This is a genomic window from Dokdonella sp. (genome assembly GCF_044227025.1).
In the GTDB taxonomy this organism is placed as follows: Bacteria; Pseudomonadota; Gammaproteobacteria; order Xanthomonadales; family Rhodanobacteraceae; genus Dokdonella_A.
In genome coordinates this window covers 1-115,343 of the sequence record NZ_JBGAFX010000002.1, presented here as the reverse complement: position 1 = coordinate 115,343, position 115,343 = coordinate 1, and the positions used below count along the sequence as shown (strand labels likewise).

The 115,343-nt window shown below is 66.5% G+C and carries 93 protein-coding genes, 8 tRNA genes and 1 riboswitch (1 of these 102 running past the window's edge); of the genes, 36 read left to right on the top strand and 65 right to left on the bottom strand.

The annotated features are described in order from the left end of the window. Window positions 1–1,180 carry the 3' portion of a M4 family metallopeptidase gene (locus ACILRJ_RS04810; RefSeq protein ID WP_395680935.1) on the top strand. Its footprint begins 1,049 nt before the window's first position, so only the last 1,180 of its 2,229 coding nucleotides appear in the window; its start codon lies beyond the left edge, outside the window; the stop codon is at window positions 1,178–1,180. Between the two features lie 621 nt (window positions 1,181–1,801). On the opposite strand, the gene ACILRJ_RS04805 is transcribed toward ACILRJ_RS04810, so the two are convergent. Both ACILRJ_RS04805 and ACILRJ_RS04800 read right to left on the bottom strand, forming a co-directional pair. Further along, window positions 1,802–3,088 (bottom strand): amidohydrolase family protein, encoded by a 1,287-nt coding sequence (locus tag ACILRJ_RS04805; protein WP_395682032.1) that lies wholly within the window; start codon window positions 3,086–3,088, stop codon window positions 1,802–1,804. A 129-nt stretch (window positions 3,089–3,217) separates the two neighbouring features. Further along, window positions 3,218–4,096: a HEAT repeat domain-containing protein gene (locus ACILRJ_RS04800; RefSeq protein ID WP_395680933.1), complete on the bottom strand. Its 879-nt coding sequence runs from the start codon at window positions 4,094–4,096 to the stop codon at window positions 3,218–3,220. 196 nt (window positions 4,097–4,292) lie between these two features. Here ACILRJ_RS04800 and ACILRJ_RS04795 point away from each other — a divergent pair, with 196 nt between their 5' ends. From ACILRJ_RS04795 to ACILRJ_RS04775, 5 genes are all read left to right on the top strand, one after another. Next, a complete protein-coding gene (locus ACILRJ_RS04795) occupies window positions 4,293–5,120 on the top strand; it encodes a CHAD domain-containing protein (RefSeq protein WP_395680931.1) in 828 nt (275 codons plus the stop codon). A 40-nt stretch (window positions 5,121–5,160) separates the two neighbouring features. After that, entirely contained in the window at window positions 5,161–5,802 is a 642-nt protein-coding gene (gene lexA, locus ACILRJ_RS04790) for a transcriptional repressor LexA (RefSeq protein WP_395680929.1), read from the top strand. 6 nt (window positions 5,803–5,808) lie between these two features. Beyond that, window positions 5,809–6,543 (top strand): translesion DNA synthesis-associated protein ImuA, encoded by a 735-nt coding sequence (gene imuA / locus ACILRJ_RS04785; protein WP_395680927.1) that lies wholly within the window; start codon window positions 5,809–5,811, stop codon window positions 6,541–6,543. A 15-nt stretch (window positions 6,544–6,558) separates the two neighbouring features. Further along, window positions 6,559–7,998, top strand: coding sequence for a Y-family DNA polymerase (locus ACILRJ_RS04780; protein ID WP_395680925.1), 1,440 nt, complete (start codon window positions 6,559–6,561; stop codon window positions 7,996–7,998). Window positions 7,999–8,153: 155 nt separating this feature from the next. Beyond that, window positions 8,154–11,357: an error-prone DNA polymerase gene (locus ACILRJ_RS04775; protein ID WP_395680923.1), complete on the top strand. Its 3,204-nt coding sequence runs from the start codon at window positions 8,154–8,156 to the stop codon at window positions 11,355–11,357. 104 nt (window positions 11,358–11,461) lie between these two features. Here ACILRJ_RS04775 and orn read toward each other — a convergent pair whose 3' ends face one another. Next, window positions 11,462–12,031 (bottom strand): oligoribonuclease, encoded by a 570-nt coding sequence (gene orn, locus ACILRJ_RS04770; RefSeq protein ID WP_395680921.1) that lies wholly within the window; start codon window positions 12,029–12,031, stop codon window positions 11,462–11,464. Window positions 12,032–12,109: 78 nt separating this feature from the next. On the opposite strand from orn, the gene sbcB reads away from it, so the two are divergent. From sbcB to ACILRJ_RS04745, 5 genes are all read left to right on the top strand, one after another. After that, window positions 12,110–13,540 (top strand): exodeoxyribonuclease I, encoded by a 1,431-nt coding sequence (gene sbcB, locus ACILRJ_RS04765; RefSeq protein ID WP_395680919.1) that lies wholly within the window; start codon window positions 12,110–12,112, stop codon window positions 13,538–13,540. A 77-nt stretch (window positions 13,541–13,617) separates the two neighbouring features. After that, window positions 13,618–14,304 carry a DUF2461 domain-containing protein gene (locus ACILRJ_RS04760; protein ID WP_395680917.1) on the top strand — a complete coding sequence of 229 codons (687 nt, stop codon included), beginning with the start codon at window positions 13,618–13,620 and terminating at the stop codon, window positions 14,302–14,304. Window positions 14,305–14,347: 43 nt separating this feature from the next. Further along, the gene (locus ACILRJ_RS04755) at window positions 14,348–15,514 is read left to right on the top strand and encodes an MFS transporter (protein WP_395680915.1); all 1,167 of its coding nucleotides are present in this window, start codon (window positions 14,348–14,350) and stop codon (window positions 15,512–15,514) included. Between the two features lie 220 nt (window positions 15,515–15,734). Further along, window positions 15,735–16,595 carry a hypothetical protein gene (locus tag ACILRJ_RS04750; RefSeq protein WP_395680913.1) on the top strand — a complete coding sequence of 287 codons (861 nt, stop codon included), beginning with the start codon at window positions 15,735–15,737 and terminating at the stop codon, window positions 16,593–16,595. 11 nt (window positions 16,596–16,606) lie between these two features. Then, entirely contained in the window at window positions 16,607–17,851 is a 1,245-nt protein-coding gene (locus ACILRJ_RS04745) for a DUF4785 domain-containing protein (protein WP_395680911.1), read from the top strand. A 109-nt stretch (window positions 17,852–17,960) separates the two neighbouring features. Here ACILRJ_RS04745 and epmA read toward each other — a convergent pair whose 3' ends face one another. Next, window positions 17,961–18,920, bottom strand: a complete 960-nt coding sequence (epmA, locus tag ACILRJ_RS04740; RefSeq protein ID WP_395680909.1) for an EF-P lysine aminoacylase EpmA — start codon at window positions 18,918–18,920, stop codon at window positions 17,961–17,963. Beyond that, window positions 18,913–21,324, bottom strand: coding sequence for an NAD-dependent DNA ligase LigA (gene ligA / locus ACILRJ_RS04735; RefSeq protein ID WP_395680907.1), 2,412 nt, complete (start codon window positions 21,322–21,324; stop codon window positions 18,913–18,915). Before ligA ends, epmA begins: the two co-directional genes overlap by 8 nt. Window positions 21,325–21,416: 92 nt before the next feature. Between ligA and ACILRJ_RS04730 the strand changes: the two genes are divergently transcribed. Together ACILRJ_RS04730 and ACILRJ_RS04725 are read left to right on the top strand one after the other, a co-directional pair. Then, window positions 21,417–22,259 carry a hypothetical protein gene (locus tag ACILRJ_RS04730; protein ID WP_395680905.1) on the top strand — a complete coding sequence of 281 codons (843 nt, stop codon included), beginning with the start codon at window positions 21,417–21,419 and terminating at the stop codon, window positions 22,257–22,259. 86 nt (window positions 22,260–22,345) lie between these two features. Continuing rightward, a complete protein-coding gene (locus ACILRJ_RS04725; RefSeq protein ID WP_395680903.1) occupies window positions 22,346–24,595 on the top strand; it encodes a M14 family zinc carboxypeptidase in 2,250 nt (749 codons plus the stop codon). Window positions 24,596–24,652: 57 nt separating this feature from the next. On the opposite strand, the gene ACILRJ_RS04720 is transcribed toward ACILRJ_RS04725, so the two are convergent. The 21 genes from ACILRJ_RS04720 to ACILRJ_RS04620 all read right to left on the bottom strand — a co-directional run bounded on the left by ACILRJ_RS04720 (window position 24,653) and on the right by ACILRJ_RS04620 (window position 44,570). Next, window positions 24,653–26,569, bottom strand: a complete 1,917-nt coding sequence (locus tag ACILRJ_RS04720) for a SurA N-terminal domain-containing protein (RefSeq protein WP_395680901.1) — start codon at window positions 26,567–26,569, stop codon at window positions 24,653–24,655. 188 nt (window positions 26,570–26,757) lie between these two features. Further along, a tRNA-Val gene (locus ACILRJ_RS04715) sits at window positions 26,758–26,832 on the bottom strand. Between the two features lie 50 nt (window positions 26,833–26,882). After that, window positions 26,883–27,170, bottom strand: a complete 288-nt coding sequence (locus ACILRJ_RS04710) for an HU family DNA-binding protein (protein WP_395680899.1) — start codon at window positions 27,168–27,170, stop codon at window positions 26,883–26,885. Window positions 27,171–27,428: 258 nt separating this feature from the next. Beyond that, window positions 27,429–29,894, bottom strand: a complete 2,466-nt coding sequence (lon, locus tag ACILRJ_RS04705; RefSeq protein ID WP_395680897.1) for an endopeptidase La — start codon at window positions 29,892–29,894, stop codon at window positions 27,429–27,431. 178 nt (window positions 29,895–30,072) lie between these two features. After that, complete coding sequence (gene clpX / locus ACILRJ_RS04700) at window positions 30,073–31,350, bottom strand: ATP-dependent Clp protease ATP-binding subunit ClpX (RefSeq protein WP_395680895.1); 1,278 nt, start codon at window positions 31,348–31,350, stop codon at window positions 30,073–30,075. Window positions 31,351–31,465: 115 nt separating this feature from the next. Continuing rightward, window positions 31,466–32,101, bottom strand: coding sequence for an ATP-dependent Clp endopeptidase proteolytic subunit ClpP (gene clpP / locus ACILRJ_RS04695; RefSeq protein ID WP_395682030.1), 636 nt, complete (start codon window positions 32,099–32,101; stop codon window positions 31,466–31,468). A gap of 43 nt (window positions 32,102–32,144) precedes the next feature. Continuing rightward, window positions 32,145–33,422: a trigger factor gene (gene tig, locus ACILRJ_RS04690; protein WP_395680893.1), complete on the bottom strand. Its 1,278-nt coding sequence runs from the start codon at window positions 33,420–33,422 to the stop codon at window positions 32,145–32,147. A gap of 134 nt (window positions 33,423–33,556) precedes the next feature. After that, window positions 33,557–33,641, bottom strand: a tRNA-Leu gene (locus ACILRJ_RS04685). 66 nt (window positions 33,642–33,707) lie between these two features. Further along, a tRNA-Lys gene (locus ACILRJ_RS04680) sits at window positions 33,708–33,783 on the bottom strand. A gap of 28 nt (window positions 33,784–33,811) precedes the next feature. After that, window positions 33,812–33,888: transfer RNA gene (locus tag ACILRJ_RS04675), tRNA-His, on the bottom strand. A 167-nt stretch (window positions 33,889–34,055) separates the two neighbouring features. Then, window positions 34,056–34,132: transfer RNA gene (locus ACILRJ_RS04670), tRNA-Arg, on the bottom strand. Between the two features lie 68 nt (window positions 34,133–34,200). After that, window positions 34,201–34,277, bottom strand: a tRNA-Pro gene (locus ACILRJ_RS04665). 172 nt (window positions 34,278–34,449) lie between these two features. Beyond that, window positions 34,450–34,526: transfer RNA gene (locus ACILRJ_RS04660), tRNA-Arg, on the bottom strand. Window positions 34,527–35,580: 1,054 nt separating this feature from the next. Continuing rightward, window positions 35,581–35,673, bottom strand: a tRNA-Ser gene (locus ACILRJ_RS04655). 82 nt (window positions 35,674–35,755) lie between these two features. Next, on the bottom strand, window positions 35,756–35,959 hold the full coding sequence (gene csrA / locus ACILRJ_RS04650) for a carbon storage regulator CsrA (protein WP_395680891.1): 204 nt from the start codon (window positions 35,957–35,959) through the stop codon (window positions 35,756–35,758). Window positions 35,960–36,207: 248 nt separating this feature from the next. Then, window positions 36,208–38,835: an alanine--tRNA ligase gene (gene alaS, locus ACILRJ_RS04645; RefSeq protein WP_395680889.1), complete on the bottom strand. Its 2,628-nt coding sequence runs from the start codon at window positions 38,833–38,835 to the stop codon at window positions 36,208–36,210. 63 nt (window positions 38,836–38,898) lie between these two features. Next, complete coding sequence (locus ACILRJ_RS04640; RefSeq protein ID WP_395680887.1) at window positions 38,899–39,384, bottom strand: regulatory protein RecX; 486 nt, start codon at window positions 39,382–39,384, stop codon at window positions 38,899–38,901. Between the two features lies 1 nt (window position 39,385). Further along, a complete protein-coding gene (recA, locus tag ACILRJ_RS04635) occupies window positions 39,386–40,417 on the bottom strand; it encodes a recombinase RecA (RefSeq protein WP_395680885.1) in 1,032 nt (343 codons plus the stop codon). A gap of 136 nt (window positions 40,418–40,553) precedes the next feature. Next, on the bottom strand, window positions 40,554–41,063 hold the full coding sequence (locus ACILRJ_RS04630; protein ID WP_395680883.1) for a CinA family protein: 510 nt from the start codon (window positions 41,061–41,063) through the stop codon (window positions 40,554–40,556). 82 nt (window positions 41,064–41,145) lie between these two features. Continuing rightward, window positions 41,146–42,105: a ribonucleotide-diphosphate reductase subunit beta gene (locus ACILRJ_RS04625; protein WP_395682028.1), complete on the bottom strand. Its 960-nt coding sequence runs from the start codon at window positions 42,103–42,105 to the stop codon at window positions 41,146–41,148. Window positions 42,106–42,149: 44 nt separating this feature from the next. Beyond that, window positions 42,150–44,570, bottom strand: a complete 2,421-nt coding sequence (locus tag ACILRJ_RS04620; protein WP_395680881.1) for a ribonucleoside-diphosphate reductase subunit alpha — start codon at window positions 44,568–44,570, stop codon at window positions 42,150–42,152. A gap of 204 nt (window positions 44,571–44,774) precedes the next feature. Beyond that, a riboswitch (cobalamin riboswitch) is annotated at window positions 44,775–44,918 on the bottom strand. A 124-nt stretch (window positions 44,919–45,042) separates the two neighbouring features. On the opposite strand from ACILRJ_RS04620, the gene ACILRJ_RS04615 reads away from it, so the two are divergent. Then, entirely contained in the window at window positions 45,043–46,101 is a 1,059-nt protein-coding gene (locus ACILRJ_RS04615) for a hypothetical protein (RefSeq protein WP_395680879.1), read from the top strand. Window positions 46,102–46,248: 147 nt separating this feature from the next. Here ACILRJ_RS04615 and ygiD read toward each other — a convergent pair whose 3' ends face one another. Further along, window positions 46,249–47,058 (bottom strand): 4,5-DOPA dioxygenase extradiol, encoded by an 810-nt coding sequence (ygiD, locus tag ACILRJ_RS04610; RefSeq protein WP_395680877.1) that lies wholly within the window; start codon window positions 47,056–47,058, stop codon window positions 46,249–46,251. Window positions 47,059–47,341: 283 nt separating this feature from the next. On the opposite strand from ygiD, the gene mutS reads away from it, so the two are divergent. Next, a complete protein-coding gene (mutS, locus tag ACILRJ_RS04605) occupies window positions 47,342–49,918 on the top strand; it encodes a DNA mismatch repair protein MutS (protein WP_395680875.1) in 2,577 nt (858 codons plus the stop codon). Between the two features lie 231 nt (window positions 49,919–50,149). Here the strand turns inward: mutS and ACILRJ_RS04600 are convergent, their stop codons facing one another. Next, window positions 50,150–50,572 (bottom strand): RNA-binding S4 domain-containing protein, encoded by a 423-nt coding sequence (locus ACILRJ_RS04600; RefSeq protein WP_395680873.1) that lies wholly within the window; start codon window positions 50,570–50,572, stop codon window positions 50,150–50,152. Between the two features lie 44 nt (window positions 50,573–50,616). Further along, window positions 50,617–51,663 carry a hypothetical protein gene (locus ACILRJ_RS04595; protein WP_395680871.1) on the bottom strand — a complete coding sequence of 349 codons (1,047 nt, stop codon included), beginning with the start codon at window positions 51,661–51,663 and terminating at the stop codon, window positions 50,617–50,619. 475 nt (window positions 51,664–52,138) lie between these two features. Here ACILRJ_RS04595 and ACILRJ_RS04590 point away from each other — a divergent pair, with 475 nt between their 5' ends. Beyond that, complete coding sequence (locus ACILRJ_RS04590; protein ID WP_395680869.1) at window positions 52,139–53,464, top strand: DEAD/DEAH box helicase; 1,326 nt, start codon at window positions 52,139–52,141, stop codon at window positions 53,462–53,464. A gap of 469 nt (window positions 53,465–53,933) precedes the next feature. Beyond that, the gene (locus ACILRJ_RS04585) at window positions 53,934–54,413 is read left to right on the top strand and encodes a phasin family protein (protein ID WP_395680867.1); all 480 of its coding nucleotides are present in this window, start codon (window positions 53,934–53,936) and stop codon (window positions 54,411–54,413) included. 448 nt (window positions 54,414–54,861) lie between these two features. Here the strand turns inward: ACILRJ_RS04585 and ACILRJ_RS04580 are convergent, their stop codons facing one another. Then, on the bottom strand, window positions 54,862–56,847 hold the full coding sequence (locus ACILRJ_RS04580) for an SDR family oxidoreductase (RefSeq protein ID WP_395680865.1): 1,986 nt from the start codon (window positions 56,845–56,847) through the stop codon (window positions 54,862–54,864). Window positions 56,848–57,097: 250 nt separating this feature from the next. Between ACILRJ_RS04580 and ACILRJ_RS04575 the strand changes: the two genes are divergently transcribed. Both ACILRJ_RS04575 and ACILRJ_RS04570 read left to right on the top strand, forming a co-directional pair. Next, on the top strand, window positions 57,098–57,355 hold the full coding sequence (locus tag ACILRJ_RS04575; RefSeq protein WP_395680863.1) for an acyl-CoA-binding protein: 258 nt from the start codon (window positions 57,098–57,100) through the stop codon (window positions 57,353–57,355). A 119-nt stretch (window positions 57,356–57,474) separates the two neighbouring features. Continuing rightward, complete coding sequence (locus ACILRJ_RS04570; RefSeq protein ID WP_395680861.1) at window positions 57,475–58,107, top strand: TetR/AcrR family transcriptional regulator; 633 nt, start codon at window positions 57,475–57,477, stop codon at window positions 58,105–58,107. A gap of 46 nt (window positions 58,108–58,153) precedes the next feature. On the opposite strand, the gene ACILRJ_RS04565 is transcribed toward ACILRJ_RS04570, so the two are convergent. From ACILRJ_RS04565 to ACILRJ_RS04525, 9 genes are all read right to left on the bottom strand, one after another. Next, a complete protein-coding gene (locus ACILRJ_RS04565; protein ID WP_395680859.1) occupies window positions 58,154–59,389 on the bottom strand; it encodes a sensor histidine kinase in 1,236 nt (411 codons plus the stop codon). A 1-nt stretch (window position 59,390) separates the two neighbouring features. After that, window positions 59,391–60,080: a response regulator gene (locus ACILRJ_RS04560; protein WP_395680857.1), complete on the bottom strand. Its 690-nt coding sequence runs from the start codon at window positions 60,078–60,080 to the stop codon at window positions 59,391–59,393. Window positions 60,081–60,291: 211 nt separating this feature from the next. After that, on the bottom strand, window positions 60,292–60,807 hold the full coding sequence (locus ACILRJ_RS04555; RefSeq protein ID WP_395680855.1) for a Spy/CpxP family protein refolding chaperone: 516 nt from the start codon (window positions 60,805–60,807) through the stop codon (window positions 60,292–60,294). A 123-nt stretch (window positions 60,808–60,930) separates the two neighbouring features. Further along, on the bottom strand, window positions 60,931–61,326 hold the full coding sequence (locus ACILRJ_RS04550; protein ID WP_395680853.1) for a hypothetical protein: 396 nt from the start codon (window positions 61,324–61,326) through the stop codon (window positions 60,931–60,933). Window positions 61,327–61,415: 89 nt separating this feature from the next. Beyond that, entirely contained in the window at window positions 61,416–61,808 is a 393-nt protein-coding gene (locus ACILRJ_RS04545) for a hypothetical protein (protein WP_395680851.1), read from the bottom strand. Window positions 61,809–61,858: 50 nt separating this feature from the next. Further along, window positions 61,859–62,593, bottom strand: a complete 735-nt coding sequence (zipA, locus tag ACILRJ_RS04540; protein ID WP_395680849.1) for a cell division protein ZipA — start codon at window positions 62,591–62,593, stop codon at window positions 61,859–61,861. A gap of 34 nt (window positions 62,594–62,627) precedes the next feature. Next, window positions 62,628–66,125, bottom strand: a complete 3,498-nt coding sequence (gene smc / locus ACILRJ_RS04535; RefSeq protein WP_395680847.1) for a chromosome segregation protein SMC — start codon at window positions 66,123–66,125, stop codon at window positions 62,628–62,630. A gap of 52 nt (window positions 66,126–66,177) precedes the next feature. Continuing rightward, entirely contained in the window at window positions 66,178–66,444 is a 267-nt protein-coding gene (locus ACILRJ_RS04530) for a BolA family protein (protein WP_395682026.1), read from the bottom strand. Between the two features lie 2 nt (window positions 66,445–66,446). Beyond that, entirely contained in the window at window positions 66,447–66,746 is a 300-nt protein-coding gene (locus tag ACILRJ_RS04525; RefSeq protein ID WP_395680845.1) for a YciI family protein, read from the bottom strand. A 414-nt stretch (window positions 66,747–67,160) separates the two neighbouring features. Here ACILRJ_RS04525 and ACILRJ_RS04520 point away from each other — a divergent pair, with 414 nt between their 5' ends. The 3 genes from ACILRJ_RS04520 to ACILRJ_RS04510 all read left to right on the top strand — a co-directional run bounded on the left by ACILRJ_RS04520 (window position 67,161) and on the right by ACILRJ_RS04510 (window position 70,726). Further along, complete coding sequence (locus ACILRJ_RS04520) at window positions 67,161–68,081, top strand: segregation and condensation protein A (RefSeq protein WP_395680843.1); 921 nt, start codon at window positions 67,161–67,163, stop codon at window positions 68,079–68,081. Window positions 68,082–68,357: 276 nt separating this feature from the next. Next, window positions 68,358–69,089 (top strand): SMC-Scp complex subunit ScpB, encoded by a 732-nt coding sequence (scpB, locus tag ACILRJ_RS04515; RefSeq protein ID WP_395680841.1) that lies wholly within the window; start codon window positions 68,358–68,360, stop codon window positions 69,087–69,089. Further along, window positions 69,086–70,726 (top strand): pseudouridine synthase, encoded by a 1,641-nt coding sequence (locus tag ACILRJ_RS04510; protein WP_395680839.1) that lies wholly within the window; start codon window positions 69,086–69,088, stop codon window positions 70,724–70,726. The genes scpB and ACILRJ_RS04510 overlap by 4 nt, the downstream gene beginning before the upstream one ends. Window positions 70,727–70,908: 182 nt before the next feature. Here ACILRJ_RS04510 and ACILRJ_RS04505 read toward each other — a convergent pair whose 3' ends face one another. Beyond that, complete coding sequence (locus tag ACILRJ_RS04505) at window positions 70,909–71,622, bottom strand: CsgG/HfaB family protein (protein ID WP_395680837.1); 714 nt, start codon at window positions 71,620–71,622, stop codon at window positions 70,909–70,911. Between the two features lie 294 nt (window positions 71,623–71,916). Continuing rightward, window positions 71,917–73,332 carry a hypothetical protein gene (locus tag ACILRJ_RS04500; RefSeq protein WP_395680835.1) on the bottom strand — a complete coding sequence of 472 codons (1,416 nt, stop codon included), beginning with the start codon at window positions 73,330–73,332 and terminating at the stop codon, window positions 71,917–71,919. A 156-nt stretch (window positions 73,333–73,488) separates the two neighbouring features. Here ACILRJ_RS04500 and ACILRJ_RS04495 point away from each other — a divergent pair, with 156 nt between their 5' ends. Together ACILRJ_RS04495 and ACILRJ_RS04490 are read left to right on the top strand one after the other, a co-directional pair. Continuing rightward, window positions 73,489–74,076, top strand: a complete 588-nt coding sequence (locus tag ACILRJ_RS04495) for an ECF-type sigma factor (protein ID WP_395680833.1) — start codon at window positions 73,489–73,491, stop codon at window positions 74,074–74,076. Then, entirely contained in the window at window positions 74,073–76,856 is a 2,784-nt protein-coding gene (locus ACILRJ_RS04490) for a protein kinase domain-containing protein (RefSeq protein WP_395680831.1), read from the top strand. The genes ACILRJ_RS04495 and ACILRJ_RS04490 overlap by 4 nt, the downstream gene beginning before the upstream one ends. Window positions 76,857–76,950: 94 nt before the next feature. Here the strand turns inward: ACILRJ_RS04490 and ACILRJ_RS04485 are convergent, their stop codons facing one another. Beyond that, a complete protein-coding gene (locus tag ACILRJ_RS04485; RefSeq protein ID WP_395680829.1) occupies window positions 76,951–77,229 on the bottom strand; it encodes a GNAT family N-acetyltransferase in 279 nt (92 codons plus the stop codon). Window positions 77,230–77,287: 58 nt separating this feature from the next. Then, a complete protein-coding gene (locus ACILRJ_RS04480; protein ID WP_395680827.1) occupies window positions 77,288–78,556 on the bottom strand; it encodes an NAD(P)/FAD-dependent oxidoreductase in 1,269 nt (422 codons plus the stop codon). Window positions 78,557–78,697: 141 nt separating this feature from the next. On the opposite strand from ACILRJ_RS04480, the gene ACILRJ_RS04475 reads away from it, so the two are divergent. Continuing rightward, window positions 78,698–79,537, top strand: a complete 840-nt coding sequence (locus ACILRJ_RS04475) for a DUF72 domain-containing protein (protein ID WP_395682024.1) — start codon at window positions 78,698–78,700, stop codon at window positions 79,535–79,537. A gap of 41 nt (window positions 79,538–79,578) precedes the next feature. Here ACILRJ_RS04475 and ACILRJ_RS04470 read toward each other — a convergent pair whose 3' ends face one another. Further along, the gene (locus ACILRJ_RS04470) at window positions 79,579–80,379 is read right to left on the bottom strand and encodes an aminotransferase class IV family protein (protein WP_395680825.1); all 801 of its coding nucleotides are present in this window, start codon (window positions 80,377–80,379) and stop codon (window positions 79,579–79,581) included. Window positions 80,380–80,446: 67 nt separating this feature from the next. On the opposite strand from ACILRJ_RS04470, the gene ACILRJ_RS04465 reads away from it, so the two are divergent. Then, window positions 80,447–81,388 (top strand): DMT family transporter, encoded by a 942-nt coding sequence (locus ACILRJ_RS04465; protein WP_395682022.1) that lies wholly within the window; start codon window positions 80,447–80,449, stop codon window positions 81,386–81,388. A 198-nt stretch (window positions 81,389–81,586) separates the two neighbouring features. Here the strand turns inward: ACILRJ_RS04465 and ACILRJ_RS04460 are convergent, their stop codons facing one another. The 12 genes from ACILRJ_RS04460 to ACILRJ_RS04405 all read right to left on the bottom strand — a co-directional run bounded on the left by ACILRJ_RS04460 (window position 81,587) and on the right by ACILRJ_RS04405 (window position 92,401). Continuing rightward, window positions 81,587–81,976, bottom strand: coding sequence for an MAPEG family protein (locus tag ACILRJ_RS04460; RefSeq protein WP_395680823.1), 390 nt, complete (start codon window positions 81,974–81,976; stop codon window positions 81,587–81,589). Window positions 81,977–82,073: 97 nt separating this feature from the next. Next, on the bottom strand, window positions 82,074–82,487 hold the full coding sequence (locus tag ACILRJ_RS04455; RefSeq protein WP_395680821.1) for a helix-turn-helix domain-containing protein: 414 nt from the start codon (window positions 82,485–82,487) through the stop codon (window positions 82,074–82,076). Window positions 82,488–82,659: 172 nt separating this feature from the next. Then, window positions 82,660–84,927 (bottom strand): EAL domain-containing protein, encoded by a 2,268-nt coding sequence (locus ACILRJ_RS04450; RefSeq protein WP_395680819.1) that lies wholly within the window; start codon window positions 84,925–84,927, stop codon window positions 82,660–82,662. A 97-nt stretch (window positions 84,928–85,024) separates the two neighbouring features. After that, on the bottom strand, window positions 85,025–85,219 hold the full coding sequence (locus tag ACILRJ_RS04445) for a hypothetical protein (RefSeq protein ID WP_395680817.1): 195 nt from the start codon (window positions 85,217–85,219) through the stop codon (window positions 85,025–85,027). A 110-nt stretch (window positions 85,220–85,329) separates the two neighbouring features. Beyond that, window positions 85,330–86,622 carry an adenylosuccinate synthase gene (locus ACILRJ_RS04440; RefSeq protein ID WP_395680815.1) on the bottom strand — a complete coding sequence of 431 codons (1,293 nt, stop codon included), beginning with the start codon at window positions 86,620–86,622 and terminating at the stop codon, window positions 85,330–85,332. Between the two features lie 100 nt (window positions 86,623–86,722). Beyond that, a complete protein-coding gene (locus ACILRJ_RS04435) occupies window positions 86,723–86,908 on the bottom strand; it encodes a DUF2065 domain-containing protein (RefSeq protein WP_395680813.1) in 186 nt (61 codons plus the stop codon). Window positions 86,909–86,912: 4 nt separating this feature from the next. Beyond that, window positions 86,913–87,773, bottom strand: a complete 861-nt coding sequence (gene hflC / locus ACILRJ_RS04430) for a protease modulator HflC (RefSeq protein ID WP_395680811.1) — start codon at window positions 87,771–87,773, stop codon at window positions 86,913–86,915. Further along, complete coding sequence (hflK, locus tag ACILRJ_RS04425; RefSeq protein WP_395680809.1) at window positions 87,773–88,822, bottom strand: FtsH protease activity modulator HflK; 1,050 nt, start codon at window positions 88,820–88,822, stop codon at window positions 87,773–87,775. The genes hflC and hflK overlap by 1 nt, the downstream gene beginning before the upstream one ends. 113 nt (window positions 88,823–88,935) lie before the next feature. Further along, window positions 88,936–90,351, bottom strand: coding sequence for a ribosome rescue GTPase HflX (hflX, locus tag ACILRJ_RS04420; RefSeq protein ID WP_395682020.1), 1,416 nt, complete (start codon window positions 90,349–90,351; stop codon window positions 88,936–88,938). A gap of 72 nt (window positions 90,352–90,423) precedes the next feature. Beyond that, a complete protein-coding gene (hfq, locus tag ACILRJ_RS04415) occupies window positions 90,424–90,711 on the bottom strand; it encodes an RNA chaperone Hfq (RefSeq protein WP_395680807.1) in 288 nt (95 codons plus the stop codon). A 144-nt stretch (window positions 90,712–90,855) separates the two neighbouring features. Then, on the bottom strand, window positions 90,856–91,815 hold the full coding sequence (miaA, locus tag ACILRJ_RS04410; protein ID WP_395680805.1) for a tRNA (adenosine(37)-N6)-dimethylallyltransferase MiaA: 960 nt from the start codon (window positions 91,813–91,815) through the stop codon (window positions 90,856–90,858). 46 nt (window positions 91,816–91,861) lie between these two features. Further along, window positions 91,862–92,401, bottom strand: a complete 540-nt coding sequence (locus ACILRJ_RS04405; protein ID WP_395680803.1) for a PleD family two-component system response regulator — start codon at window positions 92,399–92,401, stop codon at window positions 91,862–91,864. A gap of 244 nt (window positions 92,402–92,645) precedes the next feature. Between ACILRJ_RS04405 and tdh the strand changes: the two genes are divergently transcribed. From tdh to ispA, 4 genes are all read left to right on the top strand, one after another. Then, the gene (gene tdh / locus ACILRJ_RS04400) at window positions 92,646–93,668 is read left to right on the top strand and encodes an L-threonine 3-dehydrogenase (protein ID WP_395682018.1); all 1,023 of its coding nucleotides are present in this window, start codon (window positions 92,646–92,648) and stop codon (window positions 93,666–93,668) included. A gap of 21 nt (window positions 93,669–93,689) precedes the next feature. Further along, window positions 93,690–95,066, top strand: a complete 1,377-nt coding sequence (gene tilS / locus ACILRJ_RS04395) for a tRNA lysidine(34) synthetase TilS (protein WP_395680801.1) — start codon at window positions 93,690–93,692, stop codon at window positions 95,064–95,066. A gap of 11 nt (window positions 95,067–95,077) precedes the next feature. Next, window positions 95,078–95,344, top strand: a complete 267-nt coding sequence (locus tag ACILRJ_RS04390) for an exodeoxyribonuclease VII small subunit (protein WP_395680799.1) — start codon at window positions 95,078–95,080, stop codon at window positions 95,342–95,344. A gap of 258 nt (window positions 95,345–95,602) precedes the next feature. Next, on the top strand, window positions 95,603–96,484 hold the full coding sequence (gene ispA, locus ACILRJ_RS04385; protein ID WP_395682016.1) for a (2E,6E)-farnesyl diphosphate synthase: 882 nt from the start codon (window positions 95,603–95,605) through the stop codon (window positions 96,482–96,484). A 56-nt stretch (window positions 96,485–96,540) separates the two neighbouring features. Here ispA and ACILRJ_RS04380 read toward each other — a convergent pair whose 3' ends face one another. The 3 genes from ACILRJ_RS04380 to pmbA form a co-directional block, all read right to left on the bottom strand. Continuing rightward, window positions 96,541–96,957 carry a DUF4870 domain-containing protein gene (locus ACILRJ_RS04380; protein WP_395680797.1) on the bottom strand — a complete coding sequence of 139 codons (417 nt, stop codon included), beginning with the start codon at window positions 96,955–96,957 and terminating at the stop codon, window positions 96,541–96,543. A gap of 67 nt (window positions 96,958–97,024) precedes the next feature. Then, entirely contained in the window at window positions 97,025–98,029 is a 1,005-nt protein-coding gene (locus ACILRJ_RS04375; protein WP_395680795.1) for a hypothetical protein, read from the bottom strand. A 101-nt stretch (window positions 98,030–98,130) separates the two neighbouring features. Continuing rightward, a complete protein-coding gene (gene pmbA / locus ACILRJ_RS04370; RefSeq protein ID WP_395680793.1) occupies window positions 98,131–99,486 on the bottom strand; it encodes a metalloprotease PmbA in 1,356 nt (451 codons plus the stop codon). 24 nt (window positions 99,487–99,510) lie between these two features. On the opposite strand from pmbA, the gene yjgA reads away from it, so the two are divergent. Next, window positions 99,511–100,038 carry a ribosome biogenesis factor YjgA gene (yjgA, locus tag ACILRJ_RS04365; RefSeq protein WP_395680791.1) on the top strand — a complete coding sequence of 176 codons (528 nt, stop codon included), beginning with the start codon at window positions 99,511–99,513 and terminating at the stop codon, window positions 100,036–100,038. A gap of 161 nt (window positions 100,039–100,199) precedes the next feature. On the opposite strand, the gene tldD is transcribed toward yjgA, so the two are convergent. The 3 genes from tldD to rng form a co-directional block, all read right to left on the bottom strand. Further along, a complete protein-coding gene (tldD, locus tag ACILRJ_RS04360; RefSeq protein ID WP_395680789.1) occupies window positions 100,200–101,642 on the bottom strand; it encodes a metalloprotease TldD in 1,443 nt (480 codons plus the stop codon). Window positions 101,643–101,756: 114 nt separating this feature from the next. Then, complete coding sequence (locus ACILRJ_RS04355; RefSeq protein ID WP_395680787.1) at window positions 101,757–105,677, bottom strand: YhdP family protein; 3,921 nt, start codon at window positions 105,675–105,677, stop codon at window positions 101,757–101,759. A gap of 15 nt (window positions 105,678–105,692) precedes the next feature. After that, window positions 105,693–107,213 (bottom strand): ribonuclease G, encoded by a 1,521-nt coding sequence (gene rng, locus ACILRJ_RS04350; protein ID WP_395680785.1) that lies wholly within the window; start codon window positions 107,211–107,213, stop codon window positions 105,693–105,695. Between the two features lie 178 nt (window positions 107,214–107,391). On the opposite strand from rng, the gene ACILRJ_RS04345 reads away from it, so the two are divergent. Both ACILRJ_RS04345 and ACILRJ_RS04340 read left to right on the top strand, forming a co-directional pair. Beyond that, window positions 107,392–109,701: a winged helix-turn-helix domain-containing protein gene (locus ACILRJ_RS04345; protein ID WP_395680783.1), complete on the top strand. Its 2,310-nt coding sequence runs from the start codon at window positions 107,392–107,394 to the stop codon at window positions 109,699–109,701. A 97-nt stretch (window positions 109,702–109,798) separates the two neighbouring features. Continuing rightward, window positions 109,799–110,275, top strand: coding sequence for a hypothetical protein (locus ACILRJ_RS04340; protein ID WP_395680781.1), 477 nt, complete (start codon window positions 109,799–109,801; stop codon window positions 110,273–110,275). Between the two features lie 34 nt (window positions 110,276–110,309). On the opposite strand, the gene ACILRJ_RS04335 is transcribed toward ACILRJ_RS04340, so the two are convergent. The 3 genes from ACILRJ_RS04335 to ACILRJ_RS04325 all read right to left on the bottom strand — a co-directional run bounded on the left by ACILRJ_RS04335 (window position 110,310) and on the right by ACILRJ_RS04325 (window position 111,424). After that, the gene (locus ACILRJ_RS04335) at window positions 110,310–110,879 is read right to left on the bottom strand and encodes a Maf family protein (RefSeq protein WP_395680779.1); all 570 of its coding nucleotides are present in this window, start codon (window positions 110,877–110,879) and stop codon (window positions 110,310–110,312) included. Between the two features lie 49 nt (window positions 110,880–110,928). Continuing rightward, window positions 110,929–111,090 carry a hypothetical protein gene (locus tag ACILRJ_RS04330; RefSeq protein ID WP_395680777.1) on the bottom strand — a complete coding sequence of 54 codons (162 nt, stop codon included), beginning with the start codon at window positions 111,088–111,090 and terminating at the stop codon, window positions 110,929–110,931. A 154-nt stretch (window positions 111,091–111,244) separates the two neighbouring features. Further along, window positions 111,245–111,424, bottom strand: a complete 180-nt coding sequence (locus ACILRJ_RS04325; RefSeq protein WP_395680775.1) for a hypothetical protein — start codon at window positions 111,422–111,424, stop codon at window positions 111,245–111,247. A gap of 135 nt (window positions 111,425–111,559) precedes the next feature. On the opposite strand from ACILRJ_RS04325, the gene ACILRJ_RS04320 reads away from it, so the two are divergent. From ACILRJ_RS04320 to ACILRJ_RS04310, 3 genes are read left to right on the top strand one after another with little or no spacing between them, the layout of a single operon-like run. Continuing rightward, window positions 111,560–112,420: an alpha/beta hydrolase gene (locus ACILRJ_RS04320; RefSeq protein WP_395680773.1), complete on the top strand. Its 861-nt coding sequence runs from the start codon at window positions 111,560–111,562 to the stop codon at window positions 112,418–112,420. Beyond that, window positions 112,420–113,553 carry a peptidogalycan biosysnthesis protein gene (locus tag ACILRJ_RS04315; protein WP_395680771.1) on the top strand — a complete coding sequence of 378 codons (1,134 nt, stop codon included), beginning with the start codon at window positions 112,420–112,422 and terminating at the stop codon, window positions 113,551–113,553. The genes ACILRJ_RS04320 and ACILRJ_RS04315 overlap by 1 nt, the downstream gene beginning before the upstream one ends. After that, window positions 113,528–114,403: an arginase family protein gene (locus tag ACILRJ_RS04310; protein WP_395680770.1), complete on the top strand. Its 876-nt coding sequence runs from the start codon at window positions 113,528–113,530 to the stop codon at window positions 114,401–114,403. The genes ACILRJ_RS04315 and ACILRJ_RS04310 overlap by 26 nt, the downstream gene beginning before the upstream one ends. Window positions 114,404–115,343: the final 940 nt, after the last annotated feature.

Sequence of the window (115,343 nt, the reverse complement as noted above, 5' to 3'; positions counted from 1 at the left end):
GCTGGTCAGCGTCGACGTGGCAGGCCACGAGGTCTCGCACGGCTTCACCGAGCAGCACTCCAACCTGACCTACTCCGGCCAGTCCGGCGGCATGAACGAGGCGTTCTCGGACATGGGCGGCGAAGCGACCGAGTACTACTGGAAGGGTACCAACGACTTCCTGGTCGGCCCGGAAGTGTTCAAGGCCTCGGGCGCGCTGCGCTACATGTGCAACCCGACCCAGGACGGCGGCTCGATCGACAACGCAGCGAACTACACCAGCTCGCTCGACGTGCACTACTCGTCCGGCGTCTACAACAAAGCGTTCTGCACGCTGGCGAAGACCGCCGGCTGGGACACGGTCAAGGCGTTCAAGTCGTTCGCGCGCGCGAACAGCCTGTACTGGACGCCGTCGAGCACGTTCAACAGCGGCGCCTGCGGCGTCGAGACGGCAGCGACCGATCTCGGGTTCGTCAAGGCCGACGTCACCGCGGCGTTCACCGCCGTCGGCGTCAGCTGCACCGGTGGTGGCGGTGGCGGCGGCGGTACGCCGACCGCGCTGACGAATGGCGTTGCGGTCACCGGCATCTCGGGCGCGAGCGGCAGCGACAAGCTCTACACGCTCGATGTGCCGGCTGGCGCGACCGGCCTCAAGTTCGTCACCTCCGGCGGTTCGGGTGATGCCGACCTGTACGTGAAGTTCGGCTCCGCACCGACGACGTCGACCTACGACTGTCGTTCGTGGGCGAGCGGCAATGGTGAAACGTGCAGCATCGCGACCGCGCAGGCCGGCAAGTACTACGTGCTCGTGCATGCCTACAGCACGTTCTCCGGCATGAGCCTGACCGGCAGCTACACGGCGGGCGGTGGCGGTGGCGGCGGCGGTACGGTCCTCACCAGCGGCGTGCCGGTCACGCTCCCCTCGCAGGCCTCGGGCACGACTTCGGCGAACTACACGCTGGTGGTTCCGGCCGGCAAGACCAGCGTGGTGTTCACGATCTCCGGCGGCACCGGTGATGCGGACATGTACGTGCGCCGCGGCAGTGCGCCGACGACGTCGACCTACGACTGCCGTCCGTACACCTCCGGCAACAGCGAAACATGCACCTTCAATGCACCGACCGCCGGCACGTACTACGTGAACGTGCGCGCCTACGCGGCGTATTCGGGTGTCAGCCTGAAGGGCACGATCTCGCCGTAATCCGATCGTTCCATGGCACTACGCGACCCCGGCCTCGCGCCGGGGTCTTTTTATGTCCATGGATGGACGGTATGCCGGGAATGCAGGAGCAATTCCCGGCATGTCCATGGATGGACGGTATGCCGGGAATGCAAGAGCAATTCCCGGCATGTCCATGGATGGACGGTATGCCGGGAATGCAGGAGCAATTCCCGCATGTGGATGGACGGTATGCCGGGAATGCAGGAGCAATTCCCGGCATGTCCATGGATGGACGGCATGCCGGGAATGCAGGAGCAATTCCCGGCATGTCCATGGATGGACGGCATGCCGGGAATGCAGGAGCAATTCCCGCATGTCCATGGATGGACGGTATGCCGGGAATGCAGGAGCAATTCCCGGCATGTCCATGGATGGCCTGAACACCGGCCCGCTGGCGCTCCCCGCCAGCGAACACTTCCCACATCCATGTGGGTCGAAAATGCAGGAGCAATTTCCGGTGTCCCCCACGCTGCCTCGCACGGCGGAATTGCAGGAGCAAATCCCGGCAGGCCAGGATGGCTTGAACACCGCGTCCGCTGGCGCTCTCGGTGCCGGTCACGCCCGCCCCGGCTGCGACTGAACTCGCACTTCGCCGTCGACCTACGGCGCCGGCTCGCGATACACGGCACCGTCCTTCATCACGAAAATGGGCTTGCCCAACGCATCGATCGACGTGCTCGGATCGCCTTCGAACGCGGCGAGATCCGCGCGCAGTCCGGGAACGATGCGCCCGAAGCGATCACCCTGCCGCAGGATCTTCGCCGCACCGTCGGTCGCAGCGTGCAGCGCCTGCGCCGGCGTCATGCCGTAGCGAACCATGAGTTCGGGCTCGCGCGCATTTTCACCATGGGCGAACACGCCGACGTCACTGCCGTTGCCGATGATGACGCCGACGCGCAATGCCGCACGGAACGCGCGTTCGGATTCGCGCATGCGCGGCGTCGGTTCGCCGCCGGGTACGTAGTGCTCGAAGTATTCGCCGATCGCCATGACCGCGGCCAGTGTCGGCTCAAACGCGACACCATGGCGTTTCATCAGCTGCAACGTTTCGTCGCTCGCCGCGTCGCCGTGTTCGATCGTATCGACGCCGGCCTCCACCGCCATGCGCACGCCGGCGTCGCTGCCGGCATGCGCCGCAACCGGACGACCGATGCGATGCGCGGCCTCGACGATCGCCTTCGTTTCCGCGAGGCTCAGCGTCGGCATCGTCTCGCCGTTCGGTCCGACGCGATAGTCGGCGTAGAGCTTGATCCAGTCCGCTCCGCGCGCGGCCTGCTCACGCACCGCGCGCGCGGCTTCGTCCACGCCACTGATCGCTTGCGCGCCTTGCGGCAGTTCGAGATCGGGGCGGAAGCCGCGCGGCCCCGGGCCATAGCTCGAACTCGCGACGATCGCACGTGTCGCGACGAACAGGCGCGGGCCGGGAACGAGGCCTTCATCGATCGCGCGCTTGATCGAAACGTCGGCGTAACCCGCGCCTTCGGTGCCGAGGTCGCGTAGTGCGGTGAAGCCTGCAAGCAGCGTCTGTCGCGCATGCACGGTCGCGAGCACGCTGCGGTAGTCCTGCGGTTCCTTGAGGACCTGGTCGTTCCATGGAGTCTCATTGTACGGATGCAGGAACAGGTGCGAATGCAGGTCGATCAAACCGGGCGTCAGCGTCGCCCCTTTCAGGACGATCCGGCGCGTACCGGATGGCACCGCCAGGCGCTCGACCGGACCGATCGCCACGATGGCGCCATCGTGCACATGGACGGCCAGGCCGTTCTCGCTGCGATCGGTGGTTCCGGTCCAGACACGATCGGGAATCAGCAGGACATCCGGCGCGCCGGCGGACGGCTGGGCAGCCACGAGGCAAGCGAGTCCGAACAGGACTTCCAGGTGAAGCATGCGCATCGGATTTCCCTCGGCATCGGTGAGAACCGGACGGACCGCCAATGATCCGGCGCCTTCGCCTATTCTCGGCGCAGCACGCGAGGGCCGGCAACCAAGCCCCTCGGTGCGAATCGCGCACTGCCGCTACAGCAAATTCGCCTCGCCCAGTCGGGCGTGCCACTGTACGGCGTCGTCCTGCAGATCGTGGATGCCGGTGATCTCGCGCAGGGCCTGATAGGCCCATGCGACGGACTGCCGGTCCGCATTCGCATCCGCGGCGATCGCGTAGAGGCCCGGAACCGCTTCGTAGCGTTCGGCGACATGGAACGTGCCGGACTGTGCAAGCGCGCAGAACGCGCGTTCGCGCACGATGGCCGACTTCTCGCGCCCGGCGACATCGAGCAAGGGAGCGATGCTCTCGACCCCGCCGAACTTCGCCAGCGCATCGACCGCCCAGCGGCGCAGCGATTCGTCACCGGTGTGCAACGCGGACAGCAGCTCGCGATGGATCCGTTCGCGATCAACGCCACGTGCCCCGATGATCGCGACGTTCCACAATGCCCACGCGCCCGAACCTTGCGGATCGTTCGCCATCTGCTGCAACAGTCGATCGACCTGCGCGACCGACTTCTCGAGGTCGTATTCGGCGAGGTACACCTCGAAGCTCGCCATGCGCACCTCGATCAATGGCGAATCGCCGGCGGTATTGATCAAGGTCTTGAGCCTGTCCGTCGGTTTGAATGTACCGCGCCAGGCCTGCGCGTTCTGCATCACGTACTCGGACGCGCCTTCCCGGCGATTGATCGCAAGTTCGAGCGCATGCTCGACTTTTTCCTGCGGTGGCAGCGATTCGACCATGCCGGCATAGAACGCGTCGAAGCGTGGTTCGGTCGACGCACCCTTCTCGAACAAGGGCTCGGCGATCGAGCGCAACTGCATGATCGCCGCACTGCGCAGAGCGGGGCTGGCCGCGAATGCGCCCACGGTGGCGAGGCCGAGCAGGAGCAGCAACCAGCGTTTCATCCGAATTCTCCCGAGCAGGTGGCGACAGTATGGCGGGAACATCATGACGGGAAGCGAGCGCCGCAGTGGCGATCTGGAGGCAAACGCGGATGTGCGACCTGCGGGGTTGGGTGCGCTCGCCGCGCGCGCCGGCAGGCGTGCGCATGCCCAGGCGACGACCCGCTATGCTGGCACGGTCGCTTCTGTCGGGGAATGGATGGACCGCAATGACATCGGCCTGCAGTTGCACGACTACGCGAGTGCCGAACTCGCCCGTGCGATCGCCTGCCTCGGCTGGCGTGGCTCGCGCTTGCATGCGGGCGTGCACCAGGCACGCAAGTCGCTGCGCCGCACGCGTGCCACGCTCGCACTCGGCGCAACGCTGCTCGGTCCAGGCGCGCGCCTGATCGATCGCGAACTGCGACAAGTCAATTGCGGGTTGTCGAAGCTGCGCGACGCCCATGCGCTCGCAGGCGTTCTCGATTACCTGCTCGGCAGGCACGCCGACGATGCGCAGGCGCTTCTCCTGCTGCATCGCGCACGCCGTGCCGCGATGCGCGATCGTGCTGCCCGCGCCCGCAAGGTCCTGGCTAAGGATCCGCAACTGCGCGCACGGCGTGCACTGCTGGCAACCCTGCTGGCTGCGCTGCACGGATTGCCCTGGCACCTGCTTGATGCCGATGCCGCGGATGCTGCATTGCTGCACAGTCGCGTGCGCGCAGATGCCGCCAGCGCGAGGGCGGCGGGCAGCGGCGATGCGGACGATTGGCACCGATGGCGCCGACGCGCACGACGCCTTTCGCAACAACAGCGCGCGCTCGACGATCGCGCGGCGAAAGCGGACAAGCACGACAAGCGCCTGGCGGTCCTGCTCGGCCACGCCCAGGACTACGCGCTGCTATGCGAGCATTGCGGCCGTGGCTCGCCCTTCACGCCTTCGGACCGCGCCTCGTTGCGTGCGCTGGCGGAACAGGACCTCGGACGACTGCGCACCCGCATCGCGCAATTCACGCGCACGCCGATCGCGCCTGCCAGCGAAGCCTGACGGGCTTGCGTTACCGTACGAATGTACGTACATTCGCGCCATGGACGATCTGCGCCTTACTGCCGCCCAACAACGCGTACTGGATTGCATCCGGTTCCATCTGGAGCATCATGGGCGCGCACCCACGCTGCGCGAAATCGCGGAGAATCTGGGGCTTGCAAGACATAGCTCAGCGCAGGATCATGTAGAGGCCCTGGTTCGCAAAGGCGCCCTGGAGCGCCTGCCCAACCATCGTGGCCTGCGTCTCCCGCATCGCTTGCGGGCGCCGGCGGCAACCCAGCTACCCCTCGTCGGCCGGGTTGCCGCCGGCAGCCCCATCCTCGCCACGGAAAACATCGAGGCGCAGCACGGCGTCGATCCCGCGCTGTTCCATCCGCGCGCGGATTACCTGCTGCGCGTCGTCGGCCTCAGCATGCGCGATGCCGGCATCCTCGATGGCGACCTGATCGCGGTGCATCGCACACCGAGCGCGGAACACGGCCGCATCGTCGTCGCGCGACTCGACGACGAAGTCACGGTCAAGCAGCTCGAACACCGCGGCGGACGCGTGCGCCTGCTGCCCGCGAATCCGGATTTCGCGCCGATCGAAGTCGATCCCCAGCGTCATGCCTTCGCGATCGAAGGCATCTACGTCGGCCTGATCCGTCCCGATTCCTCCCCCCGACTCCAGCGACAAGGATGAGCCGCGATGTTCACATCGACTCCTTTCGACATCCCTGCTTCGTCCGCGGCTGACAGCCCGGTTTTTTCTCCTGCGCCGATGCCGCTGGCGACGACACCTGCCGTTTCCACGCGACCGGTCCGCCGTAATGAAGCCGCGCTCGCCGATGTGTTGCGCCATCCGGCCGTCTGGCGACGCGGTGCGCTGCCTGCGCTTGGCGGCGATGCCCTGTCGACCGGCCTCGCTGCCCTCGATGCGCTGCTGCCCGGTGGCGGCTGGCCGCGGGGTGCGCTCAGCGAGATCCTGATCGGTCAGGACGGCCTCGGTGAATGCAGCCTCGTGCTGCCCGCCCTTGCGACGTTGACGCGCGCGCGTCGACGCGTCGCATTGATCGCACCTCCCTACATTCCGTACGCACCGGCGCTGGCTGCCGCCGGCGTCGATCTTTCGCAGATCGTGCACATCGACGCGGCCGCGATCGACACACACTGGACCGCCGAGCAATGTCTGCGTGCCGGTTGCTGTGGCGCCGTGTTGAACTGGCTGCCGCAGGCCGACTACCGACAATTGCGCCGGCTGCAGCTCGCCGCCGAAACCGGTGGCGCGATCGGCTTCGTGTTCCGGCCGCTCGCGGCCGCGCGCGAAACGAGCCCGGCTGCGCTGCGCCTCAAACTCGTCACGGGCGAACAGGGCCCGCGCATCGAGATCATCAAATGCCGCGGCCGCCTCGAATCCGCGCAGGCGATCCGGCTGTCCGCCTGAATCGTCGAGGCATGCGTGTCCTGGGCCTGCCTGCGATTCACGCAACTGGCGTCGGAGGCGATCCGCGCTGGCGCGGATGAAGCCGAAAGTCGCCGACCGTTCGCGGTCGTCGATGGCCCATCGCAGCGGCGACAGGTCGTGCTAGCGAACAAGGCCGCCAGCAAGGCGGGCGTGCATGCGGGACAGGTTCTTGCGAGCGCGCAACTGCTCTGCCCTCGCCTCGCCTTCGCCGCGCGCGACCAGGGCGCCGAGCGGCAGGCGCTCGAATCACTGGCCTCGTGGGCCTATCGCTACAGCGCCGAAGTCAGTCTCTTGGTGCCGGACACCTTGTTCGTCGAAGTCGGCGCCAGCCTGAGCCTGTTCGGCGGCTGGCCGGCACTGGAGCGACGAATGCGCACGGAACTCGACCGCCTCGGTTTCAGCTGGTCGCTCGCAACCGCCCCGACCGCCACCGCGGCACGCGTGTTCGCGACCTGCGCAACCGGCATCGCGATTCCGGCGCTCGCCCAGCTTCCACTCGCGCTCGCGGCGGCGCCGCTGGTCGCGAGCGGCCTCGCCGCGAAGACCATCGGCGCCCTGCATGGCATGGGCCTGCGCACGCTCGGCGACCTGTTCCGCCTGCCGCGCGCGGAGCTCGCGCGGCGCATCGGCCAGGATGCGCTCGACCATCTGGACCGCATGTGCGGACGGGCCGCGGAAACCCTGCCGCGCTGGCAACCGCCGCAACGCTACGAACGCCGGATCGAGTTCAACCACGGCATCGAATCGCATGTCGCGCTGGCGTTCCCGCTGCAGCGCCTGATCCGCGAGTTCTCGCTGTTCCTCGCCAGCCGCGACGGCGGCGTGCAATGTTTCGACCTGCGCCTCGGGCACGAGCGCGGCGCGAGCACGCGCGTCGGAATCGGCCTGCTGGCGCCACAGCGCGATGCGGCTTCGTTGTTCGAGCTCGCGCGCACGCGGCTCGAACGCATCGAACTCGTCGCACCGGTGCATGCACTCGACCTGATCGCCGACGACCTGCCGCCATTGTGCCCGCTGCATCGCGACCTGTTCGACAGCCATCGCCGCGAACAACTCGGCTGGCCGGCGCTGGTGGAGCGCCTGCATGCGCGACTCGGTGACAACGCCCTGCACGGACTCGCCAGCGTCGCCGACCATCGCCCCGGTCGGGCCTGGCGTTTCCTGCCGATCGCTGCGAATGCGCCGTCGACTGCGGGCGTTTCCGCCACGCGACCGTTCTGGTTGCTGCGACGCCCGCTGCCATTGCGCGACGGCCCGCGCCGCATCCTCGCCGGTCCCGAGCGCATCGAGAGCGGCTGGTGGGACGAGCGCGACCAGCGCCGCGACTACTACATCGTCGAGACCCGTTCCGGCCAGCGTGCCTGGGCGTTCGTCATCGCAGGAGGCGCCGCTCACGCGACGCACGGATGGACCCTGCACGGCTGGTTCGCATGAGCGAGCCATCACGCCGACCCAGGCGCCGCCGCCTACGCGCGCCGATCGAGCCGGGCTTGTCGACCCGCCCCGAGGACGATCCGCGCAGCAGTCCGCCACGGGCGCAGCATCGCGCCTCCCTCGTCGAAAACCCCGGAGGAGCGACGGCAGCCACAATGCGCTCCCTGGAAGGAACAATTCCCGCAAAGCCCACCGAGGCGCAGGCGCGCTATGCGGAACTGCACTGCCTGTCGAACTTCTCGTTCCAGCGCGGCGCTTCGAGTGCGCTCGAACTGTTCGAACGCGCGAAGAAGCTCGGCTACGACGCGCTGGCGATCACCGACGAATGCTCGCTCGCCGGCATCGTACGTGCACTCGAGGCAAGTGACGAAACGGGTTTGAAGCTGATCGTCGGCACCGAAGTGCAACTCGACGACGGCCCCAGGCTCGTCCTCCTCGCGGCAAACCATGCCGGCTACTCGGACATCTGTCGTCTGATCACCATCGGCCGCCGCCGCAGCGCCAAGGGCGAATACCGCCTCGCGCGCAGCGACGCCGAACGCATCGGTGACGGCGTGCTCGTGCTGTGGATTCCCTCGTCGCGCGACACCGCCACGCTCGACCAACAGGCCGAGTGGATCACGCGCAATTTCCGCGGCCGTGCCTGGCTCGCGCTGGAACTCCACCGCGGCGCCGACGATACATGCCGGCTCACGCAGCTGCACGCACTCGGCACGCGCCACGACCTGCCGCTGGTCGCCAGCGGCGACGTGCACATGCATGTGCGTCGGCGTCGCGCGCTGCAGGACCTGATGACCGCGATCCGCCTCGGCTGCCACGTCGCCGATGCCGGCCATGCCCTGTTCCCGAATGGCGAGCGCCACCTGCGTCGCATCGACGACCTGCTGGCACTGTATCCACGCGACGCGCTCGCGGAAACATTGCGCATCGCCATGCGCTGCGACTTCGACCTGCACGGACTCGACTATCGCTATCCGCGCGAACTCGTGCCGGACGGCCTCGATGCGATCGGTCATCTGCGCGACCTGACCTCGCGGGGCATGGCGCGACTCTGGCCGCGCGGAATCCCGGATGCCGTGCGCACCCAGGTCGAACGGGAACTCGTGCTGATTGCCGAGCTCGGCTACGAGCATTTCTTCCTCACCGTCGAGGAAATCGTCGGCTGGGCGCGCAGGCAGGAGCCGCCGATCCTGTGCCAGGGCCGCGGTTCCTCGGCCAATTCGGCCGTTTGCTACTGCCTTGGCATCACCGCGGTGAACCCCGAGAACGGCAACCTGCTGTTCGAGCGCTTCCTGTCGAAGGAACGCAAGGAGCCGCCCGACATCGACGTGGACTTCGAGCACGAACGACGCGAGGAGGTCATCCAGCACGTATTCGAGAAGTACGGCCGCGACCGCGCCGCGCTCGCCGCGACCGTGATCAGCTACCGCAGCAAGAGTGCGGTGCGCGACGTCGGCCGCGCACTCGGCGTGCCGGACGACCAGCTCGACAGCCTGAGCGGGATGTATTCGCGCATCCGCAGCGGGCAGCCCTTCGACACGGTGCTGCGCGAACGCGGTTTCGATCCATCCAGCCCGATCCTGAAAAAGCTCTTCGCGCTTGCCGGCGAACTGCGCGGCTTCCCGCGCCACCTGTCGCAGCATGTCGGCGGTTTCGTGATCTCCGAGCAGCCGCTGCACCACCTGGTTCCGGTCGAGAACGCGGCGATGCCGGGCCGCACCATCATCCAGTGGGACAAGGACGACCTCGAGACGATGAAGTTGCTGAAGGTCGACGTGCTCGCGCTCGGCATGCTGACCTGCATCCGCAAATGCCTCGATCTGCTGCACGAACATGGCCTCTGGCGACATCCGTACAACGGCGCGCGGCCACTGCTGCACGACATTCCGGCGCACGATGACGATCATGTCTACGCCATGATGCGCGCGTCCGACACGGTCGGCGTGTTCCAGATCGAATCGCGCGCACAGATGTCGATGCTGCCGCGTCTGCGGCCGCGCACGTTCTACGACCTCGTGGTCCAAGTCGCGATCGTGCGCCCCGGCCCGATCCAGGGCGACATGGTCCATCCCTACCTGCGCCGTCGCAAGGGACTGGAGCCGATCGACTATCCGCAATCGAAGTTCGAACGCGACAGCGGCACCGATGCCTCGCAGGTGCACGAAGCACTCGGCCGCACGCTCGGCGTGCCGATCTTCCAGGAACAGGTGATGAAGCTGATCCAGATCGTCGCCGGCTTCACGCCGGGCGAGGCGGACCAGTTGCGCCGCGCGATGGCTGCATGGAAACGCCGCGGCGGGCTCGGACAGTTCCGCGACCGCATCCGCGACGGCATGCTCGCGCGCGGCTATGAAGAGGCGTATTTCGAGCGCATCTTCCAGCAGATCCAGGGCTTCGGCGAGTACGGTTTCCCGGAATCGCATGCGGCAAGTTTTGCGCTGCTGGCGTATGCCTCGTCGTGGCTCAAGCACTACCATCCGGCCGCCTTCACCTGCGCCCTGTTGAATGCGCAGCCGATGGGGTTCTACCAGCCCTCGCAACTGGTCCAGGACGCACGCAAGCATCGCGTGCAAGTACTGCCCGCCGACGTGAGCGCGAGTGATCGGGATTGCACGCTGGAACCGGTGTCGTCAGCGCAGGGTGACGATCCGGTCGCGCTGCGTCTCGGCCTGCGCCAGATTCGCGGCATGTCGGAAGACCTCGCCGCCCGCCTCGTCGACGCGCGCCGCAACGCGCCATTCAGCGACGTCGCCGACCTCACCCGACGCGCGCGCGTCAATGCATCCGAACGCGCATGCCTCGCCGATGCGGGCGCGCTGCAGTCGCTCAGCGGAGACCGCTATCGTGCACGCTGGGACAGCGCCGGCGCGGAAATGCCGATGCCGGTGCTCGCCGCGGCGACGATCCGCGAGACAACGGTGGATTTGCGCAAACCCTCGTTGCGCGAGGACGTGATGGCCGACTACGCTACGCTCGGCCTGTCGCTGACCGCGCATCCGCTCGCGCTCGTGCGCAGGGAACTCGCGCGCCGGCGCGTGTCACCCGCGCACCTGACCACCGATGCGGCGAACCGTGGCAAGCCGATGCGCTGCGCCGGTCTCGTCACCGTGCGCCAGCATCCGGGCACCGCGAAAGGCGTCACCTTCGTCACGCTCGAAGACGAAACCGGCATCGTCAACGTCGTGGTCTGGCGCGCACTCGCCGAGAAGCAGCATCGCGTGCTGCTCGAATCGACCGTGATGGCCGTCGACGGCATGCTCGAGGCAAGCGAAGGCGTCCACCACCTGATCGCCAGGCGCCTGCACGACTACAGCGCGTTGCTGCCCGAATTCGCGTTCGCGTCGCGGGATTTCCATTGAAGCTGCCGGGGCCGAGGGCTGATGGCTTCACTTCTTGCGGGAGCGATGCAGGCGCGACCAACGCGCGCGGATGCCGGAACCGGCACCCCGCGCCACAAGGTCCGTCAGGGTGCCTCCAGGGTCCCCGCGATGCGTCCCAGGAAAGGCCGGTAGTAGCGCAGCTCGGCGATCGAATCGCGCACGTCGCTGAGCGCGGTGTGGGCGGAGTCCTTGTTGAAGCCCTTGCTGACTTCAGGCGCCCAGCGTCGCGCCAGTTCCTTGATCGTCGACACGTCGAGGTTGCGGTAGTGGAAGAACCGCTCCAGTCGCGGCATCAGCCGGTAAAGAAAGCGCCGGTCCTGGCAGATCGAATTGCCGCACATTGGAGACTTGCCCGCCGGCACCCATTGCACGAGGAATTCCATCGTCAGCGCCTCGGCAGTGGCGATGTCCACTTCGGACTCGATCACGCGCTGCCACAGGCCGGACTTTCTGTGCTGGTTGCGGTTCCAGTCGTCCATCGCCTCGAGCCGCTCCGGCGCATGCCGGATCGCGAACTCCGGTCCGTCGGCGAGCGGGTTGAGATCCTTGTCGGTGACGACCGTCGCGATCTCCAGGATCGAGTCGTTGTCCGGATCGAGTCCGGTCATCTCCAGATCGATCCAGATCAGGTTGTTCTCGTCCGGCGTTCGCATGCGTGCATCCCAGATCGTATGGCGTTGCAGTCTAGGCAAGCCGTGGCCAGTTGGAAACCCTGCGCTATGCTGCGGCCGATGACGCAGACCTTCCTCTGGCACGACTACGAAACCACCGGCGCCGACCCGCGCCGCGACCGCCCCGCCCAGTTCGCTGCGATCCGCACGACGCTGGATCTGCAAGCGGTCGGCGAACCGGTCTCGATCTTCTGCCAGCCGGCGCCCGATGTGCTGACCCATCCGGTCGCCTGCCTGATCACCGGAATCACGCCGCAACAGATGCAGCGCGACGGCGTGATCGAAGCAGAGTTCGCCGCGCGCGTGAACGAGCAAATGGCCGAGCCAGGCACCTGCAACGTCGGCTACAACTCGTTGCGTTTCGACGACGAGATCACACGCAACCTGCTCTACCGCAATTTCCATGACCCCTACGAGCGTGAATGGAAGGACGGCAACTCGCGTTGGGACCTGATCGACCTTGCACGCATGAGCTATGCGCTGCGACCGGACGGGATCGAATGGCCGCGTCGCGACGATGGCAGCCCGAGCTTCCGCCTCGAGCACCTGGCCGCCGCGAACCGCATCGCACAGGCGCGAGCGCACGACGCGGTCTCCGATGTGGAGGCCCTGATCGGCCTCGCGCGCCTGCTGCGCCTGCGACAGCCGAAGCTGTGGCAGTTCTACTTCGATCTGCGTCGCAAGCAGCGCGCGTTCGAACTGCTCGACGTTGCGCGCATGACGCCCCTGCTGCATGTCTCCTCGCGCTATCCGGCCATCCGCGGCTGCATTGCGATCGTCGCGCCGCTGGCGCAGCACCCGACCCAGCCGAACGCGGTGATCGCCTATGACCTTGGCGTCGACCCGGGCCCGCTGCTCGAACTCGATGCCGAACAGATCGCCGACCGCGTGTTCACGCCACGCGCCGACCTGCCCGAGGACGTCGAACGCATTCCGCTGAAAGCGATCCACGCGAACCGCTCGCCGGCGATCGCCCCCATGAGCGCATTGAAGGGCGCGGACCCGGCGCGCATCGCACTGGAACCGGAGCGTGCATTGGCCAACCTCGAACGCCTGCGGGGCATCGAAGGCCTCGGCGAAAAACTCCAGCGCGTGTTTGCGAGCGGTCAAACGCACACCGCCGCGCTCGATCCGGAGCTGGCGTTGTACGACGGCTTCCCGTCCGACGCGGACAAGCGCCTGTTCCGCACGGTGCGCGAAACGCCGCCGGAGCAGCTCGGCTCACGTGCATTTCCGTTTCGCGACGCACGCTACGTGGAGCTGCTGTTCCGCTACCGCGCGCGCAATTGGCCGGAAACGCTCGATCCAGCCGAACGCGAACGCTGGGACGAATTGCGCCGCCGCCGGCTCGATACCGCATCACCGCTGACGACCATCACGCGCGAGGAAAGTCTCGCGCTGATCGGACGCATGCGCGTGGATCCTGCGACGCTGCCGGCACAGGTTCCGCTGCTCGATGCGCTCGAAAGCTGGGCGCGCGGACTGCTGTAGTGTGTCGGCCCTCGGCCGTCAAGCCATCGCGGCTACCGCCGCTCCTACAATAGCCCCTCCCAGCCTGGACCTCCGCCTTGTCCACCACCTATTTCTCCCCGGCAACCTTCAAGTTCCTGCGCGATCTCGCCAGGAACAACAACCGCGCGTGGTTCGCCGCGAACAAGCCGCGTTACGAGGACGTGCTGCGCCAGCCATTCCTGCGCCTGATCGGCGATCTTGCGGCGCCGCTCGCGAAGATCAGCGCGCACTACGTCGCCGATCCGCGGCCGCAGGGCGGATCATTGTTCCGCATCCATCGCGACACGCGTTTCGCCAACGACAAGACGCCGTACAAGACCTGGGCGGGCGCGCGATTCGCGCACGCGCGCCGGCGCGAGATCGAGGCGCCATCGTTCTACCTGCACATCCAGCCCGGCGACTGCTTCGCGGGCGGTGGCATCTGGCATCCCGAACCGGCGACGCTGAAGAAGATTCGCGCATTCCTCGAGGAAAATCCGGCCGCGTGGAAGAAGGCAGTGCACACCAAGGCGTTTCGCGAACGGTTCGAGTTCTATGGCGAAAGCCTCACGCGTCCGCCCCGCGGCTTCGATCCCGCGCACGAACTGATCGAAGACCTCAAGCGCAAGAACTTCGCGACCGGCCAGTCGTTCACCGATGCGGTCGCCTGCTCGGACGAACTGCATCCACGCATCGTCGACACGTTCAAGCGCGTGGCGCCGATGGTCGACTACCTGTGCGCCGCGGTCGAGCTCGAATTCTGATGCATCGCCTGCGCGGGACCATGCACCGCACCGTCGCGCCTGAATGACCAGCGCGACGATACCCGCGCGCCGCCTCGCCGGGTTTTACCTCGCCTACTTCGCCGCGCTTGGCGCGTTCTCGCCGTACTGGAGCCTGTTCCTGAAGGCGCGCGGACAGGATGTCGCGGCGATCAGCGTGCTCATGAGCCTGTGGTACGGCACGCGCATCGTCGCTCCGAGTGCGTGGAGCTGGCTCGCCGGTCGGTCGAAGCGGCCGATCCACTGGCTGCGTGGCGGCTGCGTGCTCGTCCTCGGCAGCTTCCTGCTGTTCCTGCTGCCGCTCGGTTTCCATGGCCTGTTTGCCGCGATGTGCGTGTTCTGTTTCGCCTGGAACGCAGTGTTGCCACAATTCGAAGCGCTGACGCTGTCGCACCTCGGCGCGCGCAGCGAACGCTATGGCCGCATCCGCGTTTGGGGCTCGATCGGCTTCATCGCGATCGTCGCCGGTTTCGGCTTCGCCCTCGACCGCCTGTCGATCGACTGGCTGCCGTGGTTGATGCTGCCGCTGTACGTCGGCCTCGTCGCGAGCAGCTTCGCGAACGACTACGGCGCTTCGGCACGGACGCCGATCCACGGCGGCGGCGCGACGTTCCGCACGCAACTGCTGCAGCGCGAGGTCATCCTGTTCTTCGTCGTCACCCTGCTCGCGCAGGTTTCGTTCGGACCGTACTACACCTTCTTCTCCCTCTACCTTGAACACCACGGCTATCGACCATCCACGCTCGGCGCGTACTGGGCCATCGGTGTCGCCGCGGAAATCGCCTTGTTCTTCGCTGCGGCATGGATTTTTTCGCGACTGGACGCGCGCAAGGTGTTGTTGTTCGCGTTGGTGTCGGCCGCACTCCGCTGGTGGGTCACCGCCCTGCTGCCGGAAAACGTTCCGTTGATGGTGCTCGCCCAGACCACGCACGCACTCAACTTCGCCGCGTTCTTCGCCGCCTGCATGCAGTTGCTGGTGCGCTGGTTTCCCGGGCCCGCGAATGCGCATGCGCAAGGCATCTTCTACGGTTTCTCCTCGGGCCTCGGCGGCGTGCTCGGCGCCTGGCTGGCGGGCGCGTTGTGGCACGTCGATGAAGGGCGCGCCGCCTTCCTCGCTGCCGGCGCGGTCGCCGCGTTCGCGGCGGCGCTGTGCGCGCTTTCCCTGCGCGCGTCGATACGCGGCCCGGCCTGAATCCGGACATTGCTGCACCTGCAAGATTGACGCGGGGTTTCCACAACGATACCTTCGTCAATACGCATCCGTACGGAGCTGGGGAGAGCCCCGTCCGGCCAGCGTTTTTCTCCGTTAACGCTCCGGTTCGTCACTGACGACCGCAGGGACGCGTTGCGCCACGATGGTCCGCGGGCCCGATTCGACTGCACGCCCTGCCGTGCGGTCGTTGGGAGAGGACATGCTACGCATCGCCTTCGCGCTGTTGCTCGCAGCAGCCGCCAGCAACGCCTACGCGGCCACCGCCACCACCGGCGTCGCCTTCGTACATGGCACCGGCAGCCAGACCGACGCCTACAACGACTACTGGCAGCCGACGATGGTCAACAACGTCAGGAACGGCCTGGTCAACCGGAACAACTACGTCGTCATCAACTGCGATTTCAGCCAGTACATGTGGGACAGCCGCGCCGCCGGCTGCCTCGCCACGCAACTGACGAGTTTCCTCGCCACGCACAACGTCACCGACCTCGTCGTCATCACGCATTCGAACGGCGGCAACGTGATGCGCTGGATCCTGTCGAACCCGACCTACGACAGCCGCTATCCCGCGATCATCAGCAAGGTGCGCTGGGTCAATGCGCTGGCACCATCCAGCGCGGGCACGCCGCTCGCCGACGCCGTCATCGCGGGCAACGTGTTCGAGAACGCGCTCGGCTGGCTGCTCGGCTACCAGAGTGACGCCGTGCGCCAGCAGCAGCGCAGCTGGATGGCCTACTACAACCAGAACAATCTCTATGGCACAGCCGGTCGGCCGGCGCTGCCGAAGGGTTTCTGGGACGTGATCGGCAGCGATGTGGAGACCGCGGTATGGGACTCGGACAGCTATTGCGGCGGCTACTCGCTGAATGTCGGCCTCGAAGTCACCCAGGCATGGCTGTCGAGTTGTTCCGATGGATTCATCGAATGCACCAGCGCTGCCGCCGCGGGCCGGGTGTGGTTCTACGACACCGCACGCATGGCTGGCGGCGAACCGCTCAGCCACAACCAGAGCCGGCGCGCGTGCTTCGGCCTTGACACCATCCTGCGCAACGACCTGTGAGGAAAACGACCATGCACAGCCACAAGCAGCGTCCACTCTCCCGCGCGGTCGCAATCACCCTCCTCGGCAGCCTCGCGTTCGCAGGCAACGCATTCGGCGCGCAGGCATTGCGCCTACTCGCGCGTACGACGAATGATGAGGTTCCGGCAGCCCTGAGCACACCGGCATCCGGCAAGTTCGCCACCGCGCATCTCGATCGCGCGCCCGTCGCGGTTTCGTGGGCACTCGATGCAACCCAGGCGCTCGATGCGCGTCCGCAGGCATTCATCAGCGAGAGCCGTGAATACTGGATCGACGCGAGCGAATCCGAAATGCAGGCGGGCCTGCCGCTCGCGCTGAGCGCGCCGGGCGCGGTGATCCGCATCAGCCCGCACGGCGGCGCGACCCGCTCCGCAATCGCGATTTCCGATGTGCAGCTCAGCATCGCCGGGCGTCGCCTCGACAATGCGGACGCGCTGCGCGGCCTCGCCAGCGAAGACGAATTGCGCGCCGCCGGCATGGACGCGCCGCAAGGGAGTGTCGCGTTGCGCCTCTCCGATTCAGTCCCGACCGGCAATGTGCGACTCGCACTGCCGAGCGCTCAAGGCAGCTATCTCGTGCATGTGCACGAACCGGCGAGCACGCTCGTGCTCAAGCTCGGCGCGGAGCGTGACAGTGTCGTCGGTACCGAACCGCTGCGCATCCGCGCATCGCTCGCAGGCGCGACGTTGCAGCGCATCGGCGGCATGATCAGTGCGCCGGACGGCTGGAGCCAGGATGTCTCGTTCGCCCGCCAGGCCGATGGCAGCTACCTTGCCAGCGTCACACCGGACCTCGCCCACGCCGGCGGTCCCGGACTGTGGGAAGTGCACGCGTTCGCAGTCGCGGGTGGCAAGCTCGCGGTTCCGCGCGACGCGCGCACGGCGTTCGCGGTGAACGTGCCGGTCGCGCGTTTCGATGGCACCGTCACACGCAACGACAGCGCCGGCCAGCGCGAGCTCGCATTGCGCGTCGGCGTCGAGACCGCCATCGCGAGTCGTTACCAGGCGTCCGCGGTGCTGTACGGCACCGGTGCGGACGGCCAATTGCATCCGGCGGCGATCGCGCAATCGGCAGCCTGGCTCGAACGCGGCAAGGGTGGACTCGAGCTGCGCTACGATGCGGCCAGCCTCGCGACCGCACTCGGTTCGCCGTGGGAACTGCGCGACCTGCGCCTGACCAACCAGGCCGACATGGGCGTGATCGAACGGCGTGAGCGCGCGCTCGTGCTGCCCTGATCCTGCTCGAAGGCATGGACGCGTAGGGGGCGGTACGCGCGCAAGCGCGTGCCGCCGACAAATGCCTCGCGGAAGCATGGCGGGCCTCGCGCTTCGCGCTCGACCCGCCCTACGCGTCGGCAAATCCGAACGCGAGCACGTCGCCAATGTCGTCGGTACCCGCCAGGCACATCAGCAGGCGCTCGATGCCGAGCGCCACGCCGGCGCATGCGGGCATCGCTGGCAGTACCGCAAGCAGGCGCTGGTCGAGCGGAATCGTGCGTTGCCCGCGCTCGCGCCTGCGCGCATTGTCGTTCTCGAAGCGCGCGCGCTGTTCGACGGCGTCGGTCAGCTCGTGGTAACCGTTCGCGAGTTCATGCGGACCGAGATAGAGTTCGAAGCGTTCCGCGACCGGGAAATCGCCGGCTCGAATGCGCGCGAGGGCGGCCTGCGTCGATGGAAAGTCGCGCACGACGGTAATCCGATCGTGCGGAAAGGCCGGCTGCAGCCGGTGCGTGATCAGGAGGTCGAGCCAGTCGTCGCGACCGAGTCCATCGCCTTCGATCCGCACGTCCGCGAGGGGCGCGCGCAATGCATCGATCGGGGCCGTGAACGGATCGATGTCGAGCCCATCGACGAACAGCTCGCGATACGTGCAGTGCACGATCTCGGCTCGATGGCCGAACGCACCCAGCGCAGCGAGCACGAGGTCCACCGTCTCGTCGATCAGGCGCAGGTGATCCCAGCCCACGCGGTACCATTCGAGCATCGTGAACTCGGGATTGTGGCGCCGCCCCGCTTCGCCATCACGGAACACGCGCCCGAGTTCGTAGCAGTCGCCGATGCCTTCGGCGAGCAGGCGCTTGAGCGGAAATTCCGGCGACGTGCGCAGCCAGCGCTCGCGCGAGCCGCCGTCGACGCGCCCCGAAAAACTCGTGACGAAGCTTTCGATATTGGGCTCGGTGTTGCCCGCTTCGGAAAGGATCGGTGTCTCGACTTCGAGCACGCCGCGCTCGGCAAAGAATGCGCGGATCAACGCGTACGTCCTTGCGCGCAATTGGAACGCCGCACTTCGCGCCGACTCAGCCATCGTGCCTGCCGAGAAAATCGAGCAATGCCTGCTCATCCCAGATCTCGACGCCAAGCTCCTGCGCCTTGTCGAGTTTCGACCCCGCTTCCGTACCGGCGACGACGAAACTGGTCTTCTTCGAAACACTGCCGGCGACTTTCGCGCCGAGTCGTTCGAGTTTTTCCTTCGCCTCATCGCGGCTGAGCGCCGCCAGCGTCCCGGTCAGTACGACGGTGCGGCCGTCGAGCGGGCCGGCAGTCTGTTCCGACACGGCCGGCATCGACGAAAGCAGGCGCGCGCGCACATCGGCGCAACGCATGAGCAGCGCCCTGCCTTCGCTGCTTTCCAGCCAGTCGCGCACGGCGAGCGCCGATTCCTCGGGCAGGCCGGCAGCGGACAATGCTGCCACGTCGGCATCGAGCAGCGTATCGATCGTTTCGAATGCAACGGCTACCTGCTCGGCGCGCTTTGCCGTCAGCTTCGGTATCTCGGCCTGCGCCAACACCTCTGCAAGACCCAGCGACGTCGCGAGCTTCGACGACGGCTGATGTTCGTCCGAAATCTCGACGCCGCCTGCGAGCAGGTCGTCGATCACCCGCTGGTTGCCGGGTTGCTGGAAGAACGAGTCGACCGCGCGCGCGACTTCGCCGCCGATGTCGGGCACGAGCTTGAGGATCGGCCACGGCAGGTGGCGGATCGATTCGAGTTCGCCGAACCAGGTCGCGAGTGCCTTGGCCGTGCTCTCGCCGACATGCTCGATTCCGAGCGCGTACAGGAAGCGCGCGAGCGTCGCCTTGCGGCTGTGCGCGATCGCATCGAGCAGGTTCTCCGCCCACTTCGTGGCGACCTTGCCGGCCTTGGCCCCACCCTTGAGCGCATGTGCGGGCGTGGTGCCGTCGCGCTCGTCGGCGCGGCGTTTCATCTCGAGCAGGTCGTCGAGGGTGAGGCGATACAGGTCGGCCACCGATTTCACGTAACCGAGATCGCCGAGGTCCTCGATGTAGCGCTCGCCGAGGCCGTCGATGTCCATCGCCCGGCGCGAGGCGAAGTGGAAGAACGCCTGCGTGCGTTGCGCCGCGCAGGTCAGTTCGCCGGTGCAGCGCGCGACCGCTTCGCCCTCCTCGCGCACGATGTCCGATCCGCAGATCGGGCAGTGCGTCGGCATCCGCCAGGGCCGCGCGCCGGCGGGGCGATGCTCGAGCACGACGCGCGCGACTTCCGGGATGACATCGCCGGCGCGGCGCACGATCACGGTATCGCCGACGCGCACGTCGAGGCGCGCGACCTGGTCGGCGTTGTGCAGCGTCGCGTTGGTCACGGTCACTCCGCCGACGAACACTGGCGCGAGTCGCGCAGTCGGCGTCGCCGCGCCGGTGCGCCCGATCTGCACGTCGATTGCGGCGACGGTCGTCTGCTGCTCCTGCGCCGGGAACTTGTGCGCTATCGCCCAGCGCGGCGTGCGCCCGACGAAGCCGAGCTCGCGCTGCGCGGCGAGGTCGTCGAGTTTGTAGACGACGCCGTCGATGTCGAACGGCAGCGCATCACGTTGCGTACCGATGCGGCGGTAGTAGTCGAGGCAGCCCTGCGCGCCACGCGCCGTCGACGCGAGCTCGCTCACCGGGAAACCCCAGTCGCGCAGCGTGCGCAGCACCGCGGAATGCGAATTCGGCAGGTCGGCGCCTTCGACGACGCCGAGCGCATACGCGTAGAACGACAGCGGCCGTTGCGCGGTGATGCGCGGGTCAAGCTGGCGCAGGCTGCCAGCCGCGGCATTGCGCGGATTGACCAGCGCCTTGATAGCGCCGTCGGAAGCGCGCGCCCTCTCGTTCCAGGCCTCGAAGCCTGCACGCGGCATGTAGACCTCGCCGCGCACTTCGAGCACCGCAGGCCAGCCCTTGCCGCGCAAGCGCAGCGGCACGTCCTCGACCTTCCCGCTGCGCAAGCGCAGCGGGATTGCCTTGATCGTGCGCAGGTTGGAGCTGACGTCCTCGCCTTCTTCACCGTCGCCACGCGTGGCGCCCCGCACGAATACACCGTTTTCGTAGCGCAGGCTGATCGCGAGACCATCGAACTTCGGTTCGACCGAGAACAGGGCATCCGACACGCCCAGGCGCTGCTCGATCCTGCGCACGAAATCCTTCACCTCGTCGTCACTGAAGGCATTGCCGAGCGACAGCATCGGGATCTCGTGACGGACCTTGGCGAATGCGCCGGACGGTGCGGCGCCCACGCGCTGCGTCGGCGAATCCGGCGTGGCGAGCGCAGGATGTTCCGCCTCGATCGCCTCCAGCTCGCGCATCAAGCGGTCGTATTCGATGTCGGCGATATCCGGCTCGTCGAGCACGTGGTAACGGTAGTTCGCTTCATCGATGCGCGCGCGCAGCTCGGCGGCGCGGCGGGCGGGGTCGGCGTGGGTGGCGGTCATGCGGTCGATTTTAGCGGCTTGCCGCACGGCGGCGTGACGGTGGCGGCCCGGTCACGGCAAACTGCGCGACAAATCCGCGCGAGGACACCACGATGGCGAAGAAGGGCTGGGCCGCGTTTCCGCATCCGGACAAGGGCTTCGACTATGCCGGCGACAAGCTCGCCAAGGCGTGGAAGGACCTGCATGCCGGCGACCAGGAGCCGTTCCCGGACGAGAAGCACGTCGCCGCCCTGCTCAAGGCCAACCCCAAACTCGGCAAGGATGCAAAAGCGATCGCGGGCGAGCTGCAGGATGCGTGGCGTGCATTCCACCGCGGCGATTTCCAGCAGGCGTACGAGGCCGGCGTCGCGCTGAAGGCGCTCGGCGCTTCCGTCGCGGTGAAGGCGGGCGGCATCCACGCGACCTACCTGCTCGACGACGACAAGGCGAAGACGGCGCGCTACGAAGAACTGATCGGACTCGCCGAGGCAGCCGTCGCCGCACTGCCGTCCGAAGCGAACAGCCACTACCGCCGCGCGTTCGCGATCGGGCGGCTCAGCCAGACCATCTCGATCACCAAGGCGCTCGCGCAGGGGCTCGCCGGCAAGGTGCGCGAATCGCTCGATGCGACGCTGGAGCGCGCGCCGAAGCACGCCGAGGCGGAAACCGCACTGGGCCTCTACCACGCGGAGATCGTCGGCAAGGTCGGCGGCATGCTCGCCAAGCTCACCTACGGCGCGAGCGCCACCGAAGCCGAGAAGCATCTCAAGCAGGCGTTGAAACTGACCCCGGCCTCGCCGATCGCGTGGGTCGAATACGGCAACGGCCTGCTCCTGCTGCATGGCGACAAACGCGAGGACGAAGTCGCCGAAGCCTGGGACAAGGCGGCGAAACTGAAGCCGCGCGACGCGATGGAAGCGCTCGACGCTGGTTGGGCCCGCGAGCAGATCGAGTAGCGCATTCGCCCCCGTTTCGATGCAACGCCGCATGGCCGGCGTTGCCGATCCTGTTAGGATCATCGGTTTGCGGAGAGTCGAGTTCAATGCGCAAGACCTTGCTCGCGCTGGCGATCGCCGGCGGCTGTACGTCCGCAGTCCACGCCGACGAATGGTTCATCGAGGCACACTATCCGGACCATGCAGCACTGGTGCGCGGCGCGGCGCTGTTCCAGCACGTGATCGTCGATGCCGAGCGGCAGGTCCTGCGCGTGGACACGGACGACGAAGGCATTCGCCAGCTCGAGGACGCGGGGCTCTCGGTGTCCGTCGATGCCGCCGACACGGCACGCCTGCGCGCGTTCTACGCGCGCATGCAGGACGCGATCCAGTCGCGCCAGGTGCAGGAAACCGAGGGCGGTTACCCGGGCATTCCCGGCTATGCCTGCTACCGCACCGTGGAAGGCACCTACCAGACGATGGATGATCTCGCCGCGACGCAGCCGGGGCTGGCCGAAATCCACGCGATCGGCCCGAGCTGGCAGAAGACGCAGAATTCGGCCACCGGCTACGACATGCGCACGTTGCGGGTGACCAACCTCGCCACCGCCGCGGCAGATCCCGATCGCCCGAAGATGGTCGTGTTCGGATCGATCCACGCGCGCGAATACACGCCGGCCGAGTTGCTGACGCGCATGGCCGAATGGCTCGTCAGCGGGTACGGCACCGATCCCGAGGCGACCTGGCTGGTCGACCACGTCGATTTCCGCTTCGTGCTGCAAGCCAATCCGGACGGCCGCAAGAAGGCCGAAACCGGTATTTCGTGGCGCAAGAACACCGATACGACGAACGGATTCTGCAGCGGCACGCCAGGCGCGAGTTCGCAGCCCGGCATCGATCTCAACCGCAATTTCCCGTTCCACTGGAACACGACCGGAGGCCAGGGGTCGAGTGGCACCAAGTGCAACCTGACCTACCGCGGCCCGACCGCTGCGTCGGAACCGGAAACGCAGAATCTCGTCGGCTACGTCGCCGGCACGCCCGGCGGCAACGGCACCTACAGCGGCGGCGCATTGCCCGATCGCCGTCCCGACGACGTCAGCACTGCGTCACCGGACGACTACGCCGGCCTGTTCTTCGACATCCACAGTTATTCACAACTCGTGCTGTGGCCGTGGGGCGACACGCCGAGCGCGGCGCCGAACCGGACGCCATTGCAGACGTTCGGCCGGCGCCTGGCATGGTTCAACGACTACACGCCGGAACAATCCGATTCGCTGTATCCGACCGATGGCGCGACCGACGACAATTTCTACGGCACGCTCGGCGTGCCCGCGTACACGATCGAACTCGGCGTCCAATTCTTCGAGTCGTGCAGCACCTTCACGTCGACCACGTATCCGAAGAACTTCGCGGCCTTGCGATACGCCGCGCGTGCGGCCGCGGCACCGTATCGCCTGCCGACCGGTCCGGATGCATACGGCATCACGGCGACCACGCCGACGACCGGCGCCGGCGGGCTGTATACGACGGTGTCCGCAACCATCGACGACCTGCGCTACAACCAGACCAACGGAACCCAGACGACGTTCACGGTTCGCGCGGCGAACGCGTACGTCGACCGGTTGCCATGGCAAGCCGGTGCCGTCGCCATTTCCCTTTCGGCAAGCGATGGCGTGTTCAATGGCAAGACCGAAACGGTGGGCGGTGACGTCGCTCTCGCCGGTCTCGCGCCCGGTCGCCACATCATCTATGTGCAGGGCGTGAATACGGCGGGCGGTGGCAGCGGCACGCCCGGCACACCAAACGCGGTGTTCGTGGATGTACCGCAAGCACCCACCATGGTCATCGCGACACCGCAGATCGTCGGCAACGGCTCGATCGATCCATCGACGCCGCAATCGGTGACTTCGGGGTCGACGCTGGCGTTCACGCTGACGCCCGGGGTCGGCCAGCACACGGGCACCGTCGGCGGCTGCCCCGGCACGTTCGCGGCTCCGGTCTTCACGGCCGGCCCGCTGGTTTCGAACTGCACGCTGACCGCGACGTTCGAGCCGGACCAGTTCACGATCGGCGGCACCGTCAGCGGCCTCGCTGGCGCCGGCCTCACTCTTTCGCTCAACGGCAGCACATTGCTTCCGGTGCCGGCCAGCGCGACCGGCTTCGCATTCCCGGGCACGTTGCCGTATGGCTCACCCTACGACGTGACGATCGAAGCCGTGCCACCCAACCAGGCCTGCACGATCACCCGCGGCAGCGGCACGGTGGAAGCGCAGGTCAGCGACATCGCAGTGAGTTGCGGACCGGATGCGAACGACATCATCTTCCGCAACGGCTTCGATCCGTCAATGCCGTAAGCGAAAAAGGCCGCGCATGTGCGCGGCCTTTCCGTAGCGGCGTCACGCCGCGCCCGGTTACGGGTTCTGGTCCTGCAATCTGCTTTCGGAGATCGAGATCTTGGTCGACTTGCGCAGGGCCGCGACGAAATCATGCGTCGCCGCCGCGCCAATGCCCTGTTGCAGGGTGTTGCGTGCGGCTTCGCGCGTCTTCGCATCGAGTGCCGTCGTCGCGCCGTCGGTGACCGCATCGAGTTGCACCAGCGCGTAGGCATCGCCGCCAAGATCGACCAGGCGATAGCTCGGCTTGTCCGCTTGCGCGCGCGGCATCGCGAACACGGCAGTGACCAGCTTGCTGTCGAGGTTCGCTGCCTCGCGTCCGATGCCCTTCTGCTCCTCGACCTTCTGGCCGGCAGCCACCGTATCCAGTCCCTTGGCCGGGCCCAGTTGCGCGAACAGGGCCTCGGCACGTTCCTTCGCCTGCTTGCTGACGCGCTCGGCAACGATCCGTGCACGCACGGTCTCGCGCACTTCGTCGAGCGGCCTTGGCGTCGTCGGCTTGTGTTCGGCGATGCGGATCACCGCGACATGGTTGGCGCCGAGATCGATCGGCTCGGAATTGTTGTTCTGCACCAGCACGCTGTCACTGAAGGCGGCCGTCGCAATGGCCGGGTTCGCGGCAATCCCATCGCCACCGGTGCGGCCGAACAGCGCGGTCTTCTGCACGGTCAAGCCGAGATCCTTGGCGACCGGCTCCAGCGTCGACGGATTCTGGTAGGCCAGATCGGTCAGGCGCCCCGCCTTCTCCGAATACACGCGCTCGCGCTCACCGTCGGTGTATTCCTTCGCGAGCTCGGGCTTGACCTCCTCGAAGCTGCGCGTCTTGCCCGGGCGCACGTCACGCAACTCGATGATGTGGTAGCCCTCGCTGCCGAGCACCGGCGCGGACACTTCGCCTTTGCCGAGCGAAAACAGGGCCGTCTCGAACGCTTCCTCGGTCGTGCCCTTGTCGAGCCAACCGAGGTCACCGCCCTGGTTCTTCGAACCGAGGTCGGCCGAGTCCTGCTTGGCCAGCGTGGCGAAGTCCTTGCCGTCCTTGAGCTGCTTCTCGATCTCCTGCGCCTTCGCCAATGCCTGCTTCTGGTCTTCGGGCGAACCCTTGCCATCCACCTTCACGAGGATGTGGGAGGCGAGGCGTTGCTCCGCGTTGACGTATCGGGCCTTGTTCTTCTCGTAGCGATCCTTCAGCACGGCATCATCCGGCGCCTGGTCGATTTCGAGCTTGGATGCGTCGAGTTCGACGTATTCGAGCGCGACGCGCTCCGGAACCATGAACTCGGCCTGATGCTGCTTGTAATACGCGTCGATGTCCTCGGCCTTGACCTCGGAGGTGTCGGCCACCGGCTTGTCGAGCTTCACGTAACGAAAATCGCGGCGCTGGTCACGCAGGCGGATGTACGCATCGACTTCGGCGTCGGTGGCGCTGGAAGTCGCGGCGATCTGCGCCGGCAGCTCGCGGATGCCGAGGTCCTGGCGCACGCGCTCCTCGAACGCGAGCGGCGACATGCCGTTGGAAGCGAGCACCTGGCGATACTGCTCGGCATCGAACTTGCCCTCGTTCTGGAACGCGGGGATCTTCAGGATCTCGTCCTGCACGCGGCGGGCCGGGATGTCGATGCCGAGCTTGTCGTTCGCTTCGAGCAGCACCTGCTCATCGACCATCTGGTCGAGCAGACGGTGCTTGACCTCGGGTCCCTGGAACATCGAGACGTTCGCTGCCGGCCCCATCGCCTGGACCATGCGCTGCACGTACTGGTTGAAGCGTTCGGTGAACTGCTGCTGGCTGATCTCGGCCCGGCCGACCTTCGCCACGCTCGTGTTCGTGTTCGAGATGAAATACGACTCGATGCCGAAGAACGAAAAGCCGATGACGATCACGCCAAGGACGATCTTCACCAGCAGACTGGATTTCTTTCCGCGAAGGAGCTGCAGCATGGATTCGGAACCTGTCCTGTTTGGACCGGCCGTTCACGGGCCGGTCGGAATCGGCGATTTTACCGCGTTAAGCAACCGTGCGTCCCGCCTTGGCGCAAACGACAAGGGCGCCCCATGGACGCCCTTGCCGGATCAAGGATGGACTCGGGTGTGGAGGTTGCCGACATGCGCCAACCCGCCCTCGATGATGGTGGGTGCTGAGGGTTTCGAACCCCCGACCCTCGCCTTGTAAGGGCGACGCTCTACCGCTGAGCTAAGCACCCGTTTTCGTGCCGGACCCGCCTGCAAGCAGGCAGGGCCGCGAATCTGTGTATCAGTTCAGTGCGTCCTTCAATGCCTTGCCGGCCTTGAATGCGGGAACCTTGGACGCCTTGATCTTGATTTCCTCGTTGGTGCGCGGGTTGCGCCCGGTACGCGCGGCGCGCTTGCGCACGACGAACGTGCCGAAGCCAACCAGGGAAATGGAATCGCCTGCCTTCAGGGTCTTCTTCACCACATTGAACATCGCCTCGATGGCGCGCTCGGCGTCGGCCTTGGTGAGTTCGGACGCGTCCGCGACCGCGGCGGTAAATTCGGCTTTATTCATGTAGGACTCCTGCACGGGGCGCCGCCCCGCAGAATTTGGTTGAGTTCGAAACGCGCATGCGCGGAGCTCGATGCTCCTCGAGTCGGCGCGTCTCGCTACCCCGCAGTCGCCCGGACGTAGACGTCACCTGGACCGCGGCGCGCCCTTTATACCAGCGCCCCAGAGGCCACGCAACGCGCCCACGGCATATTTTTGGGCATTTCAAGAGGATTCGCGGGGATCGCAACGCGCTGAGCCGCGCACTCCGGCGCGCGGCCCGCAGATCATCCACGATCAGTGCGGACGCACGCCACTTTCGGGTGCAATCTCCTCGCGCGCCCGTGGCGCATCGCCTTCGACCTTGGTCGTCGGCGCGAGCGGCCGCTCGAGGGCGATGTCGAGGACCTCGTCGATCCAGCGCACCGGATGGATGTCCAGCGAGGACGTCACGTTCTTCGGAATGTCGACGAGATCCTTGCGGTTCTCCTCCGGGATGATCACTGTCGTGATGCCGCCTCGGTGCGCCGCAAGCAGCTTCTCCTTCAGGCCGCCGATCGGCAACACGCGACCACGCAAGGTGATCTCGCCGGTCATCGCGACTTCCGATCGCACCGGCACGCGGGTCAGCACAGAAACCAGCGCCGTGCACATGGCGATGCCCGCGCTCGGACCGTCCTTCGGCGTGGCGCCTTCCGGCACATGCACGTGCACGTCGAGCTTCTGGTGGAAGTCCGGATCGATGCCGAAGCGATCGGCGCGCGCGCGCACGACGCTCAGCGCCGCCTGGATCGACTCCTGCATGACGTCGCCGAGCTGGCCGGTGTGGATCAACTTGCCCTTGCCGGGCACGGTCGTCGCCTCGATGCTGAGCAGGTCGCCGCCGACCTCGGTCCAGGCGAGGCCGGTGACGAGGCCGACTTCGTTCTGCTGTTCGGCACGGCCATAGGTGAACTTGCGCACGCCGAGATAGTCGTCGAGGTTCTTCGCCGAGACGTTGACCTTGCGCTTGCGATCCTCGGCGCCCTTGCCCTTCTTCGCCGCCTTCGCCGCGGCGAGGCTGAGTTCCTTGACCACCTTGCGGCAGATCTTCGAGATCTCGCGATCGAGGCTGCGCACGCCGGATTCTCGCGTGTAGTAGCGCACGATGTCGCGCAGCGCGTCTTCGGAGACAGACAGCTCGGCCGCCTTAAGGCCGTTCGCCTTGAGCTGCTTCGGCACGAGGTAGCGCTGGCCGATGTTGAGCTTCTCATCCTCGGTGTAGCCGGGGATGCGAATGACTTCCATGCGATCGGCGAGGGCCGGCGGAATGTTCAGCGAATTCGCGGTCGCGATCCACATGACTTCGGACAGGTCGACGTCGACTTCGAGGTAGTGGTCGTTGAACGTGTGGTTCTGCTCGGGATCGAGAACTTCCAGCAGCGCCGCCGAGGGATCGCCGCGGAAATCCATCGACATCTTGTCGATCTCGTCGAGCACGAACAGCGGATTCTTTGTTCCCGCCTTGGCGAGGTTCTGGATGATCCGCCCGGGCATCGATCCGATGTAGGTACGACGATGCCCACGGATCTCCGCCTCGTCGCGCACCCCGCCGAGCGACATGCGGATGAACTTGCGGTTGGTCGCTTTCGCGATCGACTGGCCGAGCGAGGTCTTGCCCACGCCCGGCGGGCCGACCAGGCACAGGATCGGTCCCTTCATCTTGTTGACGCGCTGCTGCACCGCGAGGTATTCGAGGATGCGTTCCTTGACCTTCTCGAGGCCGAAATGATCGGCATCGAGAACGTCCTCGGCGCGCTTGAGGTCACGCCGCACCTTGGTCTTCTTCTTCCATGGCACGCCGAGCAGGCAGTCGATGTAATTGCGCACGACCGTCGCCTCGGCCGACATCGGCGACATCTGCTTGAGCTTGTTGAGTTCGGTGCGCGCCTTGGCCTCGACCGCCTTCGGCATGCCGGCGGCAGCGATCTTGCGACCCAGCTCCTCCAGTTCGTTCGGCGCGTCCTCGGTGTCGCCGAGCTCCTTCTGGATCGCCTTCATCTGCTCGTTGAGGTAATACTCGCGCTGGCTCTTTTCCATCTGCGACTTGACCCGGCCGCGGATGCGCTTCTCGATCTGCTGCACGTCGATCTCGCCGTCGACGAGGCCGACCAGAACTTCCTGGCGGTCGGCCACGTCGACCGTTTCGAGCACGCGCTGCTTCTCCGCCACGCGCACCCCGATATGTGCGGCGATCGTGTCGGCGAGGCGCGACGGGTCCTCGATGCCGGCCAGCGTCGCCATCAATTCGGGCGGAATCTTGCGCGACAGCTTTACCAGTTGCTCGAACAGGCTGACGAGCTGGCGCCCGATCACCTCAACTTCGCGTTCACTGCGCGTATAGGCCGCATCAAGCACGCGCGCGTGCGCAACCATCAGGCCATCGCGCTCGCCGAACGCGGCGATCTCGGCGCGATCGGTGCCTTCGACCAGCACCTTGATCGTGCCATCCGGGAGCTTGAGCAGCTGCAGCACGCTGGCGATCGTGCCGATCGTGTAGAGGTCGCCGACCGCCGGCTCATCCACGTCTGGGCTGCGCTGCGCGACCAGCAGGATCTTCTTGCTGTCCGCCATCGCGCTTTCCAGCGCTCGCACGGACTTCTCGCGCCCGACGAACAGCGGGATCACCATGTGCGGGAACACCACCACATCGCGAAGCGGCAGCACCGGCAACTCGACCGGGTCGGTGTTCGTCTTCTGGAGCTTGATCGGCTTGTCGGTCATCGGCTTTGATGGGACTGGAATTTTCTGGAAACGGACACGCGGGAAACACCGCGCCACGCGAACACGAACGCAGCGTGGACCCACGCCACTGTATCGTCAAGTGAGGATTCGTCGCGGCTTTTGCAAGCGCCGGCGGAGGGACGACCTGCGTGCGCGGCGCAGCAGCGCCGCGCCGGCTTCATTCGGACGCGGCGCGGTTCTGCATGTTGCCGCGATAGATCAGGTACGGTTCGGCCTGCCCGCCGATCACCGCCTCGTCGACAACGACCTTGCTGACGTGCTCAAGCGACGGCAGGTTGAACATCGTGTCGAGCAATACCTGTTCCAGGATCGTGCGCAGGCCGCGCGCGCCGGTCTTGCGCTTGATCGCCTTGCGCGCGATCGCAGTCAGCGCGTCGGGGCGGAACTCCAGTTCCACACCTTCCATTTCGAACAGCTTCTTGAACTGCTTGGTGATCGCGTTCTTCGGTTCGGTGAGGATGCGCACCAGCGCCGCCTCGTCGAGTTCCTCCAGCGTCGCCACGACCGGCAGGCGGCCGACGAACTCGGGAATCAAGCCGAACTTGATCAGGTCTTCCGGCTGCACGTCGGCGAGCAGCTTGCCGGTGTCCGACTGGCGATCCTTGCTGCGCACTTCGGCGTTGAAGCCGATGCCGGTCGCTTCGGACCGTTGCAGGATGATCTTTTCGAGGCCGGAGAACGCGCCGCCGACGATGAACAGGATGTTCTTGGTGTCCACCTGCAGGAATTCCTGCTGCGGATGCTTGCGCCCGCCCTGCGGCGGCACCGAGGCGACGGTTCCCTCGATCAGCTTGAGCAGCGCCTGCTGCACGCCTTCGCCGGACACATCTCGGGTGATCGAAGGGTTCTCGCTCTTGCGCGAGATCTTGTCGATCTCGTCGATGTAGACGATTCCGCTCTGCGCCTTCTCGACGTCGTAGTCGCACTTCTGCAGCAGCTTCTGGATGATGTTCTCGACGTCCTCGCCGACATAGCCGGCTTCGGTCAGCGTCGTCGCGTCGGCAATCGTGAACGGCACGTTCAGCAGGCGCGCGAGCGTATCGGCCAGCAGGGTCTTGCCCGAGCCGGTCGGACCGACCAGCAGGATGTTCGACTTGGCCAGTTCGACGTCGTCGTTGCGGCTGCGCGTCTCGAGTCGCTTGTAATGGTTGTACACGGCCACCGCGAGCACCTTCTTGGCGCGCGCCTGTCCGATCACGTACTGGTCGAGCACGTCGAGGATCTCGGCGGGCTTGGGCAGGTCGCTGCGCGCACTGGCCGCCTTCTCCTCGAGTTCCTCGCGGATGATGTCGTTGCAAAGCTCGACGCATTCATCGCAGATGAACACGGAGGGGCCCGCGATGAGCTTGCGGACCTCATGCTGGCTCTTGCCGCAGAACGAGCAGTAGAGAATCTTGCCGTTGTCGCCCGATCGGCCCTGCCGGTCGTCAGTCATGCCCCGCCTCGGAGTTTCGCCGCAATTGCGGGCGCAGGATAGCACAGCGCGACCGGACGCTTCGTCCGGTCGCAAGGGATGTCAAAAAGCGTGAAATGGCGCCGATCTTGCGCTATCAGGCCGCAACCGGCGCTTCGCCAGGACGACGTTCGAGCACGGCGTCGATCAGACCATAGGCCTTGGCATCGTCGCCGCTCATGAAGCGGTCGCGCTCCATGTCGCGCTCGACCTGCTCGAGCGGCTGGCCGGTGTGCTTGACATAGATGCCATTCAGGCGCCCGCGAAGGTAGAGGATCTCGCGCGCCTGGATCTCGATGTCGGTTGCCTGCCCCTGTGCGCCGCCAGACGGCTGGTGGATCATCACGCGCGAATTTGGCAGCGCGTAGCGCTTGCCCTTCGCACCCGCCATCAGCAAAAGCGATGCCGCGCTGCACGCCTGCCCGATGCACATCGTGCTGACGTCGCAGCGGATGTACTGCATCGTGTCGTAGATCGCGAGGCCGGCTGTCACCACGCCGCCGGGACTGTTGATGTACAGGTTGATGTCCTTGTCCGGGTTCTCCGACTCCAGGAACAGCAGCTGCGCGACGATGACGTTCGCCATGTAGTCGTCGATGGGACCGACGACAAACACTACGCGCTCCTTCAGCAGGCGCGAGTAGATGTCATAGGCGCGCTCGCCACGCGAGGTCTGCTCGACCACCATCGGAACGAGGTTGAGGCCGGTGGTGGGTCCGCTCGTCGGCGGCATGATCAGGCTGGACATGGCATTTTTCTCCGAGGCGCCGGTGCGCTCAGGCGCCCGGCCGCATGACTTCGTTGAAGCTCAACGACTGCTCGCTGCACTTGGCGTGGTCGGCCATCCACTCGACGACCTGATCCTCGATCACGCGATTCTGCAGCGCGCTCATCAACTGGGGGTCGCGCGTGTAGAGTTCAACGACCTGCTCCGGCTCCTCGTAGGTCGAGGCGATCGTGGCCAGCGTTTCCTTGACGCGACTCGTGTCGAGACGGATGTTGTTCTGGCGCGCAAGCTCGGCGATCAGCAGGCCGGCACTGACGCGTCGACGTGCAGTCGGCAGGAACTGTGCGACCGCATCCTGCGTTTGAGCGCCCGCCTGGCGCGCGAGCATGCGTGCCTCGTTCTCTATCATGCCTTGCGGCACTTCGAGCTCGGGGTGCGAATCGACGAGCTTTTCGAGCGCAGCCGCCTTGAGGCGCCCCATGAGCACACCCTTGAGTTCGCGCTCGAGGTTGGCACGCACGTCCTCGCGGAACCGCTCCAGTCCACCTTCCTTGACCCCGAAGCTGGCCGCGAACGCGCCGTCGACGGCCGGAAGCTGGGCTTCCTGAACGCGCACGATCTTCACGTTGACGTCGGCGGACTTGCCGGACAACGCAGGCGTCCGCACCGCGGCCGGGAAATCGATGTGAGCACTGAATTCCTCACCCGCCTTGTGGCCGGCGAGCTTGTCCTCGAGTTCCTTCGAATAGGCGCCCGAACCGAGGATCGCGCCGACGCGGTCGGTGCCGCTTTCCGGATGGCGGAAGCCCTCGCCTTGCGCCGAATACTCGAACAGGACCATGTCGCCGTCCTGTGCCGCGCGCTCGACCTGGTTCCAGCTGCGGCGCTGCAGGCGCAGCGTCTCGATCATCTGGTCGATATCGGCGTCGGTGACGCTGGCCACCGGCTTGACGATCTCGAGGGCACCGATGTCGAGCTTGCCGATCTCCGGCAACACTTCGAACGTCGCGGTGTATTCGATCTCGCCGTTCTCCGGACGGCCGGTCGTCGCGATCGACGGCTGCACCGCCGGACGCAGCTTTTCCTGCGTGACCGCTTCCTGGAAGCTCGAGCCGATCATCTCCGACAGCGCTTCGTTGCGGATCTGGCTGCCATAGCGCTGCTCGATCACCTTGGTTGGCACCTTGCCGGGACGGAAACCCTTCAGGCGCGCGCTGCGACCCATTTCCAGGATGCGCGTGCGGATGGTGTCCTCGAGACGCTGTGCCGGCAGGCGGATGGTGAGCTTGCGGCCGAGCGAGCCGACATTTTCGATCGAGACTTGCATGGTGTTCCTCGGGATCATTGTGCTGATGGCAAGACCGGGTATCGTGCCATGATTCGCGGAAAAACGGTCACGGCGAAGCGCCGCGGACTGGGTCGCCCCAGGCGGTCGCTGCGACAGGCTCGTTGCGGAGGGAGTGGTGCGAAAGGAGAGACTCGAACTCTCACGGGTTACCCCGCCAGAACCTAAATCTGGTGCGTCTACCAGTTTCGCCACTTTCGCCCGGATCGGCCCGTCGCTCGCGCGAAGGCTCTTCCGGGAGCCGGCGCGCATGCGCCAGGGAAATATTGGTGGGCCGTCTAGGATTCGAACCTAGGACCAAGAGATTAAGAGTCTCCTGCTCTACCAACTGAGCTAACGGCCCACATTGAAACGCTGGATTGTAACGAAATTGGGGTGGACGAGGGGACTCGAACCCCCGACAACCGGAATCACAATCCGGTACTCTAACCAACTGAGCTACGCCCACCATTGAAGCTGACTACGCTTCGGTTCCATCCGTGGAGCGCGCCCGCTCGGCTTCCTGCCTCGCCCTCACGCGGTCCGGTGACCGCGCTCGACCAACTGAGCTACGCCCACCATTGAAGCTGAAAACGCTTGAGCTGGTTCGTCTCACCTTGCAATGACGCCGGCAACTGGCGCGCCCGACAGGACTCGAACCTGCAACCGTCGGCTTAGAAGGCCGATGCTCTATCCGATTGAGCTACGGGCGCATCGTCAGCCGCATTGTCGCAGGCATCACGGCGTACCGCGCGCATCCTGCCCTGTCCTGCGAGTCGAATGGTCGGGGTAGAGGGATTCGAACCCCCGACATCCTGCTCCCAAAGCAGGCGCGCTACCAGACTGCGCTATACCCCGTCGCTATCACTGATTTCCGCAGACACGAAGTCGTCGAAAAGGGTCAGCGATGGTACGAAGCTCGGTCCTTGGCGTCAATCCGGCGGTGTCGCAGCAGGGTTTGCATTCCGCTTGCGCCAACACCGTATCAACTGAAACAAAAAGGGTGCCGAAGCACCCTTCGTGTACAAAATGGCGCGCCCGGAGAGATTCGAACTCCCGACCACCAAGTTCGTAGCCTGGTACTCTATCCAACTGAGCTACGGGCGCGCGCTGAAACCTGTGTCCACCGCCGTTGCCTGGACGGCCGCCGAGTATAGCACCCCGCGATTCGCCCGGACCAGCGCCGGAAAGCGCGCGATTATTCTGATCACGATCGCGCGCGTCAACCTTTTTCTGCAACATCCGTCGTTGCCGGCGCGAAGCCGTTCAGAGACTGCCCAATTTTACGCGAACCCTGGCCACGCGGTGTGCGAGCGAAACGCCTGCCAGTTCGCGTTGAGCGCAGCGAGCGAAGTCGAAACGCCGACGCCGTCTTCGCGACGTGACGGAGGGATTGCTCGGCTCATCCTGCGCCTCGCCCCTGCGCGCTGCGCGCTGCGGGGCCAGCCTTCGGCTGTCCGAATTCGTTCCCGACGAATTCGTCGAACCAGTCGCTTCTGCGAAGCAACCGGTTCTTCCACCCTCTCTCTCCGCCATATACGCAAAACGCCCTTCGGCTTCGACGCCGCCTTCGCGCCGTGACGGAGGGATTGCTCGGCACATCTTGAGCCTCGCCCCTGCGCGCTGCGCGCTGCGGGGCCAGCCTTCGGCTGTCCGAATTCGTTCCCGACGAATTCGTCGAACCAGTCGCTTCTGCGAAGCGACCGGTTCTTCCACCCTCTCTCTCCGCCATATACGCAAAACGCCCTTCGGCTTCGACGCCGCCTTCGCGCCGTGACGGAGAGATTGCTCGGCTCATCCTGAGCCTAGCCCCTGCGCGCTGAGCGCTCCGGGGCCAGCCTTCGGCTGTCCGAATTCGTTCCCGACGAATTCGTCGAACCGGTCGCTTCTGCGAAGCGACCGGTTCTTCCACCCTCTCTCTCCGCCATATACGCAAAACGCCCTTCGGCTTCGACGCCGTCTTCGCGCCGTGACGGAGGGATTGCTCGGCTCATCCTGAGCCTCGCCCCTGCGCGCTGCGCGCTCCGGGGCCAGCCTTCGGCTGTCCGAATTCGTTCTCGACGAATTCGTCGAACCGGTCGCTTCTGCGAAGCGACCGGTTCTTCCACCCTCTCTCTCCGCCATATACGCAAAACGCCCCACTAGGGGGCGTTTGCGAATATGGCGGAGAGAGAGGGATTCGAACCCTCGATAGAGCTTTTGACCCTATACTCCCTTAGCAGGGGAGCCCCTTCGGCCTCTCGGGCATCTCTCCGGGTTTCAATGATCGCGGCGTCCGATCGAACCGGGCGCGGGCGAGCCGCGGAGAATAGCGGTTGCGATCGCGCGGGTAAAGCTCAACCGCCCGAGCCGTCCGGGGATTCCTCGCCCGGCGCGAGTTCGCGCTTGATCCGCTGATAGATTTCCTCGCGATGCACTGCGACGTCTTTCGGTGCATTGATGCCGATACGAACCTGATTGCCTTTGACGCCAAGCACGGTGACGGTCACCTCGTCTCCGATCATCAGCGTCTCGCCGACGCGGCGAGTCAAAATGAGCATGTGGCTCTCCTTAGTACGTGTGCCGGTCCGATGGCTCTCCATGCGCCTTGCCATCACCCCGCGCATGAAAACCCCGGGGACCAAGTGGCAGCCTCCCTCGCTGCCCTTCCCCTTGTTTGCCCAACTCGACGCTCTTTTCGCGACTCGCGAGCCGCCATGGCGCCAATACCAGGTCGCCCGATACTAACCAAGCCCTCCCGTACGCGCAATGAACCCAAGTCATGGGCGAGCGGACATTTTCTTCACGTTTACATGTGCGCCGCGAGCCACTCCGGCAACGCGGCAAGCGCTGCGTCCAGCGCGGGAGAATCGACGCCACCGCCCTGCGCCATGTCGGGTCGGCCACCACCCTTGCCGCCAATCTGCGCGGCGACATGTGCAACGACATCGCCCGCCTTGACCTTGCCAAGCGCGGCGCCATGCACGCCGCCGACGAGCGCGATCTTGCCGTCGGCGGCGGCGGCGAGCAGCACGACGCAATCGACGAGCTTCTGCTTGAGCGTGTCGACACCGTCGCGCAGCGCCTTTGCGTCGAGGCCATCGACGCGCGCCGCGACAAGGTCGATGCCGTTGACGCGCCGTGCGGTCGAAGCGAGATCCTGGGTCGCCGAGCTGGCCGCCTTCGCCTTGAACGACTCGAGCTCGCGTTCGAGCTTCTTCTGGCGCTCGAACAACTGGCGCAGCTTGTCGACGATCTCCGGGCCGTTCGCCGACAGCAGCGCGCCTATCTGACCGAGGCGCGCCTCCTCTTCGGCGACGTGCGCGATCGCGGCGGCACCGGTCACTGCCTCGATACGGCGCACGCCGGCCGCGACACCGCCTTCGCTGACGATCTTGAACAGGCCGATGTCGCCGGTGCGTCCGACATGGGTGCCTCCGCAGAGTTCGGTCGAGAAGTCACCCATCTTCAGCACGCGAACTTCGTCGCCATACTTCTCGCCGAACAACGCCATCGCACCGTAGTCGAGCGCGGCCCGGTAGGCCATCTCGCGGACCTCGGCCACCTCGTTGCGGCGGATCTCCGCATTGACCATGTCTTCAATGCGGCGCAGTTCGTCGGCGGCGATCGGCTGGAAATGCGCGAAGTCGAAGCGCAGGCGGTCGGGCGCTACCAGCGAGCCCTTCTGCTGCACATGCGTCCCGAGTTCCGTGCGCAGCGCCGCGTGCAGAAGGTGCGTCGCGGAATGGTTCAGCACGATCGACTGGCGACGCGCGGCATCGACCTGCGCCGCCACCACGGCGCCGTTGCGCAGGCTGTTGCCGCCCCAGCGACCGAGATGCGCATGGAACACCCCGCCGAGCTTGATCGTATCGGCAACTTCGAAGCGGCCTTCGGCATTCGACAACGTACCGGTATCACCGACCTGGCCACCGGACTCGGCGTAGAACGGCGTGCGCTCGAGCAGCACGACGGCCTCCTCGCCATTGGCCAGCGCGTCGACGGCCTTGCCATCACGCACGATCGCGACGACCTTCGCGTCGCCCGTGGCCAGCGTGTCGTAGCCCAGGAACTTCGTCGGCGCGAGTGCGCTCGCGACCTCGGCCGGCAACGTTGCCTTGCTGTCGAATTGGCTGGCCGAGCGCGCGCGTTCGCGCTGCCGCTCCATCGCCACCTCGAAGCCCGCCATGTCGACGATGAGACCGCGCTCGCGCGCGATGTCCGCGGTCAGGTCGACCGGAAAACCATAGGTGTCGTAGAGGCGGAATGCCGCTTCGCCCGGAATTGTCTTGCCGGATTTCCTCGCGACGTCCTCAAAAACCTTCATGCCCTGCTCCAGGGTCTCGCCGAAGCGTTCCTCTTCCGCTTTCAGCGCGCGCTCGACCAGCTCGCGCTTCGCCACGAGCTCGGGATAGGCGTCGCCCATCACCTCGACGAGGGTGCCGACCAGCGCATGGAAGAACGGTTGCTTCTGGCCCAGCATGTAGCCATGGCGCAGCGCGCGCCGGATGATCCGGCGCAGCACGTAGCCGCGTCCTTCATTCGACGGCAGCACGCCATCGACGATCAGGAACGAGCAGGCGCGGATGTGGTCCGCGATCACGCGCAGGGACTTGTTTTCGACATCGATCGTGTTGGTCAGCTTCGCTGCGACCTGGATGAGGCGCTGGAACAGGTCGATCTCGTAGTTCGAATGCACGTGCTGCAGCACCGCCGCGAGCCGTTCGAGGCCCATGCCGGTGTCGACGCACGGCGCCGGAAGTTTTGCCAGCGTGCCGTCGGCAGCGCGGTCGAACTGCATGAAGACGAGGTTCCAGATTTCGATGTAGCGGTCGCCGTCCTCGTCCGGCGACCCTGGCGGGCCGCCGGCGATGTCGGCACCGTGGTCGTAGAAGATTTCGGTGCACGGTCCGCACGGACCGGTGTCGGCCATCTGCCAGAAGTTGTCCGACGCGTACGGCGCGCCCTTGTTGTCGCCGATGCGCACGATGCGTGCGGCGGGCACGCCGATGTCCTTGTTCCAGATGTCGAATGCTTCGTCATCGGTGTGGTAGACGGTGACCCAAAGCCGCTCCTTCTCCAGCTTCAATACGCCGGTCAGGAATTCCCATGCCCAGGCGATCGCCTCGCGCTTGAAGTAGTCGCCGAACGACCAGTTGCCGAGCATCTCGAAAAACGTGTGGTGGCGCGCCGTGTAGCCGACCGAGTCGAGGTCGTTGTGCTTGCCACCCGCGCGCAGGCAGCGCTGCACGTCGGCCGCTCGGACGAAGCCGAGCTTCTCGCTGCCGAGGAACACGTTCTTGAACTGGACCATCCCGGAGTTCGTGAACAGCAGGGTCGGGTCGTTCGCCGGGACCAGCGAACTCGACGGCACGATCGTATGGTTCTTGGAGCGGAAGAACTCCAGGAATGCGGAGCGGATTTCGGAGGTTTTCATGGGCGGGATCGGGACGGAGGCGAAAGGCGGACACGCCGAAGATGCGGTCCGGAATTCGAGTCATCAATCCAACTCTTCGCCCGGATCGTCCACTTCAGCGCGCGTGACGGCGCGTACTGTCGCCGGATCGAAGCCGCGGCGCAAGAGAAACCCGGCGCGGGCCGCGCGTTCTTCGTGATCTGCAGCGGCGACCGAACCGTGGCGCCGGCGCAACTGGGCCGACGCAATGGCGGCCCAGTCGACGTCAACGCCCGCGACGGCTTCGCGGACCGTCGCATCGGTCATGCCATGCGACTTCAGCTCCGCCTGGATGCGTCGCGGGCCATATCCTTGCGCCGCGCGCCGGCGCGCGAGGCTCATGGCGAAGCGATCGTCACTCTGGTACTGGCGTTGCTTCAGCTGCTCGATCACCGGAGCGGCTTCATCCGCCTGGTGTCCGCGCAAGGCCAGCTTGGTCTTCAGCTCCCGTGCCGAATGCTCGCGCCGCGCGAGCAGGCCGAGCGCCTTGTCGTAGACGCTGCGCGCATCGGCCTTCGGCTTGCGCGGCAACTCAGGCCTCTTCGACCTCGACCGCCGGCAACGGCGAGGTTCCGCCCTTGGCCAGCAGCTTCGCGCGCAGTTGCACGTCGATCGCGTCGGCGATTTCCGGATGCTCCTTGAGGTAAAGGCGTGTGTTGTCCTTACCCTGGCCGATGCGGTCGCCGTTGTAGCTGTACCAGGCACCGGACTTGTCGACCAGGTTGTGGGCAACGCCAAGTTCGATCAGCTCACCTTCACGCGAGGAGCCTTCGCCATACAGGATCTCGAATTCGGCCTGACGGAACGGTGGCGCCACCTTGTTCTTGACGACCTTGACGCGCGTCTCCGATCCGATCACTTCCTCGCCGCGCTTGATCGCGCCGATGCGGCGGATGTCGAGGCGCACCGAGGCATAGAACTTCAGCGCGTTGCCGCCGGTGGTCGTCTCCGGGCTGCCGAACATCACGCCGATCTTCATGCGGATCTGGTTGATGAAAATGACCAAGGTGCCTGACTTCTTGATGTTTGCGGTCAGCTTGCGCAGCGCCTGGCTCATCAGGCGTGCCTGCAGGCCGACGTGCGAGTCGCCCATCTCGCCTTCGATCTCCGCCTTCGGCGTGAGCGCCGCGACCGAGTCGATAACGACGACGTCGACCGCATTCGAGCGAACGAGCATGTCGGCGATCTCGAGCGCCTGTTCTCCGGTATCGGGCTGCGAAACCAGCAGGTCGTCGACGTTGACGCCGAGTTTCTCGGCATAGCTCGGATCGAGCGCGTGTTCGGCGTCCACGAACGCGGCGGTACCGCCGTTGCGCTGGCAGCTTGCGATCACCTGCAGGGTCAGGGTGGTCTTGCCGGACGACTCCGGGCCGTAGATCTCGACCACGCGCCCGCGCGGCAGGCCGCCGATGCCGAGCGCAATGTCCAGACCGAGCGAACCGGTCGAGACGACTTCGATCGCCTCATCGACCTTGTCGCCCATGCGCATGACGGCGCCCTTGCCGAACTGCTTCTCGATCTGGCTGAGTGCGGAGGCAAGTGCCTTGCGCTTGTTGTCGTCCATCGTGTGAATCCTCTGTCGTTGATGGCGGCGAGCGTGCCGCTGCTACGTCTCAGTCGCTAAGACGCAAACGCAAGCATGCGCCGATTGAGCGCGATTATCCCACAGCAAGGCGCGGCCGCTATCCGCAGTTTGCGCATCAGCTCGTAAGAATCCGCCGCACGCCATCGAGCGCGGCACCGACGGTCTGCCGCCGCACCGCTTCGCGATCGCCATCGAAATGGAACAGCTCCGCGCGCGCATAGCCGCCGCGCCGCTTCCAGCCGATCCAGACCGTGCCGACCGGCTTGTCCGACGTGCCGCCACCGGGTCCGGCAACGCCCGTCACCGCGACCGCCACGCCCGCGCCGTAGCGCGCGAGCGCGCCCGACACCATCTCGACGACCGTGTCATGGCTGACCGCACCGGTCCTTTCGAGCGTCTGCGGCTGCACGCCGAGCAACGCCTCCTTCGCCTCGTAGCTGTAGGCGACCACCCCGCATTCGAACCAGGTCGAGCTGCCCGGGACGTCGGTCAGCACCTTGGCGATCCAGCCACCCGTGCACGATTCCGCTGCAACGAGTGTCTGACCGCGTGCGATCAGACATTCGGCGACCGCTTGCGCGAGTGCGTACAGGCCATCGTCGCTGGTCAACCGGGGTGCCGGCATGGAGCGCTCCATCGTGGAGCGGCGATGATGCCATATCGACCGGAGCGACAGGCGCGGGCGTCATCACGAGACCGGGAAACCTTCAGAACGCATGATCGAAACCCACCTCGCCCTGCACCGCGACCTGGTAGGCCGACACGCGCCGCTCGAAGAAGTTGGTCAGCTCCTGCACGTCCTGCAGCTCCATGAACGGGAACGGGTTCCGCGCGCCGTAGCGCGACGGCAGCTGCAGCGTCGCGAGGCGCTGGTCGGCGATGTATTCGAGGTACTGGCGCATTTCCTTCAGGGTCATGCCGACCACGCCGCCGCCGAGCACGTCTTCGGCAAACGCGCATTCGCACTCGACAGCGTCGGCGATCATGGCGCCGACCTGCGCCGCCCATTCCGCATCGAACAGGTACGGCTCTTCTTCGCGCACCGTGCGCAGCACCTCCAGCGCAAACCCCATGTGCGCGGACTCGTCGCGGAATACCCATGCGGTGCCGGCGGCGAGACCCGGCAGGAGGCCGCGTGAACGCAGGAAATACACGTAGGCGAACGCACCAAAGAAGAACAGGCCTTCGATGCAGGTCGCGAAGCAGGTCAGGTTCAACAGGAAGCTGCGCTTGTCCGCATCGGAAGCCACGCGATCCAGAGCATGGACCGAATCGATCCAGCGCTGGCAGAACGCTGCCTTGCGCCGGATCGACGGGATGTTCTCGACTGCGGCGAACGCCTGCGCGCGCCGCGCCGGCTCCGGGATGTAGTTGTCGAGCAGGGTCAGGTAGAACTGCACGTGCAGCGCTTCCTCGTACAACTGGCGCGACAGGTACATGCGCGCCTCGGGCGCATTGATGTGCCTGTACAGGTTGAGCACGAGATTGTTCGCGACGATCGAATCGCCGGTCGCGAAGAACGCGACCAGGCGTTCAATCAGGTGGCGATCCGCTGGCGTCATGCGCTGCGCAAGGTGACCGAGGTCGATCTGGAAATCGATCTCCTCGACCGACCAGGTGTTCTTGATCGCGGCGCGATACATCTCGTAGAACTGCGGATAGCGCATCGGACGCAGGGTGAGGTCGAAACCGGGGTCGAGCAAATGACCGCTCACTGGCAGGCCTCGCACGTCTCGGGATTTTCGAGCGAGCACACCATCGCTTGCGCATCCGTATACGCTTTCGCGGGCGCGGCCCCGACGGTCGCTTTCGCAATCCGCGTCGCCGGTCTCGAGCGCAGGTAGTAGGTCGTCTTCAGGCCCTTCTTCCACGCGTACATGTACATGCTCGAAAGCTGGCCGATGTTCGGATTCTCGATGAACAGGTTGAGCGACTGGCTCTGGTCGATGAATGCGCCACGATCCGCGGCCATGTCGATCAGGGCGCGCATCGGCGTTTCCCACACCGTGCGATAGATCGCGCGCAACGCCTCCGGCAGTTGCACCAGCGCCTGCACCGATCCTTCGGCGAGCTTGATCGCATCGCGGACTTCGGTCGTCCAGAGACCAAGACGCTTCAGTTCGCCGACGAGATAGCGGTTCACCTGCAGGAAGTCGCCGGACAGCGTCTCGCGCTTGAACAGGTTTGATACCTGCGGCTCGATGCACTCGTAGCAACCGGCGATCGAGGCGATCGTTGCGGTCGGCGCTATCGCGATCAGCAGCGAGTTGCGCAGGCCGTATGCCTTGATCTCCGCGCGCAAGGCATCCCAGCGCACGACGTCGCGCGGCACGACGCTCCACGAATCGAACTGCAACTCGCCATGCGCGGCGCGCGTCTCCGCAAACGCAGGGTGCGCGCCCTTCTCGCGTGCGAGTTCGAGCGAGGTGCGCAGCGCCCAGTAATAGATTTCCTCGGATATGCGCGCCGACAGGGCGCGCGCCTCGGCGCCGTCGAATGGCAGGCGCAGCGCGAACAGCACATCCTGCAGGCCCATCAAACCGAGGCCGACCGGACGCCAACGCAGGTTCGACGCACGCGCGCTGTCGATCGGGTAGAAGTTGAGGTCGATCACGCGATCGAGCTGGCGCACCGCAACCTGCACCGTGACGCTCAGCTTGTCGAAGTCGAACTCGACGCCGTCGTGGTGCTGCGCGAGATTGATCGAACCGAGGTTGCACACGGCGGTCTCGCCATCGCTGGTGACCTCGATGATCTCGGTACACAGATTGGACAGGTGCACCGTATTGCCGGCTTTCGCGGTCTGGTTGCTGGCGCGGTTGCAGGCATCCTTGAACGTCATCCAGCCATTGCCGGTCTGCGCAAGCGTGCGCATCATGCGCGCGTACAGGTCGCGTGCCTGCACCGTGCGGCGCGCGAGACCACGCGCTTCCGCCTGCGCGTAGGCCTGGTCGAACGCCTCGCCCCACAGGTCCGGCAGTTCCGGCACATCCTTCGGATCGAACAGCGACCAGCGACCGTCGTCGTCGACGCGGCGCATGAACAGGTCGGGGATCCAGTTCGCAAGGTTCAGGTGATGCGCGCGACGCGCGTCGTCTCCGGTGTTGTCGCGCAATTCGAGGAAAGCCTCGATGTCCGCATGCCACGGTTCGAGGTACACGCAGGCGGCACCCTTGCGCTTGCCGCCCTGGTTGACCGCCGCGACCGAGGAGTCGAGCGTCTTCAGCCACGGCACGATGCCGTTGCTGAGCCCATTGGTCGAACGGATCAACGATCCTTCCGAGCGCACGCGGTGCCAGGCGAGGCCGATGCCACCGGAGAACTTCGACAGCAGCGCGACGTCGCGGTACTTGGCGTAGATCGCCTCGAGCGAATCCTCCGGCGAGTCGAGCAGGAAGCAGCTCGACAACTGCTCGTGGCGCGTGCCGGAATTGAACAGCGTTGGTGAACTCGGCACGTAGTCGAGCCGCGCGAACAGGCCGTACAGCTCGATCGCATCCGCTGCGCTTTCGCTCAGCGCGCAGGCAACGCGCAGCCAGAAGTGCTGCGGCGTCTCGATCACCTGACGCTGGGTCGGATGCTTGAGCAGGTAACGGTCGTAGAGCGTGCGCAGGCCGAAATACTCGAAGCGCTGCGTGTGCTGCGCATCGACGGCATCGTTGAGCTTGCGCGCATTCGCTTCGACGAACGCGAGCACGCGCTCGTTGATCAGGCCGGCGTCGTAGCCGAGGCGGATCGATTGCGAGAACGAATGCACCCCCTGCCCCTGCACTTCCTTGTCGATGTAGCCGGCGAGCAGACGCGCGGCGACCTTCGAGTATTCCGGTTCCTCGGCGATGAACGACGCCGCGGTGCGGATCGACAGCTCGTCGAGCTCGCGCGTGGTCGCGCCGTCGTAGAGGCCGGCGATCGTCTTCAGCGCGACACGCATGGGATCGACGTCGGCGAGGCCCTCGCAGCAGCGCGTGACCGCACGCACGATCTTGTTGAGGTCGACCGGCTCTTGCGCGCCCGAGCGCTTGGTGACCAGCATCGACACCGGCCCGGCGTGCGGCGCGGTCAGCTGGAATCCGGACTGGTCGGGTTCGGCAACCGCGGACGCGACGGCTTCGACGACTTCTGGGCGGGACATGGCAACTCTCCTTCGCGAGCGGTGACGCGCAGGAGAACCGCACGACGGCGCACGGCATGAGACGCGCGGCCGCCGGCGTCGCTCCCGCGAGCGAAAGAAGGACCTTGCGGAAATGCCAGACGAAAGCGACGCGGACACTCCGATCGGAGGCGCGACGACTTTCGGCGTGCCCCTCCCACGAGGGCCTTCGAGCCTGCATCGCGCCTTGCGGCGCAACGGTCGAGGCGGTATTCGGACTGGCGGGTCGAGGGCATGCCCTCGTGACTCCCGTTCACCGTTGCGGGGCAGTTCCGGATTCGCACCGGATTCCCTCGTCGGCCTTTCGGCCTTCGACCCAGATGTTGTGCTGGGCGCCGTCGACCAACCCAAGATATTCGATCCCGGTCGAATGATCAAATGCGCGATCGAGGGTTCCGTATTAAGGCTTTCGCCCTGCTTCGGCGTAACAGGAGGTATCCCACGGAGAATCGACATGGCCCGCCACACACTTCTTGCCACCCTGCTGCTGACGACACTCGCGGCTACCGCCCGTGCCGACATCCTGATCGGCAGCTACGGCAGCGGTATCAGCAACGAGTCCCTGCGCGCATTCGCCGACAATGCGAATGGCGACGTGGCGCCGATCCGCGTCCTCGGGGGGCCGAACTCGACCCTGATGGCGCCTGCGGGTGGAGCGTTCGATGCTCGCGAGGGTTCTGTCTTCGTCGCCGACTTCTGGGCGCAGGCGATCCGCGTGTTCCCGGCGTATGCGGACGGCGACGTCGCACCGCTACGCGTGCTCGACGCGCCGATCCTCGGCCAGGTACGCACGCTTGCACTCGATCCCGTGCACGGCGAGATCATCACGACGACGAGCGGCTGTTGCGTCGCCGGCTTCGCGCTCGACGCCAGCGGCAGCAGTGCACCGCGGCTGCACTCGCTGAACTGGGGTGGCGGCGCGGGCAGCGTCACGCAATTGAACTATCCACCCTCTCTGGCCTACCTCGCATCCAGCGATGAAGTCGCGGTGGCGGACAGCGACTTCGGTCCTTCCTACGCGCCGAAGGTACTCGTCTTCAATCGCGCCGATGACGGCAACACCGCACCGAAGCGCGTCCTCAAGGGCAGCCAGACCGGTTTCGGCAACTGGGTCGCAGGCGTCGCCTGGGATGCCGGTGCCCACGTACTTTACGTTGCGGCGAGCACCAACAATCCCGACTCGACGACCTCGGCTCGCATCCTCGCGTTCGACGACCAGGCGGACGGCGATGTCGCCCCCCTGCGCACGATCGGGGGCGCCGCGACGCAACTCAACCTGGGTGTCGGCGCGCACGTGCAAGGCCTCGCGATCGATCCGATCGGCCGCCGCGTGATCGCCAGCATCAGCGCCGACACCGACGCACTCGCCAACAAACTGCTGGTATTCAGCCTCGACGACGACGGCGATGTCGCACCGATGCAGGTGATCGCCGGCGCCCAGACCGGCATGCTAGCCATCGGTGCGCCGATCTGGGTGCCGACCGACGCGATCATGCACGACGGATTCGATTGACCTGTCGACCCGGCGACGAGCCGGCCGCTGCCGGGACGAACGACGGACCGCTCGGCGCATTCGTGCGCCGGCGAAGTCCTCGATCGGCGGCTGCGCCGCGGCGATGTCGTGATCCCTGACGATCGCGCCGAGACAACGCCTGCACCCTCAGCCGAACTGCACGGACAGCATCGAGACGGACCCGCCATCCATGCCCTCGACAGGAAACGTCACCGGGTCGCTTTCTTCGCTGGCACCGAGTACGTACAGCAGCGGCAGATAATGCTCGGGAGTCGGTACCGAAAGTTCCGCGTCCCGGCCCAGCGACTCGTAGGCCACCAGCGGCTGATGGTCACCCTGCAACACCAGTTCGCGTACTTTCCCTTCAAAGCGCAACCCCCAGTCGAACGGCGCGGCCGGACGGCTGCCCCAGGCATAGGTGTGCAGGTTGTGCACGATGTCGCCGCTGCCCGCCAGCAGGATCCCTTCGTCGCGCAGCGGGCGCAGCATCCGGCCCAGGCCGTAGTGGAAAGATGGTGGTTGCGATTCGTCGATGCTCAGTTGCACCACCGGCACGTCGGCGGCAGGAAACACGTGCCGCAACACCGACCAGGTCCCGTGGTCCAGTCCCCACGGGATGTCCGTGCGCACGGCCAGCGGATGCAGCAGTTCACATACGCGATGCACCAGGTCCAGATCGCCGGGCGCGGGGTACTGCACCTCGAACAACTCGCGCGGGAAGCCGCCGAAGTCGTGGATCGTACGCGGGGATTCCGTCGCGGTCAGCGCGGTAGCCGGGAGGTACCAATGCGCCGAGATGGACAGTACTGCGCGCGGCCGCGGCAGATTCCGCCCGAGCGCCGCCCAGCCGCGGGTCCATTCGTTGTCCTGCAGCGCATTCATCGGATTGCCGTGACCGAGGAAGATCACCGGGAAGCGGGAACTCATGGCATGGCCTCTGGCGGAGAGTGCGGCCATGCTATCGCTCCACGGGGCCGCCGGCTCCGAACTGCTGCGCGCGCAAGCCCTCCGGCGTGATCGGCACTCCGCCGGGGGCAATCGGCACCGCAGTCGCCCAGCAGCAGCTGCACGGCGCCCCGTGCTTCTGGAACTCGCCGCCGATGAACACCGGCACCGGGCGAACGCGCTCCGATGATCGGCAGGCGGAGCCGATCGTTCGCGCCGACGAACTCGACCGGAGGTCGTCGCCCGGCAGTACGGCCACGCTAGACTACGCGGCCAGCCAGCGAGGCCGGAACGGATGTCTGTCGTCGACAGCTCGCAACACACCCCACTCATGCGTCAATACTTCGCCGCCAAGGCGGAGTTTCCGGACACGCTCGTGCTGTTCCGCATGGGCGACTTCTACGAATTGTTCTACGACGACGCACGCAAGGCGGCGCGTCTGCTCGACATCACGCTGACCCAGCGCGGCGCATCGGCGGGCGCGCCGATCCCCATGGCCGGCGTGCCGTACCATTCGGTCGAAGGCTATCTCGCGAAGCTCGTGAAGCTCGGCGAGTCGGTCGCGATCTGCGAACAGATCGGCGATCCAGCGCTGGCGAAGGGGCTGGTCGAACGCAAGGTCGTGCGCGTGGTCACGCCCGGCACGGTCACCGATGCCGCGCTGCTGGAGGAGCGCCGCGACAACCTTCTGCTGGCGATTGCTGCCGGGCGTTCGAACTACGGCCTCGCCTGGATCGATCTTTCGACCGGGCGCTTCCTGCTCAGCGAAGTCGCCGACGCCGAAGCGCTCGCGGCCGAACTCGCGCGGCTGACGCCGGCCGAAACCCTGGTCGGCGAGGATGTCGCGTGGCCGAACTTCGTCATCGCCCTGCCCGGCTTGCGCAAGCGTGCGCCGTGGCACTTCGACATGATCACGGCACAACGTGAACTCGCGCGCTTCTTCGGTACGCGTGACCTGTCCGGCTACGGCGTGGATGGACTGCCGCTCGCGGTCTCTGCGGCTGGTGCACTGTTGGGTTACGTCGAGGAGACGCAGAAATCCGCGCTGCCGCATCTCGCCGGACTCGCAGTCGAGAGCGCCGACGAGACCGTGGCGATGGACGCGGCGACGCGGCGCAACCTCGAACTCGACACGCATGCAAGCGGCAATCGCGACGTCACCCTGCTCGGCGTGCTCGACCGCTCGATCACGCCAATGGGCGCGCGCCTGCTGCGCCGCTGGCTGCACCGCCCGTTGCGACGGCGCGAGGTCCTGCAACGCCGTCAACACGCCATCGAAAGCCTGCTCGACCAGCGTGGATTCGAGCCGTTGCGCGAGATCCTGCGCGGCGTCGGCGATCTCGAACGCATCCTCGCGCGCGTGGCGCTGCGGTCGGCGCGGCCACGGGATCTTTCGACGCTGCGCGATGGACTGGTACTGGCGCCTCGATTGAAGCAGATGCTCGCTGCCTGCGACAGTCCGCTCCTGCACGACCTCGTCGACCGCCTCGGCGAACATGCCGGCACCGCGGCGCATCTTGCCGACGCCGTGGTCGAGTCGCCGCCGGCGATCGCGCGCGACGGCGGCGTGATCCGCGCCGGTTTCGACGCCGAACTCGACGAACTGCGCCTGCTGTCGACGAATGCCGACCAGTTCCTGGTCGATCTGGAGGAACGCGAGAAAGCCGCCACCGGCATCCCGACGTTGAAGGTCGGCTACAACAGCGTGCACGGCTACTACATCGAGATCAGCAAGGCGCAATCGGACAGGGCACCGACCCACTACACGCGGCGGCAGACGCTGAAAGGCGCCGAGCGCTACATCACCGAGGAGCTCAAGGCGTTCGAGGACAAGGTGCTCAGCGCGCGCGAGCGTTCGCTGATGCGCGAGCGTGCGCTGTATGACGCGTTGCTGGACTTGCTGCTCGCGCGCCTCGCACCGTTGCAGGCAGCCGCTGCCGCCATCGCCGAACTCGATGTGCTCGCAAATCTCGCCGAACGCGCCGATGCACTGCGCTGGAACCGTCCCGCGCTCGTCGACGAGGACGGCATCCGCATCGTGCGAGGTCGCCACCCCGTGGTCGAGCAGGTGCGCAGCGAGCCGTTCGAGCCGAACGACCTCGCGCTAGGCGAGGGTCGCCGCATGCTCGTCATCACCGGACCGAACATGGGCGGCAAGTCGACCTACATGCGCCAGGCCGCGCTGATCGTGCTGCTCGCGCATATCGGCAGCTTCGTGCCGGCGGACGCGGCGACAATCGGTCCTGTCGACCGCATATTCACCCGCATCGGCGCCGGTGACGACCTCGCGCGCGGCCAGTCGACGTTCATGGTCGAGATGAGCGAGACCGCCAACATCCTCCACAATGCCAGTGCGTCGAGCCTCGTGCTGATGGACGAAATCGGTCGCGGCACCTCCACCTACGACGGACTCGCGCTCGCGCGTGCATGCGCGGTGCACCTCGCGACGACGAATCGTGCCTACGCATTGTTCGCGACCCACTACTTCGAGCTGACCGCACTCGCCGGCGATTTCGACGACATCGCCAACGTGCATCTCGACGCGGTCGAGTACGGTGACCAGCTCGTCTTCATGCACGCGGTCAAGGAAGGCCCGGCCAACCGCAGCTTCGGCCTGCAGGTCGCCGCACTCGCCGGATTGCCCAAGGCGGTGATCGGTGATGCGCGGCGCACGCTGGCAGAACTTGAACGCGGCTCGCACGCCAGCGCGCCCGCAACCGCGCGGAGCCGCGAAGCATCGCCGCAACTCGGCCTGTTCGCACCATCCGTTCCATCCCAGGCCGAGCAGGCGCTGCGCGACCTCGATCCGGATGCGCTGTCGCCGCGCGAAGCACTCGATATGCTCTACCGACTCAAGCGACTGGCGGAGTGAAGCCGCATGCACGCCCTTCCGCGCAACTTCCGCGCGGACGGCCCTTGCCTTCACCGTTCGCGCTGAATGCAGGCCGACCGCCGTAGTCGAAGCGCTCTGGACAATGCCGGCATGCGCGTTCGACTCGCACCCCTGGCCTGCGCCCAGGGTGAGCGGGGACTGTCGACGCAGCGCACACGCTGATCGCGACGCCGCTTCACTCGGGCGCGCCGTCCCCCGCGGCAGGACGCACTACATCGCGTCGATGTCACCGAGCGCGCGGATCAGGCGGCGTGCGCGCTTGTCCGGCTTGGTCGGCGGCTTGGCGTAGCCTGCGCCGGTGAGTCGGCGTTGTTCGGCAGCGGCGTCGCGCGCGGCACGGCCGGCCTCGGTTTCGCGGTACAGCTTTTGCGCGATGCTCGCCGGTCCGCGCGCCTCGCTGAGCGCGAGCACGTCGATCTCCCAGCGTTCCTCGCCGCGTACGATCCGCAGGCGATCGCCGACCTGTACGCCACGCGCGGGTCGGGCAGCGCCGGTCTCCAGTTCGATCTTGCCGCCTTCGATCGCCTGCTTGGCGAGCGAACGGGTCTTGAAGAAGCGCGCGGCCCACAGCCAGATGTCGAGGCGGACCGCGGCCGGATCCGGCCCAGGCGCTGGTCGATGTTCGTGTTTCATGCGCGCATGATCGCGCAAGCGCATGCGAACCGGTAGCGCGTCGATCAGGGTTTCGCGAGCGGTTCAATGCCGCGTTCCCGCAAGCGGCTCGCGAGTTCGGCGCTCGCGGGCAATGCGAGCCCGCCGTAGTGCGCATCAAGTTCGGCCAGCCTGCGCGCGGCTTCCTTGAGGTCACCCGCGTCGAACGCCGAACGCGCGTCGGCATTTGCCCGCGCAATCTCGACGCTGCGCTGGGCACGGCAGCCTTCGGCATCGCGCGTCTCGATGCGCGGTGCATCGAGTGCCTGCAACGCGTGCTCGAACGTGCGCGCATCCGCCGGCTGGTGGCCGCCGTCGCGAATCGGCAGGTCGACGAGGTTGGAAACGCAAAGCGAGTGCGCGGACGCATGACTGCGCCGGTCCGTACTGGCCGCGGCTTCGTCGCGCGTTCCAGTGACATAGACGAGGCGCGTGCCGCGCTCGAACTGTCCAAACAAGCCCGCGTCGGGCAGCGGCACCTCAGGCGACCCGAACGGATCGCTGCCTGCATTCAGCAACGCGCCGCGGAACACGTCCGGAAACGCAAGCGCGACGCGCATCGCAACGCGCGCTCCACCGGAGAATCCGCCGATGTACACCCGCTGTGGATCGAGCGGATAGCGCTGGCGCACATTCTCGTAGCCCGACAGTGCCAACGGAACGCGGCGGCCGAGCACGTTCTGTTCGTTGCCGGAACGTTCGGCGGTGACCGCGATAAGCTGTTGACGACGGAGCACCGCCAGCCATTCACGCGGCAGTCCCTGCGCATCCCACGGCGGCACGAACACCAGCAGGCCGTAGCCAGCCGCGGGCGCCGCGCCGTCAGGCACGTACAGCTCGAACCGCTCCTGCGCGAGATCGATCGCCAGGGTGTCGGTCGAACCGCGCGCCTTGGCGAGTTGCTCACGCAGCGCCTGCGCGAGCAGAGGGCTGAACATGCGTTCGAGCAAGGCCTCGTTGCGCGCGAACGGCGCAGGCTGGTCGAACACCAGGTCGTGCTGGACCGCCGCGGAACATGGTACGGCGGCCGCAGCGCAAAGGACGGCGAGACGGCGAGCGAAATGTAGGGGCATCCACACCTCCAACGGTGTTCCAGTAGACACCGGCGCCACCGCGGGCGCGCGACGCGCGCAACGCCCCGACGCGCGCCGAAGGCATTCTGGCGGATCGTGCCGGAATCACGTTCCCTGAACGCCAACCGCTTGTCCGATAATTCAGTCGCTTGTTGCGCACCATTCGTGTATGGTGCGCGGTGTTTGTTGCGCCGCCACGCGGTTTTCCCTCTGGAACGTGATCCTGATCGCTGCCTCTTCGGCTTAGATCCACGCTCCGCGCCGATCGGCTTTCGTCGCAACCAATCCGGAATCGCCGGCCACCACGGCCCGTCGATCCGCCATCTTCGACCCTGCAGCGCGGTTCTATGGGAACGCTCCGGGTTCGCGCCGATCCTCACCGATCGGTGACCTGCGTCCGAGCGACCGGGCTCCCGCCAGCATTGGCCGGAGCACCTGCCTGCGCGTGACGCTCCCAACACTGGAGTTGTCCAAAATGTCTTTTGAATCCTTGGGCCTTGCGCCCGCGCTGCTGCGCGCGCTGACCGAGCAGGGCTACACCAATCCGACCCCGATCCAGACCGCGGCGATTCCGCCGGCGCTGGAAGGCAAGGACCTGCTCGCCGGCGCACAGACCGGCACCGGCAAGACCGCCGCGTTCGCGCTGCCCCTGCTCGACCGCATCTACGTCAGCGACCGCAAACCCGCGCAGCCGAAGACGCCGCGCGCGCTGGTGCTGACGCCGACGCGCGAGCTCGCTGCACAGGTGCACGAAAGCGTGCGCGGTTACGGCAAGCACCTCGGCGTGCGCGCGACCACCATCTTCGGCGGCGTCGGCATGCAGCCGCAGGTCGAAGCGCTTCGTCGCGGCGTCGAGATCCTCGTCGCCACGCCGGGCCGCCTGATCGACCACATCCAGCAGCGCAGCGTGAACCTGTCGCACATCGAGGTGCTGATCCTCGACGAGGCGGACCGCATGCTCGACATGGGCTTCCTGCCCTCGATCAGGCGCATCCTCGGCCATCTGCCGAAGCAGAACCGCGTGACGTGGCTGTTCTCGGCCACGTTTGCGCCGGAGATCAAGGCGCTCGCGAATGAATTCATGCGCTCGCCGGTCGAGATCCAGGTCGCCAAGCCGAACAGCGTGGCGACCACCGTCACGCATCGCGTGCATCCGGTGGATGCGACGCGCAAGCGCGACCTGCTGCTGCACCTGCTGCAGAACGACGCGCGCCAGACGCTCGTGTTCGGGCGCACCAAGCACGGCGCGGACAAGCTCGCGCAGATGCTCGACAAGGCTGGCCTGCGCGCCGCCGCCATCCATGGCAACAAGAGCCAGGCGCAGCGCACGCGCGCATTGAAGGACTTCAAGAGCGGCAAGGTCGCCGTGCTCGTCGCAACCGATATCGCCGCGCGCGGCCTCGACATCGACCAGCTGCCGATGGTCATCAACTACGACCTGCCAATGGTCGCCGAGGATTACGTGCACCGCATCGGCCGTACCGGCCGCGCCGGTGCGGAAGGTCTGGCGATCTCGCTCGTCTCGCACGAGGAAGACGGCCTGCTGCGCGACATCCGGCGCCTGCTCAAGCAGGACATCGCGGTCGAGGCGATTGCCGGCTTCGAGCCGTCGCGCCCGCTGCGGGTGGACGATTCCGCGCGCTCGCGACCGGTGCAGAACCAGCGTCCGCCGCAGCGCCATGCGCGCCGCCCGCACGCCGGCAGCAGCAACGGAAACGGCACCGCTGCCCATCCGGGTGCGCGCAACCGCAAGCCGCAGCGCGGCGGTGGCAGCCAGCGCAACTCCTCGCGCCCGGCCTGATACACCCGTTCACGCTCGACGAAAGGCCCGCCTCGGCGGGCCTTTTTTATGTCCATGGATGGACGGTATGACGGGAATGCAGGAGCAATTCCCGGCATGTCCATGGATGGACGGTATGACGGGAATGCAGGAGCAATTCCCGGCATGTCCATGGATGGACGGTATGATGGGTCCGCGGATGCTCCCGGCATCCGCGAACACTCCCCACATCCCTGTGGGTCGGAATGCAGGAGCAATTCCAGGCATGCCATGGATGGACGGTATGCCGGATCCGCGGATGCTCCCGGCATCCGCGAACACTTCCCACATCCCTGTGGGTCGGAATGCAGGAGCCAATCCCGATATGTCCAAGACTGATCGCAAGCGCGCATTGGCGGAACGATGTGCCCGCTAGTGTGTCTGCTCTAGGCGAAGCCGAAATGATCGCGGTCACTCGCGGCGAATGCCGCATCCAGTGGAGGACACGACGATGGCCAAGCCCAAGCTCAAGGCGCGCACCAAGGCAGCAGCAGCGGAAGCGACCAGGGATGCCCGCGGCATCAGCAAGACCGTGATGGATTCCGCCCAGCAGATCTGGCTCGCCGGCCTCGGCGCGTTCGCCAAGGCTCAGGAAGAAGGCAGCAAGCTGTTCGAGGCGCTGGTCAAGGAAGGCACCGCGCTGGATGCGAAGACGCGCAAGTTCACCGAAGCGCGCGTCAACGAAGCACGCGGCAATGTCGAGAGCACGCTCGGTCAGGTGCGCGAGCGCAGCCAGGAAACCTGGGACAAGCTCGAGAAGGTGTTCGAGGATCGCGTCTCGAAGGCGCTCGGCCGTCTCGGCATCCCGGGCCACGCCGATCTCAAGGCCCTGTCGTCGCGGGTCGACGCCCTCTCGCGCGAAGTGAAGAACCTCGGCGGCAAGCCGGCCACGGCCAAGCGCCCGGCGGCGAAGCGCGCATCGAAGAAATAAGCCGGACAACCGGATGCGCCTCGCCTGCAATGGGCGAGCGCGCGTTCAAGCCCTGCCCCTTCAAGGCAGCGTCCTGCGCCTGTCCGCAGGGGAAGGGTTGGGTGGTGATGGCGGGAACGCCGATGCGGGAACAGGAGCATCGCGGCTTCCGCCGCTCGCACAGGGCGAGAGGAGCATCGAGGCTGAAGCCGCTCCTCCAACACCGGGGGCGATGCCCGACGGCTTCGCATGAGTGCGCCCAGCCGCCTCTGCACAAATCATCCCTGGTGCGGTCCCGCTCGCCATCCATGGCTCGCCAGAAATTCCTGCAAGCGCTGCCGGAGGGCAGCGCATGCGTTCCCGAGCGCTTCGGAACAAACCATCCGTGGTGCGGTCCCGCTCGCCATCCATGGCTCGCCAGAAATTCCTGCGCACGCTGCCGGAGGGCAGCGTGCAAACGCAGGAATTTCTACCAATGCACTCCTCGCATGAGGGATGCGAATGCGACCTGCTCGGCGGTCGGTTCGGCTTCTGAACGCCCTTTCATGCCTTTCGCAGCCTGCGAATCGGGGAACAGGCGGAACGCGGTGTTCATGACGATCTCGTATACGCGCGGGGCGAGCGCGTAAAACACTTGTGCGAACGTGCCGAGGCGGGTCGCGATGCGTACCGGGCGTTGGACGATCGCCTCGATGATGATGTCGGCGGCTTCGTCCGGCGACAGCGTGGGCACCGACTCGTACATCTTGGTCGGCGCGATCATCGGTGTCTTCACCAGCGGCATGTTGATGGTGGTGAAGCTCACGCCGTTGTCGGAATACTCCGCCTGCGCGCAGCGCGAGAACGCATCCAGCGCCGCCTTCGAGGCGACGTAGGCCGAGAAGCGCGGCGAATTGGTCAGCACGCCGATCGACGAGATGTTGATGATGTGTCCGCGATAGCGCTCGGCCATGCCGGGCAGCACGCCCATGATCAGGCGCAGCGCACCGAAGTAGTTCAGCTGCATCGTGCGCTCGAAATCGTGGAAGCGGTCGAAGCTCGCGCTGATCGCGCGGCGAATCGAGCGGCCCGCGTTGTTGATGAGCACGTCGACCTGCTTGTGGTCGGCCAGCACGTCGGCGACGAACTTGTCACACGAGGCCAGGTCGGCGAGGTCCACCTGGTAGGTGTGACACACGCCGCCCGCCGCCTCGATCTCCTTTTTGGTCTCGGCCAGCTCTTCCGCGCCGCGTGCGCAGATGACGAGCTTCGCGCCCGCTGCGGCGATCTTCAGGGCCGCCGCCTTGCCGATGCCGGACGAACCACCGGTGATGACGACCACCTTGTTCTTGACCTTTCCGCCGAGCGAATGATCGACGAACAGGTCCGGATCCAGGTGGCGTTCCCAGTAGTCCCACAGGCGCCAGGCGTAGTCGTCGAGCTTGGGCAAGCGGATCTTGCTGCCCTTCAGCGCGCGCTCGGTCTCGCGGCAGTCGAAGCGCGTCGGGTAGTTGACGAACTTCATCACCGACGCCGGGATGCCGAGGTCGCGCAGCAGCACGTTAACCACGCGCTTGACCGGTGGCAGGCTGCCGAGCGCGGCGCGGATGCTGCCGGGAATGAAGCCGAACATGCGTGCGTCGAGGCGCATCGTCATCTGCGGCGCGTGGCCCGCGCGTGCGAACAGGTTCAGCACTTCGCCGATGCGGCGCGGCGCCGGGTCGGTCAGGTGGAAAGTGTGGCCATCGAGCCCCGGCTTGTGCGCGATGTGGTCCATCGCCGCGGCGACCCAGTCGACCGGCACCAGGTTGAGGCGCCCGCCCTCGAGTCCGATCGTCGGCATCCACGGCGGCAGCGCCTGGCGCATCTTCTTGATGAGGCGGAAGAAGTAATACGGCCCGTCGATCTTGTCGATGACACCGGTGCGCGAATCGCCGATCACGATGCCCGGCCGGTAGATGCGATACGGGCGCTTGCTGCCCTTGCGCACGAGGCCTTCGGAATCGTGCTTGGTGCGGAAATATGGATGATCCAGTTCCTCTGCCTCGTCGAACATGTCCTCGCGGAACACGCCCGGATACAGCCCCGCGGCGGCGATCGAACTCACATGGTGGAAGCAGCCGGCCTTGATCGCCTCGGCGAAGTCGAGCGCGTTGCGCGTGCCCTCGACGTTCGCGGTGATCTGGCTCGCCTCGTCGGCGGCGAGGTCGTACAGCGCGGCGAGGTGGAAGAAATGCTTCACCTTGCCGGCGAGTTCCTTCTGCGCGGCCGGCGCGACGCCGAGCCTCGGCTTGGCGAGATCGCCAACCACCGCAACAAGGCGGTCCTCGTCCGCACCCAGTTCCTCGCGCAACGTCTTGAACTTCGCCAGCGATTCCTTGCGCACGAGGCAATGGATCGTGCCTTTGCGTTCGAGCAGGCGTTCGAGCAGATGGCGTCCGATGAAGCCCGTCGCACCGGTCACGAAATAGGTCATCGCCGCCAACTCCCCCGCCGTCGTATTGTCGGCCAAGCATAGCCCTGCACGAGCGCTGATGGCTACGCTCGAAACCTCGGGAGTGCCTGGCAGTGCACCCATGCGCGATCGATGCCGGGGACCGCGCCGAGCGCGGGTCGCTTGCAGGGCGGGCTCGTGCAGGGACCATCTTGCAATGGTCCGATTGACCGCGCGCGGGTGCGCTGTTGTAAGCTCGGCATCCACCCGACGCGAAGTCACCGGTACAGCCATGGCCGACCTCAAAGCCCGCTTCGAAAAAGCCGCCGAAGACATCAAGAAACTGTCCGAGCGACCCGACAACGACACGTTGCTGAAACTGTATGCGTTGTACAAGCAGGGTTCGGACGGCGACGTCTCGGGACCGAAGCCGGGCTTCTTCGATTTCGTCGGGACCGCGAAATACGAAGCATGGGCCAAGCTCAAGGGCACCAAGGCCGAAGACGCGCAACAAAAATACGTCGACCTCGTGAAGAAGCTCGGCGGCTGAATCGCCTGCGCCGCGTTACCGTATGAGCCCACCCCGTGGGCGACCCACCAATGTTTTGTCGCGCACAAGGTGCGCTCCTGCCTCGCGCACTGCCGCGCGCCTCCCGACGCGATCGACCCATGGCACGCCAGACCCGCGAGCGCATCCTCGAAACCAGCCTCGCGATGTTCAACGCGCAGGGTGAGCCGAACGTCACGACCAACCACATCGCGGACGAACTCGGCATCAGTCCCGGCAACCTGTACTACCACTTCCGCAGCAAGGACGACATCGTCGAGCACCTGTTCGCGCGCTACGAAGCGGGCGTCGGCGAGGCCCTGCTGCTGCCGGATGGCCGCGCCCCCAACCTGGAGGACATCTGGCTGCAGCTGCACCTCGTGTTCGAATCGCTGTGGGGCTATCGCTTCCTCTATCGCGACCTGGTCGACATCCTCGCGCGCAACCGCAAGCTGAAGCTGCGCTTCGCGCGCATCATGAATCGCGCCTCGACCAGTGCAACCGACCTGCTGCGCGGACTGGTGCGCGCCGGCGTGATGCGCGCCACTGCCGACGAGATCCACGCGCTCGCCGAAAACATCCTGCTGGTAGCCACATTCTGGATGAGTTTCGACGCCGTGCGGGGCGGCAAGGCCGAGGCTGGCGAAGCCGACCTCAACCGCGGCATCCACCGCGTGATGATGTTGATTGCACCGTTCCTGCGCGATGCAGAGCGCTACCACCTCAACACGCTGGCAGCGACCTATGTACGGTGACGCGCCTCGCTGACGCCCGCATCCGGGTGCGCGCAGGCTTCCCGGGTCAACGAGCGCCTGCGAGGGTGACGATAAACCGCACGTGCCCGTCTCCAGCCGGCTCGCACATCGCGTCACCCCCATGGCGGCGCGCGATCTGGCGCACGAGGGCAAGTCCTAGCCCGGTGCCGACCTGGTCGCTCTCGCCATTGCGGCGGTAGAACGGTGCAAACAGGCGCTCGCACTGGTCCGCAGGCAGGTCGCGTCCTTCGTCGCTGACGACGATGCGTGCGCCGCCGTCATCGCCACGCGAGAGATGCACGCGGGTCGGCGGAACGCCGTGCCGCCGCGCGTTCTCGAGCAGGTTGCGCAGCAGGCGGCGCAAAAGGCGCGGGTCGCCGCGGAGTTGCATCGGCGTGCCGTCAAGTTCCGACTCGGGATAGCGTGCACACTCCTCTGCGGCGAGCGCGAGCAGGTCGATGTCCTCGACCACTTCGGTCGCCGCCACCGCGTCGAGGCGGCTGGCGAGCAGGATCTCGTCGATCAGCGTGTCGAGTTCGGCGATGTCACGATTGAGGCCGGTCCGACGCGCCGGGTCCGCGGACTCCTTCATCAGCTCGACGGCCATGCGGATGCGCGTGAGCGGAGTGCGCAGTTCGTGCGATGCGTTCGCCAGCAGCGACTTGTGCGCGCCGACGAGTTCGTCGATGCGGCCTGCGGCGCGGTTGAAGCTCTGCGCCAGGCGTGCGATTTCATCGTTGCCCTCGACCGCGACGCGCGTCGACAGCTGCCCCGCCCCGAGCGACTCGACACCGGCCTGCAGCCGCTCCAGGCGCCTGGCGAGATGGCGCACGATCGGAAACGCGGCGACGCCGACAGCAAGCGCGATGACGAGCAGCATCACCAACAGCACGTATTCCGGGCGGCCGTGGATGATCGGCACGCTCGCGAGCAGGCGGCGGCCGTCCGGCAAGCGCAGCGCCCAGACCATATCGCCGTGCGCGTGATGCGCGGCGTGCGCGTCGTCGGCGGGCAACGGCGGCCCGATTGCGGCGAACCGTGTGCCGTCGCGCGCCTGCAACACCACGTCGGCATCGATCCCGGCCACGAGCTTGCGCAGCGACGCCTGCTGCTGTTCCGCCGTCGCCGTGGCCGGTGCGAGCGCGTTCTGCAGCAGGCGCTCCGCCGCGTGGTTGTCATGCAAAGGGACGATCCACAGGTGCCACACGCAGCCGGCGACGATCGCGAACACGAACAGGCTGCCGAGCAAGGCGAAATAGAAGTGCAGGTAGAGGCGTGACATGTCAGTCCTGTGCGCGCGCGAACACGTAGCCGGCGCCGCGTACGGTGATGATGCGCCGCGGCGCCTTGGGATCGTCCTCGATCGCGGCGCGGATGCGCGAGACGTGCACGTCGATCGAGCGGTCGAACGCGTCGAGCTGCTCGCCCTTGGCGAGATCCATCAGCGTCTCGCGCGTCAGCACGCGCCCCGCATTCTCGGCCAGCGCAACCAGCAGGGAGAACTGGTACCCGGTCAGCGTGCACGGCTTGCCGTCGAGGCGCAGGGCATGCGCCGCGCGGTCGATCTCCAGGCGGCCGAACTGCAGCGGCCGTTCGAGCGGCAGTTGGCCGCGGCGGCGCCGCAGGATCGTGCGCAGCCGCGCCAGCAGCTCGCGCGGCTCGAACGGCTTGGGCAGGTAGTCGTCGGCACCGAGCTCGAGGCCGACGATGCGATCGGTGGCCTCGCCACGCGCGGTGAGCATCAGGACCGGCGTATCGGAGGTCGCACGCAGGCGGCGGCAGAGGTCGAGCCCGTCCATGTCCGGCAAGCCGAGGTCGAGCACGAGCGCGTCGAACTCGACCGCGGCGAGCTGTTCCAGCGCGTCGGCACCGCGCGCCGCGAGGCTGACGCGAAAGCCCGCCTGGCCGAGATATTCGTGCAGCATCTCGGCCAGGCGGGGGTCGTCTTCGGCGATCAGGATGCGTTCGGCCATGTCGGCAGGCACTCTAGCAGTATGTCGAGAAAGCGCGATCCCGCGCTTTCCCGAATCAGCGAGTCCGGCGCATGTCCGGACTCGCGTCCGCCGAATCAGCGGATCCCAGCGTTGACTCGCGAGCGATCCATCCATGGATCGCGTTGGCAGGCTGTTTCCCGACAGCCTGCCAGCGAACTGCGCTTGCGCTTGCGCTGGCGAGGCAGGTCGATCACTCGTGCGCTTCGGCGTGCATCTGCGTGATGCGCGCGACCAGCGCCTTGCGCTGCTCCGGCGTCAGGACGTCGGCGACGTCACCGACCAGCCGCGCGACGCGCTGGGTCACCTCGTCGGCGAGGCGCATGTTCTCGCTGCGCACGCGCTCGATCGCATCGCGGTCGATGCGATCGGCGCCGAACAGCGCGAGCATGTCGACGTGCGCGGCACGGAACCTTTCGTGCAACGGCGCGCATTCGGCGACCGCCTGCTTCACGAGCGGATCGATCTGCGCCTTCTGCGCATCGGTGACGTCGATCTCGCTGTAGATGTGTTGCAGCATTTCATCGACGTGCGCATCCATGTCGGCCGCCGTCATGGCGCGGCCGCCGTGATGCCAGCCACCGCCTCCCGCGGTGTGCGCGATCGCGGTGACACCGGCGGTGACGGCAACACCGACGACCAGCGCCAGCGCCGCGAGGCGCTTGAACAGGGGGCGCACGCGATGCGTGGACTTGTTGGAGGTATTCATCAGCAGGACTCCTTGGGAAAGGGCGAATGCCCGATGAGGAGTCTGCTCGTCGGTGGTTGGGGGCGTTTGTCGCGTGGGTAAAGATTTATGAAGCGCGCGCGTGGAGCAATGCCATTGCTCGCATCACGTCACGCGCAGGCGTGCGCTGGCGACAGCTCGTAGGTAGACCGAAAGGAAGGCCGTGACGAATGGCGAGCCGGAGACGATCAGCGCCAAGGCGACATAGATGAGCGAAAAACGAGAGTCGACACTCGGAACCAGTGGAACCAGCATGACCAGCGGCAAGCCCACGAGGCGGCGACGCGCAAGCAGGGACGCTCCGATCGCAATGATGAGGCAAGGAATGGCGGCATGCAGGCGCTCGCCAAGCGTGAATCGGCCAGGCGGCACCACATCGATGAGAAACACGCCAACGGCGCTCAAGGCGGCCAACCCCCACAAGAACCAGGCCATCGCATCGGAGAACCGAAACAATGCCCGCGTCAGTTTTCGGAAGAAACCAGGCGTTGGCGATCGCATCCGAAGCAAAATGATCCCGGTGTGCTTGACGCAGAAAGATCGCATCTGCGGCCCAATGGAAGTAGGCCGCCGCTCTGTCCGCTGCATGGTCAGTACAGCTTGATCTCGAGAATCAAATCTGTCTTGCGATGGGAAATGCCCAGTTCCTTCAAATTGCGAGCGAGGGCTTCTATATCCTGATGCTTTCGACCGCAGGTGAATTGGCTGTCGACTACCCGTTCCCAATAGAACGTCGCCGGAACGACAACATGTGCAATTTCGCGATACTGAAAAGCCTGCCGCCAAGTCCCGCCATCCATGGTTGTCGTATCCAGCAACTCATGTTCCTCTGGAAAGCCCGAGGTCCAGTACGTCAGCCAGTGCTCCAAACTCGAAAACGTAGTCCACGCGCACCAGGATTCGCTGTCCCACGGCAGCGACGATCCTCTTCCAAGCACACGACGTGCTTCACGAAAGAACATCCTCCAGTCGCCATCGTTCATCAATACATCTCATCGGGCTTGCGGGCGCGGCATTGCGAGATGATCAGCCCTTACCGCCCCGGACGGATCTGGTTGCGCTCCTGCTGGCGATCCCATGCACGCAGTTCGTCGCGGATGTGCGCGATGCGCTGGCGACCGAGCGCATTGCGGCCTTCGTCTAGGACCTGTGCGTCGAGCAGTTCGGCGAGGCGCTGTGCGGTCGGCAGCAGCATTTCCCACGCATCGAGCGCCGGCAGCGGGCCGGGCAAGGTCATGAACAGGGTCACGCCGGGCGTGCGCACGCTGTCGAGCTGGGCCATGTCGAAGTTGCCGGGCTTGACCATGTTGGCCATCGAGAACACCGGGCCGTCAGCCTTCTTGCCGAGCACCAGGCGGTGGAAGATGCCCATGTCGCCGAATTCAAGGCCGGCCTTCTCGGCGGCGACGACGACGTCGGGGCCGGCGAGCAGGTCGCCTGCACGCGCGGCGACGAACAGGGTGACGATGCGTTCGATCGACTGTTCGGGACGCTTGCCGACGGCCGATCGCGCGGCGCTGCGCACGCTCGGCGGGATGTCGCGGGCGTCGAACGAGTCGACCTGCGAGACGTCGAGCTCGCCCTGCGTCGGCAGCGCGTCGGGGTCGCTGAAAGTCGGTTCGACGCGTTCCTGCTCACCGCCGCTGCGCCGCGCCGGACGACGCTCGCCCTGCTCGGGCTTCCTCGGTCGGCCGAACACGTAGATCAGCAGGAGCACGATCGCACCGAGGACGATGAGCGGGATGCCGACGGACGCGTTCCATTCCATGATGCTCGCCTTGTGTCGTTGAGGGGCGCCGCGGTCAGGCCGCGCCTGCAAGTTTAGCCGCTTCGGCGAGGTCGACCTGCACCAGTCGCGAAACCCCCGGTTCGCGCATGGTTACACCGCACAATTGCTTGGCCGCTTCCATCGTCGCCTTGTTGTGGGTGACGAAGATGAACTGCACCTGTTCGCTCATTTCCGAAACGAGCGAGGAGAAGCGGCCGACATTCGCTTCGTCGAGTGGAGCATCGACCTCGTCGAGCAGGCAGAACGGCGCCGGATTCAACCGGAAGATCGAGAACACCATCGCCACCGCGGTCATCGCCTTCTCGCCGCCGGACAGCAGCGAGATCGAGCTGACGCGCTTGCCGGGCGGTCGAGCCATGATCGTCACGCCGGTCGAGAGCAGGTCGTCTCCGGTGAGCTCGAGGTGCGCGTGGCCGCCGCCGAACAGGCGGGGGAACAGCTCCTGCACGCCGGTGTTGACGCGGTCGAACGTCTCCTTGAAGCGCGAGCGCGTTTCCTTGTCGATCTTCTTGATCGCGCCTTCGAGCGTCTCCAGCGCGGTGCCGAGGTCGGTCAGCTGGGCGTCGAGGTAGGTCTTGCGCTGCGACTGTTCCTCGTATTCCTGGATCGCGGCGAGGTTGACCGGTTCGAGGCGGCGGATCTTCTGTTCGAGTTCGCCGAGGTCGCTCTGCCATTGGCTTGCATCGGCTTCGCCCGGCAGGGTCGCGATCAGCGTCTCGTATTCGAAGCCGGCCTCGACAATTGCGGCGCTCAGCGCCTGCGCGTGCAGGCGATGCTCCTGCTCGCGCAGGCGCAGCTGCGAGACTTCCTCGCGCTGTTCCTGCAGGCCCTGCTCGAACCGGTGGCGTTCCTGTTCGAGGCGACGCAGTTCGGCTTCCTGCTCCTGCTGTGCCTGACGCGCCTCGACCATCTGGCGATCCACCTGCAGGCGCTGGTTCAGGTAGGTCTGGCGTTCGCCCTCGAGGCCGGCCAGCGGATCGTTGCTCGAAAGCAGGCGCGAGGCGATCTCGCTGCGGCGCGTTTCGAATTGCGCGAGCTGGCCGTGCATGCGCTGCAGCGACTGCTCCAGCGCGGCGACCGCGGTCCGCCGCGACTCGGTCGACAACGCGACCTGGTGCGCGGCATCGCGTGCCTCGCGCGCGTTCATGCGCGCTTCCTCGCGCGCCTCGAGCAGCTTGCGGCGCTCGCCGTCGAGCGCGAGGCGATGCTGTTCGAGCTCGCTCATGTGGCTGATCGCGGTTTCCAGACGGCCGCGCGCCTCGCGCGCCTGCTCGCGATCGGTTTCGAGCTTGGCGTGGACTTCCTCGAGTTCGGCCGCGACGCGGTTCAGGCGCTCGTGCGCGCTGTCGATGCGGCCGCGCTGGCTCTGCAGCTGGCCGCCGACTTCGGCCAGGCGGCGATGCGCGGTGTACAGATCACGCTGTGCATCCTCGCGCGCGCGATCCGCGTCGATGCGTTCGAGCTTGCCGCGGTCGAGTGCCTCGGCATGCGCATCGATCTCGGCTTCGAGCGCAGCGATGCGCTCGCCGAGCTCGCGGATCTCGCGTTCACGCGCAAGCACGCCGACCTGGGCTCCGGCGCCGCGCTGCACGCGCAGGAAACCGTGCCCGAACCATTCGCCGTCGGCGGTTACGATCGATTCGCCGGGCGCGATCTGTGCGGCCTGCGCACGCGCTGCGGCGAGATCGCCGGCAACGCGGACGCGTGCGAGCATGGCACGCGCCGCCGCTGGTCCACGCACATGCGCGGCAAGCGTGCCGGCATGCGCGTCGGAACCGTCTGCGGCACGCAGCAGCACGAGGTCGGCTTCGCCGAGCGAGCCGAGGTCATCGATCAGCGCGGACGGATCGTCCACCAGCACCGCTTCGAGCCAGCCGTCGAGCACGGATTCGACCGCGCGCTCCCAGCCGGCATCGACCTGCAGCGCCTCGCCGAGGCGGCGTGCGCCGCCGAGACCGAGCTTGTCGAGCCATGTCTTGGCTGCACCGCCCTCGCCGAGCGCAGCGTGCTGCAGCGTCTCGAGCGAGCCGAGGCGACCGCGCAGCTTCTCCAGCTCGCCGCGCTTTCCGCTCAGCATCGTCTGCGTTGTACGTTCGAGTTCGAGCGCGGCTTCGGCCGCGTGGCGGCGTTCTTCCAGCGACGTGGTGTGCATCTCGACCTGCTCGCGCAAGGTCGCGTGCTCGGCATCGAGCGCGCCGAGCGCCTTGCCAAGCTCGTCGATGTTCGCGGCGGCGCGTTCCGCTTCGAGCGTGGCGCGACGCTGGTCGGTGGCGAGCAGTTGCTTGTCGAGATAGTCGAGGCGGGTGCGCTCGATCTCGGCCGCCTGCCCCGCCTGCGAGGTCGACAGCGAGTGCTGGTCCCACTGCGCCTGCCAGTCCGACAGCTGCTGCTCGCTCGCGCGCAACGCTTCGGCGGCGGCTTCGTCGGCATCGCGCAGGGTCGCCAGTTGCGGTTCGGCGTCGGCGAGCAATGCGCCGAGTTCCTCGAAGCGCTGGCGGTCGCCGGCGATGTGCTCGGCCAGTTCGGCGTGCGCGCGCTCGGTTTCGTGGCGCGCGCGTTCCAGCTGCTCGGCCAGTTCCCTGCTGTGCTGGATCTGCTGCTCGACGCGCGCGATCTCGGCGCCGACCTTGTACACCTCGGCCTGCACGGCGTTCATGTGCTCGACCGCGCCGGCGTGTTTCTCGCGCCCGGTCTCGAGCGCGGCCTCGGTGTGGCGCTGTTCGGCAAGCTGCTGCTCGATCGCCAGTTCCGCCTTGCGCAACGCGGCCGAGTGGCGGTCGAGATCGGCTTGCGCGCCGCGCAGGCCGAGCGCCTTGACCTCGGCTTCCTTCTTCTTCTGTTCTTCCTTGAGCCTCTGCCAGCGCTCGGCGGTTTTCGCCTGGCGATTGAGGTGTTCGAGCTGCTTGTCGACCTCGTCGCGCACGTCGCGCACGCGGTCGAGGTTTTCGCGCGTCGCCTTGATGCGGCTCTCGGTCTCCTTGCGGCGCTCCTTGTACTTGGAGATGCCGGCCGCTTCTTCGAGGTGATTGCGCAACTGCTCGGGATCGGCCTCGACGATCTCCGAGATCATGCCCTGCTCGATGATCGAGTAGCTGCGCGGGCCGAGGCCGGTGCCGAGGAAGATGTCGGTGATGTCGCGGCGGCGGCAGCGAACGCCGTTGAGGAAGTACTGCGACTGGCCGTCGCGGCTGACCACGCGCTTGACGGAGATCTCGTTGTAGCTCGCGTACTCGCCGACGATCAGGCCATCGGAATTGTCGAACAGCAGTTCAACCATCGCGCTGCCGACCGGCTTGCGACCGCTGGAACCCGAGAAGATAACGTCGGTAAGCGCGTCGCCGCGCAACCGGCTCGCTGCGCTTTCGCCCATGACCCAGCGGATCGCGTCGATGATGTTCGACTTGCCGCAACCGTTCGGACCGACCACGCCCGTCATGTTGGTCGGGAAGTGCAGCGTGGTCGGGTCGACGAACGACTTGAATCCGGCCAGCTTGATCGTAGTCAGACGCATGCAGCGATTACCTCGGTGACGCGGTCGCGCCGGAGCGCGTGCGGATCTTCGTTCAGTGGAGTTCTTCGGGTGCGCGCGCGTCGATCGCGAGCGCATGGATGTCGGTCTGCATCAATTCGCCGAGCGCGGCATACACCGCGCGATGGCGCGCCAGCGGCAGCTGGCCGCGGAACGCGGTGCTGACGATGCGTACGCGGAAGTGGCCGCGGCCGTCGCGCGCACCGGCATGACCCGCGTGGCGATGGCTCTCGTCCTCGATTGCGAGCTCGCTCGGCGCGAGCGCGGCGACGAGGCGTTCGCGGATCTGTTCCACGCGCATGCTCAAGGCGCCACCCGGCGGAATGGTCGCACGCTGACGTCGGCGTACACGCCCGCGCCGATGTAGGGATCGGCGTCGGCCCATGCGCGCGCAGCGACGAGGTCGTCGAACTCGGCGATGATGAGGCTGCCGGTGAAGCCGGCCGAACCCGGGTCCTCGGCGTCGATCGCGGGGAACGGACCGGCCAGCATCAGCCGTCCTTCGTCGCGCAGGCGATTGAGTCGCTCGAGGTGCGCCGGACGCGCCGCGAGGCGGCGCTGCAACGAATCGGGGACGTCGGTGCCGACGATCGCGTACCACATCGGGAGTGCATCCTGCGGACAAACGTCTATGTTAGCCGAAGCGCCGGGTGGCTTCTCCCTGCCACCAGCCGCGGCGCACCCGTCCAATCGCGCACGCGGCGCGCTCCTGCGGGGGCAACCGCAGGCATCCGGCCGCAAGCATTTGCGCAAAGGCGCATTTCCCCGTACCCTAGGGGCGAATCGAGAGGCCGGGGTCCCGCGCGCGCCGTCGCGGAGATCTTTCCTGCCGGCACCTCCCGACCTTTGACAGGGTATCGCCGACCTCCGGGTTCCGTATGGATCCGGGCGTCCTTCGTTGCAGGCCGCCGCGCCATCGGAACCCCGAGCGCGCCACGCCGCACCGCCGTGATCGTTGCACGACCCGCCGCGCCGTGAGGCACCGGATGGCCGTGGGATCGGGATCATCGGATCCACATGAACCAGACCGCCGAACAGCCCAGCCCAGACATACCGGCCAGCACGTTTCCGCAGGTGCCGCAGCAGCAGGAGATCCCGCTCGCGCTCGTGCGCGGCCAGCCCGTGCTCGAAATCCCGCAGGACCTGTACATCCCGCCGGATGCGCTCGAGGTCATCCTCGACGCATTCGAGGGGCCGCTCGACCTGCTGCTGTACCTGATCCGCCGGCAGAACCTCGACATCCTCGACATTCCGATCGCGGAGATCACGCGCCAGTACGTCGACTACATCGAGATGATGCACGAGATGAAACTGGAGCTCGCGGCCGAATACCTGGTCATGGCCGCGATCCTCGCCGAGATCAAGTCGCGCCTGCTGCTGCCGCGACCGCCGACCGAGGAAGGCATCGAAGGCGATCCGCGCGCGGAGCTGGTGCGCCGGCTGCAGGAGTACGAGCGCTTCAAGAAGGCGGCCGAGGACATCGAGGCGCTGCCGCGCCAGGAGCGCGATTTCGCGATCGCACACGTGGTCGTGGACGACCGCAACGTGGTCCGCCTGCCGCCGCCGGTCGAGTTGCGCGAACTGCTGCTGGCGCTCAAGGACGTGATGAAGCGGGCCGAGCTGTACGGCCACCATGCGATCCAGCGCGATGCACTCAATGTGCGCAGCCGCATGAGCGACGTGCTGAACACGCTCGGCGACGGCGAGTTCCATCGCTTCGAGAAACTGTTCGACGCCAGCGAAGGCACCCGCGGCGTGGTCGTGACCTTCCTCGCGATGCTGGAACTGGCCAAGGAACAATTGATCGAGATCGTGCAGGAGGGATCACTGGCGCCGATCTATGTCAAATCGCTCGCCGTCGCGGAATCCGGCCAGCGCGGCCGCGACACCGGTGAAAACGGCGATTCCGGCGACCAAGGCGATCTTCCACAAAATTGACTCGAGCGATCTTCCATGATCGCAACGACAAAAGCGGCTGTGCGTGGCCGCACTTTTGGACAGCTTCAGGCGATCTTCCTTGATCGCGAAAAACAAAAGCGGCCGTGCATGGCCGCACTTTGGACAGCTTCAGGCGATCTTCCTTGATCGGGAAAAACAAAAGCAGCCGTGCATGGCCGCACTTTGGACAGCTTCAGGCGATCTTCCTTGATCGCGAAAACAAAAGCGGCCATCCATGGCCGCACTTCTCAATGACAAATCACTGAAACAACCTTGATGGAAACATCCCAACTCAAGCGCATCCTCGAGGCCGCCCTGCTCGCGTCCGCGCATCCGCTTTCGCTGCCGCAGATTTCCGGGCTGTTCGACGAGTTCAGCATGCCCTCGCACGACGATCTGGCGAAGGCGCTCGAAGAGCTGCAGGCCGACAGTGCCGAGCGTGGCATCGAACTGGTCGAGGTCGCCTCCGGCTTCCGCTACCAGGTGCGCCAGGACGTGCACCCGTTCGTCTCGCGCCTGTGGACCGAGCGCCAGACGCGTTATTCGCGCGCGCTGCTCGAAACGCTTTCGCTGATCGCCTACCGCCAGCCGATCACGCGCGCGGAAATCGAACAGATCCGCGGCGTGGCGGTGTCGACCCACATCGTTCGCACCCTCGAGGAACGCGACTGGGTGCGCGTGGTCGGCTACCGCGATCTGCCCGGCAAGCCGGCGCTGTTCGGCACGACCAAGCAGTTCCTCGACTACTTCAGCTTGAAATCCCTCGACGAGCTGCCGCCGCTGAGCGAGATCCACGATATCGAGGACCTCAATCCGCAGCTTGACCTCGGCGACCCCCGCGGCGCGATCGCCGCGCGCCTGCCGGTCGACGAGGAGCCCGCTGAAACGGACGCCCGGCACGGCGAAGGCGACACCGACAACACCGCGGTCGACCCCCGCGAATCCACATCCAGCGACGAGCCGCCGAGCGGCAGCGCACACGAAGACACCCCGGAATCCATCGCATGACCACCTCGTCCCGTTCCATCCTCAAGCTCAAACGCACGCCCGACGCGGCGGATGCACCAGCCGTCGAGGAGCGCCTGCACAAGGTGCTCGCGAATGCCGGCCTTGGCTCGCGCCGCATGCTCGAAACGCGCATCGAGGCGGGTGAAGTGCAGCTCAACGGCGCCGTCGCGACCCTCGGCCAGAGCGTTCGCAGCGGCGACCGTGTCGAGATGGACGGCAAGCGTTTCGTCGTCATCGCCGACAACGCCGAACACGCGCAGGTGCTGCTCTACAACAAGCCCGACGGCGTGGTCGCGACGCGCGACGATCCCGAGGGCCGTGAGACCGTGTTCGAGCAGTTGCCGCAGATCAAGGGCGCTCGCTGGATCGCGGTCGGCCGCCTCGACATCAACACGACCGGCCTGCTGCTGCTGACCACCGATGGCGATCTCGCCAATACCCTGATGCATCCGCGCTCGGAGATCGAACGCGAGTACATCTGTCGCGTGCATGGGGAAGTGCCGGACGAAGTAATCGAGAAACTGCGCAACGGCATCGAACTCGAGGACGGCCCCGCGCACTTCGAGGAAATCGCGGTGATCAGCCGCGGCGCAAGCCATTCCTGGTTCCGCGTCGTGCTCCGCGAAGGGCGCAATCGCGAGGTGCGCCGCATGTGGGAATCGCAGGGCCTGATGGTCAGTCGCCTCAAGCGCATCCGCTACGGCAGCGTCGAGCTGCCGCGTGGCCTGTTGCGCGGACAGTCGACCGAACTGGATGCCTCCGAGGTCGCCAGCTTGCGCGAACGCGTCGGCGTGCGCACGCCGGAACCGCGCCTGACGCTGGCGCCGGTGATCGGCCAGCGCCGCGCGGTGCCGACCGAGTTCCGCCCGAATCCGAAGGCACAGCAAGCGTGGACCGGTACGCAGGGCGACGAAGCGCGCGAGTTCGCCGCGTTCGACCGCATCCGCGACGACGGCTGGCGCGGCGCGGCGGCGAAGCCACGCAAGGCGCGCGGCCCGGGTGGTCCCGGTGGCGCGCGTGGCCCGGGCGGCCGCAAGAATGGTCCGCCCCAGCAGCGTGCCGGACGCGGCGGCCCGGGTGGTCAAGCGCGCGGCCAGGGTCCGCGCCAAGGCCAGGGCCAGCGCGGTCCGCGCCAAGGGCAAGGGCAAGGGCACGGTCAAGCGCAGGGGCATTCCCGCGCCCACTACGCCGAACCGGGTCTCAGCCCGGCCGTGCTGAAAAGCTGGTTCCCCGATGCCGCAGGACAGCCAGGCAGCAAGCGGCGCGGCGCGCGCCCGGGTATGGAACAGCCGTATAACTCCGGTCAGTTCCAGCCGCACGGCAACAAGGACGACAACCGCGGCAACCGCGTGCACCCGCAGAATCCGCAGCCTTCGGGGCGTGGCCCGCGTCGCGACGGCAACCAACCGAATGCGAACCCGAATCGTCGCGGCGGCTCGCCCGGCAATTCGGTGCAGGAAGGCTCGCCCTACGGCAATCACGCACCGCGTCCGCAACACGCCAAGGGACCGCGCCCGAACGACGGACGCCGCCCACCGAACCGCGGTGGCTCACCCGGCAATTCCGTGCACGACACGCCGTCGGGCAACCGCGCGCCGGGTGGCCGCAACCGTGGACGTGGTCCGCGCCCGCGCTGATCCGACTACTGCATCCTGCGCAATGCGTGGCGCGCTACAGGGTTCGCTCCTGCAGGCATTCGGGCCATCCATGCGTCAGCCGGAAATCGCTCGTGCATTTCCGGCATTCGGGCCATCCATGGCCGTCATAAAAACGGCGGGCCTCGGCCCGCCGTTTTCTTGTGGCGCTTGGCAATCTCGGATCAATCGAGCTTGAGCGCCTTCTTGTCGCCCGCGCGACGCTTCTGTTCCTTCGCGTCGAACTCGGCCTCGCAACTTCCACGCTTGACCATCTTGCAATCCAGGTAGTCACTGATCTCGACCAGCGCCGCGCCGATCGCCTTGCCTGCCGGCGTATTCTGCTCATGCGCGAGGTTGCCGCCGAAGCCGCCACGGAACACGCCGACCGAAATGCCGCCGCCGGAGCTTCGACCTTCGATCGCGCGCGAGAAATCGACTTCGCCGGTGGTCGCGTTGACCACGCGCACGTCGACGCGGATGTACGCCTCGGACTTCTTGCCGCCGAGCGAAATGCCGCGGAAGCTGAGACCGCCGCCGGTGCTCGCGGTATTTTCCTCGTACGCGGTCACGGTGCCGAACACGAGGTAATCCGCGCCGGTGAGCTGGCCCATCTTGGCGCCGCTGCCCGAGCGCACGCGGCCGGAGGCAGCGAGGTTCTGCTCTTCCATCACCTTCTCGAGCTTGGAGCGCTCGACCACGCGGAAGTCACCGCTGCTGGAAAGCTCGTTGGACAGCATGCCGGCCAGCTCCCAGCCCACGCCACCACTCCACCAGCCTGCGCTGGACTCGTTCTTGAACTCGGCCACACCGATGGCCGGCTTGCCCTGCGCGAATGCGGCGCCGCTGGCGGCGATGCCGGCGATCGCCAGCAGGACTGCGGAAAACGACTTGTTCATTGACTCTCTCCAGTGGATTGGACCCCGACGCCCCCGTCCAGCAAGCCATCCCGGGAAAGACCCGGAACGACCGGTTTCCGCTGGCGGCCCGCCCGCGTCGCCGAAACGATTGATGACATTCTAGCAGGCGAATTTCGCAACGCCGCGGACCTGATCGCCGGGGCCGGGGGGAACTGCATCACGTCCGGACCGTGACTCCAGTAACGGGATTGGAACCGGAAAAGTGACATCCCGGACGTTGCGTGACGGGGAGGAACATGCAGATCGGCCGGGATGTCACCCACAACGCGGGGATCAGAACGCCGGGCCGTCGAACCCGTTGGCGAAAATGCGGTCGGGATCGCCGAGCAGGCGCAACAGGGCGTAGTCGCGCGGAGCGACATTCGGGCGGGTCGAGTAGCCGCCGGCGAGGAGGTTGCCGGACACTTCCACCGCCAGCGCGAACGCCTCGTCTTCGCCCGCCGCGACCTGCACGACCTTGGAGCCCTGATCGCCAAACGCAGTGTCGACAGCGCCGTTCGGCAACCACCGGCCGACGAAGAAGTCCTTGTGCGCCGCACCCGTCGCGCGACTGGTCGCATGGCCGGCGGCGACGATCTTGCCGTTCCCCTGCAAGGCCAGCGCCGCGGGAATATCCTCGTCGGACACGCCGCTGAACTTGATCAACGAGCGCCCGTTGGTGCCGAAGGTGGTGTCGAGCGAGCCGTTCGCGGAAAAACGCATCAGGGTCATGCCGCGGTCGCCGCCCTCGCCCAGCGCGAGGATCTTGCCGTCGGCTGCCAACCGCGCCGATGCGAGGAACGACATGCCGGTCTGCACGCCGCCGGTGTTCGCAGCGGCGATGATCACCCGGCCATTGGTGCCGAACGTGGTGTCGACCGCACCGTTCGCCGTCAGGCGCGCGAGGAACGCACAATTGTTGCCGAAGGTATGCCCCCCGATGACGATGCGATCGTCGGCGCCGAGATTGCCCGCCTGGTCGAGTGCGATCGTGGTCAATACATCGGCGGCCGCGCCGACGAACGGATCGAGCACGACGATCCCGTCACCGCCGCCGAACGTGGCGTCGAGCACGCCGTCCGCGGTGAAGCGCGCGACCGCCACCTGTCCATAGTTGAAGCCGTCGTGGAACACCGGCGTGACCCCGGCGAGAACGATGCGGCCATCGCGTTGCAGCGCCATCGCATAGGCGTTGTCGTGGAAGTTCGCGCCGGCGATGTCGAGCCGGACAAAGCCCTTGCGCGTGTTGCCGATGTCGGGCTCGCCGAAGGACGTGTCACGCGAACCGTCGGCGCGCAGCTTGAGGATGCCGAAATCCGCATGCGACGAAGTCGACAGGCTGCCCGCAGCGAGAATGCTGTTGTCGGACAGCACGCGCAGCGCACGCACTTCGTCGGAGGCGCTGTCGATGTCGATGTGGACGAGGCCACCGGAGCCGAAGCCCGGATCGAGCGTGCCGTTCGGCAGGTAGCGTGCGATCGCCATGTTTTCGCTGCCGCCGCTGCCGGTGATGTTGGTCGCGGTGACCTTGCCCGCGGCCACGACACGGCCATCGCGCATGGGGGCCACGGCAAACACCTGCTCGTCGGTGCCGAAGAAGTCGTTGGTGAGGAATCCGCCCTGCCCGAAACTGCCGTCTACATCGCCCGGATGTGCGGCGAATGCCGGGCTCGTCGCGCTGGCGAGCAGGCTTGCTGTTGCAAGCGCCATGGCCTTAGTACACTTCATGCAAGTCGTTCTCCCAGTTCGTTTCCGGATGGCGCGCGACCGGCAGACCGGTCGATGCGTCGAGGCGTTCATCCATCCAGAACGAAGCCGCGGGGGATTTCCTATCATCGATGTTCGGATGCAACACAGGCGCGACGCATGAACGAGTCCCCGCGGGTCGACGAAGGGCACGAACAGGCCGCGGTAACGCGCCTGCTGCATGCGTGGAACGACGGCGACGCAGCTGCGGCCGAGCGCCTGACCGAACTGGTCTACACGCAGGTGCGCGCGATCGCCGGCAAGCACCTGCGCCAGTTCGGCGGGCGCATGACCCTGCAGCCGACCGAACTCGCGCACGAGCTGTTCCTGCGCCTGATGAATGCCGACGTCGCGTGGCAGGACCGGCGCCATTTCTACGGCGTGGTCAGCGTCGCGATGCGGCGCATCCTGGTCGACGCCATGCGCGCACGCGGCAGCGAGCGACGCGGCGGCGGCGGCATCCACGTGACGCTGTCCGCGGCCGACGAATCGCCTGACGAGAGCGCCGACGGCGACGCCTATGCGCTCGAGGAGGCACTCACGGCGCTGCGCGAAGTCGACGCGCGCAAATGCGAAGTGGTCGAGTTGAACTATCTGCTCGGCCTCAAGCGCGAGGAGATTGCCGAAGTGATCGGCGTGTCGGTGCCGACGATCGACCGCGAACTGCGCTTCGCGCGGGCATGGCTCAAGCAGAAGCTCGCCGCATGAGCGGCTCGCGCTGGGAACGCCTGCAGTTCCTGTTCGACGGCCTGCTCGAACGCGCACCGGCGGAACGCGAGTCGTGGCTGGCCGAGGTCGAACCCGATGTCGACCTTCGCGCGGAAGCGCTCGCACTGGTCGCGGTCGAACGCGATGGCGACGAAGGAATCACGCGCCAGCTGCGCGAGGCCGCCGTGCGCGCGAGCACCGCGCCACCTTCGAGCGGTCGCCAGCTTGGTCCATACCGTCTGACCGGCGAGATCGGCAGCGGCGGCATGGGCACGGTGTTCCTTGCCGAACGCGTCGACCAGAATTTCGACCAGCGCGTTGCGATCAAGCTGCTGCGCGGCCTGCCGACGCGCGAGTCGACCGAGCGCATGCGCCGCGAGCGGCAGATTCTCGCCGACCTCGGCCACCCGCACATCGCGCGCCTGCTCGATGGCGGCACCACCGTCGACGGCCAGCCCTATCTGGTGATGGAATACGTCGACGGCGTGCCACTCAACGAATACTGCCGCGCGCGCGACCTGCCGCTGCGCGAACGCCTGCAGCTGCTGCAGAAGATCTGCGGCGCGGTGCAGTACGCACACCAGCGCCTGATCATCCACCGCGACCTGAAGCCGGCGAACGTGCTGGTGCGCGCGGACGGCGAACCGGTACTGCTCGACTTCGGCATCGCCAAGCTGCTTGGCGAGACCGGCGGCACCGCACAGCAGACCGGCCTGCCCTGGTTCACGCCTGCATACGCGAGCCCGGAGCAGCGCAAGGGCGAGCCGGTCAGCACCGCGACCGACGTGCACGGTCTGGGCCTGCTGCTGTACGAGATGACCAGCGACGCCGTGCCGACGCGCGACGAGTCCGGGCGCCTGCCACCACCGAGCCGCGCCGCCCTGGAAGGCCCGCGCAAGCGCCGCCTGCCGCGCGAGATCGACCTGATCACGGCCAAGGCGACACACCCCGAACCCGAGCGCCGCTACGTATCCGCCTCGGCGCTCGCCGACGACCTGCAACGCTTCCTTCGAGGGCGGCCGATCCACGCCGCGCCGGACCGCCTGCACTATCGCATCGCGAAATTCGTTGCGCGCCATCGCCTCGCCAGCGCGGCCGCAATCGCTGCCATCGTGCTCGCGGGATGGTTCACCTGGCGTCTCGCCGAAGAGCGCGATCGCGCCTTGCGCGCCGAGGCGCTGGCGCAGCAACAGTCGGCGACCGCGAACAGCGTGGTCGAGTACCTCGTCGCGCTGTTCCGTTCGGCCTCTCCCGACGAAGCCGGCACGCGCCCGATTGCGCCGCGCGATCTCGTCGACCGCGGACGCAAGGAGATCGACTCGCGCCTCGCCGATGCCCCTCTGCAGCGGGCGCGCCTCCTCGGCGCGCTTGGCAAGATCTATCTGGAACTCGGCCTGCCGGGTGAAGCCGCCGACAGCCTCGCCGCCGCCGCCGAGCTGGAGCGCAACCACGGCACGCCGCGCCAACGAGCAGCCTATCTCGCCGACCAGGGATACGCGCTGAATCTCGCCGAACGTCCTGGCGCGGCGGAACCGGTACTGCGCGATGGCATCGCCGCGCTCGGCACGGTGGCGCCGCAGGATCGCAAGCTCGCGGCCGAGATCCTTTCCACGCTCGGCCTCTCGCAGGCACGCAACGGCGACGCCAGTGCCGGCATCGCCACCGAGCGTCGCGCACTGGAGTACGCCGCCGCAGCCGAAGGCGAGCACAGCGTCACCTATGCACAATGCCTGTACGCGCTGGCCGAGACCGAAATGCGCAACAGCCGGCTCGACGCTGCCGAATCCGATGCAAGGCGCAGCATCGAGATCATGCGCAAGCAGCTGCCGGACGATGCGAGCGAGGTGATCGCCGCCAAAGGCTTCCTGACCGAGGTGTACGAGCAACAAGGCCGCTACGCGGACGGCGAGCGACTGCTTCGCGAAATGCTCGACACACGCCTGCGCACGCTCGAACCCGGCAGTGCATGGGCGATCACCGCGCGCAACAACCTTGCCCAGGCGATCCAGTTGCAGGGGCGCATCGTCGAGGCGACCGCACTACTGCAGCAGAACGTGGACCTGATGCGCGCGAACCGGCAGGAACAGACGCCGTCATACTTCATCGGCCTCAACAACCTCGCGAGCCTGCTCGAACAGGCGGGTGATTACGCCACGTCGCTGGCGATGTTCCGCGAGGTGTTCGACCGTGCGCTGAAGCACTCCGAGCTGGAGGACGATCCGCGCCTGCCAACCTATCGGCAGAACCTCGGTCGCAGCCTGATGCTGAACGGCAAGCTGGACGCGGCACGCGTGTTGCTCGAAGTGCCGATCGAAGGCAGCACCGAATCGATGGACATCAACATCGAGCGCGCCCGCCGCCTCGCACATCTGGCCGACTGGATGCGTCGCAGCCGTCGTTACGACGAAGCGATGGATTACCTCGAGCAGTCCTCCAGCGCATTCGCGGTGCTGTATCCACCGGCGCACGCGCGCCACGGCGCGATCGCGCGCATCCGCGGCCTGATCCTGCGCGACCGCGGCCAGCTCGATGAAGCCGAAGCCGAACTGCGCCGCGCCGCGGAGATCCTGTCGAAGAGCGCGGGCAGCCAGGCGAATGCGACGATCGAAACCGAACTCCAGCTCGCCGACGTGCTGGCGACGCGCGGCAACCGCGAGGAAGCGAAGGCGTTGTACGACCGCCTGGCGCCGCTGTTGCCGACGCGCTTCGTCGAAACGTCGGCGCTGCGGCGCCAGCACGCGGATCTTGGACGCCGGCTCGGCGGCGAGGCCGGAAGATAGATCCTGGCCACATATCCGGCTCGTGTTGAGCGCAGCGGAACGCAGTTCCGCCAAGTCGAGAACCGCGAAAGTTCCGCGCTCGTCGCCCACGCTCTCAGGCCGGATCGACCAGATCCGCGTACTCGGGGTGACGCTTGATCCATGCCTCGACATAAGCGCACGCGGGCACCACGCGCCAGTGTTCGCGGCGCGCCGCATCGAACGCAGCCGTCGCCAGCGCACCGGCGATCCCGCGTCCACCGACCGCATCGGGCACGCCGGTGTGGGTGATCGTCATGACGCCTTCGCGCAGGCTGTATTCGAGCACGCACAGGACGCCATCGACGCTCGTCTGGAACCGGCTCGCGGCCGCGTTGTGTACTACATCCAGCATGACACTCCTCCGCGATGGGTGCGGCACGCGGTGCCGCCGATCAGGAAATACGTGGTTTTCAATCCTGGTTCCTGTTGGGTGAGTCCTCGCCGCGCCCGAGGATGATGCGCGCGTGGCGCTGATACGTGAAGTACGACCAGATCCACTCGGCCATCACGACAATGCGATTGCGGAAGCCGATCAGGAAAAAAACGTGCGCCCATAGCCAGAACAACCATGCCGGCGCGCCGGAGAAGCGCAGCTTGCCCAGGTCGACGACCGCGGCCATTCGCCCGATCGTTGCAAGATTGCCGTAGTCGCGGTAGCGGAACGGTGTGGTCGCGCCGCCGGCGATGCGCGCGCGGATTGCGCGTGCGACATGCGCGCCCATCTGCTTCGCCGCCGGCGCCACGCCCGGCACGGCTTTGCCGTCCTGGGTGATTGCCGCAAGATCGCCGATGACAAACACCTCCGGATGGCCGGCCAGCGAGAGATCGCATTCGACCTTGACCCGCCCTGCCCGGTCGCATTCCGCACCGAGCTGCGCGCCGAGCGGCGAGGCCGCTACGCCCGCGGCCCACAGCACGGTGCGCGCATCGATGCGACGCTCGCCGAGATCGACGCCGTGCGCATCGATCGCGGTGACGGCCTGTCCGGTATGCACGCTGACGCCGAGCCGTTCGAGCTGGCATAGCGCTCGCTCGGATAAAACCTCGGGCATCGAGGCGAGCACACGCGGTCCCGCCTCGACCAGATGAATGCGCGAACGGCGCGGGTCGCTGTGGCGGAACTCGCGTGGCAACGCGTGCCGCGCGATCTCGGCCAGCGTGCCGGCCAGTTCCACGCCGGTGGGACCACCGCCGATGATCACGAAACCGAGCCATTCGGCTTGCGCGACCGGATCCTCCTCACGCTCGGCCGCCTCGAACGCCTCCAGCATGCGACGACGAATGTGCAAGGCATCATCAAGGGTCTTCAGTCCCGGCGCGTGGCGCGCCCAGTCATCGTTGCCGAAATACGCATGACGCGCCCCGGTCGCGAGGACCAGGTAGTCGTAGCCGAGCGAGCCATGGGCGAGCGTCACGCGGCGTGCGCCGACGTCGATCGACCGCGCTTCGTCCATGCGCACGGTGACAGTGCGCTGTCCACGCAGAATGTGTCGCAGCGGCGCCGCGATGTCCGGGGAGGAAAGACCGGCCATCGCGACCTGGTACAGCAACGGCTGGAACAGATGGTGGTTGGTGCGATCGACCAGGGTCACGCGCACGGGCGCCGTGGCGAGCGCTCGTGTCGCCCACAGTCCACCGAACCCGCCACCCAGGATCACGACATGAGGAAGATCCGGCATTGCGTTGTCTGCACGTTGCGGAGTTCGCGCATTTTGCCCGAACGTCGCGCCCCGGTCAGGTACCGCACTACACAATTCCCGCGGATCGCACCGCATGACATCATGACTTCGCCGCCGCAGCGACCCGACGCGAACCCGACGATGCCTCCGACCCATTCCACGCCCGAACCGTACTCGACCGCCGCCAGTCGCGATTCCCGCATCCGCGTCGGCATCGGCGGCTGGACCTACGCGCCATGGCGCAACAACTTCTATCCCGACAAGCTTGTGCAGCGGCGCGAGCTGGAGTATGCCAGCCGTCACGTCAACACGATCGAGGTCAACGGCACCTACTACGGCGCGCAGAAGCCGGCGACCTACGCGAAATGGCGCAGCGAAACGCCCGATGGCTTCGTGTTCTCGCTGAAGGCACCGCGCTACGCAACCGATCGACGCGTGCTCGCCGATGCCGGCGCGACGATCGGCGCCTTCGTGCACGGCGGCATCGCCGAGCTCGGCGACCGCCTCGGCCCGATCAACTGGCAGTTCACCAAGGGCAAGCCGTTCGAGCACGACGACTTCGACGCATTTCTCGACCGGCTGCCGCGCGAACTCGACGGCATCGCGCTGCGCCATGTGCTCGAAGTTCGCGACCCGAGCTTCCTGTGCGCCGAATACCTCGCGCTGGCCCGCCGCCATCACGTCGCGACCGTATTCACCGACTCGGAGGAATACCCCTCGTTCGCCGACGTCACCGGCGACTTCGTCTATGCGCGCTTGATGGGCACGCAGGCGAAGATCGAAACCGGCTACGCTCCACCGGCGCTCGACGCCTGGGCGAAGCGCGCACGCGAGTGGGCTGCCGGCAACGAACCGGCCGACCTTCCGCGCATCGGCGCGCCGACGCCGTCCGGCAAGCCGCGCGACGTGTTCGTCTACTTCATCAGCGCCGCCAAGGAGCGCAACCCCGCGGCCGCGATGGCGTTGTTGTCGCGGCTATGATTTGAGGCGGCCAGCGCCGCGCGGAAGCCGGGCCTGTCCCATCAGACCCGCTCCCAGGGGTGCATCGACATGCATCCGTCAAGCAGCGCGAGCAAATCCGTGTCCGTGCCGAATGCAGCCGAGTCGATCGACGCCAGCGGCACGGCGGTATGCGAGGTATTGGTGAAAAATGCTGCGCGAAAGCGCGCGACCTCGGCAAGGTCGACCCGCCGCACCTGCATCGGCACGCCGCGGCGGCTCAGGCCTTGCTGCAGCAGTTGCATCGATACGCCCCGCAGCGCCGGCGCATCCGGCCAGACGACCTCGGTTCCATCGAAGAACCCGACGTTCCAGATCGATCCTTCCGCGATCGCGAAGCTCGCGTCGAGGAACAGCGCATCGTCGTAGCCGGCCGCCTGTGCGAGACGCTTCTGATGGAACAGACCGAACGTGCCGACGTGCTTGATGTGCGGCGCCTCGCGCTGGTAGCGCACGCTGCGAACGCGCAACGGTGAAGGATTCATCGGGCGCGCCGGCGCCAGCGAGACGAGCACGTCCAGCGCCGCTGGTTCGAGCAGGCGATCGCGATCGAGCGCGCGCGAGAAGACCGTCACGCGCAGCGAGGCCTGGCCATCGACACCGTCGAGCGCTTCGCGCATCCAGCCGCGTGTCGCGTCGATGTCGAGCGGGGAGGCGAACAGTTCCTGCGTCGCGGCCTGCAGTCGGCGCAGGTGCAGATCGAGGCCACGCACGGCGCCATCGAGCACCTGCATCGAGGTGAAATGACCGTAGTTGAGCAGCGCGAGTGTGCGCAGGTCATCGACGCCCGCAGGCCGGCCATTGAGTTGCACGCGTGGCGTCATCGGATGCCCTCCGGCTGCGCTACGATGCGCATCCCGTTCCGGCCCATTCTCCCAACTCGTGAATCCGCTGTCTCCCACCACCAAGGCGCAGTTGCAGATCCATTTCTGCGTCCTGCTCTGGGGCTTCACCGCGATCCTCGGCAAGCTGATTACACTCGGCGCGCTCGCCCTGGTGTGGTGGCGCATGTTGATCGTGGTCGGCGCGATCGCCTTGCTGCCACGGGCATGGCGCGCGCTGCGCACGATGAATCCACGCTTGGTCGCCTCATATGCGGGCATCGGCGTGCTCGTCGCGCTGCACTGGCTGACGTTCTACGGCTCGATCAAGCTCGCGAACGCCTCGGTCGGCGCGACCTGCATCGCGCTGGCGACTCCGTTCACCGCCCTGATCGAACCCAAGCTCGCGCGCCGCCGCTTTTCGATGCGCGAACTGCTGCTCGGCATCGCGGTACTGCCGGGTGTCGCACTCGTGGTTGGTGGAGTGCCGGCGTCGATGCGCGCCGGCATCGCGGTCGGCACGGTTTCCGCACTGTTCGTGGCGCTGTTCGGCTCGCTCAACAAGCGCCTCGTCGACCACGCCGACCCGCTTGCCGTGACCGGGCTGGAACTCGGCGCCGGCCTGCTCGCGCTGACCGCGCTGACGCCGTTGCTGCCGCATGTGTTCCCTGCCCTCGCCGGCGATCCGTTCGCGCTGCCGGACGAGCGCGACGCCTGGCTGCTGCTCGCGCTCGCGCTCGCCTGCACACTGCTGCCATTCACGCTGTCGCTGATTGCGCTGCGCCACATGAGCGCATTCGCGGCGCAGCTGGCGACCAACCTCGAACCGGTCTACGCGATCGTGCTGGCGGCGCTCATGCTCGGTGAACAGCATGAGCTGACCACGACGTTCTACTTCGGCGCGGCGATCATCGTCGGTGCGGTGTTCGTGCATCCGCTGCTGCATCGTCCGCAGCGGATCAGCCATGCCGAAGTGCTCGGTACGGCGGAAGCACGCAACGTCACGGAATGAATGCTATTCGCGACAGTCCGGCGTGTGTTTCGACGTCGCGGAACTTCGTTTTGCTGCGCGCAACACGATCAATTGAGTGTCCACCATGCGGCGGGCAACGGGTCCGGCGAGCAGGGAATCTAGGAACGAAACAGCGCGCTGCAAGTCGCGGGTGTCCAGCGTGGTGCAGGCAAGCAGGGATCCAGGCTCCTCAATGATTCAGAACAGCGCTGCGACGACCAGCAGGAGTCCGACCAGCGCCACCCCCCAGACCAGCGAGCGCACGAACGGGATGCCGGCTGCATAGATCGGCAGGTACGCGACGCGTGCCCAGAAGTAGAGCTGTGCGCCGAGCGCAGAATGTTCGCTGCCGCGCTGCAGGATGGTCAGCATCAGGACCGCCGCAGCGAAGAACGCGAAGGTTTCGAGAAAATTGTTCGATGCACGTCCCACGCGTCCGGCAACCCCGGCCAAGGGCGCCATGACGGCGTCGCGCGGACCGGCGTTCCACATCAGTCCGCGCTGGCGCGTCGCGAACGTCGCCGCGATGAAGATATGCACCAGACCGAGCACGATGGCCCAGGTCAGCATCTTGAGTTCAATCGACATGTTCGCATCTCCGTGGTGGGCGGGCCGAGGCCGGGGCGACCTCCAGCCTACGCCAGCGGCAACGATCGCTCAAACCAGGCGCCGCAGGATCGATGCGTCAGCGGCGCGACCCGCGCGATGGCCGCACTTCCTCGAGCAGATTCACCAGCATCTGCTTCGCTCGCGGCGACAGCAGGCGGAAGCGTTCAAGCAGGATCTCCTCGGTCCCGTCCTGCGCGTAGACGTCGAGCTTGAGTGCGGGAATCGAATCCGGATGCGGACGACGCTGCCGTCGGTCACCGCGACCGGTGGCCAGCCATTCGAAGCTGAAGCCAGTCGCGGCCGCGATCTCCTGCAGACGCGGCGTGCCGGGGCTGGTGCCGTTGGGGTGTTCCCACTGCGCCGCGGCACTCGGCGTGACGCCGACGCGTTCGGCGAGTGCGCTCTGGGTCAGCCCCGCATCGCGCCGCGCAACGCGGATTCGCCCTGCCAGCTTGAGCCGGCTGTCAGATGCCGTTCTTGAGTTCTTCATGCAGCCCCGATGGATTCAAAGAGAACCTTTACACAACTTCGGCAACTCTAGCAGAGTGTTGAAACATTCATTCCTGCACTTGCTCGAACAGGGGATTCCCCATCATGCCCGCGAAGCCGCGATCCAGCGCCTTCAACCCATTGAAACCGGCATCGAACGCAACCAGGGCGGATCAGCGCGCCAGATCGAACGCGGGGGTATCCCGCAACCAGGTGCGCAACGCCGCCTTGCCGAGCGGTGGACTGATGAAATATCCCTGGGCGAAATCGCAGCCGAAGCGTCGCAGCAGATCAAGCACCTCGCGCGACTCGACGCCCTCGGCAACGATTCCGCGACCCAACTCGTGTCCGAGGTGGATGGTCGATCGCACGATCGCCGCGTCGTGTTCGTTGCTGGCCAGTTCGCTGGTGAACGAACGATCGACCTTGAGCTCCGTGAACGGCAACTGCTTCAAGTGCATCAACGACGAGTAGCCGGTGCCGAAGTCGTCGATCGACAGGCCTACACCGATCTCGCGCAGGCGCTTGAAGATGCCCATTTCGAGCACCGCTTGCTCAAGCACGCTGCTCTCGGTTATCTCCACGGTCAATCGAGCCGGTTCCACACGCGCCTGCGCGAGCGTGCGAGCGATGAAATCGGGCAAGCTGCGGTCGCGCAGGTTGTGCGGCGACAGATTGACGGAAACACCGATGCCGAGGCCGGACTGCTTCCACTCGCTGCAATCGCGGATCGCCGTGCGCAGCACCCAGCGCGCAATGCGGTCGATCAGATCGCTCGATGCGACGAGCGGAAGGAATTCATCGGGCAAAAGGCGACCACGTTCGGGATGGTTCCAGCGGATGAGTGCCTCGACCCGCACGACCGCCCCGCTGCGCAGATCGATCTCCGGCTGGTAGTCCAGCTCCAGATGGCGATCTTCGATGCTGTCGCGCAGTTCGTTCACCAGACGGATGCGTCCGGGTGAATGCTCGTCCTGCTGTGGACTGTAGACCATCGTTCCTGCGCGCGCCGCCTTCGCCGCATACATGGCCACGTCGGCGCGCCGCATGAGCGTGGCCGGATCGGTGCCGTGCGATGGACAGTGCGCGATGCCGATGCTTGCGGATACCACGAGCTTGTGACCATCGATCTCGAAGGCCTGCTCGAGCGCATCAAGCAGTTTTCTACCGGCTTCGGCGGCGGCCTCGGCACTGCCGGGATTGTCCAGCAACATCGCGAACTCGTCGCCACCGAGTCGCGCGATGATGTCCGGCGCAGGCAGGCGGTCGCGCAGACGCGTGCCGATCTTCGCCAGCAATGCGTCGCCGACATGATGGCCGAACGTGTCGTTGATCTCCTTGAATCCATCGAGATCGAGGAACAGCAGCGAGAACTGCATGCCGCGGCGACGCACGTTGAGGATCGCCTGCTCGATGCGGTCGTGCAGCAGGACGCGGTTGGGCAATCCGGTCAACGCATCGTGCAGCGCCTGATGTCGCAACTGTTCCGAGACGCGTTCGAGATCGAGCGTGCGCGTCTGCACGCGCAGTTCCAGCTGTTCGTTGGCGGCACGCAGTTCCTCCTCGAGGCGCTTGCGCTGGAAGAACTCCGGCACGACGCCGGGGCGGCTCCCCGCCGCAGCGCCCGGCCGGACGCCGTGACGTCGCGCATAGTCCTCGAGGTGCGCCTCGATGCGCGCCGGCGGGGCCATGATGAAGCGACAACACTCGCCACCCGCCGCGAGGCATTCGACTTCGGCAGCGACCAGCGGGATTCCGAAACTCTCCTCGCACCAGCCGGATGAGTAGCCGGAGTTCATGATGCAGACCGGCGCGTCGCTACGCTTGTCCTTCGCCAGCCACGAATGCGATTCGAACGAGAACGGATGATCGTAGAGGAGGAAATAGTCCTCGTCGGGCGATGGACGCGACTCCGCGGAAATGTCGACGAAAGCCCAGCCGGAGAACGCGAAATGGATCGGTCCCGCGGAGAGGGTCGCGATCGGATCGCTGACCGCCATCTTCTGCTGGAAACTGCGTGCGTCCGCCTTGCCAATCGCATGCGCAAGGTCGAACAACAGGTTGTTGGCGACGCTGCGCGCTTCGTCGGCGCCCTTGTCCTGGTAGAGCTTCATGACCATTTCGACGAACTCGACCGACAACGACGCGGCGCGCAACAGCACGTAGCGTTCGCCCGCAATCGAGATCGTGGCGGTATCGGGGTGTTCGATGCGGTCGGCGAAGTAGCGCGAGACATATTCCTGCGCGCGCAGGAACGGTTGCTCGAATTGCGCAGGCACATGGACCGTGGTCAGGCGTTCGGGTGCGCCGTCACTGGCGGCCTTGAGGCGTGCGAGCTCCCGTTCCAGCTCGGCGATGCGCGCCCGGCGTCGCGAGGGCGAAAGATCTTCCGCCGGGACGCTGTCGCTGGCCGACTGCGGTTCGGAACCTCGTGTCCCCATGCCCGGCTCGAACGATGTGATCCGGCAGGCAGTGTAGCAGGCGTGCTCACGCCACCACGGGCTGTCGCAGACCCGGGTCGCGTGCCCCTACGGATCTTCAGCGGTATGCCCCGCTCAACGGGGCCGGGATGCCGCGCATCGACGCAGGCCGCCATTCCTGGATCTTGTCGAACGCAAGCGGCAACCCGTAACGATCGACGAAGTCGTCGCCGCGATAGATTGCGTCCTGCCACTCCCCTGCGCGCAGCTTCACCTGCACCTTCTGGCCATTTTCCGGCAATCGGCTGTTCATGGCGTTCCTCCCTGCGTCGATTGATTCGAAATCAACCGTAGTCCGCGCAAGGTGACCATTGCCTGAAGCGAGGATCCGCCGTTACTTGGGCGTTGGGAAAACCGTTGCGTTCAGGCGAACGGATCGCGCAGGACGATGTTCGCGTCTCGGTCCGGACCCGTGCTGACGATCGCGAGTGGGCAGCCTGCGAGTTCCTCCAGCGCGCGCAGATAGGCGCGTGCGGCAGGCGGCAGCCTGTCCCATTCGGTGATGCCGTGGGTGGATTCCTGCCAACCGGGGAATTCGAGATAGACCGGCGTGCACTCTTCCCAGCCGGCGGCGTCGAGCGGCGCGTATTCGGTGCGCTTGCCACGGTACTCGTACGCGATGCAGATCTTCAGCTTGTCCATGCCGTCGAGGATGTCGAGCTTGGTGATGCACAGGCCGGTGATGCCATTGATCGCGACCGCGCGCTTGAGCGCGACGATGTCCATCCAGCCACAACGACGCGGACGACCGGTAGAGGCACCGTATTCCTGACCGCGATCGCGGATGCCCTGGCCGATCGCGTCGTCGAGTTCGGTCGGGAACGGACCGCCGCCGACGCGCGTCGCGTAGGCCTTGGCGATGCCGAGCACGTAGTCGATGTAGTCGGCGCCGACGCCGGTTCCGGCGAGCGCCCCGCCGACCGTCGTGTTCGACGAGGTCACATACGGATAGGTGCCGTGGTCGATGTCGAGCAGCGCACCCTGCGCGCCTTCGAACAGCACCTTGCGACCCTGCTTGCGCAGGTCGTGCAGGATCCCGGCGACATCGGACTTCATCGGCTCGACGTACTCGCCGAACGCGAGCGCTTCGTCGAGAGTCTTCTGGAAGTCGACCGCCTCGACGCCGAGGAACTTCGTCAGCACGAAGTTGTGGTAATCGAGCGCCGTGCGCAGCAGCTCGGCGAGCTGCTTCGGATAATGCAGGTCGGCGACCCGGATGCCGCGGCGTGCGACCTTGTCCTCGTAGGCGGGGCCGATGCCGCGGCCGGTGGTGCCGATCGCCTTGCCGCCGGCCGCCTTCTCGCGCGCCTGGTCGAGCGCTATGTGGTACGGCATGATCAGCGGAGTCGCCGGGCTGATCTTCAGGCGCGAACGCACCTCCACGCCGCTCGCTTCCAGCTCGGCGATCTCCTTCTGCAGCGCGGCCGGCGACAACACCACGCCGTTGCCGATCAGGCACAGCGCGTCGTCGCGCAGGATGCCGGAGGGGATCAGGTGCAGCACGGTCTTCTTGCCCTTGATGACGAGCGTGTGGCCGGCGTTGTGGCCGCCCTGGAAGCGCACGACCGCGCCGATGTCCTGCGTCAGCAGGTCGACGATCTTGCCCTTGCCTTCATCGCCCCACTGGGCCCCGAGAATGACTACCGACTTGCCCATGATGTTCTCGCTTCGGTCCGTACCGCGACTGGTTTCGTCGCAAGGACGCGGATTGTAGTGCCAGTCGCCCAAGATCACACCCGCGGCAGGCGCGAATCCGTCAGCGGAGAATCCTCAGCAGGATCAGCCCCGCGAGCACCATGCCGCCGCCGATCATTCGCAGGGCGCGCGTCTCGATCCGCTGCATCTGCTCGGCCATGCGCTTCCAGGCGTGCGGCGAGGCGAACAGGAACAGGCCTTCGAGCACCAGCACCAGGCACAGGGCAGCGGCGAGGTCGCTGCCCACGCGGTTACTTGCTGTCCTGCAGGTAGTGCAGGAATTCCGATTTCGGATCGAGCACGAGCGTGCCGTTCGAGGTCGAAAACGCCTCGCGGTACGCTTCCAGGCTTCGGTAGAACGCGTAGAACTCGCCGTCGCGACCGTACGCGGACGCGTAGATCTGCGAGGCGGCGGCATCGCCCTCGCCGCGCGTCTTCTGCGCGTCGCGATACGCCTCCGCCTTGATCACCTGCACCTGGCGGTCGGCATCGGCCTTGATCGTGCGCGCCTGCTCCTCGCCCTCCGCACGCAGTTTGCTCGCGACCTTCTTGCGTTCCGACTTCATGCGGTCGTAGACGGAACCGATCACGGTGCCGTCCTCGGGCAGGTCGATGCGCTTGATACGCAGGTCGATCACATCGATGCCGAGCCCCTGCGTCTTGGCATTCGCATCCGAGACCAGATGCTGGGTCACGTCCGCGCGGCCGCCGGAGACGAGTTCCTGCAACGTGCGTGAATTGATCGCGGTGCGCAGGCCTTCCTTGACGATCGGCACGACCAGCGTTTGCGCGTTGCTCTCGTTGCCGGCGGCGGCGACGAAGAACTTGCTCGCGTCGGTGATGCGCCACTTCACGAAGAAGTCGATGTTGACGTCCTTCTTTTCCGAAGTCAGGTAGCGCTCGGGCGCGGAGTCCAGGGTCAGCACACGCTTGTCGAAACGCTGTACCTGCTGCACCAGCGGAATGCGGAAGTGCAGGCCTGGCTTGAAGTCGGTGCGCACGATACGGCCGAATTGCAGCAGGATCGCGGTCTGCCCCTCGCGCACGACGAACATGGAATTCGCCGCGACGAGTACCGCGAGCAGCAGGGCTATGAGGGTACCGGCGCGCATCAGCGGACTCCCTTGCCCGAATCGGGCGTGATCACGGTCGCGACAGGCACGCGCGCGTCCGTCGACCCAGGCAGATTGAGGATGTTCTTGCCCGACGACAGGTCGATCACCTTCGGTGTGTTCGCGACGACCTGCTCCATGGTTTCCAGGTACAGGCGCTTGCGTGTCACGTCGGGCGCGGCGCGGTACTGCTGTTCAACCAGGTTGAAGCGTTGCGCATCGCCCTCGGCGCGCGCAATGCGCTCGGCCTTGAAGCCTTCCGCCTCGGCGCGCGTTCCGGCCGCATCGCCACGCGCCTCCGGCACGACCTGGCTCGCGTAGGCCTTCGCCTCTTCCTCGAGCCGGGACTTGTCCTGCAACGCACTGTTGGCCGCATCGAACGCGTCCTTGACCTCCTGCGGCGGACGCACGTTCTGGAAATTCATCTCGCTGATCACGAGGCCGGCCTTGTACTGGTCGAGCGTCGCCTGCAGCAGCTGCTTGGCCTGCACCATCAATTCGGTGCGCTGGCCGGACAGGATCGTGTCCATGTCGCTGCTGCCGATCACGGTGCGCACGGCGCTCTCCGCGGCCTGTCCGAGCGTGACATCGGGATCGCGCAGTCCGAACAGGTACAACTGCGCATCGGCGATCTTGTACTGCACGTTGAAGTCGACCTGCACGATGTTCTCGTCCTTGGTCAGCATGCGCACCTGGTCGTTTGTCTGCAGAGTCTTGCCAATGCCGACCGGCACGACCGTCTCGATCGGGCGCGGAAACTTCAGGTTGATGCCGGGCGTCATCAGCCGCGAGAACTGGCCGAAGCGCAGCACGACACCGGTGTCGCTCGCATTCACGCGCACGACGCTGTCCCACGCGCACCAGGCGATTGCTGCACCGATCAACGCGACGACGAAGCCGCCATTGCCGCCACCGAACAGGCGCTTCAGCAGGTCGCGCGCACGCGCCAGAAGCGCGTCGAAATCGGGCGACGGACCGCCGCTGCCGCCACTGTTGTCGCGCCAGGGGTCGCGTTGCTTGTTGCCGCTGCCCGGTTCATTCCATGCCATTGCTCACCTCGTTGCGGAACGCGAATGCGCGGTTGGCCTCGATGACCACGCCTTCGATGAAGGTTGGGGTGGGGAGATGCCATCCAGACGGCGATCGAAAACGATCGCCCGCGTCACGCCGCGGACGTCGAAGGATTGTAGGTAGGGGCTTGGGCGGCGGCAAGCAAGTGCGTGCGCAGCCATTCGCCATCGCCACCCGGCAAGCCGAACAGCGGCTCGACCAGCGCACGCGGCGCGTCGATGCGTATATGCCACCCGTGTTCGTCGGCATGCTCACCGGCGACCAGGCCTTGCGCATGCAGGCGCGCTCGCAGGCGCCCGGCATCGGCAGGGAGCAGCAATTCGGCGCGCACGCGTTCGCTGCCGAGTCGGCCGCCGATCGCATGCAGCAGGCCGTCGATGCCGGCACCACTGATCGCCGACACCCACGCCCGTGGCAATTCGCCGCCATCGAGGTAGTCGACCCGCGAGGCCGGAACGGCCCGCGATGGCGGCGCGACACCGTTGACCAGCACTTGCCGATCCCCCTCCTGATCGTCATCGACGGGAAGGTCGGCCTTCAACAAGTCGACCTTGTTGTACACCAGCACCTGCGGCAATTCGTCGGCACCGATTTCCCTCAGCACCTGCTCGACATCGAGGATGCGCTCGTCGCGTTCCGGGTCGGATGCATCGACGACATGCAGCAACAAGTCGGCGTCGCGCGCTTCGGCGAGCGTCGAGCGGAACGCGGCGACGAGGTCGTGCGGCAGGTCGCGGATGAAGCCGACGGTGTCGGCGAGCACGACCGGGCCGCAGTCGAGCCCGTCGAGGCGGCGCATGGTCGGATCGAGCGTCGCGAACAACTGGTCCGCCGCGTATACCGCAGCGCCGGTCAAGGCATTGAACAGGGTCGACTTGCCGGCATTCGTGTAGCCGACGAGCGCGACAACCGGCAATTCGTTGCGCTGGCGCGAGCGGCGGGCAGTGGCGCGCTGCGTCTCGACCTTCTCCATGCGCTTCTGCAATTGCTTGACGCGATCGGCGAGCAGGCGCCGATCGAGTTCGAGCTGGGTCTCCCCGGGTCCGCGGAGGCCGATGGCGCCGCCGCGCTGGCGCTCGAGATGGGTCCACCCGCGCACCAGGCGTGTCGACATGTGCTTGAGCTGCGCCAGCTCGACCTGCAGCTTGCCTTCGTGCGAGCGGGCGCGCTGCGCGAAGATGTCGAGGATCAGGCCGGTACGGTCAACCACACGGCACTCGGTCAGCTTCTCGAGGTTGCGCTCCTGCACCGGGCTTAGCGCATGGTTTACGAGGATGATGTCGGCATCGAGTGCGGCGCGATGCTCGCGCAGTTCCTCCGCCTTGCCGGTGCCGACGAAGTAGCGGGGGTTGGGACGCTCGACGCGCGCCGTCAGGGTGCCGACGACGCTCGCGCCGGCCGAACGCGCCAGTTCGGAGAATTCGTCGAGCGCAAGGGGATCGGCACGGCCCGGCGCCTGCGGTTGCAGCAGGAGCGCGCGCTCGCCTTTTCTGGATCGCTCAAACAGAGGAAGTCACCTGCACTGGCGGACCACACTGAATGCGGCCGGCAGGCCGCATCTTCAAGGTCCGCGTGCCGCTCAGGACTCGCCGCCTTCCTCGTGTGGCTCCGGCGCCGGCGCCGCCACACCGCCATGCACGACGCCGTCCGGCCCGCTGACACGCACGTTGCGCGAAGGAACGACGGTGGAGATCGCGTGCTTGTAGACCATCTGGCTCACGGTGTTGCGCAACAGGACCACGAACTGGTCGAACGACTCGACCGTGCCCTGCAACTTGATGCCGTTCACCAGATAGATCGAAACCGGGATGCGCTCACGTCGCAACGCATTGAGAAACGGATCCTGCAACGACTGCCCCTTGGACATGGTCTTGTTCTCCAGTAGCGAGGTCCCGAATCGGCAAAAGCCGTGCGATGCGCAAGTCAGCCGCGCCCGCCCCCGATTCAATCCGTATTCAGTTTCGACAATCTTAACGAGTAGTCAAGACAAAAGAAAACGACGCGGTGCACATTACCGCGACGGATGTGCGCCAATTCCGGCCAGATGCAGAGCTTCGAGCGCAATTTCGGCCAAACCGTCGCGATCGGGATCGAACCACCGCGCATCCAGTTCGCTGCGCAGCCACGTAATTTGACGTTTCGCGAGTTGGCGCGTGGCGAATATCGCACGATCGCGGAAGGTCGCGGCGTCCTGTTCACCGGCCAGCAGCGGCCACGCCTGGCGATAGCCGACCGCGCGCATGGCCGGCAGGTCGGCCTGCCACGCCGGCAATGCGCGCAGGCGACGCGCCTCGTCGAGGAATCCGTCGGCAAGCATCTGGTCGAAGCGGCGCGCGATGCGCTCGTGCAGCGGTGCGCGATCGACCGGCACCAGCGCGAGTTTCAGCAACCGCCACGGAAGGCGGTCGCCGGGGCCGGACTGCAATTTGGAAAGCGGCTTGCCACTGAGCTCGATCACCTCGAGCGCGCGCTGGATGCGCTGCGCGTCGCGAGGCCGGATGCGCTGCGCCGCGAGCGGATCGAGCTGCTGCAATCGCGCGTGCATGCGCGCCCAGCCGATCGCCGCGGCTTCGCCGGCAAGGCGGCGACGCAGCTCCGGATCGGCGTCCGGCAAGACCGAGAGGCCTCGCTCGAGCGCCCGGAAATACAGGCCGGTGCCGCCGACCAGCAGCGGCACCCGCCCAGCGCGCTGGATTTCGTCCATTGCGAGCAGCGCATCGCGGCGGAAATCGGCGGCGGAATATGCCTCATGCGGCTCGCGGATATCGACCAGTCGGTGCGGATGGCGTGCCAGCGTCGCGCGATCGGGCTTGGCGGCGCCGATGTCGAGTCCGCGGTATACCAGCGCGGAATCGACGCTCACGAGGTCCAGCGGAAAACGCTCCGCCAGCGCGCACGCGAGCGCGGTCTTGCCGCTCGCGGTCGGTCCCATCAGGAAAATCGCCGCTGGTCGATTATCGACGCGGTTCATCAGCTGCCGCGTGAGTGTCGGGGCGCGTATACGCAGCGGGCGGGCCTCACGGCACTGCCGACGACTCCGTCGTCGGAGCCACTGGCGCCGGCGTGTGCATATGGCGCCGCGGCAGCAGCGAAACGTCGAGCAGGTTCTCGATTCGCATGAAGACTTCCGCGCGCGAAAAGGGCTTCTTCATGAAATCGTCCGCCCCGATGCGTTGCGCATAGAACTGTTCGGTCGCCTGCTCGTTGCCGCTCATCATGATGATCGGGATCTCGCGCGTCAGCGGTTGCCGGCGCAACTGGCGCAGGGCCGCGAAGCCGCTCATTCCGGGCAACACGATGTCGAGGAAAACCAGGTCGGGGCGTTCGCTCATCGCGACCTCGATGCCCTTCTCGGCGTCGAACGCCTCCAGCACCACGTAGCCGTTCTGCCGCAGCATGCGCCCGAGCAGCGAGACCACCGTCGTCGAATCGTCCACCACCAGCACGCGCATGCCGCCGCGCGCGTTCAATCTCGCGCCGGAACGGCGCTGAGGCGGCGGGCGCGACGCACTGCCACCCCCCGCGAACAACCGCTTGAAGAAATCCAGAATAGCCATCGACCCCCCGTCGATTCCCTCCAATGCCACTTGCACGGCATATGCCAATAGTGTCTGCGCAATGGAGCGACGGCACAAGCCGACCCGTTCTCAATCCCGCGAGGAGTGCCCGGCGATCCGCCCGCCCGCAGCTTCCGCGCGGCCGTTCGCTCGGTACGCCCGCCTGCTTGCCGGCTCGCCGTATACTTCAGGGCTACGCGCCAGCCGGCGCCGCCAACGGTCATGTCCCATGTCGCAAGCGACGATGAAGGCTCTGGTCAAGCGCGAGGCCGCGCCGGGAATCTGGATGGAACAGGTCCCGGTTCCGGAGATCGGCCCGAACGAGGTGCTGATCAAGCTGGAAAAGACCGCGATCTGCGGCACCGACCTGCACATCTACAAATGGGACGAGTGGTCGCAGCGCACGATCAAGCCGGGGCTGGTGATCGGCCACGAATTCGTCGGACGCATCGTCGACATGGGTCCGGGCGTGCGCGGGTACACCCTCGGCCAGCGGGTCTCGGCCGAAGGCCACCTCGTGTGCGGTGTGTGTCGCAACTGTCGCGCCGGCAAGCAGCACCTGTGCCCTAACACGGTCGGCATCGGCGTCAACCGCAATGGTGCATTCGCCGAGTTCGTGGCGATGCCGTCGTCCAACCTGTGGCCGATCCCCGACCAGATCCCGAGCGAACTGGCCGCATTCTTCGACCCGTACGGCAACGCCGCGCACTGCGCGCTCGAGTTCGACGTGATCGGCGAGGACGTGCTGATCACCGGAGCCGGTCCGATCGGCATCATCGCCGCCGGCATCTGCAAGCACGTCGGGGCGCGCAATGTCGTCGTGACCGACGTCAACGACTACCGTCTCAAGCTTGCCGCCGACATGGGCGCGACGCGAGTGGTCAATGTTGCCAAGCAGTCGCTCAAGGAAGTCGTCAAGGACCTGCACATGGAGGGCTTCGACGTTGCCCTCGAGATGAGCGGCAACCCACGCGCGTTCAACGACATGCTCGACTGCATGTACCACGGCGGCAAGGTCGCCCTGCTCGGCATCCTGCCGAATGGCGCCGGCATCGACTGGGACAAGGTCATCTTCAAGGGCCTGACCCTGCACGGCATCTACGGCCGGCGCATGTACGAGACCTGGTACAAGATGACCCAGATGGTGCTGAGCGGTTTCCCGCTGCAGAAGGTGCTGACCCACCAGATCCACATCGACGACTTCCAGAAGGGTTTCGACCTGATGGACGCGGGCAACTGTGGCAAGGTCGTGTGCTCTTGGAACTGATGCGCATCTGACACCGCCGAAATGCCTTTCCGCCGCATCCGCGATCTGATCGAGGCCGCCCTCGCCGAGCTGCCGCAGACTCCGCTGCTCGCCGCGTTCAGCGGCGGGCTCGATTCGGCCGTCCTGCTGCATGCGCTGGCGCAGTCGGAAAGCGTGCGCGCGCGCGGCCTGCGCGCCGTGCATGTCGACCATGGACTGCATGAGGAAAGCGAGCTGTGGGCGCGCAAATGCCGCGATTTCACCAACGCCATCGGGGTCGAGCTGATCGTGCGCGCGGTCGACGTCGTGCGCGGGCCAGGCCTCGGCCTCGAAGCCAGCGCGCGGCGCGCGCGTTACGCCGCGATCGAAACGCTGATGGCGCCCGGCGAGATCGTCGCGCTGGCCCATCATCGCGACGACCAGGCCGAGACCGTGCTGTTGAAGCTGTTGCGCGGCGCCGGTCCCGAAGGCATCGGCGCGATGCGTCCGCTGCGTCGCCTCGGGCGCGGGTTCGCCTGGCGCCCGCTGCTGTTGTTGCCGCGCGCGGCGCTGCGCGAGTACGCGGAATACCATCAGCTCGGCTGGATCGCCGATCCGAGCAACGCCGACCAGACCATCGACCGCAACTACCTGCGCATGCAGGTGATGCCGCGCATCAGCGCGCGCTGGCCGGAGGCGGAGAGCAGCATCGCGCAAAGCGCGGCATGGGCGCGCGCTGCCGCGGAATTCATCGACGCAGAGGCCGACCGTGCGCTTGCGCGCATCCAGGGTCTCGACCCTTCGACCCTGCACTTCCGCGAATGGCTGGCGCTGCCGACCGCGCTGCGCGATCCGGTGTTGCGACGCTGGTTGCGCGCGCTCGAACTGCCGGAGCCAACCCACTTCCAGGCTGCCGAACTCGTGCGTCAACTCGGTGAAGCCGGCGAGGATCGCCAACCTTGCGTGCGCTGGCCCGGCACCGAGGTTCGGCGCTATCGCGACCTGCTGCACGCGCTGGCGCCGCTGCAATTCCCGCCGCTCGACTGGGTCGCGCCGTTCGACGGTCAGCCACTGTCGCTGCCGCTCGATGTGGGCGCGTTGCATCTGCAGGGCGCGGACGGGTCCGTGCGTTTGCCGGCGCCACTGCAAGTGCGTTTCCGTCGCGGCGGTGAAAGCCTGCGGCTTTCGAGCGGCGGGCGCACGCGCGAACTGCGCGACCTGTTCCAGGAAGCGGGCATTCCGCCGTGGAAGCGCGGTCGCATGCCGCTGCTGTTCGATGCCAACGACAGGCTGGTTGCAGTCGCCGACGTCTGGCTTAGCGAGGCCGGTGCGGAACTGCTCGCGCCACTCGACGCACGCATCGTCTGGACCACGGCCGACAAGGGCGCGCGACCCGGCGGGGGCCATCTGGCGATTGATCTTGCCGATGTGCTGAGCTAGCGTTCGTGCCCATGCCGAAAGTTTCCGCGCAAGATTCCCCCGCCGCCGCCTCGCAAGTCGCCGATTTCGAGAAATCCCTCGACGAACTCGAACAGCTTGTCGGGCGGATGGAGCATGGCGAGCTCAGCCTCGACGAGTCGCTGCAGTCGTTCGAGCGCGGCATCGCGCTGTACCGCAATTGTCAGGGCGCGCTCGATCAGGCCAAGCTGCGCGTGAGCCAGCTGCTTGACCCTGCTTCAGCGGACAGCACGCAACCTTTCGATCCCGACGTGCCGTAGCCTTTGCGATCCTCCCTGATCGCCCACTTCGACCAGGACCGCGTTGCCTTGGGCGCCATCGCGACCAGGGAATCCAGAGCGGTGGCCGCACTTTTCATCAAGCGCGAGCAGGGTCCCGCATCCGTTCGCGTTGGGCGCAGCGAGCGGCAGCGAACGAATTCGAAACGCCGACGAACCCTTCGACTCCGGCCCTGGGGGCCTGCGCTCAGGGCGAAACGGAACCAGATCATCAAGAGCATCCCTTCCTGAGTGAACGACCTGACCCCTGAACTCCTGGCGCTGTCGGCGCGAGCGGACGAAGCGCTCGCGCGCGCGCTCCCCGATGAGTCGCAACCGCCGGTCGAACTGCATCGTGCGATGCGTTATGCGGTGCTCGGTGGCGGCAAGCGCCTGCGCCCGTTGCTCGTGTATGCGACCGGGCATGCATTCGGCGCACCGCTCGGGCGGCTCGATTCCTCAGCCGCCGCGGTCGAGATCATCCATGCGTACTCGCTCGTGCATGATGACCTGCCGGCGATGGATGATGACAACATCCGGCGCGGCCGGCCGACCTGCCACATCGTGTTCGGCGAAGCGATGGCGATCCTCGCCGGCGATGCGCTGCAAGCCCTCGCGTTTGAAGTGCTCGCAAACGACTTCATGCTGGCGGCGGAGCCGGCCAGCCACCTCGTGATGCTGCGAACGCTCGCCGGCGCGTGCGGCTCGCACGGCATGGCCGGCGGCCAGGCGTTCGACCTCGCCGCGGTCGGCAAAGTGCTTTCCGCCAGCGAACTCGAACGCATGCACGTGCACAAGACCGGCGCGCTGATCCGCGCCTCGGTGCGCCTTGGCGCGCTGGCGGCCGGTTGCAATGACGCACGGACTCTCGCCGCGCTCGAGACCTACGGCCATTCGATAGGACTCGCGTTCCAGATCCGCGACGACCTGCTCGACATTGAAGCCGATACGACCCAGCTCGGCAAAACCGCCGGCAAGGACGTCGCGGCCAACAAGCCGACCTATCCGGCCATCCTCGGCATCGAAGCCTCGCGCTCGGAACTGACGCGGCTGACCATGACGGCACTCGACGCCATCGAACCGCTCGCGAATGCGACGGCGCTGCGCGACCTCGCCCGCTTCGTCGCCGAGCGCGCGAGCTGAGTCCGGCACTCGAAGGCGCGCCGGCCTCGCGCGGCCGGCGGCGCGGGATTACCTGCCTATTTCACCAGGCGCAGGGTGAACGGATAGCGGTACGCGATGCCCTCGTTCGCCTTGATCGCGGCGATGATCGTCAGGACGAACCAGGCGACGCACAGAACCGCGCCGATCGGCCATGCGATCAGCAGGCCAATGCCGAATGTGACGATCGAGAACAGCACCAGCGCCGTGAATGCGATCGCGAGCGTGATGTTGAAGTTCAGTGCTTCCTTGGCCTGATCGGCCGCGAACGGCATCGTGTCGCGCTTGACCAGCCACACGATCAACGGGCCGGCGATGCAGCCGATCCCGGTGATGAACGCGCTGAACGCGGAAAGATGACCGATCAGCGCCCAGGTCCGCTCGTCGCTGGACTGGGTCGCAGGCAGCGGCGCCTGCGGTTCGACGTTCGGAGTCGTGGTGTCGTTGTCGCTCATGCGATGTCTCCGTGGGGTGGCGGATACGATATTGCGTCGGGCGGCGGGGAGCACAATAGCGCGGAAGTCACGGCTTCGCCGGCAGATGCCCGGCTCCGTCGCCGGCCGACGCCGGCGCCGCACAGGCACGCGGCTGCCACCGCGGACCGCTATAGAGGCGGATACCGGCGCCGATGGGCACGTCGTCGAGCGAGACGGTCGTCTTTTTGCGAACGACGTTGAGCTTCGCACTCGCCTTCTTCGCATCGACGCGATCGACGATCGCGCGAAGCCATACGTGCGGTGAGGTCGCGCCGAGATCGTCGAGAAACATGCCCTCGAACAACCCGGCATCGCTGCCGGCATCGATGTCGATGCGGTAATGGTGCAGGTTCGCGTCTTCCGGAGAGTACTTCGTCGCCGCCGCGACGTCCGGCCGGGCCGCGACGATCGTCGCAGCGACCGGCACTGCGTGCATGCGACGGCGCCATTCGCCTTCCACGACGGGCAGGCCGCACGGTGGTCTGCCTCTGTCGCGCGGGCGCTGCAGCGCAGTGTCATTCCACATGAACGAGGCGGTGAAACTGTCGAACCGGGTATTCAGTTCGTTGACGATGAAAGCCATCGAACCCTCGGGCACGAGCGCAACCCGATCGTCCCAGCGCACGATCACGAACGCTTGCTGCGCCGGCGTGTTCGGTGGGCGATCCGTGTCGTCGAGGTTGACGATCAAACGGCCATCGCGAACCGCATAGCGGCCCTCGACTCCGAGAGCCACGCCGGCATCAGCCGACTCCTTGTAGCCGACCCAACCGTCGCGGTCGAGCGCGATGTCCAGCCCGGTGTAACCGGTGGACACGGAGTAGATTCCCGGCGAAAGCGCTTCTCCCGCATCCGCATCCAACGCGGCGACAGAGTCACGACGGCGTTTGAACGCGCAGGTATCGACCCACCAGAAGTGTTTCGATCGCTGCTCCACGCACTCCGGTGGCGCCGGCCACTCGATCGTCTCGAGAGCTTCCTCGAGCGTGCTCGCCTGCGTATTCTCCCGCGCAGCGACACTCGCGAGCACGAATATCGATGCTGTGATCAATCCCCATCGCACTCGCGGAAGTCCTTTGGTCGGGAGGCGCAGTCGATCTTTCCAAGGGACGAGCAGGTGCGTCCGACCGTCGCGCCGACCTTGGCAGACAGCTATTCGCCGGCGATGGTCATCCGCTCGAGCAGGATCGAACCGGTCAGGATATGCGAACGCGGATCGACGTCGGCGCCAATCGCAGCGATGCCCTGGAACATGTCGCGCAGGTTCGCCGCGATCGTGATTTCCTCGACCGGATACGCGATTTGGCCATCCTCGACCCAGAAGCCGCTGGCGCCGCGCGAATAGTCACCAGTGATCAGCGAAACGCCCTGCCCCATCAGCTCGGTCACCAGCAGGCCGCTGCCCATGCGCCTGAGCATCGCGGCAAAATCGTCGGTGCCGGATTCGACGACGATGTTCTGAACTCCGCCCGCATTCCCAGTCGACTGCAAACCAAGCTTGCGCGCGGAATAGCTGCCGAGGATATAGCGCTCGAGCACGCCGTCCTTGATCAGGTCCGAATCGCATGTCGCGACGCCTTCCGAGTCGAACGCGGTCGAACCATGCCCGCGCAGGATGTGCGGGCGCTCGACCACCTGCATCCACGCGGGGAACACCGGCTTGCCCACATGGTCGACGAGAAAGCTGGCGCGACGGTACAGCGCACCGCCACTGACCGCGGACAGGAAATGCCCGATCAGGCTGCGCGCGACTTCCGGCACCAGCAGCACCGGGCAGTCGCGGGTTGACAGGCGACGTGCGCCGAGCCGCGAGACGGTCCGCTCGGCGGCCTTGCGACCGAGCTGCGCGGCCGGCATGAAATCGGACGCACGACGCACGCTGTCGTACCAGTAGTCGCGCTGCATGCCGTTTTCGTCCTCGGCAATCAGCGCAACCGACAGCGAATGGTGCGTGCCGCGTTCGGTACCGACAAAGCCGAGCGAGTTCGCATACGCAGTCAGCGAGGCGCCAACCTGCACCGATGCGCCATCGGAGTTGTCGATGCGCGGGTCAAAGCTGCGCCCCGCGTCTTCGATCTCCACACCCAGCGCGATCGCTTCCTCGGGCGTGATGTCCCACGGATGCCACAGGTCGAGGTCGGGGAGCGCCTTCGCCAGCAGGGCCGGATCGGCGAGGCCGTTGGCCGGATCCTCCTCGGTGTAACGCGCGATCGCGCAGGCGTGCTCGACGGTCTGTTCGATCGACTTCGGATCGAGGTCGGCGGTATTGGCAGATCCCTTGCGCCGCCCGAAGTAGACCGTCACCGAGACGCCACGATCGCGCGTGCGTTCGACCGTCTCGACCTCGCCGAGGCGCACGCCGACGCTGAGCCCCAGGTCGATGCTGGCAGCGACATCCGCCTCGCTGGCGCCCTTGCTGCGCGCCAGGCGGATCACGTCTTCGGCGATCGAGGCGAGGCGGTCGAGGTCGGCAGAGCTGGTATCTTTGTGGTTCACGATGGCATTCATTGCTGCATTATCCCGGAAACCGTGATGCACGACCTGCACGACGAATCATCGGACGAGGCCCTTGGCCCAAGCCGAAGCCAGCAACGCCGCGACGCGCTCGATATCCTCAAGCTGGCTGAAACGCTGGCCGCGCTGAGCGAGGCCGAACTGGCGCGCGTCCCGCTCGATGACGAACTGCGCGAAGAGGTCCGGCGCACCCGTGCGGTGTCCTCCCATATTGCACGCAAACGCCAGAACCAGTTCCTCGCCAAGCAGCTGCGAAAGCTCGACGAGGAAGCGGTCGAGGCGATCCGCTACGCGCTCAGCGTCGACCGCGAGAAGGCCCATCGCGAAACCGCGGCGATGCATCGTCTCGAAACCTGGCGCGAGCGCCTCCTCGCCGACGGTGACGACGCGCTCGCCGAGCTCATCGCGCAGCACCCCGGCGCCGACCGCCAGCACCTGCGTACGCTCGTGCGCAACGCGCTTGCCGAACGCAAGGCGAACAAGCCACCGCATGCGTTCCGCGAACTCTTTCGCGAGCTGCGTGAATTGCTCGACGACAGCGCCTGACGCTTGCGTGGGGGCAAATGTCTGCGCGAGCGACACTCTTGACGGAGCGCTGCAGGCACGACCGATGCCCGGCACGAGCCGAATGCCTGCCGCGCCCGCGCTGCTCCTACCAGCAGACCATCACGAGCGTGGCACGGGACCGACGGTGAAGATCGAGAGCGTCATGCGGCGGTGCCACCGACGGTCATGCTGTCGATCTTCAGCGTCGGCTGGCCGACGCCGACGGGCACGCTCTGGCCGTCCTTGCCGCATACGCCGACGCCTTCGTCGAGCTTGAGATCATTGCCGATCATCGACACGCGCTTGAGCACCTCCGCGCCGGAACCGATCAGGGTCGCGCCCTTGACCGGACGCGTGACCTTGCCGTTCTCTATCAGGTACGCCTCGCTCGCCGAGAAGGTGAACTTGCCATTCGTGATGTCGACCTGACCGCCCCCGAAATTCGGCGCATACAGTCCGCGCTTGACCGAGGCAATGATCTCGCCCGGATCGCGCTGGCCGGGCAGCATGTAGGTATTGGTCATGCGTGGCATCGGCAGGTGCGCGAACGATTCGCGCCGGCCGTTGCCGGTCGGCGCCATGCCCATCAGGCGCGCGTTGAGCTTGTCCTGCATGTAACCCTTCATGACGCCGTTCTCGACCAGCACGGTGCACTTCGTCGGGGTGCCTTCGTCATCGATGCTGAGGGAACCACGTCGACCGGCGAGCGTGCCGTCGTCGACCACGGTGACTCCATCGGCCGCGACTTTCTCGCCGAGCATGCCGGCGAACGCGGACGTTTCCTTGCGATTGAAGTCGCCTTCGAAACCATGGCCGATTGCTTCGTGCAGCAGCACTCCGGGCCAGCCCGGACCGAGCACGACCGGCATGTTTCCGGCCGGCGCGGGCACCGCTTCGAGGTTGACCAGGGCGGCGCGCACGGCCTCACGCGCGAATGCCTGTGCGCAGCCATTCTCGAGCAGTTCCGGGAAGCCGTAGCGGCCGCCACCGCCGCTGCTGCCCGACTCGCGCCGGCCGTTCGCCTCGGCGATCACCTGCACGTTCATGCGCACCAACGGGCGCACATCCGCCGCAAGCGTACCGTCGGAGTGCGCGATCAGCACTGTGTCGAGCCCGGCCGCGATGCTGACGATCACCTGCTTCACGCGCGGATCGGCGGCACGGCACGCCGCGTCCACTTCGCGCAGCACGGCGATCTTCGCTTCATTGGACAAGCTGTCGATCGGATCGATCGGCGCATACAGCGCTCGCGTAGTGGCGATCGCCAGCGGCTTGCCGATTCCGTTGGCGCCCGCCTGCGCGATCGCACGCGCGGAACCCGCGGCTTCGAGCAGCGCCGGCAGCACGATCTCGTCGGAGTAGGCGAAGCCGGCCTTCTCGCCGGACAACGCGCGCACGCCGACGCCTTGTTCGATCGAGTGGGAGCCGTCCTTCACGATGCCGTCTTCGAGCACCCACGATTCGCTGCGCGAATGCTGGAAATACAGATCCGCCGCGTCGATCGACGGTCCCATCAGGCGCGTGAACACGCCATCGAGGTCGCCGGCGGCAAGGCCGCCGGGGCTCAGCAGTCGGCGTTCGGCGAGGGTGATGAGGTCGGACATGGGAAGCCGTGATTCGTGATTCGAGAAGACCGTGCGCTGGGGCTGGCGCGGTGCTGCTTTCGCCAAACGCCAAGCCCTGCAAATGGGGCCGCGCATGCTGGACCACAAGCAAACCTATTGCAAACCGTCGTCGTCCGGGTGCGGCGGCAGCACCATCCAGGGCGCGGGCTTGTCCACCCCCGGCTCCTGCGGAGTTCCTGCCGGCGCCGGGGTCGGCTCGTCCGGCAGCTCTTCCGCGGCGGACGGCGCCGCGCGGGGGGAGCGGACCCGCGCCAGTTGGGTGATCTGCGGCTTTTCCCATGACCCCGATACCTTGTAGCGGCGCGCAACCGCCTTGCCGATCGGCTTGTTGAACAAGCCCTGCATGACGAATCCGGCAGCCGCACCAACCGGTCCCGCAGCGAGCGCGCCAACGATCGGCAAGGTCGCGCCTGCATGCGGCGTCACATCCATCAACTGGTCGTAGTCCTTGCTGCGCAGGCCGGTGCGACCGCTTACGACGATGTCGGCCGCGGGACTCTTGATCCTCAGTCCATCGGTATACGCATTGCCGCCAGCGAGGCGAAACGTGCCGGTGATCGAATTGAAACCGAGGCCGGACTGGAAGAAGTCGCTGAAGTCGAGGCTGAGTCGGCGCGGGATCTCGGTCAACGAGAACAAGCCGAACAGGCGCCCCGCGCCGGGCTCCACGTCGAGGATGCGCCCTTCGGCGACATCGATGCCGAGCGTGCCGTCGAGCTTGGCCAGCGCGAACGCGGACGGCGGGCCGAGCCAGCTTGCATCGATCGTCGCCTTGGTGCTGCCACCATCGATCAGGCCAGGAAAACCGAGCGCGTCCATCATGCGGCCGAGACTCTGCGCGCTCAGTTCGATCGACATGTTCGTGCGGTTCTCGATGATGCCGCCGGTCCAGTCGCCGCGAGCGGTCATCTTCACGTTCGGCGACTGCGATTCGAGCGTGTCGACCTGCATGCCCCCGGGGACGGGATGGCTGTCGAACCGCGCCGAACCGAAACTCGCCTTGCCGAGCTGGAAATCCTCGACCGTGAGGTGCAGCGGCGGCAACGCGCCCGGCGCAACGTCGGCGAACGCGCCCGCGTCCGGCGCATCGGCTGGCGCCTCCGGCCAATGCATGCGCGCGAAATGCGCGGTGATGCCGCGCGCGCCGATGTCACCGCGAGGAACCTCGAGGCTGCCGGCAAGCGCGGCGCCATCCAGCGTGATCGTGGTGGTCGCGGGTGCGTTCTCGACCTTGAGACCGGTGTCGTCGAAATGGCGGCCGCCGAACACGAAATCGGCCGCGCGCACGTCGATCGACTGCACGAAGCCGGCGCCGCTGCCCGATTCGACCAGGTCGAGCCACGCGCCCGCATCGAGCCGCTGCATGCGTCCACCGATGACAATGCCGCTCGCGGGCGGGTCCGCGGCCTTGCCGGCACCGAATTGGATGCGCGCGCCGAACGCGCGATCCGGCCCAGGCGCGCGACCCGCAAGGCTGGCGATATCGCCCAGCCGGGCCGTGAACGCCTGCCCCGCGACGGGCAGTCCGAGTTCGAGATGGAACGGCACGCTCGCTTGCACGCTTTTCGCAAGCGGTGCTGGCAGAACGATGGCACTGCCGACGAGCGCGCTGTCGAGACTGAGTGCGCTGCGGGTTGCACCGCCCTCGCCACGCTCGACCGCTACGCGCGCAGTCCATTCCGATTCGCCCTGCACGCTGCCGAGCAGCGGCAGCAGCATCGGCGCATCGGCGAATACGCTGGCAACCGGCCAACTGCCAGCAACGCTCGCCTCGAACGCGTTGCGCGGCTCGCCGACGAAATCGCCGACCGCAATCGTCAGCTTCGCCTTGCGTTCGCGGAACTGCGTGTCGAGCTGGTCGGCGATGAAACCCTTCTGGTTGAAGCGCAACGTGCCGGACGCATCCGTGAAGTGCAGACCGTAGGCGTTGTGGTCGATTTTCGCGCCGACCAGATCGACGCGGCCGTCGAGCGACAGCGCTTCGGTCTGCCGGATCGGCAGATTCAACGTGAACGCGACCGCGCCCCTGCCGCCGACCGCGATGTCCTTCAACTGCTCCTGGTAGCGCTTGCCGATCGGCGTCGCGCGCAGGAAGGCGAGGAGGTTGGCGCCACTGCCCTCCGCCCTGGCCGACACATCGAGCAGCAGCGGACCGAAGTCCTCGATCGACGCGCTCGCCATGCCGACTTTGGTGCCCATCGTGGTGAGCGAGTCCGAATCGACGCGCACGCCATCGTTGATGAACGTCGCAATCGCGTCCATGTGCTCGGCGGGCGGCCACTCGGCGTGGTAGTCGAGCGTGGTGTCGACGACATGCGCCTGCGCAACGAAGCTTCCGCTGCGATCGTGAAATGGCCAATCATCGAGGTCGCCGTGGATTGCGGCGCGCCCTTCGACAATGCGGCCACCGACCAGTGCGCGGTCGAGCCATTCGATCGCCCTGGCCGACATCGAAGTGGTTGGCCAGAACAGTTTCGCGGCGATCACGTCTCCATGCGCGACGAGCGCGGACAGATCGACGCTTGGCCGGCGCCCCGCGACGACATCCACGCTGCCGCGCAATTCTCCGCCATAGCCTTCGCCTTCGAAACCGAGACGATCGGTTTCGATGCGCCAACCCTCGTCGATGCGCCGCGCGACCACGTCACCAGCGAACGTGGCGAACAGGAACGGCCGGCGGAACACGCGCGGATAATCGACACGGATCGGCTTCGGTGGCAATGTCGCCAGCAACGCGTCCGCGTCGCCGATCAGGTCGAGGTCGAGCTGCGCCACGCCCGGGATGGATTCGACGCTCGCGATTTCCACGCCGCGCAGGCGCGCCTCAACGCGATAGTCGTCGCTGCCATTCCAGCCGATATCGGCGTGTTCCAACGTGCCGCGCGGATGCGCGAGGTACAGCCAGCGACGCAATCCGGCCGGTGATGCGCTGGCCAGCATGGCCAGGTCGCCGAGCGGTTCGAGTTGCAGCGCATCGACACCCGCCCGCCAGCGCGGATGGGCATCATCGCCGCGCCGTTCGATCGACAGCCGCGCGGGGGGATCGTTGTTGGCGACCAGATCGACCACGTCGAGCGACCAGCCACCCGCGTCGCGCATCCAGCGCGCGACCAGAGCGAGGCGGTCGAACGCGACACGCGGCTCCGGCGCGAAGGCCTCGCCGAGCGCGACCGCCTGATCCGTCGACAAGCGAAGTTCACGCGCATCCAGGCGCACGCGCACGTCCGCGACCTGCCCTTGCGCAACCTGCGCCCACACCTGCAGCGCGCCATGACCGCCCAGCGGACGCACGCCTGCGGGCGCCATGCCCTGGCCGACACGCGCGAAGTCCACCTCGCGACCACCCAGGTAGATCTGGCCGGAGCGCGAACCGACGTCGAGGTCGGCAACCAGATCGAGCGGCGGCGAGTCACTGTCGGCGCGACGCACGCGTCCGAGCACCCGCACGCCGGCGCCGCGGTTGAGCACCCGCAGCACCGGCGCGACCAGTTGCGTGTGCAGTCCGCGCTCGCTGTCCTCGACCGCGAGTTTGAGCCGGGAGATCTCGAGTGCGCCAAGCGCACCCATCGAAAGCGGTTCGTCGCTCTTCGAGGCACCGAGATCGAGGTCGCGCAGCTTCCACTCGCCGCCTTCGTGCACGAGTTTCAGCTCGACATCGGCAAGCCGGAATTCGCTGACCGCGCGATTGCGCTGCACCAGGGCGAACAGGTCGAAGGCGAGTTCCGCATGAGGAATCACCAGCGTCGACGCCGGCGAATCGCCGCCGATGCGCACGTCGTCGAGCGACAACAGCGGTCCACCACCCATCCAGCGGCCATCCAGCCGTCCGATCGTGACCGGACGACCGAGCCGGTCCGACAGCCAGCGCCCGACCCGCTCCGGATGTTGTGCGAGCCAAGGCATCGCCAACTGGGTGACGCCGGCGAGTACGCCGAGCAGGATCACGCAGGTCGCGGCGATCGCCAGCAGCGCGAAGCGCAGCCGGCGCAGGTGCGCACGCCCGTTGGCGGTCACACGTCCTCCGCGCGGTTACAACAGCACGACATCGTACTGTTCCTGCGAGTAGTGCTCTTCCGGCTGGAAGCGGATCGTCTTGCCAATGAATTCCTCAAGCTCGGCGACGGCCGCGGAGTCCTCTTCGAGAATGCGATTGACGACTTTCGGCGCCGCCAGCACCAGCAATTGCTGCGCATCGAACTGGCGCACCGCGCGCGTGATCTCGCGGAAGATCTCGTAGGTGATCGTCTCGGCCGTCTTCATGCTGCCGCGTCCGGCGCAGGCGGGGCACGGTTCGCACAACTGGCGCTCAAGGCTCTCGGTGGTGCGCTTGCGCGTCATCTCGACCAGACCGAGCGGCGACATGTCGTACACCGTTGCCTTGGCGTGATCGCGCGCCATCGACTTCTGCAACTGGCGCAGCACCTGGCGCTGGTGCTCTTCGTCGGTCATGTCGATGAAGTCGATGATGATGATGCCGCCGAGGTTGCGCAGTCGCAGCTGCCGCGCGGCCGCCTGCGCGGCTTCGAGGTTGTTGCGGAATACCGTTTCCTCGAGGTTGCGCGTACCGAGGAAACCGCCCGTGTTGACGTCGATTGTGGTCATCGCTTCGGTCTGGTCGACGATCAGGTAGCCGCCGGATTTCAGCGGCACATCCTTCTTCAGTGCGTTCTGGATCTCGTCCTCGACCCCGTACAGGTCGAAGATCGGCCGCTCGCCCGGGTAATGCTCCACCCGCTCGGCCAACTCGGGCATGAATTGCCCGACGAAGCGCTGCGCGCGTTCGAGCGTTTCGCGTGAATCGACCCGCACCTTCTCGATCGACGGCCGCATCAGGTCGCGCAATGCGCGCAACGGCAGGCTGAGGTCCTCGTAGATGCGTTCGCCGACGCGCGCGCGCGTCATGTTCCCGGTGATTTCCGTCCACAGCTTGCCGAGATAGTCGATGTCCTCGGCCAGCGATTCGCGCGGCTGCCCTTCCGCGTTCGTGCGCACGATGTAGCCGCGCGTGCGCGCCACCGGCGTCGCAGCCGGCGTTCCGGAAGGCGGCAGGTCGGTGGCGGTGAGTTCGGTGAGGAGTTCCTTCAGGCGCGCGCGCTCGGCTTCGTCCTCGATGCGGACCGATACGCCCAGCACCTTGCTGTACGGCAGCAGCACGAGGTAGCGCGACGGGATCGACAGATGCGTGGTGAGGCGCGCGCCCTTGCTGCCGATCGGGTCCTTGACCACCTGCACGACGATCTCCTGCCCGTCGCGGATGAGTTCATTGATCGGCGGCGTCGGCCCCGGCGCTGCGTCGCCGTTCTCACCTGTCAACGTCGCGTGCGGCCGCACGATGTCCGAGGCGTGCAGGAAGGCGGCCCGCTCGAGCCCGATTTCGACGAAGGCGGCCTGCATGCCGGGCATGACGCGGCTGACCCGACCCTTGTAGATGTTGCCGACGTAGCCGCGCCGGCTCGCGCGCTCGACGTGAACCTCCTGCAGCATCCCGTTTTCGACCAGCGCCACGCGTGTCTCACGCGGAGTCACGTTGATCAGGATTTCTTCGGACATGTAAGGACTTGGAGGGAGAAATTGAAGCGACTTATAGCTTTACGAGCGCCTGCTTGTCGATTGCGCCGGCCGCAATCCCGACAATGTTTGCAAATCAACCTTTCGGGCCAGCGTCAGCGGATCCTTCCCGCGCATGTAGACTGACCGGCTCGATTCCCGAAATTCCCGGTTACCGACGTTGCGTTACCGCACAGGCAACACCCTCATCGACCTCGATGCGCGCGAGATCCGCCGCGGCGACGCGGTTGTCGATGTCGAAGCCAAGGTATTCGACCTGATCGCCCTGCTGCTCGCCCATCGCGATCGGGCCGTCGACAAGCGCGAACTCAATGCGGCGCTGTGGGGCGATCGCCCGGTGACCGATGCGGCCCTGTCCCAGCAACTGCGCAAGGCGCGCCGTGCGCTGGGTGACGACGGTGACGCGCAGCGCGTCATCCGCACGGTGCATGGCCGCGGCCTGCGCTGGGTCGGTCCGCTCGTGGAAGCGATCCAGCCGCCCGCGCCGATCCAGTCGCAGCCACAAGCGGTTGTTTCGCGCAACGTGACAGCATCGCGAGCGCGCCCATGGGCGCTGGCGGCCACCGCCGCGTTGCTGCTCGGCGTGCTCGCCGCCGCCGGCTGGCGCCTGGCGCAGTGGCCTTCGCATGCGCGCGTATTGGCGGGCGTGCGCATCGCGGTTCTGCCGACCGACGACCAGAGCGGTGACGCCAGCCTCGACTGGACCCGCAATGGCCTCATGGGGTTGATGGCGAGCCTGTCAGGCCAGGGCGGCGGAGTCGATGTGGTCGCCGCACCGGATGTGCTCGCGATCGACGCCGGCACTCGCCCGCTCGACGCAAACAGCGCGCAGTCGCTGCGCGCCGCACTCGGCGTGACCCACGTGCTGGCGACGCGCCTGCGGCGGGTCGGTCCGCTGTATGAACTCGACCTGCATTTGATCGCGGCAGGCGCCGCCGAGCGGCAGGAGACGCTGCATGGAAGCGCTCCCGCGCCGCTGGCCGTCGACGCCGTAGCGCAGATGCGGCGCTGGCTCGGCCTCGACCCGCTGCCGGACGTGCGCAACCGCGGTATCGGCAATCCTTTTCTTTCCGAAGCCTACGCACGCGGCCTCGCTGCGCAGTTGCACGGCGACCTTGCCGGCGCACGCAAGTATTTCGAGATCTGCCTCGATCAGGACCCCGGCCTCGCCTGGGCCCGGCTTGGCCTCGCGATCACCCAGGGTGCAACCGGCGATGCCGCCGCCAGCACGGACAACGCCGCCAAGGTTGCCGCTGCCGCGCGCGAACAGGGCAACGAGGAATTGCTGGTGGCGGCCCTGCGCGAGCTCGGCTCGAATGCGTTCCGGCGCGGCGATCTCGATGAAGCCGCGCGCCATCTCGACGCCGCGCTGGCGGACGTCTCGGCCAATCGTCCGCTGATGCTGGTCGACCTGCTCGTCGCAGATGCCTCGATCGAGGACGAGCGCGGTCACTTCCAGCGCTCGCGCGCCCAGTTCGACCGCGCCCTCGCGGTCGCGCGCGAAAGCGGCAATCGACGCGGCGAGGCACTCGTGCTGGTCAATCTCGCGAGTCTCGAAAACGGTGCCGGCGACGCCGCGGCGGCGGCATCCATGCTGCGCGCCGGACTGGACGCCGCGCGCGCCGCCGGTGACGCCTCGATCGAAGGCAACACACTCGCCAATCTCGGCGCCGCCGAAGCGAACCAGGGCCACCTGCTCGACGCTGCGGTGCTGCTGCGTCAGGCGCTCGCGATCGCCCGCAGGCGCGGGGACCTGCAACTGGAAATGCTGACGTCGGTCCAGCTGATCTGGGTCCTCGCACCGTTTGGCCGCGACACCGAAATCGAAAATCTCGCGAAGCAGGTCTCTGCGGCCAGCGAGCGCGAGCACAATCCATACTGGAAGGCGGAACTGGACTGGGCCATCGGATCCCTCGCGGCGCGGCGCGGCGATCGCACGGCTGCGCTGGCGCACTTCGAAAACGCGCGCGGGCGCTACCGCGACGCGGGCATGACCCGCAATCTCGCACCCCTCCTCGCGGACATCGTTGAAGCCGCGACGGCAAACCTCGACGCGGCGCGCGCGCACGAGGCGGCGTCCGCATTCCGCGCGATCGCCGAAGCGGATGTGCGCGCGTGGGGCGCGTGGCTGCCGCTGATCGACGCGCAGTTGCGCCGCGTCGACGGCGATGCATCCGGCGCGCTGGCCGCGCTTGAAGCGCGCCTCGATCGCGCGCCCGACGCGACCGGTGCGGCGGCCCAGGCCAGCCTGTTCCAGCTCGGTCGATGGCAAGTCGCGAACGGGCAACCCGAAGACCTGCTGCTGCGCAGCGCCTGGCAGCCATGGCTCGAACAGCACCCGGACGCGATCGCGCTGCGCGTGGGGGCATTGCACGCGAGCGGGCGCGATGCCGACGCCGCTATCGAGCAAACCCGTCTCGATCGCCTGAAGCAGGCGCCGCAACTCGACCCCGACGCGGAGCGGCAGTGATGAAAATCACGCCTGGTCGCGCACGCGTCATGAATCCGTCAAGACCTGCAGCGAGCCGCTGCGCTGCAATGGCCGCATCTTACCGCTGGAGCCGATCATGAACCGCATCGCCCTCGCCGCCCTGCTGGCCCTCGCAACGTCCAGTGCCAGCGCCGAGCTCGTCACGATCCGCTACGACTTCACCGGCGGCATCGCGAACCGCGAGTTGATGTGGGGCTACTTCGGTGGCGACCGCGGACCGACCACCGGCCGCATCCTGTCGACCACGCTGGTCATTACCGACTACACGACCACCGGCACGCAGGACGCCGCCGACTTCTACTTCACGTTCGACGTGCCGACCGACTCGGCCACACAGCATATCGGCCTGACCGGCACCGGACTCGCCTGGTCCGGTCTGGGCAGCTTCAGCCATAGCTTCACCTCGGACGCCTACAACGGGCAGATCCGGGAAGGTCGTTTCGCATCGGAGTCCTCGGGCGGCGGCGAGTTCAGCGGCGAGACCTATGTCGAATTCCTCGTCGATGCGGACCCGCTCGATTCGATCTTTCCGGACGGATTCGAACCGCTCTAGTGGGCGGTTCGGATGAGGCGGATGGGATCAGTGATCAGGCATTGCTGAAGCGGCGCAGCAACTGCGAGGTTTCGTGCAACGGCAGGCCCATGACCGCGGAATGGCTGCCTTCAAGGCGGCTGATGAAGGCAGCCGCGCGTCCCTGGATCGCATAGGCGCCCGCCTTGCCGAATGCCTCGCCGGTGGCGACATAGGTGGCGATGTCGCCTTCCGACATCTCGGAGAATTCGACCATTGACCGGCTGAGCGCGTGTTCCTCACGACCGGCATTGATGCACCACACTGCCGACAACACGCGATGCCGCTTGCCGGAAAGGCGTCGCAGCATCGCCATCGCATCGGCCGCATCGACCGGCTTGCCGAACACCTCGTCATCGACCACAACTTCGGTATCGGCACCAATCACGATTGCGCCGGGCACTGCCGCGACCTGCAGCAGGCCGGCGCCCGCCTTCTCGCGCGCGACCCGGCTGACGTAACCCTCGGCGGTTTCACCCGGCTCGCGCTGCTCGGGCACGTCGACATCGAGCACGTCGAAATCGAGCCCGATCTGGCGCAGCAACTCGCGCCGCCGCGGCGACTGGGAAGCAAGGAAGAGATGCATCGGGGTCCCGGAATGTGCTGTCCGGGCAGACTATAGCAACGCCGGGGAATCAGCCGACGATGGTTTCGGGGCGGTCGCCGTCGCGATGACGGTCGATCTGTTGCAGGCTCTGGAACGCCTCGCGCTGCATGCGTTCGAGCGTCTTCATGAAGTCCGGAGAACTGGCGTCGAGGTGATCGAGCCCGAGGCTTTTCAGGATGTCATAGCTCATTGGCGGTTCCCCCTGAGAACCCGTCATTCACGTACCTGGAAGCAGCAAATTCCATGCCGATGCGGTCCTCGGGTATTGCACCTCTCGATACGGGCGTATGCGCCGCCATCTGACGCACCCCGCGCGATTCTGACAATCGGCGCAGGCAAGGGCTTCAGCGGCCCGCGCTGCGACGTTCGGCCTTGCAATACGTGCTGCGGCAGGTGCCGAGCCCGGGAATCGCTTTCACGATGCAGGCATCGTCCGATCGCGCCGCCAGCAGTGCACCGAGCAACGGAAACAGGCTGTGCAGGCCGGGAAAGGACGTCGCGCAAAGGTGGGCCAGGCGGCTCATGGGAGGTGCTCGGATTCTCGGATGCAGGTGTGCAAGCAAGGGCCGCGCCAACGCGCGAAACGCTCGCGAAAGACGCGGTGTCCATCCTGTCGACCTGACCCCGGCTGCACGCGCCGGCGCGGCGATCAACCACCGATGATCAAGCCTTCCGAATTCCATCTGCGCGGCGGCCGCTCGGGCGTTCTGTTGATCCACGGCCTGACCGGCACGCCGACCGAGATGCGCTTTGTCGGCAATGGGCTGCATCGAGCCGGCTTCAGCGTGCTCGGCATGCAACTCGCCGGTCACTGCGGCGACGAAGCCGACCTGCTCGCGACCGGCTGGCGCGACTGGCATGCGAGCGTGCTCGCGGCGGCGGCGCGCTTGCGCGAGGACGTCGACCACCTGTTCGTCGCCGGCCTCTCGATGGGGGCCATCCTCGCGCTCAAGCTGGCCATCGACCACCCGGAGCATGTCGACGGTCTCGGCCTGTATGGCACCACGTTCTTCCACGATGGCTGGGCGACACCGCCGATCGGTCGCCTTGCGTTCCTGTTGCCGCTGGTGACCTCGCTGGGCTTCGGTCGCCAGCGTGTCTCCGCCGAAGTCGAACCCTATGGCATCAAGGACGAGCGCATCCGCAAGCGCATCGTCGGAGCGATGCTGTCCGGCGACAGCCAGGCCGCCGGACTCGCCGGTTTTCCGTGGCCGGCGCTGGCCGAATTCCAGCGGCTTTCACGCCACGTGCGCAACCGCATCGGTCGCGTGCGCGCACCATGCTTCGTCGCCCATTCGTCGAACGATGACGTGGCCGGACTGCGCAACGTGCGCGTGATCGAGCGCGGCGTGCGCGCGCCGGTTGAAACCTTGCTGCTCGACAACAGCTACCACATGGTTACGGTCGACCAGGAACGCGCCAGCGTGATCGAGCGATCCGCCGCATTCTTCGAGCGCTTGGCCAGGCAGCGCCCGCTGGAACTGCCGCAGGGCGTGCAACTCGCGACCGCAACCGAGTGATGGCCGGCGAAACGCGCGCCACGGCGCCGGAGTTCCGCAACCTGCTCGAACCGCCTGCGCTCATCGCACATTTCCTTGCGCATCCGCCGGAAGGATTTTCCGTGCTCGCGACGCGCTCGGGCACACCCGCCTTCATCGCACCGTTCGACCTGTTGACGACGGCGGACGTGGCCCTGCGCAAACGCGTGGCCGCGCTGCCTTTGTACCGCTGGTGGGGACGACTGCTGCGACCACGCACCTGTTTCGTCGGCACCACGGTGTCCGAGTACGCCCTGTTCCCGTGTCGTGCCGAAGCAGGTGCGCTCGTCGCCGAGTGGCTTGCCGATCACGCCCGGCGCCGCCCATTCCTGATCGTGAAGGACATTCCGCAACATTCACCGCTGCTCGACCAGGCCAGCAATACGCAGGCGCACGCGATTGCACAGGCCTGCGAGCGGGCGGGTTTCGTGCTGCTGGAGGGCCAGGCGCTGGCGTGGGTACCGATCGATTTCGAGTCCCGCGACGACTACCTCTCGCGCCTCTCGCCCGGCCGACGCAAGGACATCCGGCGCAAGCTGCGCGCGCGCGCAGCGCTGGACGTCGAGGAGATTCCCGCCGGCGCGCCCGCATTCGGCGACCGCGCCCTTCGCGACGAGTTCTACGCGCTGTACCTCGAAGTCTACGCGCAAAGCGAGATCCACTTTGATCGCCTCAGCCGCACGTTCTTTGATGCCCTGCTGCAGGATGCGACGAGCGGCGGCATCGTCTTCGTGTATCGGCAGGCAGGACGCATGATCGGCTGGAACCTGTGCTTCGTCGTCGGCGAAGCGCTGGTCGACAAGTACGTCGGCTTCTCGTATCCGGCCGCGCGCGAACACAACCTGTACTTCGTCAGCTGGATGCACAACCTCGAGTACGCGCGACAACACGAACTGTGCTGCTACATCGCCGGCTGGACCGACCCGGAGATCAAGGCCTACCTCGGCGCGCGCTTCACCTTCACCCGCCATGCGGTACGCCCGCGCAGTCGCTTGTTGCGCGCGATACTGCGCCGCCTGTCCGGGCATTTCGAAAGCGATCGCGCCTGGGCCGAAGGCAAGGCGCTCGAAGGCAATTGCAGAGAAGCCGATGTCGACCGCACCGGTCATTCTTGACTTCGATCGTTCCGTCGGCGCCCTGCCGGGAGCGACGCGCATCGATCTCGCCGGCTGGCAGGAAGCGATCCGCTTCGGTTGCAGCTTGGGCCGCTTCCGCGACGTAGCGCGCGTGATCAATGATTGCATGCCGGCCGACCACGGCTGCGTGTTCCTCGGCAGCGGAGACTTCCACCACCTGACCTGGCCACTGGTCGAACGCCACGCCGCATGCGGCCCATTCGACGTCATCGTATTCGACAACCACCCGGACAACATGCGCTTTCCGTTCGGCGTGCACTGCGGGTCCTGGGTACGCAAGGTCGCATCGCTGCCGTTTGTCGCGCACGTCCACGTCGTCGGCATTTCTTCGGCCGATGTTTCCGCCGCGCATGCCTGGGAGAACCATCTCACCCCGTTGCGGCGACGCAAGCTGAGCTACTGGACAATCGGCGTCGACGCGCGCTGGGCGGCGCGTCTCGGGCTGGCCCACGCGTTCCGCAACTTCGACACGCGCACGGCCCTGCTCGATCGTTTCCTGGACGAGCAACGCGGCTCGACGCGCCCGGTATACCTGTCGATCGACAAGGACGTACTCAGCCCCGACGTTGCGCACACCAACTGGGATCAGGGCCGCCTGCTCGATACCGACCTGTTCGCCGCGATCGAAGCCCTGCACGGCCGCGTGCTCGGCAGCGACATCACCGGCGACATCTCTGCATACCGCTATGCGACATGGTGGAAGCGCAAGCTCAGCGCGTTGGACGAGCAACCCGAAATCGATCCCGCGCGGCTCGCTGGATGGCAGGCGCAGCAGCATGCGTTGAATCTGTCCTTGCTTGCGCGTATCGACGCAGCCCGCCCCAGTTGACGGCGCCGTCGCTCTCGCAGGGCAGAGTGCCATGCTGACAGCGAAGGGAGTTCGCCCCACCCGTTCACGCTGAGCGCAGCGTCCACCACTCCGTTCGCGCTGAGCGCAGCGGCGCAAGCCGCGGAGTCGAAGCGCCTGCGTCACCGCGTTCACCACGATGCCTGCCCTTCGACTCCGGCCTGCGGCCTGCGCTCAGGGTGAACAGAGAAAAAAAAGTCGACACGGAAAGGTGACGTGGGGTGCATCGCAAAGTCCCCAATCCGTTCGCTGAGCGCAGCGTCCCCGACACCGTTCGCGCTGAGCGCAGCGTCCACCACTCCGTTCGCGCTGAGCGCAGCGTCCACCACTCCGTTCGCGCTGAGCGCAGCGGCGCAAGCCGCGGAGTCGAAGCGCCTGTGTCACCGCGTTCACCACGATGCCTGCCCTTCGACTCCGGCCTGCGGCTGCGCTCAGGGTGAACAGAGAAAAAATCGACACGGAAAGGTGACGTGGGGTGCATCGCATAGTCCCCCACTCCGTTCGCTGAGCGCAGCGTCCCCACACCGTTCGCGCTGAGTGCAGCGTCCCCGACACCGTTCGCGCTGAGCGCAGCGGCGCAAGCCGCGGAGTCGAAGCGCCTGTGTCACCGCGGTCACTACGATGCCTGCCCTTCGACTCCGGCCTGCGGCCTGCGCTCAGGGTGAACGGAAAGAAAGACCCAGCGCCGGGAGCGCCGGAAGACCCGGCATTCGGGCCATCCATGTCCTTGCCGGAATTTGCTCCTGCAATTCTCCCCACATGGATGTGGGAAGTGTGCCCCGGCGCCGGGAGCGCCGGAGGACCCGGCATTCGGGCCATCCATGTCCTTGCCGGAATTTGCTCCTGCAATTCTCCCGACATGGATGTGGGAAGTGTCCCCCGGCGCCGGGAGCGCCGGAGGACCCGGCATTCGGGCCATCCA

What these genes read in the sequence shown, in the direction of transcription:
- pmbA (WP_395680793.1), bottom strand. Translation starts at nt 99,486, where the DNA reads ATGAATGCCATCGTGAACCACAAAGATACCAGCTCTGCCGACCTCGAC.
- ACILRJ_RS04315 (WP_395680771.1), top strand. Translation starts at nt 112,420, where the DNA reads ATGGCCGGCGAAACGCGCGCCACGGCGCCGGAGTTCCGCAACCTGCTC.
- ACILRJ_RS04510 (WP_395680839.1), top strand. Translation starts at nt 69,086, where the DNA reads ATGACCACCTCGTCCCGTTCCATCCTCAAGCTCAAACGCACGCCCGAC.
- ACILRJ_RS04720 (WP_395680901.1), bottom strand. Translation starts at nt 26,569, where the DNA reads ATGCTGCAGCTCCTTCGCGGAAAGAAATCCAGTCTGCTGGTGAAGATC.
- ACILRJ_RS04405 (WP_395680803.1), bottom strand. Translation starts at nt 92,401, where the DNA reads ATGGCTATTCTGGATTTCTTCAAGCGGTTGTTCGCGGGGGGTGGCAGT.
- ACILRJ_RS04620 (WP_395680881.1), bottom strand. Translation starts at nt 44,570, where the DNA reads ATGTCCCGCCCAGAAGTCGTCGAAGCCGTCGCGTCCGCGGTTGCCGAA.
- ACILRJ_RS04745 (WP_395680911.1), top strand. Translation starts at nt 16,607, where the DNA reads ATGCACAGCCACAAGCAGCGTCCACTCTCCCGCGCGGTCGCAATCACC.
- ACILRJ_RS04475 (WP_395682024.1), top strand. Translation starts at nt 78,698, where the DNA reads ATGCCTCCGACCCATTCCACGCCCGAACCGTACTCGACCGCCGCCAGT.
- alaS (WP_395680889.1), bottom strand. Translation starts at nt 38,835, where the DNA reads ATGAAAACCTCCGAAATCCGCTCCGCATTCCTGGAGTTCTTCCGCTCC.
- ACILRJ_RS04340 (WP_395680781.1), top strand. Translation starts at nt 109,799, where the DNA reads ATGAACCGCATCGCCCTCGCCGCCCTGCTGGCCCTCGCAACGTCCAGT.
- ACILRJ_RS04800 (WP_395680933.1), bottom strand. Translation starts at nt 4,096, where the DNA reads ATGAAACGCTGGTTGCTGCTCCTGCTCGGCCTCGCCACCGTGGGCGCA.
- ACILRJ_RS04590 (WP_395680869.1), top strand. Translation starts at nt 52,139, where the DNA reads ATGTCTTTTGAATCCTTGGGCCTTGCGCCCGCGCTGCTGCGCGCGCTG.
- ACILRJ_RS04580 (WP_395680865.1), bottom strand. Translation starts at nt 56,847, where the DNA reads ATGACCTATTTCGTGACCGGTGCGACGGGCTTCATCGGACGCCATCTG.
- csrA (WP_395680891.1), bottom strand. Translation starts at nt 35,959, where the DNA reads ATGCTCATTTTGACTCGCCGCGTCGGCGAGACGCTGATGATCGGAGAC.
- ACILRJ_RS04390 (WP_395680799.1), top strand. Translation starts at nt 95,078, where the DNA reads ATGCCGAAAGTTTCCGCGCAAGATTCCCCCGCCGCCGCCTCGCAAGTC.
- ACILRJ_RS04380 (WP_395680797.1), bottom strand. Translation starts at nt 96,957, where the DNA reads ATGAGCGACAACGACACCACGACTCCGAACGTCGAACCGCAGGCGCCG.
- ACILRJ_RS04725 (WP_395680903.1), top strand. Translation starts at nt 22,346, where the DNA reads ATGCGCAAGACCTTGCTCGCGCTGGCGATCGCCGGCGGCTGTACGTCC.
- scpB (WP_395680841.1), top strand. Translation starts at nt 68,358, where the DNA reads ATGGAAACATCCCAACTCAAGCGCATCCTCGAGGCCGCCCTGCTCGCG.
- clpX (WP_395680895.1), bottom strand. Translation starts at nt 31,350, where the DNA reads ATGACTGACGACCGGCAGGGCCGATCGGGCGACAACGGCAAGATTCTC.
- tldD (WP_395680789.1), bottom strand. Translation starts at nt 101,642, where the DNA reads ATGTCCGACCTCATCACCCTCGCCGAACGCCGACTGCTGAGCCCCGGC.
- ACILRJ_RS04630 (WP_395680883.1), bottom strand. Translation starts at nt 41,063, where the DNA reads ATGCCGGCACCCCGGTTGACCAGCGACGATGGCCTGTACGCACTCGCG.
- ACILRJ_RS04320 (WP_395680773.1), top strand. Translation starts at nt 111,560, where the DNA reads ATGATCAAGCCTTCCGAATTCCATCTGCGCGGCGGCCGCTCGGGCGTT.
- ACILRJ_RS04730 (WP_395680905.1), top strand. Translation starts at nt 21,417, where the DNA reads ATGGCGAAGAAGGGCTGGGCCGCGTTTCCGCATCCGGACAAGGGCTTC.
- rng (WP_395680785.1), bottom strand. Translation starts at nt 107,213, where the DNA reads ATGTCCGAAGAAATCCTGATCAACGTGACTCCGCGTGAGACACGCGTG.
- ACILRJ_RS04560 (WP_395680857.1), bottom strand. Translation starts at nt 60,080, where the DNA reads ATGGCCGAACGCATCCTGATCGCCGAAGACGACCCCCGCCTGGCCGAG.
- ACILRJ_RS04545 (WP_395680851.1), bottom strand. Translation starts at nt 61,808, where the DNA reads ATGAACGATGGCGACTGGAGGATGTTCTTTCGTGAAGCACGTCGTGTG.
- ACILRJ_RS04450 (WP_395680819.1), bottom strand. Translation starts at nt 84,927, where the DNA reads ATGGGGACACGAGGTTCCGAACCGCAGTCGGCCAGCGACAGCGTCCCG.
- ACILRJ_RS04480 (WP_395680827.1), bottom strand. Translation starts at nt 78,556, where the DNA reads ATGCCGGATCTTCCTCATGTCGTGATCCTGGGTGGCGGGTTCGGTGGA.
- ACILRJ_RS04570 (WP_395680861.1), top strand. Translation starts at nt 57,475, where the DNA reads ATGGCACGCCAGACCCGCGAGCGCATCCTCGAAACCAGCCTCGCGATG.
- zipA (WP_395680849.1), bottom strand. Translation starts at nt 62,593, where the DNA reads ATGGAATGGAACGCGTCCGTCGGCATCCCGCTCATCGTCCTCGGTGCG.
- ACILRJ_RS04750 (WP_395680913.1), top strand. Translation starts at nt 15,735, where the DNA reads ATGCTACGCATCGCCTTCGCGCTGTTGCTCGCAGCAGCCGCCAGCAAC.
- ACILRJ_RS04530 (WP_395682026.1), bottom strand. Translation starts at nt 66,444, where the DNA reads ATGCGCGTGGAACAGATCCGCGAACGCCTCGTCGCCGCGCTCGCGCCG.
- ACILRJ_RS04550 (WP_395680853.1), bottom strand. Translation starts at nt 61,326, where the DNA reads ATGCGATCGCCAACGCCTGGTTTCTTCCGAAAACTGACGCGGGCATTG.
- ACILRJ_RS04775 (WP_395680923.1), top strand. Translation starts at nt 8,154, where the DNA reads ATGCGCTCCCTGGAAGGAACAATTCCCGCAAAGCCCACCGAGGCGCAG.
- miaA (WP_395680805.1), bottom strand. Translation starts at nt 91,815, where the DNA reads ATGAACCGCGTCGATAATCGACCAGCGGCGATTTTCCTGATGGGACCG.
- ACILRJ_RS04460 (WP_395680823.1), bottom strand. Translation starts at nt 81,976, where the DNA reads ATGTCGATTGAACTCAAGATGCTGACCTGGGCCATCGTGCTCGGTCTG.
- yjgA (WP_395680791.1), top strand. Translation starts at nt 99,511, where the DNA reads ATGCACGACCTGCACGACGAATCATCGGACGAGGCCCTTGGCCCAAGC.
- epmA (WP_395680909.1), bottom strand. Translation starts at nt 18,920, where the DNA reads ATGGCTGAGTCGGCGCGAAGTGCGGCGTTCCAATTGCGCGCAAGGACG.
- ACILRJ_RS04310 (WP_395680770.1), top strand. Translation starts at nt 113,528, where the DNA reads ATGTCGACCGCACCGGTCATTCTTGACTTCGATCGTTCCGTCGGCGCC.
- ACILRJ_RS04575 (WP_395680863.1), top strand. Translation starts at nt 57,098, where the DNA reads ATGGCCGACCTCAAAGCCCGCTTCGAAAAAGCCGCCGAAGACATCAAG.
- ACILRJ_RS04555 (WP_395680855.1), bottom strand. Translation starts at nt 60,807, where the DNA reads ATGAATACCTCCAACAAGTCCACGCATCGCGTGCGCCCCCTGTTCAAG.
- ygiD (WP_395680877.1), bottom strand. Translation starts at nt 47,058, where the DNA reads ATGGCCGCACTCTCCGCCAGAGGCCATGCCATGAGTTCCCGCTTCCCG.
- ACILRJ_RS04495 (WP_395680833.1), top strand. Translation starts at nt 73,489, where the DNA reads ATGAACGAGTCCCCGCGGGTCGACGAAGGGCACGAACAGGCCGCGGTA.
- ACILRJ_RS04325 (WP_395680775.1), bottom strand. Translation starts at nt 111,424, where the DNA reads ATGAGCCGCCTGGCCCACCTTTGCGCGACGTCCTTTCCCGGCCTGCAC.
- ligA (WP_395680907.1), bottom strand. Translation starts at nt 21,324, where the DNA reads ATGACCGCCACCCACGCCGACCCCGCCCGCCGCGCCGCCGAGCTGCGC.
- ACILRJ_RS04485 (WP_395680829.1), bottom strand. Translation starts at nt 77,229, where the DNA reads ATGCTGGATGTAGTACACAACGCGGCCGCGAGCCGGTTCCAGACGAGC.
- ACILRJ_RS04490 (WP_395680831.1), top strand. Translation starts at nt 74,073, where the DNA reads ATGAGCGGCTCGCGCTGGGAACGCCTGCAGTTCCTGTTCGACGGCCTG.
- lexA (WP_395680929.1), top strand. Translation starts at nt 5,161, where the DNA reads ATGGACGATCTGCGCCTTACTGCCGCCCAACAACGCGTACTGGATTGC.
- smc (WP_395680847.1), bottom strand. Translation starts at nt 66,125, where the DNA reads ATGCGTCTGACTACGATCAAGCTGGCCGGATTCAAGTCGTTCGTCGAC.
- ACILRJ_RS04505 (WP_395680837.1), bottom strand. Translation starts at nt 71,622, where the DNA reads ATGAACAAGTCGTTTTCCGCAGTCCTGCTGGCGATCGCCGGCATCGCC.
- imuA (WP_395680927.1), top strand. Translation starts at nt 5,809, where the DNA reads ATGTTCACATCGACTCCTTTCGACATCCCTGCTTCGTCCGCGGCTGAC.
- ACILRJ_RS04445 (WP_395680817.1), bottom strand. Translation starts at nt 85,219, where the DNA reads ATGAACAGCCGATTGCCGGAAAATGGCCAGAAGGTGCAGGTGAAGCTG.
- ACILRJ_RS04440 (WP_395680815.1), bottom strand. Translation starts at nt 86,622, where the DNA reads ATGGGCAAGTCGGTAGTCATTCTCGGGGCCCAGTGGGGCGATGAAGGC.
- ACILRJ_RS04455 (WP_395680821.1), bottom strand. Translation starts at nt 82,487, where the DNA reads ATGAAGAACTCAAGAACGGCATCTGACAGCCGGCTCAAGCTGGCAGGG.
- tig (WP_395680893.1), bottom strand. Translation starts at nt 33,422, where the DNA reads ATGCAAGTCTCGATCGAAAATGTCGGCTCGCTCGGCCGCAAGCTCACC.
- tdh (WP_395682018.1), top strand. Translation starts at nt 92,646, where the DNA reads ATGAAGGCTCTGGTCAAGCGCGAGGCCGCGCCGGGAATCTGGATGGAA.
- tilS (WP_395680801.1), top strand. Translation starts at nt 93,690, where the DNA reads ATGCCTTTCCGCCGCATCCGCGATCTGATCGAGGCCGCCCTCGCCGAG.
- hflK (WP_395680809.1), bottom strand. Translation starts at nt 88,822, where the DNA reads ATGGCATGGAATGAACCGGGCAGCGGCAACAAGCAACGCGACCCCTGG.
- mutS (WP_395680875.1), top strand. Translation starts at nt 47,342, where the DNA reads ATGTCTGTCGTCGACAGCTCGCAACACACCCCACTCATGCGTCAATAC.
- clpP (WP_395682030.1), bottom strand. Translation starts at nt 32,101, where the DNA reads ATGCCGCCGACGAGCGGACCCACCACCGGCCTCAACCTCGTTCCGATG.
- ACILRJ_RS04600 (WP_395680873.1), bottom strand. Translation starts at nt 50,572, where the DNA reads ATGAAACACGAACATCGACCAGCGCCTGGGCCGGATCCGGCCGCGGTC.
- ACILRJ_RS04565 (WP_395680859.1), bottom strand. Translation starts at nt 59,389, where the DNA reads ATGTCACGCCTCTACCTGCACTTCTATTTCGCCTTGCTCGGCAGCCTG.
- orn (WP_395680921.1), bottom strand. Translation starts at nt 12,031, where the DNA reads ATGCGAACGCCGGACGAGAACAACCTGATCTGGATCGATCTGGAGATG.
- ACILRJ_RS04470 (WP_395680825.1), bottom strand. Translation starts at nt 80,379, where the DNA reads ATGACGCCACGCGTGCAACTCAATGGCCGGCCTGCGGGCGTCGATGAC.
- ACILRJ_RS04755 (WP_395680915.1), top strand. Translation starts at nt 14,348, where the DNA reads ATGACCAGCGCGACGATACCCGCGCGCCGCCTCGCCGGGTTTTACCTC.
- ACILRJ_RS04595 (WP_395680871.1), bottom strand. Translation starts at nt 51,663, where the DNA reads ATGCCCCTACATTTCGCTCGCCGTCTCGCCGTCCTTTGCGCTGCGGCC.
- ACILRJ_RS04335 (WP_395680779.1), bottom strand. Translation starts at nt 110,879, where the DNA reads ATGCATCTCTTCCTTGCTTCCCAGTCGCCGCGGCGGCGCGAGTTGCTG.
- ACILRJ_RS04500 (WP_395680835.1), bottom strand. Translation starts at nt 73,332, where the DNA reads ATGGCGCTTGCAACAGCAAGCCTGCTCGCCAGCGCGACGAGCCCGGCA.
- ACILRJ_RS04525 (WP_395680845.1), bottom strand. Translation starts at nt 66,746, where the DNA reads ATGTGGTACGCGATCGTCGGCACCGACGTCCCCGATTCGTTGCAGCGC.
- ACILRJ_RS04615 (WP_395680879.1), top strand. Translation starts at nt 45,043, where the DNA reads ATGGCCCGCCACACACTTCTTGCCACCCTGCTGCTGACGACACTCGCG.
- recA (WP_395680885.1), bottom strand. Translation starts at nt 40,417, where the DNA reads ATGGACGACAACAAGCGCAAGGCACTTGCCTCCGCACTCAGCCAGATC.
- ACILRJ_RS04520 (WP_395680843.1), top strand. Translation starts at nt 67,161, where the DNA reads ATGAACCAGACCGCCGAACAGCCCAGCCCAGACATACCGGCCAGCACG.
- lon (WP_395680897.1), bottom strand. Translation starts at nt 29,894, where the DNA reads ATGACCGACAAGCCGATCAAGCTCCAGAAGACGAACACCGACCCGGTC.
- ACILRJ_RS04795 (WP_395680931.1), top strand. Translation starts at nt 4,293, where the DNA reads ATGGACCGCAATGACATCGGCCTGCAGTTGCACGACTACGCGAGTGCC.
- sbcB (WP_395680919.1), top strand. Translation starts at nt 12,110, where the DNA reads ATGACGCAGACCTTCCTCTGGCACGACTACGAAACCACCGGCGCCGAC.
- ACILRJ_RS04330 (WP_395680777.1), bottom strand. Translation starts at nt 111,090, where the DNA reads ATGAGCTATGACATCCTGAAAAGCCTCGGGCTCGATCACCTCGACGCC.
- ACILRJ_RS04805 (WP_395682032.1), bottom strand. Translation starts at nt 3,088, where the DNA reads ATGCTTCACCTGGAAGTCCTGTTCGGACTCGCTTGCCTCGTGGCTGCC.
- ACILRJ_RS04625 (WP_395682028.1), bottom strand. Translation starts at nt 42,105, where the DNA reads ATGCGCTATCCGCAGTTCTACGAGATGTATCGCGCCGCGATCAAGAAC.
- ACILRJ_RS04585 (WP_395680867.1), top strand. Translation starts at nt 53,934, where the DNA reads ATGGCCAAGCCCAAGCTCAAGGCGCGCACCAAGGCAGCAGCAGCGGAA.
- hflC (WP_395680811.1), bottom strand. Translation starts at nt 87,773, where the DNA reads ATGCGCGCCGGTACCCTCATAGCCCTGCTGCTCGCGGTACTCGTCGCG.
- hfq (WP_395680807.1), bottom strand. Translation starts at nt 90,711, where the DNA reads ATGTCCAAGGGGCAGTCGTTGCAGGATCCGTTTCTCAATGCGTTGCGA.